General features: G+C 61.6%; 109 protein-coding genes and 3 tRNA genes (2 of these 112 cut by a window edge). 67 read left to right on the top strand and 45 right to left on the bottom strand.

Annotated elements, in window-relative coordinates; translation table 11 throughout:
* Positions 1–775 carry the 5' portion of a tRNA glutamyl-Q(34) synthetase GluQRS gene (gene gluQRS, locus ACQ66J_RS04445; RefSeq protein WP_430430641.1) on the bottom strand. Its footprint begins 98 nt before the window's first position, so 775 of the gene's 873 nt are visible here — the first part of the coding sequence; the start codon lies at positions 773–775; the stop codon falls past the left edge of the window.
* 102 nt (positions 776–877) lie between these two features.
* Here gluQRS and ACQ66J_RS04440 point away from each other — a divergent pair, with 102 nt between their 5' ends.
* Together ACQ66J_RS04440 and ACQ66J_RS04435 are read left to right on the top strand one after the other, a co-directional pair.
* Positions 878–1,540 carry an alpha/beta hydrolase gene (locus tag ACQ66J_RS04440; RefSeq protein ID WP_375548289.1) on the top strand — a complete coding sequence of 221 codons (663 nt, stop codon included), beginning with the start codon at positions 878–880 and terminating at the stop codon, positions 1,538–1,540.
* Positions 1,541–1,750: 210 nt separating this feature from the next.
* Entirely contained in the window at positions 1,751–2,317 is a 567-nt protein-coding gene (locus ACQ66J_RS04435; protein ID WP_375548290.1) for an HNH endonuclease, read from the top strand.
* Positions 2,318–2,358: 41 nt separating this feature from the next.
* On the opposite strand, the gene ACQ66J_RS04430 is transcribed toward ACQ66J_RS04435, so the two are convergent.
* Entirely contained in the window at positions 2,359–3,489 is a 1,131-nt protein-coding gene (locus tag ACQ66J_RS04430; RefSeq protein ID WP_430430640.1) for a serine hydrolase domain-containing protein, read from the bottom strand.
* Between the two features lie 145 nt (positions 3,490–3,634).
* Between ACQ66J_RS04430 and ACQ66J_RS04425 the strand changes: the two genes are divergently transcribed.
* Positions 3,635–4,471 (top strand): HAD family hydrolase, encoded by an 837-nt coding sequence (locus ACQ66J_RS04425; RefSeq protein ID WP_430430639.1) that lies wholly within the window; start codon positions 3,635–3,637, stop codon positions 4,469–4,471.
* On the opposite strand, the gene ACQ66J_RS04420 is transcribed toward ACQ66J_RS04425, so the two are convergent.
* The 3 genes from ACQ66J_RS04420 to ACQ66J_RS04410 all read right to left on the bottom strand — a co-directional run bounded on the left by ACQ66J_RS04420 (position 4,468) and on the right by ACQ66J_RS04410 (position 6,321).
* The gene (locus ACQ66J_RS04420) at positions 4,468–5,043 is read right to left on the bottom strand and encodes a demethoxyubiquinone hydroxylase family protein (protein ID WP_375548293.1); all 576 of its coding nucleotides are present in this window, start codon (positions 5,041–5,043) and stop codon (positions 4,468–4,470) included. The two genes, ACQ66J_RS04425 and ACQ66J_RS04420, sit on opposite strands and share 4 nt — an antisense overlap.
* Positions 5,043–5,576 (bottom strand): disulfide bond formation protein B, encoded by a 534-nt coding sequence (locus tag ACQ66J_RS04415; protein ID WP_430430638.1) that lies wholly within the window; start codon positions 5,574–5,576, stop codon positions 5,043–5,045. The genes ACQ66J_RS04420 and ACQ66J_RS04415 overlap by 1 nt, the downstream gene beginning before the upstream one ends.
* Positions 5,577–5,643: 67 nt before the next feature.
* Positions 5,644–6,321: an exopolysaccharide biosynthesis protein gene (locus tag ACQ66J_RS04410; protein ID WP_375548295.1), complete on the bottom strand. Its 678-nt coding sequence runs from the start codon at positions 6,319–6,321 to the stop codon at positions 5,644–5,646.
* Positions 6,322–6,493: 172 nt separating this feature from the next.
* Between ACQ66J_RS04410 and ACQ66J_RS04405 the strand changes: the two genes are divergently transcribed.
* The 3 genes from ACQ66J_RS04405 (at position 6,494) to ACQ66J_RS04395 (ending at position 9,401) form a co-directional block, all read left to right on the top strand.
* Positions 6,494–6,580, top strand: a tRNA-Leu gene (locus ACQ66J_RS04405).
* Positions 6,581–6,958: 378 nt separating this feature from the next.
* On the top strand, positions 6,959–8,941 hold the full coding sequence (locus ACQ66J_RS04400; RefSeq protein ID WP_430430637.1) for a hypothetical protein: 1,983 nt from the start codon (positions 6,959–6,961) through the stop codon (positions 8,939–8,941).
* Between the two features lies 1 nt (position 8,942).
* On the top strand, positions 8,943–9,401 hold the full coding sequence (locus tag ACQ66J_RS04395) for a hypothetical protein (RefSeq protein ID WP_375548297.1): 459 nt from the start codon (positions 8,943–8,945) through the stop codon (positions 9,399–9,401).
* Here ACQ66J_RS04395 and cydC read toward each other — a convergent pair.
* On the bottom strand, positions 9,398–11,125 hold the full coding sequence (gene cydC, locus ACQ66J_RS04390) for a thiol reductant ABC exporter subunit CydC (protein ID WP_430430636.1): 1,728 nt from the start codon (positions 11,123–11,125) through the stop codon (positions 9,398–9,400). The two genes, ACQ66J_RS04395 and cydC, sit on opposite strands and share 4 nt — an antisense overlap.
* Positions 11,122–12,855, bottom strand: coding sequence for a thiol reductant ABC exporter subunit CydD (gene cydD, locus ACQ66J_RS04385; RefSeq protein ID WP_430430635.1), 1,734 nt, complete (start codon positions 12,853–12,855; stop codon positions 11,122–11,124). The genes cydC and cydD overlap by 4 nt, the downstream gene beginning before the upstream one ends.
* Positions 12,856–13,016: 161 nt before the next feature.
* Between cydD and ACQ66J_RS04380 the strand changes: the two genes are divergently transcribed.
* Genes ACQ66J_RS04380 through cydX form a run of 3 tightly spaced genes read left to right on the top strand, consistent with a single transcriptional unit; the run spans position 13,017 to position 15,897 of the window.
* Positions 13,017–14,594, top strand: a complete 1,578-nt coding sequence (locus tag ACQ66J_RS04380) for a cytochrome ubiquinol oxidase subunit I (RefSeq protein ID WP_430430634.1) — start codon at positions 13,017–13,019, stop codon at positions 14,592–14,594.
* Between the two features lie 12 nt (positions 14,595–14,606).
* On the top strand, positions 14,607–15,752 hold the full coding sequence (gene cydB, locus ACQ66J_RS04375) for a cytochrome d ubiquinol oxidase subunit II (protein ID WP_430430633.1): 1,146 nt from the start codon (positions 14,607–14,609) through the stop codon (positions 15,750–15,752).
* A 19-nt stretch (positions 15,753–15,771) separates the two neighbouring features.
* Positions 15,772–15,897 (top strand): cytochrome bd-I oxidase subunit CydX, encoded by a 126-nt coding sequence (cydX, locus tag ACQ66J_RS04370; protein WP_375548302.1) that lies wholly within the window; start codon positions 15,772–15,774, stop codon positions 15,895–15,897.
* 77 nt (positions 15,898–15,974) lie between these two features.
* Here the strand turns inward: cydX and ACQ66J_RS04365 are convergent, their stop codons facing one another.
* Positions 15,975–16,637: a helix-turn-helix domain-containing protein gene (locus ACQ66J_RS04365; protein ID WP_430430632.1), complete on the bottom strand. Its 663-nt coding sequence runs from the start codon at positions 16,635–16,637 to the stop codon at positions 15,975–15,977.
* 219 nt (positions 16,638–16,856) lie between these two features.
* Here ACQ66J_RS04365 and ACQ66J_RS04360 point away from each other — a divergent pair, with 219 nt between their 5' ends.
* The 6 genes from ACQ66J_RS04360 (at position 16,857) to pgeF (ending at position 22,867) form a co-directional block, all read left to right on the top strand.
* Positions 16,857–18,671, top strand: a complete 1,815-nt coding sequence (locus tag ACQ66J_RS04360; protein ID WP_430430631.1) for a long-chain-acyl-CoA synthetase — start codon at positions 16,857–16,859, stop codon at positions 18,669–18,671.
* A gap of 2 nt (positions 18,672–18,673) precedes the next feature.
* Positions 18,674–19,255 carry a DUF924 family protein gene (locus ACQ66J_RS04355; protein ID WP_430430630.1) on the top strand — a complete coding sequence of 194 codons (582 nt, stop codon included), beginning with the start codon at positions 18,674–18,676 and terminating at the stop codon, positions 19,253–19,255.
* 127 nt (positions 19,256–19,382) lie between these two features.
* Positions 19,383–19,613 carry a hypothetical protein gene (locus ACQ66J_RS04350; protein ID WP_375548306.1) on the top strand — a complete coding sequence of 77 codons (231 nt, stop codon included), beginning with the start codon at positions 19,383–19,385 and terminating at the stop codon, positions 19,611–19,613.
* A gap of 60 nt (positions 19,614–19,673) precedes the next feature.
* On the top strand, positions 19,674–20,600 hold the full coding sequence (locus tag ACQ66J_RS04345; RefSeq protein ID WP_430430629.1) for an alpha/beta hydrolase: 927 nt from the start codon (positions 19,674–19,676) through the stop codon (positions 20,598–20,600).
* Positions 20,601–20,638: 38 nt separating this feature from the next.
* On the top strand, positions 20,639–22,081 hold the full coding sequence (locus tag ACQ66J_RS04340; RefSeq protein ID WP_430430628.1) for a protein adenylyltransferase SelO family protein: 1,443 nt from the start codon (positions 20,639–20,641) through the stop codon (positions 22,079–22,081).
* 3 nt (positions 22,082–22,084) lie between these two features.
* Positions 22,085–22,867 carry a peptidoglycan editing factor PgeF gene (gene pgeF / locus ACQ66J_RS04335; RefSeq protein WP_430430627.1) on the top strand — a complete coding sequence of 261 codons (783 nt, stop codon included), beginning with the start codon at positions 22,085–22,087 and terminating at the stop codon, positions 22,865–22,867.
* On the opposite strand, the gene ACQ66J_RS04330 is transcribed toward pgeF, so the two are convergent.
* From ACQ66J_RS04330 to ACQ66J_RS04305, 6 genes are all read right to left on the bottom strand, one after another.
* Positions 22,864–24,024, bottom strand: coding sequence for an acetate/propionate family kinase (locus ACQ66J_RS04330; RefSeq protein ID WP_430430626.1), 1,161 nt, complete (start codon positions 24,022–24,024; stop codon positions 22,864–22,866). The genes pgeF and ACQ66J_RS04330 overlap by 4 nt on opposite strands.
* Positions 24,021–25,451 carry a bifunctional enoyl-CoA hydratase/phosphate acetyltransferase gene (locus tag ACQ66J_RS04325; protein ID WP_430430625.1) on the bottom strand — a complete coding sequence of 477 codons (1,431 nt, stop codon included), beginning with the start codon at positions 25,449–25,451 and terminating at the stop codon, positions 24,021–24,023. Before ACQ66J_RS04325 ends, ACQ66J_RS04330 begins: the two co-directional genes overlap by 4 nt.
* Positions 25,452–25,493: 42 nt before the next feature.
* The gene (locus tag ACQ66J_RS04320; protein WP_430430624.1) at positions 25,494–26,288 is read right to left on the bottom strand and encodes an SDR family NAD(P)-dependent oxidoreductase; all 795 of its coding nucleotides are present in this window, start codon (positions 26,286–26,288) and stop codon (positions 25,494–25,496) included.
* Between the two features lie 78 nt (positions 26,289–26,366).
* Positions 26,367–26,786, bottom strand: coding sequence for a response regulator (locus ACQ66J_RS04315; protein WP_375548313.1), 420 nt, complete (start codon positions 26,784–26,786; stop codon positions 26,367–26,369).
* A gap of 371 nt (positions 26,787–27,157) precedes the next feature.
* A tRNA-Arg gene (locus ACQ66J_RS04310) sits at positions 27,158–27,234 on the bottom strand.
* A 51-nt stretch (positions 27,235–27,285) separates the two neighbouring features.
* On the bottom strand, positions 27,286–28,320 hold the full coding sequence (locus ACQ66J_RS04305; RefSeq protein ID WP_430432226.1) for a phytase: 1,035 nt from the start codon (positions 28,318–28,320) through the stop codon (positions 27,286–27,288).
* 251 nt (positions 28,321–28,571) lie between these two features.
* On the opposite strand from ACQ66J_RS04305, the gene ACQ66J_RS04300 reads away from it, so the two are divergent.
* The 6 genes from ACQ66J_RS04300 to ACQ66J_RS04275 all read left to right on the top strand — a co-directional run bounded on the left by ACQ66J_RS04300 (position 28,572) and on the right by ACQ66J_RS04275 (position 36,359).
* A complete protein-coding gene (locus tag ACQ66J_RS04300) occupies positions 28,572–31,358 on the top strand; it encodes a TonB-dependent receptor (RefSeq protein ID WP_430430623.1) in 2,787 nt (928 codons plus the stop codon).
* A gap of 147 nt (positions 31,359–31,505) precedes the next feature.
* Positions 31,506–32,120: a 2-hydroxychromene-2-carboxylate isomerase gene (locus ACQ66J_RS04295; protein ID WP_430430622.1), complete on the top strand. Its 615-nt coding sequence runs from the start codon at positions 31,506–31,508 to the stop codon at positions 32,118–32,120.
* Entirely contained in the window at positions 32,117–32,845 is a 729-nt protein-coding gene (locus ACQ66J_RS04290; RefSeq protein ID WP_430430621.1) for an SDR family oxidoreductase, read from the top strand. Before ACQ66J_RS04295 ends, ACQ66J_RS04290 begins: the two co-directional genes overlap by 4 nt.
* 60 nt (positions 32,846–32,905) lie before the next feature.
* The gene (locus ACQ66J_RS04285; RefSeq protein ID WP_430430620.1) at positions 32,906–33,316 is read left to right on the top strand and encodes a hypothetical protein; all 411 of its coding nucleotides are present in this window, start codon (positions 32,906–32,908) and stop codon (positions 33,314–33,316) included.
* Between the two features lie 84 nt (positions 33,317–33,400).
* Positions 33,401–35,512: a TonB-dependent receptor plug domain-containing protein gene (locus tag ACQ66J_RS04280; protein WP_430430619.1), complete on the top strand. Its 2,112-nt coding sequence runs from the start codon at positions 33,401–33,403 to the stop codon at positions 35,510–35,512.
* A gap of 211 nt (positions 35,513–35,723) precedes the next feature.
* Positions 35,724–36,359, top strand: coding sequence for a thermonuclease family protein (locus tag ACQ66J_RS04275; protein ID WP_430430618.1), 636 nt, complete (start codon positions 35,724–35,726; stop codon positions 36,357–36,359).
* A gap of 3 nt (positions 36,360–36,362) precedes the next feature.
* On the opposite strand, the gene ACQ66J_RS04270 is transcribed toward ACQ66J_RS04275, so the two are convergent.
* The 7 genes from ACQ66J_RS04270 to ACQ66J_RS04240 form a co-directional block, all read right to left on the bottom strand.
* Positions 36,363–37,268 carry an RNA polymerase factor sigma-32 gene (locus ACQ66J_RS04270; protein WP_430430617.1) on the bottom strand — a complete coding sequence of 302 codons (906 nt, stop codon included), beginning with the start codon at positions 37,266–37,268 and terminating at the stop codon, positions 36,363–36,365.
* Between the two features lie 183 nt (positions 37,269–37,451).
* Entirely contained in the window at positions 37,452–37,970 is a 519-nt protein-coding gene (locus tag ACQ66J_RS04265) for a CarD family transcriptional regulator (protein WP_022700321.1), read from the bottom strand.
* 284 nt (positions 37,971–38,254) lie between these two features.
* Positions 38,255–38,587 (bottom strand): ferredoxin FdxA, encoded by a 333-nt coding sequence (fdxA, locus tag ACQ66J_RS04260; protein ID WP_022700320.1) that lies wholly within the window; start codon positions 38,585–38,587, stop codon positions 38,255–38,257.
* A 72-nt stretch (positions 38,588–38,659) separates the two neighbouring features.
* Positions 38,660–39,094, bottom strand: coding sequence for a TerB family tellurite resistance protein (locus ACQ66J_RS04255; RefSeq protein ID WP_375548322.1), 435 nt, complete (start codon positions 39,092–39,094; stop codon positions 38,660–38,662).
* 24 nt (positions 39,095–39,118) lie between these two features.
* The gene (locus ACQ66J_RS04250) at positions 39,119–39,403 is read right to left on the bottom strand and encodes a S4 domain-containing protein (protein WP_375548323.1); all 285 of its coding nucleotides are present in this window, start codon (positions 39,401–39,403) and stop codon (positions 39,119–39,121) included.
* Entirely contained in the window at positions 39,400–42,222 is a 2,823-nt protein-coding gene (locus tag ACQ66J_RS04245; RefSeq protein ID WP_430430616.1) for a helicase-related protein, read from the bottom strand. The genes ACQ66J_RS04250 and ACQ66J_RS04245 overlap by 4 nt, the downstream gene beginning before the upstream one ends.
* A 46-nt stretch (positions 42,223–42,268) precedes the next feature.
* Positions 42,269–43,078 carry a DUF3108 domain-containing protein gene (locus ACQ66J_RS04240; protein WP_430430615.1) on the bottom strand — a complete coding sequence of 270 codons (810 nt, stop codon included), beginning with the start codon at positions 43,076–43,078 and terminating at the stop codon, positions 42,269–42,271.
* A 203-nt stretch (positions 43,079–43,281) separates the two neighbouring features.
* On the opposite strand from ACQ66J_RS04240, the gene rpmB reads away from it, so the two are divergent.
* Positions 43,282–43,569, top strand: a complete 288-nt coding sequence (gene rpmB, locus ACQ66J_RS04235) for a 50S ribosomal protein L28 (RefSeq protein ID WP_375550193.1) — start codon at positions 43,282–43,284, stop codon at positions 43,567–43,569.
* An 82-nt stretch (positions 43,570–43,651) separates the two neighbouring features.
* On the opposite strand, the gene ACQ66J_RS04230 is transcribed toward rpmB, so the two are convergent.
* The 4 genes from ACQ66J_RS04230 to ACQ66J_RS04215 all read right to left on the bottom strand — a co-directional run bounded on the left by ACQ66J_RS04230 (position 43,652) and on the right by ACQ66J_RS04215 (position 48,259).
* Positions 43,652–44,659, bottom strand: a complete 1,008-nt coding sequence (locus tag ACQ66J_RS04230) for an esterase-like activity of phytase family protein (RefSeq protein WP_430430614.1) — start codon at positions 44,657–44,659, stop codon at positions 43,652–43,654.
* Positions 44,660–44,685: 26 nt separating this feature from the next.
* Positions 44,686–46,620, bottom strand: coding sequence for a cobaltochelatase subunit CobT (gene cobT / locus ACQ66J_RS04225; protein ID WP_430430613.1), 1,935 nt, complete (start codon positions 46,618–46,620; stop codon positions 44,686–44,688).
* 9 nt (positions 46,621–46,629) lie between these two features.
* A complete protein-coding gene (gene cobS, locus ACQ66J_RS04220) occupies positions 46,630–47,619 on the bottom strand; it encodes a cobaltochelatase subunit CobS (RefSeq protein WP_375548328.1) in 990 nt (329 codons plus the stop codon).
* Between the two features lie 91 nt (positions 47,620–47,710).
* Positions 47,711–48,259, bottom strand: a complete 549-nt coding sequence (locus ACQ66J_RS04215; RefSeq protein WP_375548329.1) for a J domain-containing protein — start codon at positions 48,257–48,259, stop codon at positions 47,711–47,713.
* A 136-nt stretch (positions 48,260–48,395) separates the two neighbouring features.
* On the opposite strand from ACQ66J_RS04215, the gene ACQ66J_RS04210 reads away from it, so the two are divergent.
* Entirely contained in the window at positions 48,396–48,671 is a 276-nt protein-coding gene (locus ACQ66J_RS04210; protein ID WP_430430612.1) for a BolA family protein, read from the top strand.
* On the opposite strand, the gene ACQ66J_RS04205 is transcribed toward ACQ66J_RS04210, so the two are convergent.
* From ACQ66J_RS04205 to ACQ66J_RS04195, 3 genes are read right to left on the bottom strand one after another with little or no spacing between them, the layout of a single operon-like run.
* Complete coding sequence (locus tag ACQ66J_RS04205) at positions 48,672–49,958, bottom strand: HlyC/CorC family transporter (protein ID WP_375548331.1); 1,287 nt, start codon at positions 49,956–49,958, stop codon at positions 48,672–48,674. It abuts the gene before it with no gap.
* Positions 49,958–51,064 carry a 3-dehydroquinate synthase gene (gene aroB / locus ACQ66J_RS04200; RefSeq protein WP_430430611.1) on the bottom strand — a complete coding sequence of 369 codons (1,107 nt, stop codon included), beginning with the start codon at positions 51,062–51,064 and terminating at the stop codon, positions 49,958–49,960. Before aroB ends, ACQ66J_RS04205 begins: the two co-directional genes overlap by 1 nt.
* Positions 51,061–51,621, bottom strand: coding sequence for a shikimate kinase (locus ACQ66J_RS04195; protein ID WP_430430610.1), 561 nt, complete (start codon positions 51,619–51,621; stop codon positions 51,061–51,063). Before ACQ66J_RS04195 ends, aroB begins: the two co-directional genes overlap by 4 nt.
* Positions 51,622–51,742: 121 nt before the next feature.
* Between ACQ66J_RS04195 and ACQ66J_RS04190 the strand changes: the two genes are divergently transcribed.
* The 4 genes from ACQ66J_RS04190 (at position 51,743) to ACQ66J_RS04175 (ending at position 55,529) form a co-directional block, all read left to right on the top strand.
* Positions 51,743–51,883, top strand: a complete 141-nt coding sequence (locus ACQ66J_RS04190) for a hypothetical protein (RefSeq protein ID WP_375548334.1) — start codon at positions 51,743–51,745, stop codon at positions 51,881–51,883.
* Positions 51,867–53,510 (top strand): hypothetical protein, encoded by a 1,644-nt coding sequence (locus ACQ66J_RS04185; protein ID WP_430430609.1) that lies wholly within the window; start codon positions 51,867–51,869, stop codon positions 53,508–53,510. The genes ACQ66J_RS04190 and ACQ66J_RS04185 overlap by 17 nt, the downstream gene beginning before the upstream one ends.
* Complete coding sequence (locus ACQ66J_RS04180) at positions 53,507–54,448, top strand: site-specific tyrosine recombinase XerD (RefSeq protein ID WP_430430608.1); 942 nt, start codon at positions 53,507–53,509, stop codon at positions 54,446–54,448. Before ACQ66J_RS04185 ends, ACQ66J_RS04180 begins: the two co-directional genes overlap by 4 nt.
* A gap of 100 nt (positions 54,449–54,548) precedes the next feature.
* Positions 54,549–55,529 (top strand): acetyl-CoA carboxylase carboxyltransferase subunit alpha, encoded by a 981-nt coding sequence (locus ACQ66J_RS04175; protein WP_430430607.1) that lies wholly within the window; start codon positions 54,549–54,551, stop codon positions 55,527–55,529.
* 8 nt (positions 55,530–55,537) lie between these two features.
* On the opposite strand, the gene ACQ66J_RS04170 is transcribed toward ACQ66J_RS04175, so the two are convergent.
* The 3 genes from ACQ66J_RS04170 to secA form a co-directional block, all read right to left on the bottom strand.
* Positions 55,538–56,629: a DUF2235 domain-containing protein gene (locus ACQ66J_RS04170; protein WP_430430606.1), complete on the bottom strand. Its 1,092-nt coding sequence runs from the start codon at positions 56,627–56,629 to the stop codon at positions 55,538–55,540.
* A 71-nt stretch (positions 56,630–56,700) separates the two neighbouring features.
* Positions 56,701–57,177: a GNAT family N-acetyltransferase gene (locus ACQ66J_RS04165; protein ID WP_430430605.1), complete on the bottom strand. Its 477-nt coding sequence runs from the start codon at positions 57,175–57,177 to the stop codon at positions 56,701–56,703.
* 12 nt (positions 57,178–57,189) lie between these two features.
* The gene (secA, locus tag ACQ66J_RS04160; RefSeq protein WP_430430604.1) at positions 57,190–59,970 is read right to left on the bottom strand and encodes a preprotein translocase subunit SecA; all 2,781 of its coding nucleotides are present in this window, start codon (positions 59,968–59,970) and stop codon (positions 57,190–57,192) included.
* Positions 59,971–60,087: 117 nt separating this feature from the next.
* On the opposite strand from secA, the gene ACQ66J_RS04155 reads away from it, so the two are divergent.
* Genes ACQ66J_RS04155 through ACQ66J_RS04145 form a run of 3 tightly spaced genes read left to right on the top strand, consistent with a single transcriptional unit; the run spans position 60,088 to position 61,727 of the window.
* Positions 60,088–61,080, top strand: coding sequence for a peptidylprolyl isomerase (locus ACQ66J_RS04155; RefSeq protein WP_430430603.1), 993 nt, complete (start codon positions 60,088–60,090; stop codon positions 61,078–61,080).
* A gap of 60 nt (positions 61,081–61,140) precedes the next feature.
* On the top strand, positions 61,141–61,566 hold the full coding sequence (locus tag ACQ66J_RS04150) for a (deoxy)nucleoside triphosphate pyrophosphohydrolase (RefSeq protein ID WP_375548342.1): 426 nt from the start codon (positions 61,141–61,143) through the stop codon (positions 61,564–61,566).
* Entirely contained in the window at positions 61,563–61,727 is a 165-nt protein-coding gene (locus tag ACQ66J_RS04145; RefSeq protein ID WP_375550194.1) for a Flp family type IVb pilin, read from the top strand. The genes ACQ66J_RS04150 and ACQ66J_RS04145 overlap by 4 nt, the downstream gene beginning before the upstream one ends.
* A 1-nt stretch (position 61,728) precedes the next feature.
* Here ACQ66J_RS04145 and ACQ66J_RS04140 read toward each other — a convergent pair whose 3' ends face one another.
* Positions 61,729–62,679 carry a methyltransferase domain-containing protein gene (locus ACQ66J_RS04140; RefSeq protein ID WP_430430602.1) on the bottom strand — a complete coding sequence of 317 codons (951 nt, stop codon included), beginning with the start codon at positions 62,677–62,679 and terminating at the stop codon, positions 61,729–61,731.
* On the opposite strand from ACQ66J_RS04140, the gene ACQ66J_RS04135 reads away from it, so the two are divergent.
* Genes ACQ66J_RS04135 through ACQ66J_RS04120 form a run of 4 tightly spaced genes read left to right on the top strand, consistent with a single transcriptional unit; the run spans position 62,655 to position 65,043 of the window.
* Complete coding sequence (locus tag ACQ66J_RS04135) at positions 62,655–63,452, top strand: ComF family protein (RefSeq protein WP_430430601.1); 798 nt, start codon at positions 62,655–62,657, stop codon at positions 63,450–63,452. The two genes, ACQ66J_RS04140 and ACQ66J_RS04135, sit on opposite strands and share 25 nt — an antisense overlap.
* Positions 63,453–63,512: 60 nt before the next feature.
* Entirely contained in the window at positions 63,513–63,779 is a 267-nt protein-coding gene (grxC, locus tag ACQ66J_RS04130; protein WP_022700293.1) for a glutaredoxin 3, read from the top strand.
* Positions 63,776–64,618 (top strand): carbon-nitrogen hydrolase family protein, encoded by an 843-nt coding sequence (locus ACQ66J_RS04125; protein WP_430430600.1) that lies wholly within the window; start codon positions 63,776–63,778, stop codon positions 64,616–64,618. Before grxC ends, ACQ66J_RS04125 begins: the two co-directional genes overlap by 4 nt.
* Entirely contained in the window at positions 64,615–65,043 is a 429-nt protein-coding gene (locus ACQ66J_RS04120; RefSeq protein ID WP_430430599.1) for a DUF1178 family protein, read from the top strand. Before ACQ66J_RS04125 ends, ACQ66J_RS04120 begins: the two co-directional genes overlap by 4 nt.
* Before the next feature lie 53 nt (positions 65,044–65,096).
* Here ACQ66J_RS04120 and ubiG read toward each other — a convergent pair whose 3' ends face one another.
* Positions 65,097–65,861, bottom strand: coding sequence for a bifunctional 2-polyprenyl-6-hydroxyphenol methylase/3-demethylubiquinol 3-O-methyltransferase UbiG (gene ubiG, locus ACQ66J_RS04115; RefSeq protein WP_430430598.1), 765 nt, complete (start codon positions 65,859–65,861; stop codon positions 65,097–65,099).
* 169 nt (positions 65,862–66,030) lie between these two features.
* Between ubiG and ACQ66J_RS04110 the strand changes: the two genes are divergently transcribed.
* From ACQ66J_RS04110 to ispG, 4 genes are all read left to right on the top strand, one after another.
* The gene (locus ACQ66J_RS04110) at positions 66,031–67,266 is read left to right on the top strand and encodes an aspartate kinase (protein WP_430430597.1); all 1,236 of its coding nucleotides are present in this window, start codon (positions 66,031–66,033) and stop codon (positions 67,264–67,266) included.
* A gap of 98 nt (positions 67,267–67,364) precedes the next feature.
* Positions 67,365–69,671 (top strand): phosphoenolpyruvate--protein phosphotransferase, encoded by a 2,307-nt coding sequence (ptsP, locus tag ACQ66J_RS04105; RefSeq protein WP_430430596.1) that lies wholly within the window; start codon positions 67,365–67,367, stop codon positions 69,669–69,671.
* A 75-nt stretch (positions 69,672–69,746) separates the two neighbouring features.
* On the top strand, positions 69,747–70,622 hold the full coding sequence (locus ACQ66J_RS04100; RefSeq protein WP_375548350.1) for a helix-turn-helix domain-containing protein: 876 nt from the start codon (positions 69,747–69,749) through the stop codon (positions 70,620–70,622).
* A 103-nt stretch (positions 70,623–70,725) separates the two neighbouring features.
* Entirely contained in the window at positions 70,726–71,868 is a 1,143-nt protein-coding gene (gene ispG / locus ACQ66J_RS04095; protein WP_430430595.1) for a flavodoxin-dependent (E)-4-hydroxy-3-methylbut-2-enyl-diphosphate synthase, read from the top strand.
* A gap of 24 nt (positions 71,869–71,892) precedes the next feature.
* Here ispG and ACQ66J_RS04090 read toward each other — a convergent pair whose 3' ends face one another.
* Positions 71,893–72,303, bottom strand: coding sequence for a hypothetical protein (locus ACQ66J_RS04090; protein ID WP_430430594.1), 411 nt, complete (start codon positions 72,301–72,303; stop codon positions 71,893–71,895).
* A gap of 191 nt (positions 72,304–72,494) precedes the next feature.
* On the opposite strand from ACQ66J_RS04090, the gene ACQ66J_RS04085 reads away from it, so the two are divergent.
* A complete protein-coding gene (locus tag ACQ66J_RS04085) occupies positions 72,495–72,914 on the top strand; it encodes an MAPEG family protein (protein WP_375548353.1) in 420 nt (139 codons plus the stop codon).
* On the opposite strand, the gene ACQ66J_RS04080 is transcribed toward ACQ66J_RS04085, so the two are convergent.
* A complete protein-coding gene (locus tag ACQ66J_RS04080) occupies positions 72,911–74,182 on the bottom strand; it encodes a serine hydrolase domain-containing protein (protein ID WP_430430593.1) in 1,272 nt (423 codons plus the stop codon). The genes ACQ66J_RS04085 and ACQ66J_RS04080 overlap by 4 nt on opposite strands.
* Before the next feature lie 118 nt (positions 74,183–74,300).
* On the opposite strand from ACQ66J_RS04080, the gene ACQ66J_RS04075 reads away from it, so the two are divergent.
* The gene (locus ACQ66J_RS04075; protein WP_430430592.1) at positions 74,301–74,645 is read left to right on the top strand and encodes an ArsC/Spx/MgsR family protein; all 345 of its coding nucleotides are present in this window, start codon (positions 74,301–74,303) and stop codon (positions 74,643–74,645) included.
* 24 nt (positions 74,646–74,669) lie between these two features.
* On the opposite strand, the gene ACQ66J_RS04070 is transcribed toward ACQ66J_RS04075, so the two are convergent.
* Positions 74,670–75,806 (bottom strand): hypothetical protein, encoded by a 1,137-nt coding sequence (locus tag ACQ66J_RS04070; protein WP_430430591.1) that lies wholly within the window; start codon positions 75,804–75,806, stop codon positions 74,670–74,672.
* Positions 75,807–75,989: 183 nt separating this feature from the next.
* Here ACQ66J_RS04070 and ACQ66J_RS04065 point away from each other — a divergent pair, with 183 nt between their 5' ends.
* The 4 genes from ACQ66J_RS04065 to ACQ66J_RS04050 all read left to right on the top strand — a co-directional run bounded on the left by ACQ66J_RS04065 (position 75,990) and on the right by ACQ66J_RS04050 (position 79,441).
* Positions 75,990–76,574 carry a TIGR00730 family Rossman fold protein gene (locus ACQ66J_RS04065; RefSeq protein ID WP_430430590.1) on the top strand — a complete coding sequence of 195 codons (585 nt, stop codon included), beginning with the start codon at positions 75,990–75,992 and terminating at the stop codon, positions 76,572–76,574.
* A 64-nt stretch (positions 76,575–76,638) separates the two neighbouring features.
* Entirely contained in the window at positions 76,639–77,712 is a 1,074-nt protein-coding gene (prfA, locus tag ACQ66J_RS04060) for a peptide chain release factor 1 (protein ID WP_375548358.1), read from the top strand.
* Positions 77,713–77,735: 23 nt separating this feature from the next.
* Positions 77,736–78,566, top strand: coding sequence for a peptide chain release factor N(5)-glutamine methyltransferase (gene prmC, locus ACQ66J_RS04055; RefSeq protein ID WP_430430589.1), 831 nt, complete (start codon positions 77,736–77,738; stop codon positions 78,564–78,566).
* 215 nt (positions 78,567–78,781) lie between these two features.
* Complete coding sequence (locus ACQ66J_RS04050) at positions 78,782–79,441, top strand: DUF4167 domain-containing protein (protein ID WP_430430588.1); 660 nt, start codon at positions 78,782–78,784, stop codon at positions 79,439–79,441.
* A 76-nt stretch (positions 79,442–79,517) separates the two neighbouring features.
* Here ACQ66J_RS04050 and ACQ66J_RS04045 read toward each other — a convergent pair whose 3' ends face one another.
* Positions 79,518–80,594: a glycosyltransferase family 4 protein gene (locus ACQ66J_RS04045; RefSeq protein ID WP_430432225.1), complete on the bottom strand. Its 1,077-nt coding sequence runs from the start codon at positions 80,592–80,594 to the stop codon at positions 79,518–79,520.
* Positions 80,595–81,263: 669 nt separating this feature from the next.
* Between ACQ66J_RS04045 and putA the strand changes: the two genes are divergently transcribed.
* The 5 genes from putA (at position 81,264) to ACQ66J_RS04020 (ending at position 90,046) form a co-directional block, all read left to right on the top strand.
* Positions 81,264–84,407: a bifunctional proline dehydrogenase/L-glutamate gamma-semialdehyde dehydrogenase PutA gene (gene putA / locus ACQ66J_RS04040; RefSeq protein WP_430430587.1), complete on the top strand. Its 3,144-nt coding sequence runs from the start codon at positions 81,264–81,266 to the stop codon at positions 84,405–84,407.
* Between the two features lie 297 nt (positions 84,408–84,704).
* Positions 84,705–86,585 (top strand): ribonucleoside-diphosphate reductase subunit alpha, encoded by a 1,881-nt coding sequence (locus ACQ66J_RS04035; RefSeq protein ID WP_375548362.1) that lies wholly within the window; start codon positions 84,705–84,707, stop codon positions 86,583–86,585.
* Between the two features lie 188 nt (positions 86,586–86,773).
* Positions 86,774–87,733: a lipid A-modifier LpxR family protein gene (locus ACQ66J_RS04030; protein WP_430430586.1), complete on the top strand. Its 960-nt coding sequence runs from the start codon at positions 86,774–86,776 to the stop codon at positions 87,731–87,733.
* A gap of 127 nt (positions 87,734–87,860) precedes the next feature.
* Positions 87,861–88,814 carry a lipid A deacylase LpxR family protein gene (locus tag ACQ66J_RS04025; RefSeq protein WP_430430585.1) on the top strand — a complete coding sequence of 318 codons (954 nt, stop codon included), beginning with the start codon at positions 87,861–87,863 and terminating at the stop codon, positions 88,812–88,814.
* 185 nt (positions 88,815–88,999) lie between these two features.
* Entirely contained in the window at positions 89,000–90,046 is a 1,047-nt protein-coding gene (locus tag ACQ66J_RS04020) for a ribonucleotide-diphosphate reductase subunit beta (RefSeq protein ID WP_375548365.1), read from the top strand.
* Between the two features lie 196 nt (positions 90,047–90,242).
* Here the strand turns inward: ACQ66J_RS04020 and ACQ66J_RS04015 are convergent, their stop codons facing one another.
* Entirely contained in the window at positions 90,243–90,797 is a 555-nt protein-coding gene (locus tag ACQ66J_RS04015; protein WP_375548366.1) for a GcrA family cell cycle regulator, read from the bottom strand.
* 232 nt (positions 90,798–91,029) lie between these two features.
* On the opposite strand from ACQ66J_RS04015, the gene ACQ66J_RS04010 reads away from it, so the two are divergent.
* The 8 genes from ACQ66J_RS04010 (at position 91,030) to ACQ66J_RS03975 (ending at position 98,235) form a co-directional block, all read left to right on the top strand.
* Positions 91,030–91,866 carry an ABC transporter permease gene (locus ACQ66J_RS04010; RefSeq protein ID WP_430430584.1) on the top strand — a complete coding sequence of 279 codons (837 nt, stop codon included), beginning with the start codon at positions 91,030–91,032 and terminating at the stop codon, positions 91,864–91,866.
* 63 nt (positions 91,867–91,929) lie between these two features.
* Complete coding sequence (locus ACQ66J_RS04005) at positions 91,930–93,114, top strand: aspartate aminotransferase family protein (RefSeq protein ID WP_430430583.1); 1,185 nt, start codon at positions 91,930–91,932, stop codon at positions 93,112–93,114.
* Between the two features lie 22 nt (positions 93,115–93,136).
* Positions 93,137–94,120, top strand: coding sequence for an Hsp33 family molecular chaperone HslO (locus ACQ66J_RS04000; RefSeq protein ID WP_430430582.1), 984 nt, complete (start codon positions 93,137–93,139; stop codon positions 94,118–94,120).
* Complete coding sequence (locus ACQ66J_RS03995; RefSeq protein ID WP_430430581.1) at positions 94,120–94,617, top strand: GrpB family protein; 498 nt, start codon at positions 94,120–94,122, stop codon at positions 94,615–94,617. The genes ACQ66J_RS04000 and ACQ66J_RS03995 overlap by 1 nt, the downstream gene beginning before the upstream one ends.
* A gap of 114 nt (positions 94,618–94,731) precedes the next feature.
* The gene (locus ACQ66J_RS03990; RefSeq protein ID WP_430430580.1) at positions 94,732–95,322 is read left to right on the top strand and encodes a hypothetical protein; all 591 of its coding nucleotides are present in this window, start codon (positions 94,732–94,734) and stop codon (positions 95,320–95,322) included.
* Positions 95,323–95,330: 8 nt separating this feature from the next.
* On the top strand, positions 95,331–96,587 hold the full coding sequence (locus tag ACQ66J_RS03985; RefSeq protein ID WP_430430579.1) for a hypothetical protein: 1,257 nt from the start codon (positions 95,331–95,333) through the stop codon (positions 96,585–96,587).
* A gap of 72 nt (positions 96,588–96,659) precedes the next feature.
* The gene (locus ACQ66J_RS03980; protein ID WP_430430578.1) at positions 96,660–97,478 is read left to right on the top strand and encodes an ABC transporter permease; all 819 of its coding nucleotides are present in this window, start codon (positions 96,660–96,662) and stop codon (positions 97,476–97,478) included.
* A gap of 4 nt (positions 97,479–97,482) precedes the next feature.
* Complete coding sequence (locus ACQ66J_RS03975) at positions 97,483–98,235, top strand: ABC transporter ATP-binding protein (RefSeq protein ID WP_430430577.1); 753 nt, start codon at positions 97,483–97,485, stop codon at positions 98,233–98,235.
* Here the strand turns inward: ACQ66J_RS03975 and ACQ66J_RS03970 are convergent.
* Together ACQ66J_RS03970 and apaG are read right to left on the bottom strand one after the other, a co-directional pair.
* On the bottom strand, positions 98,232–99,689 hold the full coding sequence (locus ACQ66J_RS03970) for a TrkH family potassium uptake protein (RefSeq protein ID WP_430430576.1): 1,458 nt from the start codon (positions 99,687–99,689) through the stop codon (positions 98,232–98,234). The two genes, ACQ66J_RS03975 and ACQ66J_RS03970, sit on opposite strands and share 4 nt — an antisense overlap.
* Positions 99,690–99,708: 19 nt before the next feature.
* Positions 99,709–100,101 carry a Co2+/Mg2+ efflux protein ApaG gene (gene apaG / locus ACQ66J_RS03965; RefSeq protein WP_430430575.1) on the bottom strand — a complete coding sequence of 131 codons (393 nt, stop codon included), beginning with the start codon at positions 100,099–100,101 and terminating at the stop codon, positions 99,709–99,711.
* Between the two features lie 179 nt (positions 100,102–100,280).
* Between apaG and ACQ66J_RS03960 the strand changes: the two genes are divergently transcribed.
* The 3 genes from ACQ66J_RS03960 to ACQ66J_RS03950 all read left to right on the top strand — a co-directional run bounded on the left by ACQ66J_RS03960 (position 100,281) and on the right by ACQ66J_RS03950 (position 102,197).
* Positions 100,281–101,303: a 2'-deoxycytidine 5'-triphosphate deaminase domain-containing protein gene (locus tag ACQ66J_RS03960; protein ID WP_430430574.1), complete on the top strand. Its 1,023-nt coding sequence runs from the start codon at positions 100,281–100,283 to the stop codon at positions 101,301–101,303.
* Between the two features lie 72 nt (positions 101,304–101,375).
* A tRNA-Gly gene (locus ACQ66J_RS03955) sits at positions 101,376–101,449 on the top strand.
* A gap of 85 nt (positions 101,450–101,534) precedes the next feature.
* The gene (locus ACQ66J_RS03950) at positions 101,535–102,197 is read left to right on the top strand and encodes a YqaA family protein (protein ID WP_430430573.1); all 663 of its coding nucleotides are present in this window, start codon (positions 101,535–101,537) and stop codon (positions 102,195–102,197) included.
* A gap of 68 nt (positions 102,198–102,265) precedes the next feature.
* On the opposite strand, the gene ACQ66J_RS03945 is transcribed toward ACQ66J_RS03950, so the two are convergent.
* Both ACQ66J_RS03945 and ACQ66J_RS03940 read right to left on the bottom strand, forming a co-directional pair.
* A complete protein-coding gene (locus tag ACQ66J_RS03945) occupies positions 102,266–103,837 on the bottom strand; it encodes a glycosyltransferase (protein WP_430430572.1) in 1,572 nt (523 codons plus the stop codon).
* 59 nt (positions 103,838–103,896) lie between these two features.
* Positions 103,897–104,394: a SixA phosphatase family protein gene (locus tag ACQ66J_RS03940; RefSeq protein ID WP_430430571.1), complete on the bottom strand. Its 498-nt coding sequence runs from the start codon at positions 104,392–104,394 to the stop codon at positions 103,897–103,899.
* Between the two features lie 117 nt (positions 104,395–104,511).
* On the opposite strand from ACQ66J_RS03940, the gene ACQ66J_RS03935 reads away from it, so the two are divergent.
* The 4 genes from ACQ66J_RS03935 (at position 104,512) to ACQ66J_RS03920 (ending at position 106,355) form a co-directional block, all read left to right on the top strand.
* On the top strand, positions 104,512–105,147 hold the full coding sequence (locus tag ACQ66J_RS03935; RefSeq protein ID WP_430430570.1) for a peroxiredoxin: 636 nt from the start codon (positions 104,512–104,514) through the stop codon (positions 105,145–105,147).
* Positions 105,148–105,478: 331 nt separating this feature from the next.
* Complete coding sequence (locus ACQ66J_RS03930; RefSeq protein WP_375548380.1) at positions 105,479–105,721, top strand: hypothetical protein; 243 nt, start codon at positions 105,479–105,481, stop codon at positions 105,719–105,721.
* Between the two features lie 32 nt (positions 105,722–105,753).
* On the top strand, positions 105,754–106,161 hold the full coding sequence (locus tag ACQ66J_RS03925) for a hypothetical protein (protein WP_430430569.1): 408 nt from the start codon (positions 105,754–105,756) through the stop codon (positions 106,159–106,161).
* Positions 106,158–106,355 carry a helix-turn-helix transcriptional regulator gene (locus tag ACQ66J_RS03920; RefSeq protein WP_375548382.1) on the top strand — a complete coding sequence of 66 codons (198 nt, stop codon included), beginning with the start codon at positions 106,158–106,160 and terminating at the stop codon, positions 106,353–106,355. Before ACQ66J_RS03925 ends, ACQ66J_RS03920 begins: the two co-directional genes overlap by 4 nt.
* A gap of 44 nt (positions 106,356–106,399) precedes the next feature.
* Here the strand turns inward: ACQ66J_RS03920 and ACQ66J_RS03915 are convergent, their stop codons facing one another.
* Positions 106,400–106,675 (bottom strand): hypothetical protein, encoded by a 276-nt coding sequence (locus ACQ66J_RS03915; protein WP_430430568.1) that lies wholly within the window; start codon positions 106,673–106,675, stop codon positions 106,400–106,402.
* A gap of 237 nt (positions 106,676–106,912) precedes the next feature.
* Between ACQ66J_RS03915 and ACQ66J_RS03910 the strand changes: the two genes are divergently transcribed.
* From ACQ66J_RS03910 to ACQ66J_RS03900, 3 genes are all read left to right on the top strand, one after another.
* Positions 106,913–108,508, top strand: coding sequence for a lysine--tRNA ligase (locus ACQ66J_RS03910; RefSeq protein WP_430430567.1), 1,596 nt, complete (start codon positions 106,913–106,915; stop codon positions 108,506–108,508).
* A gap of 570 nt (positions 108,509–109,078) precedes the next feature.
* Entirely contained in the window at positions 109,079–109,408 is a 330-nt protein-coding gene (locus ACQ66J_RS03905) for a UrcA family protein (RefSeq protein WP_375548385.1), read from the top strand.
* A 175-nt stretch (positions 109,409–109,583) separates the two neighbouring features.
* On the top strand, positions 109,584–110,114 hold the full coding sequence (locus ACQ66J_RS03900) for an adenine phosphoribosyltransferase (protein WP_375548386.1): 531 nt from the start codon (positions 109,584–109,586) through the stop codon (positions 110,112–110,114).
* Positions 110,115–110,190: 76 nt separating this feature from the next.
* On the opposite strand, the gene ACQ66J_RS03895 is transcribed toward ACQ66J_RS03900, so the two are convergent.
* Positions 110,191–111,684, bottom strand: coding sequence for a S10 family peptidase (locus tag ACQ66J_RS03895; protein WP_375548387.1), 1,494 nt, complete (start codon positions 111,682–111,684; stop codon positions 110,191–110,193).
* 172 nt (positions 111,685–111,856) lie between these two features.
* Positions 111,857–111,884: the final stretch of a zinc-dependent metalloprotease gene (locus tag ACQ66J_RS03890; protein ID WP_430430566.1), read on the bottom strand. Its footprint extends 2,543 nt past the window's final position; 28 of the gene's 2,571 nt are visible here — the last part of the coding sequence; its start codon lies beyond the right edge, outside the window — the gene reads right to left on this strand; the stop codon is at positions 111,857–111,859.

Here is a 111,884-nt window from a genome sequence, read left to right as displayed (position 1 = left end):
CGCTCTGATCGAGCATCAGAGGGTGATGGCGATAGACCGGGACCGGCCAGCCCATCAGCTCCTGAAGCAGGCGATGAAGATGCGTGGCGAAAAACAGATCCACGCCGCGGATCACATGGGTCACGCCCTGAAGCGCATCATCCTGGGTGCACGCGAGGTGATAGCTCGTGCCCACATCCTTGCGGCCCAGGATCACATCGCCCAGTGTTTCAGGGCGGGCTTGTACCTCGCCGGTCTCGCCGTCCGGGCCTTCACCGGTTTCGATGAATGTCATTCGGTCAAACCGGGCGCCAAGATGATCGCGGCAAGCGGTGATGGAGAGCCGCCAGGAGAACGCCTCCCCCGCCTCCAGCCGCTCGGCCTCCTCGTCCGCGCTGATCGGCTCAGACGGGCCGGGATAGATCACCCCTTCAGGGCCTTCGCCGGGATGGTGCGGCGCGCGGGCGATGTCGTCGGCGATTTCCCGCCTTGTCTTGAAACAGCGATAGACGAGGCCGCGCTCTGCGAGTTGATCCAGCACGGCGTGATATTCTGAGAAATTGTCGCTCTGTCGGCGCACGGGCTCAGGCCAGTCGCATCCCAGCCAATGCAAATCCTCAATCACCGCCATCTCGAACTCGGGCTTGCAGCGCGTCGTGTCGATATCCTCAATCCGCAACAGACACGTCCCGCCCGCCATCCGCGCCGCGTCAAACGTGGTCAGCGCCGAGAAGGCGTGCCCCAGATGCAGAAAGCCGGTGGGCGAGGGGGCGAAACGGGTCAGGAAAGCGCTCATGCGCTTCTGATATCACCGCGCTGATGTGAGTGCGAGACTTGGGGTTTTCCTGCCCGGTCAGCGCTCTATGATCGCGCAGCACACATTAGAGGGACGCCTTCCATGATCTTGATCGACGGTCCGCGCATCGCGCCCAAATCCGGGCAGGCGAAGAAGCTGGTCATCCTGTTTCATGGCTATGGCTCCAATGGTGCGGATCTGGCGGGGCTGGCCCAGCATTGGGCGCCGCATTTCCCGGACGTGGCCTGGGCGTCGCCGGACGCGCCTGAACCCGTGCCCGGCGCACCGGGCGGGTATCAATGGTTCCCGATATCGCGTCTTGACCCGGCGCTGATGGAGCAGGGGGTGCGCTCGGCGCACGCCACCGCGGAACAGTTTGTCCGCTCCGAGCTGAACCGCTGGGAGGTGGCGCCGGAAAACCTCGTTCTGATCGGCTTTTCTCAAGGGACGATGATGGCGCTTCACACCGCGCTTCGGCGTGAGATCGCGCCGGCCGGCGTGATCGGCTATTCGGGCGCACTGCCGGGGCCGGAGCGGTTGAAGTCGGAGCTGACCGTCAAGCCGCCGATCATGCTGATCCATGGCGACAGCGATGACGTGCTGCCAGTGGGCATGACCTTGATGGCGGCCCAGGGACTTGCCGAGGCGGGGCATGGGGCCCAGTTTCATATCTCAAGAGGCATTCCCCACTCCATCGGCCCGGACGGGTTGGAGTTGGGGCGGCATTTCATGGAGGCGGCTTTTTCGGGACGCCTGCGCGGTTAGGCGCCGTTGTCAAACAAGCGTCGAGTCAGCGTCATGGCGCCGTCACACGAACAGGTTTAGTCTCAGCTCGTCTCAAGGAACGGAGTGTTGATTCGGCAATCGGATCAGCCTCAAGGCTTAGAGGGAGGCGCGTCTTCAAGACAGCGCTCGCATATCACAAGGGCCATGCCCTTCAGCTGCGTCGCCCGACGCTTGATTGCGGGGGCGGTTATGCGAGTCTTTAAGACTGCGCCCACCGATCTTCGTTGCCTTGTCCTGAACGCGGATTTTCAGCCGCTCTCCTATTATCCTTTGTCCACCTGGCCCTGGCAGGACGCCATCAAGGCGGCGTTTCTGGAGCGTGTGGACATTGTCTCTGAATACGCCACGGAGATCCGCAGCCCGTCGCGCTCGATCCGTGCGCCGTCGGTCGTGGCCTTGCGCGATTATGTCAGTCAGAATCGCGCGCCCGCGTTCACACGGTTCAATGTCTTTCTGCGCGATGGCTTCCGCTGCCAGTATTGCGGCGCAGACACGCTTGATCAGCTGACCTTTGATCATGTGACGCCGCGCGCCTATGGCGGCCGCACCACCTGGGAGAATATCGTCGCCGCCTGTGCGCCGTGTAATCTCAAAAAGGGCGGCCGTACGCCGCGCGAAGCCAGGATGCCGCTCTTGAAAGATGTGGACCGACCCAGCCAGCACCAGCTGCAATCACAGGGACGGCGCTTCCCGCCTAAATACCTGCATGAAAGCTGGCTCGATTATCTCTATTGGGATGTGGAGCTGGAGGCCTAGGGCGCCAGCCTGCCGCGTCACGCCTGCGCCCGCCGAGCCGTTTACTCGTCAGATGCGCGCATCTGCGACAGGGCGCCCTGGATCTGCGGCATGGACATCAGCGTGCTGATTAGCGAGTTGTCGGGATCGACCACGGTGATCAGGTGCAGGGAACTGCCAAGGCCATTGCCGCCATTGACCATCACCACATAGCCGTCCCCGCTTTCCATGTCATAGAAGGCAAGGGCGTTCTCCGCCCAGTCAGAACCGCCATGGAAGATGAAGTGCGCATCCTCAAAGCGTGACACAGACCAGCCCAGCGTATGGCCGTTCAGAGGGCACTGGCTTTGGTCTTCCAGCATGCAGGGCGCTTCATCCGCGGTGGACACCTGCTGGGTTCCCCGCGCCCCCGCCATGGGACCGTGGGCTTCAGCCTCCATCATCCCCAGCAGCAAGGTGGAGTAATCATCCGCCGTCACGAACAGGTTATCCGCCGCGCTGGGCGCGAAGTCGCCCGAGCGGATCTCGCCATACGCGCGATCATGACCCATGGGCGTTGTCAGGCGCGCTTCAGACGCGCCGCCAGCGCCCAGATAGGCTTCGGCGTTCAGCGGTTCGAGGACCCAGCTCTGCATCAGCTGTTCAAACGGGGCGTCCATGCGCCGAGACAGGAATTCGGCCAGCATTTCGTATGCGGCGCCGGAATAGGAGTAATCGGTACCCGGATCATACGTGAAGGCCAGCGTGTCATCGTCATAGGCATAGGCCCAGTTCTTCAACCCTGTCTGGTGAGACAGGATGATCGCCGGCGTCAGATGCTGGTGGCGCGGATCATCGGCCAGATCAGGGTGCACGTATTCGCTGGAAATCGGTTCATCAAGATCAATCGCGCCTGCCGCCGCCAGACGCAAGGTCAGCTCGGCTGTCAGGGTCTTGGCGATAGAAGCGGTATTAAACAGCGTGTCTTCGCTGACAGGAACGCCAGGTCCCTGTTCGCCGCCATAGGCTGACCAGGACTTATCACCATCTTCTATACGGATAATGGCCAACCCGGCGGACGGGTAGAGGGTGAGCGCCTCTTCGATCAAGGCGTCAATATCGGCGGGACGTTCGACGGCGGGTTGGGGTTGAGCGAAAGCCGTCGCGGTCAGCCCGCCAGTGAGCAATCCAGCGAGAAGAATTCTTGAAGTCATGATGCGCCCCTGTGTGTGATTGAGTTATAGAGAGCAGATGCACGTCAGAGGGGTGCTGGATGCATCAGGGCGGCTTTAATGGTGAAGTCCGGGACCAGCGCAGATAGGATCGAGCTGATTCTCATGCTCAATCCGGACCCCAGACATGGCCGCCACCCCCACCATCGCCATCGCCTATGATTTCGACGGCACGCTTAGCCCAGGCTCCATGCAGGAGCATTCCTTCATCCCTGAAATCGGCGAGGAGATCGGCGCGTTCTGGGGGCGGGTGAACGGCGAGGCGGCCCGTCTCGGCGCGGACAATATCCTGATTTACATGCACGAGATGGTGAAGGCCGCCCAGCGTGAAGATGTCAGGTTCAGGCGCGAAGACATTGAACGTCATGGCGCGTCAGTCGGCTTCTTTCCTGGCGTGGCCGAAGGCTGGTTCCAGCGTCTGCGCGACTATGGCGCGACGCGTGGCGTCAGGGTGCAGCACTATATCATCTCATCGGGTCTCAAGGAGATGATCGCGGCGAGCGCGGTCGGCGATCAGTTCGACGCCATTTTCGCCAGTGAATTCAAATACAATGCTGATGACGTGCCGGTCTGGGCGGCCTCGGCGGTGAATTACACCAACAAGACCCAGTTCCTGTTCCGCATCAACAAGGGCGCGCTGGACCTGTCAGACCACACCGAAGTGAACGCCTATGTGCCCGAGGATGACCGGCCCGTCCCTTTCCGCAACATGATCTATGTGGGGGATGGCGACACGGATGTGCCGTGCATGCGAACGGTCAAGGAACAGGGCGGCGTGTCGATCGCCGTCCATCCCGCCGGTGATGCGAAAGGCGCGGAGAAGACCGCCAAACTGAAAACCGATCGCCGCGTGCATTTCACCACCGACGCCGATTATTCAGACGGCTCAAGGCTCGATGACTATGTGAAGGCCGCTATCGACAAGATGGTCGCCGTCGAGCGGCTCAAGGCGCTGGAGCGCTAGACCCGTTTGCACACGGCGATGGCGGCGTGGCAGCCGGCGGTGATCAGCGCGGACAGGACCGGATAGCCGGCGGCGTCTTTCGCGCCTTCTTCCACAGCAAGCTCTTTATGGGCGACCTCTTCATCGCGGAACTGGGCGAACTGGTCCGCCAAAGCGTCCTGACCTGCGAGGCGCAGCTCCTGAACCTGCTCATCGTAATGGCCTTCAATCACGGACTCGACGGCTTCAGTGCAGGCATGGGCGGCTTTCTCGCCCAGAAGCGCTGTCCCGGCGCCAAGTGCGAAGCCTGCCAGGTTAGCAAACGGCGCCAGCAGGGTCGGGCGCGCCTTGCCGCTGAGGATATGATCGTCGAACGCTTGCAGATGGTGCTGCTCGTCCGCTTCCATGTGCACCAGCTGGCTGGCGATGCGGGCCTTGTCGGGCCGGCCTTTGAACACGGCGCGCTGGCCTTGATAGATCGCCACGGCGCCATACTCGCCCGCATGATCCACGCGCACCATGGATTCAATGCGGGAGGCGTCGGCCTTTCGGCCCGGGCGACGGATGGTTTTTCTAGAGTGCGGTTGAGACATCACACGCTCCGATAGGGTTTGCGGAACACCACAAGGATCGAGATCAGCATCACTACCGCGCTGATCAACACATTATAGCCCGCCATGGACACGCCCAGCAGGGTCCAGGCCGGCTCGTCGCACAGCACGACATTGGTCGGCGTATTCAGCGAGCTCAACAGAGCGTCCACGCTCAGCGAGGTCGTATCGCCCGCTTGGCACGACAGCGGCCAGAAGCCGTACTCGCCCCCCGCATGATAGCCCGCCACCCAGGCGCTGAACCCGGCCAGGACCGCGACGAGCGCGCTGGCGGCGCGGGCGAACAGGGCATTTGCGGGTTTCAGAACGTGTAGAGTGGCGAAGGTGATGAGCCCCGCCGCCAGAAGATAAGCGTGCGCCCAGCGTTGCTCGATGCAAAGCGGACACGGGGGATACCGGCCGATCATTTCAAAGCCGAAGGCTCCGGCCAGCAGGGCGGCGGAAATCAGCGCGCCGATGAGCGGCCATTGATCCGGACGAGTCCATCGATCGGCATGGATTTGAAGCGCTGTCATAAAAGCAAACCTAGAACACGGGGCAGGGCGGGGCGAGCGATCAACTGAGCGACAGGGCGACGCAGTTTCAGCCGCCGGCGCCGAACAATCCAAGTATGAAGGTCTTCAGCATATCAAGAAACGCCGCTCCAAAAAATGTGAAGCCGACGATCAGAAGGGTGATCCAGAGCAGGCCCAACACCAATCCCGCCAGAACCAGCAGCCCGTCACGGGTGATCAGACCGATAGAGGCGATGGCGATGGCGATGCCTGGCGTCGTGTTGGTGGCGGGAAGAGGGATGAGAATGGAGGCGCAGAAGAGCACGAAGACGCCGCCCACGAACCGCTCCGCCGTTGGCCCAGATAAAAAACTCAATCGGGGACGGGCCAGCGCTTCCAGCCATCCAAACCATTTGCGCGACCAGGTCGCGATGCGAGTCAGGCCGGGCTTGTCCAGCTGGCGATTGCGAAAGCTTTTCGGCATCCAGGGATGCGCGCGTCCGCCCGCCATTTGCAAGGCGATGGCCATCATGGGCAGGGCGACGATTTGCGGGACGCCGTAGAGAAAGGGCATGCAGACCGGAATGGCGAGTGCAAACAGCAAGGCGCCGAAAACCCGTTCACCAAGGGCATCGCTGAAAGCCCCCAGCGTCAGCCCCTCATCGGGGGCGGCGTGCGCGATTCGCGCGAGCGCTGCAGTCAGGCTGAGCGGCTGCGAGGGGCCGGTGTCTTGCGAACCGGTTTCATCCTGCTGGAATTGCGCCATGACGTGTCACCTTTGGGGAGGAGAAGCGTGTCTGTCTTAGTCGGCGCAGCGCTAATCGTCTATCCAGCTCAGCGGCGGATCCCGTCGAAACTGGCGACGCCGGTGGAACTGAAAACCAGGGTCGACCAGGCATAAAATTCAAGGCATATACAGCGCTTGCGTCGACATGCGTGCGGGCGTGGCGGAATTGGTAGACGCAGGGGACTCAAAATCCCCCGGGCGCAAGCCCTTGTCGGTTCGAGTCCGACCGCCCGTACCACTCTCTCCCGGGACAGTCCTGTAAGGCGCAGAGTGGAAGCGATGTCGAATTGCCACCTTTCCACAGTAAAAGATGAAATGTTTGCGAGGGCTTAAATGCCCTGACAGATGATTTTGCACGTCTTAGTCAAAGTCTTGAAAATGTTTCTGATAATTCAATTCGATATATTAATTCAATAGTTTGGCGTTGAGTGTGGATAATCTGGGGGCTGGCGCTAATTCCCCTATTAGGTGATAATGCGCGAAAACACCTGACGGGCGTTGTGCAAGCTCCTGTTAATCCTGCCGCTTATCAACTGACCAAGAGTCTATACAAAAGGGCTTGAGGCCATTTCATTTTTCAGGACGTGGATCATTGAACGCTAGTCAGCAGCCCTTGGTGATCATCGCCGCCGCGAGCGCGGACGAAGCGTCTGCGCAGAGCCTGCGACAGGCCTTGCTCGACAGGGGTGTCCGCGTCGTCATGGCTGCAGAGGTCGGTGTCGCCGAGAAAAGGGCGCGCCTGATCGTGCTGTGCTCGCCGGCGTCCTTGAAATGCCAGCCGCTCAACAATTTTCTGGAAGATTTCGTCTGGTCCAACGGCATGCACCACGTCCATGTGGTCGGGCTGGAAAGCGAGCGGCCCGTGCTGCCCATGGCGCTCCGGGCTGAGCGACGCAGCAACGGCGCGTTCTGGACCTTGCCGCGCCCGCCGGTCATCGGCGCGCTCTATAACGACACGATGAGCCTTGAGCATCTGGCCGACGAGATTGCGCATGAATGCAGTACGGATCCGTCTGCGACGCTGGTGCGCAGCGCGGCCAGTTCTGTCGTGCGCCGACCGCTCGCCACCGGGCTTGCGGCGGCCTGCGCGTTGATGCTGGGCGTCAGCGTCTGGCAAGCAGACCAGATCAGCGCCTATCAGGACGAGGCGGAGGCCGCCAAGGCGTTCTCAAGCCGGCTTCTCACGGACATTACGCAACATTTGCCCAATACGGCTCGGCGCGAGACCTTGATCCGTCTGGCGGATGATTTGACCGAGACTTATCTGACGGCATCCGCGGTCGGCCTGTCTGATGATGAGCTGGGGCGTCGCGCGCGTCTGTTCAATCTGATTGGCGAGGCGCGCGACGTGCATGGAGATCCCGCGGGCGCCCGGGAAGCGTTCACAGCCGCTTATGGGCTGACCCAAGCGCTTCTGGACCGGTCGCCCGCCAATATGCAACGCGTTTATGACCATGCGCAGTCCGCATACTGGGTCGGCAACCAGGCCTATCGCAGCGGTGATCTGATGACGGCCGAGCGCTATTTCGACATGTACGCGCAGATGGCGGAGCTGTTGATGGAGCGCGAGCCGGACAATCCCAGTTTCCAGGCGGAACGGGGGTATGCGGCGTTAAACCTTGGGGTCATCGAACTGGAGAGCGGCGACGCTCAATCGGCTGCGGACCTGTTTTCTCAGGCGGCTGAGCAGTTTGGAGACGGGCTGGTCCAAGAGGGCGTGGTGCAGGTGGCGGACCTGGGCAATGCCTTGGGCTGGCTGGCGGACGCCTGGCGCGAAATGGGCGACATCGCTCAAGCGCGGAGCAGCCGCGAGCATCAATTGGCGCTGTATGAAGAACAGCTTGTCCAATCGCCAGGCGATTCCCGCACGCTGTTCAGGATCGCCCATACGCAATCAGAGATTGCAGGCCTTGCGACAGACATGGGCGAAGATGACGATGGCGCGCAATTACTGGATCTGGCTCTGGACAGAGCAAGCGCGCTCCATGCCGCCTCGCCTGACAATGACCGATACGCGCGTTTTTATGTGGGATTGATTTTCCAGCGGGCGCAAATCGCCTTGATGCGCGATGACCTGATACGGGCGCAATTGCTGATCGGGGAGGCGCGTCGCCTGGGGGCGCGGACGAATGAAAGCGGTGAAAATGACGGCCGGTATCTGAGCCGGTCCGCAGCGTTGACCCTGTCTGCGACGCTCGCATTTCAAGCGCAATCATATGAGTCAGCCGTGCTCGACGCGACTCAGGCCGTCAGTACGGGCGAGCAATCTGTGGCGGCTGGTTTTGAAACGGCGCGTCCTTATCTGGCGCAAGCCTATTATGTGCGTGCCGAAGCCTTGAACGCATTGGGTCAGTTAGACGAGGCGAACATGATGTATCGTTCCGCCTTGAATCAACTGGGCCTGATGAGCGCGCCGCGCCCGATGTATTCAGATGAACTTGAAGCCCGTATCGCCTGGAAACTGGGTGATGTCAGTCGGGCTCTTGAGGTAAGACAGTCTTTACAGGAGCGAGGCTATGCTCGCCGCTCGTTCTTGGCGTTCTGGTCAGAAATTGATCAGGCGAACACCGCCGAGACTGGGCTATCTCGAGGGGGCTGACATGAGCGGCGTGCACAAACAGGTTGAGCGGGTCAAGGCGCTGGGATTCACCGGCCGCGACGTTCGCCACATCGCAGTTTACGTCGACCCGTCCATCAAGGAAGTCGACGGAGAGCTCGTGCAGACCCACAGCGCTTATGTGGGTGAACGAGACGGCAATTTCTTCATCGATTTTCCCACCGATATGATCTTTGTCATCATGACTGAAGGTTGGGAGTTCGAGCGCTTTGAACTGGGCGGCAAGACCTGGGACGGTATCGCCGTGATGCCTGAAGACAGCGATTTTGAGGTCCACTTCGGTGATGAAGGCCGGCAAAGCGTTGTGGTTTTCGATAAGTGCCAGTGCTTTTTCACCTACCGCTATCAAATCGTTCTGCGAAACCAGCAGACGGGCGAACGTGTGGTGGTTGACCCCGGCGTGGGCAATGGCGACCGTCCCGATCCGCCTCCTGCCCCTTAGGTGTCGGGGAAGAGACGCCTGAACACAGGGCTCGACTGTTTCACGCTTTGAACGGGGCCCTCAGCGGCGATCTGGCCTTGATCCAGAACGGCGACTTGATAGGCCCGCTCCAGCAGCCGCGCGCGATGGGTGACGATCAGCGCGCTGCGGCGCGCGTCTTCATCCAGCCAGTCATCCAGCGCGTTCAGGAAGTCGGTTTCCGTATCCGCGTCGAGCCCTTCTGTGGGTTCATCCAGCAAGAGCACCGGCGCGTTCTTGACGAAGGCGCGCGCCAGGGCGATCCGGCGCGCCTGTCCACCCGACACCAGACCGCCTAGCTCACCCGTCCAACTGGCTAGCCCGTCTGGTAGCTTGCGCACGAAATCCGCCGCGCGCGCCCGTTCAAGCGCGTGCCAGAGTTCGTCTTCGCTTGCGTCGGGTTTCGCCAGGCGTAAATTGGCGCGGATAGTCGTCGACAACAGTTCTGCGCGTTGATCGACCAGCGCAAAGCGGCTGCGGGTGTCGGCGATGGCGAGCGTATCAAGCGCCGTTCCCCCCAAGCGGATCCCGCCTGATTGCGGCGCGTAAAAGCGCATCAGAAGCTTGATCAGGCTCGATTTGCCGGCGCCGGAAGCGCCCACCAGCGCCCACCGGCCGCCTTCGGGCAGGCTCAGACGGGCGTCGCGCAGAACGGGCGTGTCCGTGTCGGGATAGCTGAAGTTCACGCCATCGACGGTGATATCCCAGCGTTCGGGCAGGGGGGCGGGCGCGACAGGGTCGATGACGGCGGGGGAGATTTCCGTCAGCGCCTTCAGCCGGCGGGCGGAGGCTGTGGTCTTGCCGTAAAGCTCGGCCGCCTGAACCAAGGGCGCGGCGGCTTCAAAAAGCGCAAAGGCGACAAAGCCCGCTAGGGCCGAGACAGGCGCTGCGGCGCCAGACGCCGCCGCCAGTCCAAAGCCAAGCACAAAGCTGGCGGGTGCGGACAGCGCCAGAAGCGCGCCGTTGAACATGGAAATGCGGGCGATCTCGCGCTGTGCGGCGACGCAGTTGGCGTTTGAGTTTTCCAGATGGGCGATGATGCGGTGTTCAGCCCCATAGGCCTTGAGTTCAGCCAGTCCGGAGACCAGGTCTGCGGCGTCCGCCCGCATGGAGCTGGCGTTCTGCGTCAGGGCCTCGCCGGCCTTGCCGGCGGTCTTCGCGACGCGCAGAGGCAGGATCACGCTCGCCAGAACAAACACGCCCAGAACCCCCGGCAGCGCCGCCGGCGCCAGAAAAGCGAGCAGCACGCTGGTGAACACGGCGCCCGCGAGCGCGGCCGTGACCGGCGTCACAAAGCGCAGATACAGCGCATCCAGCGCGTCCACATCCTGGGTGACGCGGGAGAGCAGATCTCCGCCGCGAATACGGCCCAGACGCGCGGGGGCCAGCGGCGCAGCGGTTTCAAACACCCAGAGCCGCAGGCGCGAGAGAATCCGGAATGTGGCTTCATGGGTGACCATGCGCTCGGCATAGCGCCCGACTGTGCGGCCTAAAGCAAAGCCGCGCACGCCGCCTGAGGCGAAGAGGTAGTTGAACGCGCGTCCGGCGCCCGCCAGTCCGGCGACCGCCGAAGCGGTGATGAACCAGCCTGACAAAGAGAGCAGACCGATGCCGGCCAAGAGCGTCAGGGCGGACAGGGCAGCGCCCAGTCTGAGCCACCAGCGGTCCGGGCGCGCCAGGGCGAGAAAGAAGCGCAGATCCTTCATGATGCGCCCTCTGTCTCAAGCGTGATGACCTGATCTGCGGCGTCGCGTACGGCGGGGCTGTGTGTGGCGATAATCACGGTGCGGCCTTCACTGATACGCTTGAGCGCGGTGAGAAAGCGCGCTTCCGCTTCGCCGTCCAGATGGGCGGTGGGTTCATCCAGCAGCACGATTTTCATATCCACCGCCCAGGCGCGCGCCAGCGCCAGGCGTTGCGCCTGACCGCCGGACAGGCCGTAGCCTTGGTCGCCAACTTGGGTTTCAAGCCCGTCGGGCAGGCTGGCGGCGAAATCCATGACGCCGGCGGTTTCAGCCGCGCTTTGCACGCGTTCGGCAGCCAGTGAGCGATCAAACAGGCTGATATTGTCGATCAGGCTGCCGTAAAACACGTGGGGGCGCTGCGCGATCCAGGCCGCTTGCCCGATCAGGGGCGCTTTGAGCTCATCGTCCTCCACGAAAACCTGGCCGTCAGTATGCGGCGCATACCCCATCAACAGCTTCAGCGCCGTGGATTTTCCAACGCCGGACGGACCCCAGAGAGCGGTGATCTGGCCCGCTGGCGCTTCAAAGCTGAGCGGGGCGAGCCCCAAGCGACCATCGGGGTAGACGGAGCCAGCCTGGACAAACTTAATCGCGGGCGGCGTGTCGTCACGCTTTGCAATTGTAGCGGCTGGGGCGACGAGCCGTACTGTCGGCGACGCTTCATTCGCCGTGTCAGCCTCTGTCATGAAAGGCGCCAGCGCCTCAGCCCCGGCCTCGGCGTCAGCGCGGTCATGATAGGCCGCCGAGAGGCGCCGCAGCGGCATGTAGAACTCCGGCGCCAGGATCAGGCAGAACAACCCGGTCTGCAGCGTGATGGTTTCGCCGGTGCTGAAGGGCATCTCGCCGAGCAGCGAAAAGCCGATATAGATCGCGGACCCCGCAACTGACAGCGCCGCGAAAAATTCCAGCACGCCAGACGACAGAAACGCCATCGCCAGCACTTTCATCGTGCGTCGCCGAAAATCTTCAGACGCCTGAGCGAGCCCGTCACGCTCACGCTCCACCGCATTAAAGGCGTTCAGGGTTTCAAGCGCGCGCAGCCGGTCGTTGAACCGTCCCGCCAGCCTTTGCAGCGTGGTGAGCTGGTCTTTGGAGGCCGCCGCCGCGCCCGCGCCCACCAGCGCCATGAAGACAATCAGCAGGGGCGCGGTGATGAGAAAGATCAGGCCGACGATATAGCTGGCGCTGAACGCCGCGGCCATGATGATCAAAGGCCCGACCATGACCACGCCCATCAAAGGGCGATAGCGGCCATAATAGCCATCAAGCTTGTCCACCGCGTCAATCAGGGCGGAGGTGGTCTCGCCTGAATCAAAGCGTTCCGTATAGCCTGGCCCAAGGGCTGCGAGCTTGCGGGCCGCCAGGGCGCGCACGGTCTGGCGCACTTTCAGGCTGGCCTCGACGCCGGTGCGGGTTTCTGCTGCCTGCAGGGCCGCTCGAACGCCTGCGCATGCCAGGGCAAGACAAAGTCCGGGCCAGATTGCGCCGTCATTCACCAGCGCACTGACTGCCCAGGCCGCGCCCCAGGCGAAGCCGACAAAAACAGCGTACTGGGCCGCGCCGAACGCCATGCTTTGACGGGTCAAAGCAGTCGCGGGCTCGCCCCATGCTTTCAGAAGCGCGCCCAGCTCGGCCTTGCGGGCTTTGCTGGCGGTTTTTTCGGCGTCGGCTGACAAATCAGAAGTGCTCATGGCCTGCGACATACACGCCCTTGCCCGGTTTTGACTGCGGCGCCTCGTCCCATGTGACACCTTGCAGACGATACAAACTAACGTTCTTGCCAGATAAAGGCGGCCAATGCGCTTTCGGGCGTACTCATTTAACGACTTCTTTTAAAGCCTTGGAGGGTGAAATGGTCGATATGACCGTTGTGGAGTTATCGCGGTGGCAGTTTGCGCTGACCGCGATGTATCACTTCCTCTTTGTACCGCTCACACTTGGACTGTCCATCATACTCGCCATCATGGAGAGCGTTTATGTGATGACAGGCCGACAGGTCTGGCGGGACATGACGAAGTTCTGGGGCACGCTGTTCGGCATCAACTTCGTGCTGGGCGTGTCCACCGGGATCACCATGGAATTCCAGTTCGGCATGAACTGGTCGTACTACTCACATTATGTGGGCGACGTGTTCGGGGCGCCGCTGGCGATTGAAGGCCTGATGGCCTTCTTCCTGGAGGCCACCTTGGTGGGCTTGTTCTTCTTTGGCTGGGACCGGATGAGCAAGCGCGGGCACCTGACCGCGACCTGGCTGATGGCGCTGGGCACCAATCTTTCCGCATTGTGGATTCTGATCGCCAATGGCTGGATGCAGAACCCTGTAGGGTCTGAGTTCAATCCCGAGACCATGCGCATGGAAGTCACCGACTTCATGGCGGTGCTCTTTAACCCGGTCGCCCAGGCAAAATTCGTTCACACCGTCTCCGCCGGCTATGTCACAGGCGCGCTGTTCGTGTTGGCGATCTCAGCGTTCTTTTTGCTCAATCGCCGCTTTACGGGATTCGCCAAGCGCTCGATGACGGTCGCCGCCGCCTTCGGGCTGGCGAGCGCACTGTCGGTCGTGGTGCTGGGTGATGAGAGCGGTTATGCGCTGACTGACAACCAGAAAATGAAACTCGCCTCGCTTGAGGCCATGTGGCACACCGAACCCGCGCCGGCGCCGTTGACGCTGATAGGTTTTCCCAATCGCGACACTCAGGAAACCGAGCACGCCATCAGCATCCCCTGGGTGCTGGGCCTGATTTCCACGCGCTCTCTGGATGGAGAGGTGGAGGGCATTTTGCCGCTGGTCGAGCAGGCGGAGAGCCGGATCGAGAACGGCGTTCTCGCCTATGACGCCATGATGCGACTGCGCGAGGACCCTGACAATGCAGACGCCCAGGCGCAGTTTGAAAGCGCGCGGGATGATCTGGGCTACGCCATGCTGCTGCGGCGCTATGTGGCGGATCCGCGCGAGGCGGGGCCGGACCTGATCGCGCAAGCGGCGATGGACACGGTGCCCAATGTGGCGGTGATGTTCTGGAGCTTCCGTTTCATGGCGGGTTTGGGCTTTTACTTCATCGCCCTGTTCGGAACCGCTTTTGTGCTGAGCTCGATGCGCAAGCATGAAACCCGCTGGTTCCTGAAATTGGCCCTGGTCTCGCTTCCGCTGCCCTGGGTGGCCGCTGAGCTGGGCTGGCTGTTGGCGGAGTATGGCCGCCAACCCTGGATCATCGAAGGTGTTCTGCCGACCTTTGAAGGGGTGTCGAGCCTTCATCCCACGCAAATGATCATGACCATTGTCGGTTTCACCGCGCTCTATGGCGCGCTGGCGGTCGTGGAAGTGATGTTGATGATCAAATATGTCCGCAAGGGACCGTATCCGGACGGCCCGCCACGCGGCGCATCCCAGAAGCCTCAGGGCGGGTTCGTCCCGCTGCCGGCCGAATAGGGAGGATGGATTATGGAAATTCCTCTGTCATATGAACTGTTGCGGGTGATCTGGTGGGCGCTTCTGGGCGTCTTGCTGATTGGCTTTGCAATCACGGACGGCTTTGATCTGGGCGTGGCGGGGCTGTTGCCCTTTGTCGCCCGGACAGACGCCGAGCGTCGGCTTGCGATCAATACGGTCGGGCCGACCTGGGAAGGCAATCAGGTCTGGCTGATCCTGGGGGGCGGCGCCATTTTCGCCGCCTGGCCGCTGGTCTACGCCGTTTCGTTCTCGTCATTCTATCTGGCGATGTTCGTCGTGCTGGCGTCGCTGATCCTGCGGCCGGTGGCGTTCAAATACCGCTCCAAACGAGAGGATCCGCGCTGGCGCCGCTTTTGGGACTGGGCGCTGTTCACCGGCGGTTTCGTCCCGGCGCTGATCTTTGGCGTCGCGGTGGGCAATGTGCTGGTGGGCGCGCCGTTCCGGATGAATGACGACATGCGCATTTTCTGGGACGGATCGTTCTTTGGGCTGCTCAACCCCTTCGCGCTGTTATGCGGCCTTCTGAGCGTGACCATGCTGTTCCTGCATGGGGCGGCCTGGCTATCGATGAAGACGGAATACGGCGTCGTTCGGGATCGGGCGCGGGCCTATGCGCCGATCTTCGCCTTCGCCTCAATCGTTCTGTTTGCTCTGGCGGGCGCCTGGGTGGCGTTCGGGGATCTGGGCTATCAGGTCACCAATACGGTCGCCGCTGACGGGCCGTCCAACCCGAGATTTACCGAAACGGTGCGTGAAGGCGGCGCCTGGTTGTCCAATTACGGCCGGTATCCGTGGATGGTGATCGCGCCTGTGCTCGGCTTTGGCGGGGCGGCGTTGGCGTTGTTCGGATTGCGGTCCAATTCCGAGGCGCTGACCTTTATCGGCTCCAAGCTGTCAGTGGTGGGCATCATCTCGACGGTTGGCGTGTCGATGTTCCCCTTCATCCTGCCCTCCAGCGTGGACCCCAACGCCTCGCTGACGGTCTGGAACGCATCGTCCAGTCATACGACCTTGTTCGTGATGCTGATCGTGACCGCCTTATTGTTGCCGATCGTGCTGGCCTACACCGCCTGGGCGTTCAAGGTGATGTGGGGGCGGGTGACCACCGAGGCGATCGCCAAAGGCGATTATTACTGAGTCCGAGGAGAGACAAGCAATGTGGTATTTTACCTGGGTCCTGGGTTTGGGACTGGCCTGCACCTTCGCCATTCTCAACGCCATGTGGCACGAGCTGTCACTGAGTGATACCGGCGACACCGGCAGTTCGGATGAAGCCTTCTAGCGCTTTGGGCGCTGCTGAATACAAAACAGCCCGGACCGAGAGGTCCGGGCTGTTTTGCGTGAAGCGGGCTCTGTGGCTCAGGCGGCTTCGATGTCGTTGGCGGGCTTGGGTTCAGCGTCCCCCTCAGCGTCGCTGTCAGCAGAGAAGGTGCGCACCTTGATGTGGCCGCCCCAATCGCGCAGCAATTGTGCTTTCTCTTCGGCGCTGATTTCCACATGTGCGCCGTGCAGATACCACCGACCAGCATCATCGCGTACGGGGATTTCGGTGGTGCGCCAGTGAGACACCGGTTCACCTTCGTAATCATAAGTCCAGGTCACCTGCATGGAGGCGATGCGACCTGAAAAGGCGCCAAGGTCCAAAAAGGCGTCGAGGATTTCGATGACGTCTGAGTTCGCCGATTCAAGGACTTCCCCCGGAAGCAAGCGCTGGAAGGGTGTTCCGTAATCGCGCAACGCCTCGCTGACGGTGTCGACATAAATCTTGCCGTCGATTTCAGCGAGCATGCTGATCAGGTGCGGCGAATGGCTGATCGTGGTGCGGAAGTGTTCAAACAGCGGTCTGTGTTCCGGCTCCTGCAACAAACGCTCGAGTTTCATTTCAAGCTGGGAGGAGGGGGACGCTGTGGAATTTTCCAGTCTCGAGACATAGGCTTGGCTGACGCCGAGCAGATGAGCTGCAGCCTCCTGTTTCAGACCGGTGCGTTGGCGGAAAGCTCTGAGCTCTTTTCCCCAATTCATGATTTAGACCCGTTCAATTGTTCGGAGCACCGTGGTGCGTTTATTGAATCTGACTCAGTGATTTATCCGGTCATATTCCCAATAGTGCTGCACTGCAACGCATTCGCGGTTGAAAAATGCGCTCTCCACCTGTCGAGCTGAACTTGACCGGACGTTTTGCAGCCGTACTGTCGCCCCAACAAAGCCGCCAATCGTGCGGCTACGAGGGAGGACAGTGCTATGGGCTTATGGTCGGCGATCCGTCGCGAGTGGTTTTATACGACGCAACTGGCGCGCATGTTGGGCGCACTGAAAAAAATCACGCCGGATTCTGACTATCTGACCCCCGACCTGCTCGAAGACAGCGTCGACAAGCACCAGCAGCGCACGGCCTTCATCACCGAAAGCGGCGTCGAGATCAGTTACGCCCAGTTTGACCGGTACGCGAACCGGGTCGCCTATTGGGCGCTGGCCCAGGGCCTGAAGCCCGGTGATACGGTTGCGCTGTATATGGCCAATCGCTGGGAATATGTGGCGATCTGGTATGGCCTGTCCAAAGTCGGCATCATGGCCGCGCTTCTCAACAACCAGATCACAGGACATTCGCTGGCCCATTGCATCAATGTGTCAGGCGCCAATCATGTGATCGTCGAAGGCGATATGGCGGAAGCGTACGTAACCGCTTGCGAATTGATTGACTGCGCCATGACGCCCTGGATCAGTGACGGCGCCCAGGCCAAGGCGCCCGGCGGCAAGGATTTTGATGCGGCCCTGTCCGGCCAGTCCGATGTGCGCCCGGATCGCTCCTATCGCGCCCAGTACACGGCCAAAGATCCGTGCATGAAAATGTACACCTCAGGCACCACCGGCCTGCCCAAGGCGGCGATCGTGGCGCATACGCGTGCGCTGTATTATCTGCAGGTGTTCGGCGTCTCCGGTCATGCCAGCAAGGATGACCGGATGATGATGGTGCTGCCCATGTATCACGCCACCGGCGGGCTGTGCGGGGTTGGCGCGGCGCTGTCCTTTGGCGGCGCGGTGATCGTGCGCAAGAAATTCTCCGCGACGCGTTTCTGGCAGGACGCCACCGAAACCGGCGCGACCATGCTGATGTATGTGGGCGAGCTGTGCCGTTTCCTGGTCGCCGCCGAACCCAATGAATGGGAAAAGAAACACAAGATCCGCATCGCCATCGGCAACGGCCTGCGCCCCGATGTCTGGCCGCGCTTTGTCGAGCGGTCCGGCATTCCGCGGATCATGGAGTTTTATGGCGCGACCGAAGGCAATGTGGGTCTGATCAATCTGGACTCCAAGCAAGGCGCCATCGGCCGCGTGCCGCCGCACCTGTCCAAACGCTTCAATATCAAGCTCGTCCAGTTCGACATGGACGAAGAAGCCCCGATCCGGGACGCCAACGGTCATTGCATCGAGTGCAAGCCTGGCGAGGTGGGCGAGGCGATTGGCGAAATTCGCGCCGATGACGCCCGCTATCGCTTTGACGGCTATGGCGATGAAGAAGCCACCAAGAAGAAGATTCTGCGAGACGTTTTTGACGAAGGGGATGTGTATTTCCGCACCGGCGATCTGATGAAGCGCGATGCGCAGGGCTATTTCTACTTCGTCGACCGGGTGGGCGACACCTTCCGCTGGAAGTCGGAAAACGTTTCCACCAATGAAGTCGCGGAAGTCTTCGGCACGCATGAGAAAGTTGTTCAGGCCAACGTCTATGGCGTTGAAGTGGCTGACTATTCGGGTAAGGCCGGGATGGTGGCTCTGGTGGCTGAAGACGGGCTGGATCTCAAATCGCTGCATGCGCATGTGACCAAAGAGCTGCCGCATTTTGCACGTCCGCTCTTCATTCGCCTGAGCAAGGATACTCAGGACGAGAACACCACCGGCACCTTCAAATTGAAGAAGACTGATCTGGTCAAACAGGGCTGGGATCCCGAAGCGATCCCCGAGCCGGTCTATTTCGATGATCCCGATGCGGGGGAATACATTCCGCTGACCGCGGACATCCGCGCCCAGATCATCTCAGGCGAAAAACGGGTCTGATCATGGTGTTGTTGCCGGAGGACGTTCTCGACTTCTGGTTTGAGCAGGCTGGCCCCAAAGCCTGGTTCTCGGTGGATGCGGCCTTTGACGCCCGGGTCCGCCGGATGCTGGGTCCGGCCTGTCACAGCTTTCTACAGACCCGATCCGTGCTCGATCATCCCTGGATGGTCGAGCCCGATAGCGCACTCGCGCTGGTGATCGTGCTCGATCAGGCGCCGCGCAATGTCTGGCGCGGCTCGAACGCCGCGTTCAGGCTGGACCCTCTGGCGCGAGAAGCCGCCATGGCCATGCTGGATGCGGGGTTTGACTGGGCCTTGCCCAAAGAGCGCCGGGCCTTTGTCTATTTGCCGTTCTCTCATTCTGAAGACATTGAGGATCAGGCCCTGGCGGTTCTGATGTGCGAAGAACGGTTGGGCCCCGACAGCGAGAATACGCGCCATGCTCGCGCGCATATGGATGTGATCGCGCGCTTTGGCCGCTTCCCCCATCGCAACGCCGTCCTGGGGCGGACGCCCCGGGCCGAAGAGATCCGGTTTCTGGAAGAGGGCGGATACGCCCCCGGCCTGAAACGCCCGGCAAAATAATCCCAAGGGCAGTCCTGACTCAGCGCACGCCACGCCGATTTTACCTAAGATATTGATTAATATGGGATTGAATTCGGCAGGCGCTTTGCAAGATGGCTGTGAAGCCTTTTCTCAGGAGCCACCGTCCATGTCCGCCCAACGCCAGTCCCGCATTACGCCCCTCGATATTCGCGCCATCGCTTTCACCCTGGTGGACCGCCATGGAGATGAGGCGCTGAATTATGCTGACCTTGCGGTGACGGAGCTTGAAGAAAAGGGCGAGGATGAAAGCGCCAACGCCTGGCGTGTTTTGCGTTGGGAGATCGAGGATGCGCTGGCGGGCGTGATTGTCCGCGAAAGTCCGATCCAGATGCAATAATCTGTGTCTGTCATGGGAGTTTGTCTTGCCATGCTGCACGTGCTTCGACAGCTTTGATCCATGAGCGACCCTTCACTTTTCGACACATGGATCAGCCAGGCCGGGCTGAACGATCTGTTCAATCCGCAGAAAACTGTCACCGCCATGCGCGACGCCATGGCGCGGATGGAAGAGTTGGTGGAGGTCGCGCCGCCTCCGGTCGAGGCCATCCATGATATCGAGATCGCCGGGGGCTCTGGCGCGCGTCCGGCGCGCGTGTATCTGCCCTATGGCGCTCAGCCTGACAGCGGGCCGGGGCTGATTTTCTATCATGGCGGCGGGTTCATGGTGGGCACTCTGAAATCTCATGACCCGCTGTGCCGTCGTCTCGCGGCGGTGTCGGGGGTGCGTATCTGTTCGGTCGACTATCGCCTGGCGCCCGAGCATCCTTTTCCCGCCGCGACTGATGACGCCTTCGCCGCCATGGATGCAGCGCTGGCTGGCGATCTGGCGGAATACGGGTTTGACGCGAACCGTCTGGCGGTCGGTGGGGATTCGGCGGGCGGCAATTTGGCGGCGAGCGTGGCGCGCGAACGCCGCGACCAGCTGCACTATCAGCTCTTGCTCTATCCTCTCATGCAGCTCTTGCAGACCAAGAAGGATCGTCCGCGCTGGCAGGAAGGTCCTTTGCTGTCTGAGTTCACACTCGACGAGATCCGCAAGCATTACATCGCCAGCGCCGATCCGGCTGATGTGCGAATTTCTCCGCTGTTGGCGGACGATCTGAAGGGTTTGCCGCCCGCCTATATTCTTGCCGCTGAGATGGACCCGCTGCTTGATGAGGGCGCGGCCTATCGCGATCGGCTGACAGCCTCGGGCGTGCCGGTGGAATACAAGCTGTGGAAGACCGTGCCGCATGGCTTTTTGAACATGTCGCGCCTGTTCCCCGCCTGTATTTCAGCGATTGAGGCGTCCGCGCGCTCGCTCAGCAAGACCTTTGAGGCCTGAGCCTTGCCGACGGCGGGTTCAGGTCTTAGCTCAAAGCCATGAGCGTCACATCCCGATACAGACCCGATCCGCGTTTCGCCGCTTTGGGCGATGAGTTTTCAGATGCGGTCGAACCCGCCGACTTCCCCCAGGCGCAATTGCGCTGGTGGAATGCGCGCTGGGCGCAGGAGGTGGGGCTGGGCGAGCTGGATGACGCGCAGCGCCAGGCGCATTTCCATCGCTTCTCGCCCTTACAGGACAATCAGCCGCAGCCGCGCGCCCTGCGCTATCACGGCCATCAGTTTCGCGTCTACAATCCCCAAATCGGGGACGGACGCGGCTTTCTGTTCGCCCAGCTTCGCGACAGCCAGGACCGCTTGCTCGATCTTGGGACCAAGGGATCAGGCCAGACGCCGTATTCACGCTCCGGCGATGGACGTTTGACGCTCAAGGGCGCGGTCCGTGAGGTGCTGGCCTCTGAAATGCTTGAAGCGCTGGGCGTCTACACGTCCAAGACCTTCGCGATCTTCGAGACCGGCGAACAGCTTCACCGCGGCGATGAACCCTCCCCGACCCGCTCCGCCGTGATGACCCGGTTGCAGCATTCTCATCTGCGGTTCGGGGTGTTTCAACGCCATGCCTATCACGACCGGCCGGACCTGATCTCTGAGCTGGTCGAGTATGCGATTGAACATCTGGTCCCGGAAGCCGCTGAGCGTGAAGGCGATCGCGCGGCGGCCTTGCTGGAGGCTATGGTGCGACGGTCGGCCAAGCTGGCGGCGCAATGGATGGCGGCGGGGTTTGTTCACGGCGTTCTGAACACCGATAATCTGGTGGTGACCGGCGAGAGCTTTGATTACGGGCCGTGGCGGTTTCTGCCGTATTTCGAACCGGGCTTCACCGCCGCTTATTTTGACCAGCAGGGTCTTTATGCGTATGCGCGCCAGCCCGAGAGCGTGTTCTGGGCGCTTCAGCAATTGGCGGCGGCGCTCAGCCTTGTGGGCGAACGCGACGGCTTGATCAATGCGTTGGAAGGGTATCCAGACCATTACAAGCGCGAGATCACCCGCGCCTTTCATCACCGGCTTGGCCTGGAGGCGCTGGGCGATGACAGCGACGGCGCACTGGTCAGCAGCCTGTTGAACGCCGGTCGCGAGCTTCAGATCCCGTTTGAAGCGACGATCTTTGACTGGTTCGGCGGTGAGGCTTCGCGTGAGCGCGCGCTGCATTCAGACCGGTCAGGCCTGTATCGTCAGGACGCTTTCGCGCCCGTGATCGAGGCGCTGTCCGCGCGAACACCTGTGCGGCCCGAGCGCCTGTCTCATTCCTATTTTCAGCGCGAAGACCCTGTCCATTTGACGATTGATCATGTGGAAAGCCTCTGGGCGCCGATCGCCGACAATGATGACTGGTCAGCGTTTGAGCAGACATTGGCGGATGTGGGCGAAGCGCGCCGCGCTTATGATCTGGGCCGGGACCAGGTCGGCTTTCTTTCGGAGTAGGACATGCTGGATATTCTGCGCGCGGACGGGTTTGGCGATGACCGCATCGCGCATGGCTTCACCACGCGCACCGGCGGGATCAGCACCGGTCCCTATGCCAGCCTGAATCTGTCCTGGTCGCGCGGCGACGACAAGGCCGCCGTCGAGGCCAATCGCGCTCGGGTGTCCCAAGCGTTCGGCGGCGCCCGGCTGGTCTTCGCCAATCAGATTCATGGCGCGACAGTCCTGAAGGTGGACGCCGCCCCTGAAGGCTGGTCCGCCGGTGAAGGCGACGCGCTGATCACCAATCAACCCGGCCTCGCACTGTGCGCCCAGACCGCCGATTGCACACCGGTCCTGCTCTACGATGCTGAGAACGCGGCCATCGCCGCCATTCATGCCGGGTGGCGCGGGGTGATCGCTGGGGTCATTCCCGCCGCGATCAGCGCCATGAGCCAAGCCTATGGCAGTCGCCCTGAGGCCCTGCAGGCCGTGATCGGCCCCGCCGTCGCTCCTGAAAACTATCGGGTCGGCCCCGAAGTGCTTGAGCAATTTGAGACGATGTTCGGACCACTTGATGACGGACTAGCCTTGCCGCGCGACAGCGAGGGCGGCGCAGGGCTGAACGTTTCTGAGGGCGCGCGGCGTCAGCTGCTTCGCGCCGGGGTGCCAGAAGACGCCATAGAATGGCTCAAGGCATGCACCTTTGCAGACGAAGACCGCTTCTTCTCGTGCCGCCGCGCGGCGCGCGACGGTCATGCCGGTCATTTCGGCGGCCAGTGCGGCGTTATCGCACTGAAAGCTTAGGCCAAGAGCTCGACCATGGCGTCGGCGATCACCGCCTCTTCATCGGTCGGGATCATCCAGACATCGACCGAGCTGTCCGCGGCGCTGATCCGGGCGGCCTCGCCATGGGCCGCCTGATTGGCGTCATCGTCGATCGCGAGACCGAGATATTCAAAGCCTGAACAGATGCGCTTGCGCAGCGATTGCGCGTTCTCGCCCACACCGCCTGCGAACACCAACGCATCCAGACCTTCCAGAACGCCCGTCAACGCCCCGATTTCCCGGCGGCAGCGAAAGACGAAATAGTCGAGCGCCTGCGCCGCCTCTTGGGTCTCGCTCGCTTCCAGCACGCGCATATCGCCAGAGAGCCCCGACAGGCCTTTCAGCCCGCTCTCTTTATACAAAAGCTCGGTCAGGGCGGCGGCGTCCATGCCTTCAGTCTCCATCAGGTGCAAGAGCACGCCAGGGTCGATCTGGCCGCAGCGCGTGGCCATGGGCAGCCCGTCCAGCGCGGAAAACCCCATGGTGGAGCCGATGGAGCGGCCATCCTTCACCGCGCACATGGACGCCCCGGCGCCCAGATGCGCCAGGATCACCTTTTGCGGGCGTCCGCCGACAGACACGTCATCCAGGCGTCGGGTCAGCCATTGATAGGACAGACCGTGAAACCCGTAGCGGCGCACCCCCTTGTCAAAGTATTCCAGGGGCAAAGCGAAAGTGTCGTTCACCCAAGGGTGACTGCGGTGAAACGCGGTGTCGAAACAGCCGATCTGAACAGCGCCTGGGAAAGCACGCCGCGCCGCCTGCACGCCCGCCAGATTGTGCGGCTGGTGCAAAGGCGCGAGTGGGCTGAGCGCGTCAAGCTCCGCTTCAACCTCCGAAGTCAGAATGACCGGGTCAGTGAAGCGGGTTCCGCCATGCACGATCCGATGCCCGACGCCGCGCACCTGATCGTCGATTTCCTCGGCCAGAATATCGAGCGCGGCCGTCATGGCGCCGCCATGATCGGCGGCGGCGGGGACAGCTTGCGTCTCTTCCACGCCGTTTCTTTTCAGGGTCAGCTGCATGGCCTCGCCGACGCCGTCGATATGCCCGGTAAGCTGACGGTTCTGGCCATTGGCTGTGAAGACGGCGAATTTGAGCGAGGACGAGCCCGCATTCAGCACCACAAGGCTCATTGTGCGGCCTCTGGCGCCGGTTGAGTGAGGGCGGGCGCCGGGTGACCGGTCTTCAGCCATTGGGCGTGCAGCGCCGCCACCGCGCAGGACATCAGACGCGAGAACTCAGAATCCGCCCGGCTGGTCAGGATCACGGGGGCCGCCGCGCCCAGCACCACGCCGGCGCTTTCCGCGCGCGCAACAAATGTCAGCTCTTTAGCCAGCATGTTGCCCGCCTCCAGATTGGGCGCGACCAGTATGTCGGCGCGACCGGCGACTGCGCCCGTCAAACCCTTCACCCGCGCCGCTTCCAGATCCACGGCGTTGTCCATGGCCAGCGGACCATCCACCAGCCCGCCGGTGATCTGGCCGCGATCCGCCATTTTTGACAGGGCGGCGGCGTCCAGCGTCGAGGGCAGGGCGGGGTTGATGGTCTCCACCGCCGACAGAATGCCAGCCTTGGGCAGCGCAATACCGAGCGCGCGCGCCAGATCAATAGCGTTCTGGGTGATATCGGCCTTGGCCTGAAGATCAGGCGCGATGTTCACAGCCGCATCGGTGACCAGCAAAAGCTTGTCATGGGCGGGCACGTCCATCACGAAGACATGGGACAGGCGGCGCTCGGTGCGCAGGCCGTGGCTGCGGTTCAGAACGGCGCGCAGCAAGGTGTCGGTGTGCAGATGCCCTTTCATCAGGCTTTGCGCCTGTCCGTCCGCCACCAGCTTGCAGGCGAGCGCCGCCGCGCTTTGGGCGTCCGGGGCCGCTTCGATCCGGATGCCGTCTATCGAACGCCCTGCAGCTTGCGCCGCCTGGGCGATGGCGTCTGGATCGCCCACCAGTATCGGCGTGATCAAGTCGCGATCCGCCGCCGCCAGGGCGCCGGCCAACGCATCTTCACTTTGGGGGCAAATCACGGCTGTGACGGCCGGGGCGATATCGCTGCAGGCGCTCAGCAAGCGTTCGAAATGGCGATGGCGGTGCACCATGAGGTCGGGCAGGTCATACGGCCCGAAATGACGCGACTGGCGGGGCGGGACCACATCCAGTTCCGCACTCAAGGCGGGACCGTCCGGGCCGTCCACGCTCGCGGAGAGGGTGACGTAATCTTTGTGCTTGGCGATGAGATGCACCCGGATCGCCACTTCGTCGCCGATGCACACGGGTTCGCCCGTTTCAAAGCGCCATGCGCGCTCACGCGAGCCCGGTCCGGGCAGGCGTTGGCCGACCACGGAAGAGATCAGGCTGGCGAGAAAGGCGGGCGGGCAAATCCCTTCGGGTTTGCCGTCGCCATCGCCATCGAGTTCCGGAATATGCAGCGGATTGAGATCGCCCGATGCGTGGGTGTAAAACACCAACGCGTTTGGCGTGATCCGCCGCACCTCTTCAGCGCGTTGCCCGACGCTCAGGGCGGAAAGATCAAGCCCCTGTCGGCCCGCTGTCTCGGTCATGGCGCACTCCTTGTATTGGTGCGCGCATTGTGTGCCCGCGCGTTACAAAGGTCGACCGTTATTGGCCTCCACCAGCATGCGGCGCAGTTTGCGCATGCCGCCGACCCAGCGGTCCCGTTCGCTGCCTTTCTTGGCGACGTATTCGGGGGTCTGGGCGTGAGTGGTGACGAGGAAGCGGTTCTCTTCCATGGCCTTGAGCAGGGTCGCCGCGACCTCTTCAGGCTCCAGATAACCGCTTAGCCCTTGGGCGCCGCCTTCAATGCCTTTCACCAGCGGCGTATTGACGCCTTCGGGGCACAGGCACTGAACCTTCAGGCCGTCATCACCATGGGTGATCGCCAGACTCTCCGCAAACGACACCGCCGCCGCCTTGGTGGCGGAATAGGGCGCATCGCCGATCTGGTTGAGCAGGCCAGCGGCTGAGGCGGTGATGATGAAATGGCCATGGCGTTGCGCCATTGAGCGCGCCAGCATGCGCGCGGCGAAAACGCTGGCCATGACATTGACCTGCCAGCAGGCGTCCCAGGACGGGGTCGGCGCATCGCCGGCGCCCCAGCCGGGGCCGTCAGACACGCCGATGCCGGCGTTCGACATGAAGATATCCACCGGGCCCAGCTGGCGCTCCACCCGATTGACCAGACGCGCCAGCGCCGCTTCATCGGTGACGTCGACACCCAGGCCGAAACCGCCAAATTGCTGCCCGGCAGCCTTGGCGGCGTCATGATTGAGGTCTGCAATGACGACTTTGGCGCCGCGCGCATGAAAGGCGGACGCGCAAGCCTTGCCGATGCCGCTGGCGCCGCCGGTGACGATGGCGACTTTTCCGTTGAGATCCATGTGTTGATCCTCCCGCATGATTTTGCAGGAAGCTTAAACGGTTAAGGACAACTCGCAAGACGCTTGGTCGGCGCCGGTTCAGGCCACATCGAGCGCTGCGTGCAAGATCGCCATGACGATGGTTAAAGCGGAGCGATACTGCTCGAGCGTCTCAGGCTTGCGCACAGACGAGACGACATTGGCGTATTGCGAACAGGCTTGTTGCAGGCGTTCTGCATCGCCTGAAAACACAATCACCGGGATATGGGAGACTTCAGGTGTCCGAGACAGCTGCTCGAGAACCCAGACGCCGTCTTCACCCGCAAGCTTCAGATCCAGGACGATGCAGTCATAATCGGGATTGGCGCGCACAAGGTCCAAGGTCTGCTGACCTTCCACAGCGCGATCAATGACCGCCGCGCCGGATTCCTCACGGAGCATTTTTTCAAAGAGGAAGGCTTCCTGGTCATCGTCTTCGACGAGCAGCAGAGTAGGTTTGTATGTTCCCATCGCCGTCATAGGGCGCCCCCAAGCCTAAATTTTTGTCCATGTTGACGCTAGTGTGACGTTTTGACTGTGAAAAGTGATATTTCGGAGAATGTTGAATTTTCAACAGTTGCTAAGAGGCATTCTCAGGATCAAGTTAAGGCTTGTTCAGGCTGTACGTAGAGACTTGCTCGATAATGATTGCGTAACAGCACCTTATGGATATTCAGTCTTGATATCTGAGTTCGTTCATCTTCGTGTTAATTTCGTAACCTGAGCGACAGGTTTCTGCATTGCGGCTTCTCTCGGTGGTTTTTCGGGCTCCAGGCGCACGATTTCCTGCCCGACCTGACTGATTCGGCATCACGACGCAGCGCAAGCAGATGATCAGGCTCAGGCCTGTCTGGTGTCCCCGACTGGATTCGAACCAGTGGCCCTCAGATTAGGAATCTGATGCTCTATCCTGCTGAGCTACGGGGACACGCTCAGGGAAAATAAGCCGGGATGACAGGCGCGTCACCCCGGCGAATGCTTATTGCGGCGCTTCTGTCAGCGCGGCGCGGATTGCGGCGAGGTCTGCAAGCTTGAAGTTCTGGCCGCCCGTGTCTTCGGCGTCGTCCTGCGCCAGGAACACGCCTTCGGGGTAGCCAGGCAAGGGCAGGGCGTGAACCTCGATGCCGTCGGTCTCGCTGGTGCGGTCAATGTCGCCGCCATTGATCTCAAAACGGCCGATCAGCGCGTTGTCAGCGGTGTTGAAGACAGCATAAGCGTTATCGCCCTGGCTGGAGACGACGAGCCAAGGCGCAGCGCCGTCTTGCGGCCACAGCGCCACGCCTTCGGCATCGGCGATGAGGCTGTCAGAATTCACGTCCGCCAGCTTGGTGCGCGCATCGCCGCTCTCAGGGTCTGCGTCATAGACCCAGACCGCCACATTTTCTTCGGCGATGTAGAGCGTGCCTGTCTGGTCATCGACGGCGCAGCCTTCGGTGATGGTGCCCAGGGAGACGCTGCGAACCGTCTCGCTGCGCATGGCGCCGTCTTCAAACCACAGGCGTTGCTGCATCAAGCGGCCGGTATCGTCTTCAGTGACGAAGGCGAACAACGCATTGTCTGACGGACGCTGATACAGGCACAAGCCATAAGGGTCGACAAAGTCGAGCGGCAGGACCCCGCCGGGCGCCGCGCTCAGCTCTCCCGTTTCACGATCGATGAAGAAGACCGCCAACGCGATATTGGTGCGGTCCGAGGCGACCGCGATGTCCACGGTTTCATCGCCGGCGTCAAAGCCATAGCGCACATCCACATTGTTCATGCGCCCGGCAGCCAAGTATTGGGTGGTTTCCCCGTCCAGCGTGTAGACGTAGAGCCCGCTTTTCTTGTCAGTACCCAGAATGCGCGACTGAGCCGGGTTCGCGGCGCGCCACAAAGCGGGATCATCCGCCGCGTCGCCAGCGCCGGCGACGGCAGCGGTTTCCATGCTGGCGGGAACCGAGACGCGAGGCAAGCTTGGCCCGGGAGCCTCAGAACAGGCGACTAACGCGCCTGCGCACGCTGTCAAAAAGACCATCGAAACTGTTGTGCGCATGACGCACCCCCCTTCTACCCCGAGACCGGTTCAATTGGAGTCTTGAATAACGGGACAGTTCGGCTGAGGACAAGTCGCGAAGTCGCATTGTCATATTGAATACATATAGCCGACACAGAGCCGTGTCGTAGACAACATCAAAGTGTCGCCAGAGCTCTTCATAACCTCTTCTTAATCATGCGCAGGTCTGCGTGTGCCTTATTGCGTCTTGATAATAGTCGGGGGACTTTCAGATGAAGCGTATGACCAGTTTGCTGGGTGCAGCGTCCATGATGGCGCTGGCGGCGGGGACGGCCCATGCGGGCGAGATCACCGGTCGCGTGACGGAAGCGACCGGGGCGGTGGGTCTTCAGGGCGCGATCGTGCGGATCAGCGAAACCGGCCAGACCGTGTCTTCCGCGCGCGACGGCTCTTTCCGGCTGAGCAATGTCCCCGCTGGCGACTTCACTCTGGTGGTCGATTATTTGGGCGCCGACGCCCAGACCCGGTCCGTGACGCTGATCAGCGCCGACGACCAGGTGGAGACCAATTTCGTGTTGGGCGCGGACGTCGCCGCCGATGACAATATTCTGATCATCGGTCAACGCGGACAGCTGACCAGCGCACTGAACCGCCAGCGGGCGGCCGCCGGCCTGATCTCGGTTCTGTCCGCCGACGCCGTGGACCGCTTGCCCGATGAAAACGTGGCCGAAGCGGCGCGCCGCATCGCAGGCGTCAACGTGCTCAATGACCAGGGCGAGGGCCGTTTCGTCTCGATCCGCGGCATCGACCCGAACCTGAACACCACCACGGTGAACGGCGTGCGCTTGCCGTCGCCAGAATCCGACAATCGTCAGGTGCCCCTGGACGTCATCGATTCAGACGTCCTGTCTTCGATCGTGATCTCCAAGTCTCTGACGCCGGACATGCCCGGCGACACCATTGGCGGCAATATCGAGATCGAGACCCTGTCCGGTCTCGACCAGGACGACCGCCTGCTGCAGTTCAGCCTGCGCGGCATTTATGCGGATGTGGTGGAAGAGTTTGGTTATCGCGGCTCTTTGACGTTCGCAGACAACTTCATGGACGGCCGGCTCGGCGTTGCACTGTCGGTCTCAGATCAGCTTCGCAAGTTCGGCTCAGAAAACGCCGAAGTGGACGGCGGCTGGGAAACGGGCGTGTCGGTTCCGTTCCCGGGTGAGTTTGAACATCGCAATTACGACATCACGCGCGAACGCACCTCGGTGGTCTTCAATCTTGATTTTGACGCCACTGAATCCACCAACCTCTATCTGCGCTCCACCTACTCTGATTTCTCCGACCAAGAGTATCGGTCGCGGGTCGAGAACAAGTTCGAAGATCCCGATTATCTCGACAGTTCGTCGGGCGGCGGCGCCTTCTTTGACGCGTCCACGGGCGATGAGTTTGAAGTGGATCGCGACATCAAGGATCGTCTGGAAGAGCAGACCATCTACGCCGTCGCTGTGGGCGGCGAGACGTTCACCGGCCCATGGACGCTCGATTACCAGCTGGCTTACGCTTATGCTGAAGAAGCCGAGCCTGACCGGATCGATACCGGGTTCCGCGCCAAGTTCGATGAGGGCGTTTTCGGCGTCAATGTGAACGACGCCATGCTGCCGCAAGTGATTTTCGGCGACGCTGCGGCTGAGGCCGCCTACTTCGATGCCTCAAACTACGAGTTTGATGATCTCGAATTCCTGAACGGCGTTGCAGAGGACGATGAATGGTCCTTCCAGTTCAACGTCCAACGCGACATGGCGTTCGGTCAGTATTTCGGCTTCATCAAGAGCGGCGTTCAGTATCGCACGCGTGAGAAGTCCTATGATGCGACCACCTTGGTGTATGGCGGCTATGACAACGGGTCTGGCGATGACCTGACTCTCGCGGGGTTCGCCTCTTCGGTGGAGTATCCGCTGGGGAATTTTGGTCCGGCTGCGGTGCCTCAGACGGTGCGCGGCTTCTTCAACGCCAATCGCGCCGATTTTGAACTCGATGACACCGACACGCTGTTCGCCAGCGCCGGTGACGATTACTCCGCTTCTGAAGATGTCTTCTCGGCCTATCTGATGGGCTCGGTGGACATTGACGCCCTTCGTATCGTCGCAGGCGTCCGGGTTGAAGACACCCAGTTTGACACCACGGGCAACCAGATCGACGAAGACCTCGAGAGCGTGACTTCTGTCAGCGCCGAAAACGAATACACCGACTGGCTGCCCAGCGTGAACCTGCGCTATGAGGCCTCCGAGAACGTGATCGTGCGCGGCGCCTATTACGCCTCGATCTCGCGCCCGAACCTGGCGCAGACGGCCCCGCGCATCGTCATTGATGACGATGATGAAGCTGAAGCCGGCAATCCGGATCTTGACCGTCAACAGGCCCAGAACTTCGATCTGATGGTGGAGTATTATCCCACCGAAGACGCTGTGATCTCTGGCGGTGTGTTCTACAAGTCGATCGACAATCTGATCGCGACCTTCGTTGACGACAATCCCGGCCAGCTCAATGGCGCGGACATCAACGAGCTGACCACCTTCGCCAATATTGACGAGGCGGATCTGCTGGGCTTCGAGTTCAACTACCAGCAGGCCCTCACCATGCTGCCGAGCGTTCTGCAGCACACCCTTATCGGTGCGAACTACACCTATGTGGACTCTGAAGCGACGCTGGCGGATGGCCGTGAAATCACGCTGCCGCTGCAGTCGCAGAACATCTTCAACCTGATGCTCGGCTATGATGACGGACGTCTCGATCTGCGCGCGGCGCTATCGTATCGCGACGCCTTCATCGATGAGCTTGGCGGCGAAGCGGCGGAAGACCGGATCGCTCTGGAGCACACCCAGATTGATTTCTCCGCCAAGTACGACCTGACCGATAATCTGCGTCTGTATTTCGACTTCAAGAACGCGTTTGACGAGCCCTTCCGTGCGGCCTTCCGCGATGGTGGACGTGAGTTGAACTCCCAGTATGAAGAGTATGGCTGGCAGACCCAGTTCGGCTTCCGCTACACCTTCGGCGGCTAAGACGACTGCACGCCTTTGGAAAAGAAACCCCCGGAGCCTGGCTCCGGGGGTTTTTCATTGAAGGGCTTGCCTCAAAGTCGGCAGAGGGAGAGGCTCTGACTTCGTCATCCGCATAAAGGCGGGATTAGCTAAGGGAGGTCCTAGACCATGATCGAACCGGACTTCATCACTGATCTGGGCAGCCCCAACGCCTATCTGGTCCACAAGGTTTTGCCGGATATCGAAAACCGCACAGGGGCGACGTTTCGCTATCGCCCCTGCCTTCTGGGCGGCATCTTCAAGGAGACGGGCAATCAATCGCCCTTCTTCGCCTTCGCGGACATCAAGCACAAGCTCGACTACGAGATGCTTGAAATCCGTCGTTATGCGGCAGAGCACGCGCTGGGAGCGTTCAAGTTCAACTCTCATTTCCCGATGAACACCCTGACGCTGATGCGCATGGCCGCAGCTGTCGAGATGGATGCGCCTGATCAATTGCGCGCCTTTCTGGACGCAGGCTTCGCCGGAATGTGGGAGCAGGACCGGGACTTCACACAGGTCGACGTGATCAAGGCGCATTTTTCAGACGCCGGGTTTGATGCGGAGGCGCTGCTCGCCCGCGCCCAGGACACCGATGTGAAGGCGCATCTGATTGCGAATACGCAGGATGCGGTGGTCCGCGGCGCCTTCGGCATGCCGACGATCTTCGTGGGTGACGAGATGTTTTACGGCAAGGAACGGCTCGCCCAGATCGAGGCCGAAATCAGAAACCAGCTGTCATGAGCGGCGCGGCGGTCATCATCGGCGCCGGCGACGCCACGGGCGGCGCGATCGCCAGGGCGTTCGCCGGAGAGGGCTATGACGCCTGCGTGGTGCGTCGTCCGCGCCATCTTGATCAGCTGGAGGCGCTGGCTCAGGGCATCCGCGACACGGGCGGCCGCGCCCACGCGTTTGGCGTGGACGCGCGCGATGAAGACCAGATGACGGCGCTGTTTGATCAGGTCGAGGCCGAAATCGGACCGATCGAAATCATGGTTTTCAATATCGGGGCGAATGTGAATCTCCCCATCGAGGAGACGAGCGCCCGCGTTTATCGCAAGGTCTGGGAGATGGCCGCTTTCGCGGGCTTTCTGGCGGGACGGGAGGCGGCGCGCAAGATGATCCCGCGCGAACGCGGCACGGTCATTTTCACCGGAGCCACGGCGTCCACGCGGGGCGGGAAGGGCTATGCCGCCTTTGCGGGAGCGAAGTTCGCCCTGCGCGCCCTGGCCCAATCCATGGCGCGAGAGCTGGGGCCGAAGAATATTCATGTGGCCCATGCGCTCATCGATGGAGCGATTGATTCCCCGTTTATCCGGGAGCTGTTGCCCGATGTGGATGCGTTGCGAGCCCAGGACCGTCTGCTTGACCCCGAAGCCATCGCGGCCGCTTATGTCAGCCTGCATCATCAGCCGCGCACGGCCTGGACGCATGAGCTGGACCTCAGGCCCTGGGCGGAGACTTGGTAGCGCCGCGATGAGACATTGCGTCCGCTTTGCAAGTGTTGCGATCTGTCTTATAGCGCAGTCATGTTTCGCGCGTCTCACCCTGTTCTACGCCAGATAGCGGCGGCCTTCATCGCCTTGCAGGCGTTGTGGTCGTCCATGGCGGCTACGGCCTATGCCGCAGGGTTTGATGAAGCGAAGTATTTGTGCGGCACGCTGGCGATGGAGCTGGACGCGGAAGCGCGCGCCCAGATCGCTGAACTCGTCGCGCTGACCGGGCTGGAAGAGCCTCACGACCGCCAGACGGGCTTTGATCCCTCTGATTGCGTGGCCTGCACGCTGGGGCATGGTGCGGCGTTGGACGCGGATGCGCCTTGCCTTCTCGACAGGGCGCCGACCCAGGTCGAGCCCATTGTCCTGCGGGTGGATCAGGCGAGCCCTCGCACGCCGACCGGCCCCCCTGTGGGGCTGCGCGCACCCCCCTTTCACAGCTGATCGTCTTCTCGCCGCGCCTCCAGGCGCGTGTCGGCGTCTGACCTTGGTGTCGGGCGCGTGATCTGTTCTGTGAAATGAGAAACCATGTCTGTCATCGTGTTTGCGGGCGTCTCTGCGTTCGCCCTCTCCGCCGCCGCCTCAGCTGCGACTTCCGAAACGGCGCCCCAGTCTGACAATCCACGCTGGGTGGATGTCATCACCGTCACCGGCCATGCGCCGCTTTTCGCGGATGAGGCCGCTGTCTCGACCGATCTGGCCCCCGCTGTGGCGCCGGACGCTGCAGGCCTTGCGGCGCGCCTGCCCGGGGCGGCGCTCGTGGATAACGGCGCATTGTCGGGCCAGGTCCAGTATCGCGGTCTTTATGGCGCCCGTGTCGCGGTCCGATTGGACGGGCAGGCTTTCCATTCAGGCGGGCCGAATCTGATGGATCCGCCGCTGCATTATGCGCCTGCGCCGCTTTTGGACCGCCTCGAAGTCACGCGCGGCCCATCACCGGTGAGCCAGGGGCCGTCCCTCAGTGCGGGTGTGAACGCGGTGTTCAAGCATATCGACTATGCCGAGACCGCCAGCCCGGTTTTGAGCGCGGATATCACCTCCATCGTGCGCAGCGTGGATGAAAGCTATGCCGTGGGCGGCGTGGCCGGGATTGCGACGGATCGCCAGCGCTTTGAAGTGATTGCGTCCACAGAGCGCGGCGAGGATCGCGATACGCCCTATGGTGTCCTGAACGGGACCGGGCACGCGCGTGATGTCTATGGCTTTGGCTATGGTCTGCGCCTGACCGCGAATACCGAGCTGACGGCGGATTTTCGGCGCCAGGAAGGCGGCGAGACCGGCAACCCGCCTTTCCCCATGGATATTCGCTATATGGATACGTCCACGAGCCGCCTGGGCCTCAACACGCAGCTTGAGGCGTGGAGCCTTTCCGTGCGTGCTGAGCATGCGCGCGTCGATCACGCCATGAACAATTTTGATCAACGCCCCGCTCCGGCGCCCATGCGCTGGCGGGAGACGCTGGCGAGTTCTGAGACCGTGACGTTCGGGTTAGATGCAGAGCGCGCCTTGCGTGATGGCGTCCTGCGTTTTGGATTGGATCGCGCTGATATCCGCCATGACACCACCATCACCAATCCCCTGAATGCAGACTTTTTCGTGACGCCGTTCCCTGATGTGGAGCTGACGCGGACGGGCGTTTATGCCGAATGGGAAGGGCCGGTTTCCGCTTACGAGTTCTATGCTGGTTTGAGGCTCGACGCTCATGAGGCGGATGCGGGCGAGCCGTCTCTTGGAACGGCGCTGCCCATGGGGCCGCGCATGCTGGCTGCGGCGTTCTCCTCGGCGGATCGTTCCTGGGATGATGTGACACTGGACGGCTTGGTGCGTCTGGCGCGCCCCGTCACAGACACCGTGACATTGCGCGGTGCGCTGGCGCGCAAATCGCGCGTCGCCGGGCAGGTGGAGCGCTATGGCTGGCTGCCGATTACGGCGTCCGGGGGGCTGGCTGACGGCAACACCTATGTGGGGACGCTGGATCTGAACCCGGAAGTCGCGACAAGCCTTGAGGCGGGTTTCGATTATGCGTCAGACCGGGCGTATCTGCGGCCGACCGTCTATGTCGCTTGGGTTGAAGATTACATCCAGGGCGTGCCGGCTGAGCCCAATACGCCGGGTTTGCCGGATACGCCGCTTGAAATGGTGTCGGCGATGAATGGCGATCCGACGCCGTTGCGGTTTTCCAATGTGGATGCGCGGCTCTACGGCTTTGATGCGGATTTCGGCCTGGTCCTGACGCCGAGCTGGCGGTTGGACGGCGTCCTCACCTATGTGCGCGGCGAGCGCGATGATGTGGACGATGATCTCTACCGCATCACCCCCGCCAGCTTGCGGCTCAGCGCCACCTATGAGCAGGCGGTCTGGTCTGCAACCCTCGAAACGCTGATGGTCGCCGAGCAGGACAAGGTGTCCGCGGAAAACAGCGAGCAGGAAACCCCGGGTCATGTGGTGCTGAACGTTTACGGGCGCTGGGCGGTCAATGACCAGGTCAGCCTGTCGGCGGGCGTCGAGAACATCCTGGACCAGCCCTATCGCGATCATCTGGCGGGCTATAACCGCAATTCAGGTCTTGGCGTTCCGGTCGGCGAACGTCTGCCGGGCGCTGGCGCGGGGGTCTGGCTGCGGCTTAATACCCGCTTCTAGGCTTTGACCTTGTCAGGCTGACAGGCAGAATGCTCCCCTTTTGGGGGAGTTTCGAATGCTCAAAATCGCGCTTTGCGTGTTGATTTTGGCTGGCTTGTCAGCCTGTAGGGCGCCTGAACGGGCGGAGGTTTCGAGCGTTGCGCCCCTGGGCGCGCGCTCGGGCCACAGCTTTACGTATCTGGACGAGGCAGGTGTGCGGCAGGCCGCTCTCTTGGCCGGCATACGAGGCGCTGAGACGCCAGATTCCCGTGACCGGCTGCAAAGCCTGCTCGATGAGGCGGGAGACGCCTTGTTGCTGATCGAGACGGAAGCCGGACGTGACCGGTATGATCGACCCGTAGTGCTGGCGCTGTTTGATCGGACAGCCGGCGAGGCGTACCTCGACGCGGACATGGTTTCGTCGGGGCAGGCCATGGTTTGGCCCAGGCCCGACGCAGATCAGCGCGCCCAGATCTTGTATGCTCTGGAAGCGGAAGCGCGACGTGCTGGAGAGGGGGCTTGGGGCAGCGGAGCGTTTACGATCCGTGATCCGGATCCTGACCGCCTGGCCCAGCATCTCGACAGCGCCCAAATCATTGAAGGCCGTGTCGTGGCGGTGGGAGAGGCGCGCAATGGCCGCCTTTATCTCAACTTTGGTCTGAACTGGCGCACGGATTTCACCGTGAGTCTGAACCGGGCCGACCGCGAGCGGTTTGAAACCCAGGGGCTTTCGGACCCGGCGCAGTTGGAAGGCGCCGTCATACGTGTGCGGGGATGGCTGTATGCCGAGAACGGACCGATGATCCATGTGGCGAGTCCGGCGCAGATTGAAATCCTCGATGCGCCGGACCCGACACCCTTGCCCTGACTGTCAGTCGATGGGGATCAGTCCGGCTTCTTCCGGGTCTCCCACCACTTCAGTCAGGTATTGTTTGAGCTTTTTCAGCGCTTGGTGTTCCACCTGTCTGACACGTTCTTTCGAAATGCCCAGGCGTTCGCCCAGTTTCTCGAGCGTGACGGAATCCTCGCCCAGACGGCGCTCGCGAATGATCAGCTGCTCACGCTCGCTGAGGCGGCTCAGGGCCTGACCCAGCCATTGCGCGCGTTGGTTCTGATCGCGCCCTTCCATGACCTGGGATTCCGGGTCGGGATTGTCATCTTGCAGCAAGTCCTGCCACTCGCCTTCGCCGTCTTCGGTGAAGGGGGCGTTCAGGGACCGGTCCACAGCGGCCAGACGGCTCGCCATCTTCTCTACATCGTCTTCACCGACGCGCAGGGCCTGAGCCACATAGGCGCGGTTTTCCGGCGTCAGCGCGCCTGAGCTCGTGTCCTTGATCAGGGCGCGCAGACGGCGAAGATTAAAGAACAGGGATTTCTGAGCGGCGGTGGTGCCGGTACGCACGATGGACCAGTTGCGCAGCACATAGTCCTGAATGGACGCACGGATCCACCAGGTGGCGTAGGTTGAGAATCGCACTTCGCGTTCAGGCTCGAACCGGGCGGCGGCCTGCATCAAACCGATATTGCCTTCCGACACCAGGTCGGGAAATGGCAGACCGTAATTGCGGAATTTGGCGGCGATGGAGATGACCAGCCGCATATAAGCGGTGGTCAGGGTATGCAGCGCCTCTTCATCGCCTTTTTCTTTCCAGGCGGTGGCGAGGTCCAGCTCTTCCTGACGCTCGAGCAGAGGGGCATCCATCGCCTTCTTCATATAACGCCGATCAGGATCGACGGAGCGCGATGGGGCGGAGCGAGTCGGCGCAGATTGTGACATCTTGTTCGCTTTCGTTTCGCATGGGCCACTAACTTGATCATGAGCTTATACGAACGATGTCCGGACCTGGATCATGCTCTGGTGTGATAGTTCACGATTTGCTGGGGTAGAACGAAAAACGCCCCGCCAGAGTGCTCTGGCGGGGCGTTGAACTGTAGACGTCCCGTGCGGACGAGGCGCTTATCAGGCGGCTTTTTTGGTCAGCGTGGTGGTCAGAAGCTCAAGCGCTTCCTCACGGTCGACTTTCTCGACCGCAGCCACTTCGCGGACCATGCGGTCGAGCGCAGATTCATAAAGCTGGCGCTCGGAATAGGACGGCTCGGGCTGATCTTCCTGGCGGTGCAGGTCGCGCACGACTTCCGCGATGGAGATCAGATCGCCGGAATTGATTTTGGCTTCATATTCCTGGGCGCGGCGGCTCCACATGGTGCGCTTGACCTTGGGCTTGCCCTTCAGGGTTTTGAGCGCATTTTGCAGGACGTCGTCGCTGGCCAGCGGGCGCATGCCTGCGTCGGTGGCCTTGGCGGTCGGCACGCGCAGGGTCATTTTATCCTGCTCGAAGGAAACGACATAGACCTCGATATCAAATCCGGCGACGCTTTCTTTTTCGACGCCTACGACACGGCCCACGCCATGAGCTGGATAGACCACATAGTCGCTTTTCTTGAACGTCTTATTATCGTTGGCGGATTTCTTGGTCATACGAGGCCCTCTCGTCCAAAGCCTGCAGAACTGGTCATGTTTGCGGGTCAGAATAGACCACGCGAAAGCCCGATCTGATCTATGTGGAAGATCAGCGGGCGGACTTTCTATGATACAGTTACATCAAGGCGGTTGCTGTCCCGGAATACGCGCGTGTGCGCTTACCGAAGACAGTGAATGTAACAGAAAAACTGCAAAAACTCAACTTGATGCGCAGTCGTGTCCATTCCGCGTGCGGAGCACGGTTAACCAATCGCTAAGATTTTGAATGAATTCAGAGATTTCTAAGCGGGCTTTTCGGAGAAATATTTCTCCAGCTTATTCGTGATGGTCTCGAACTCTTTATAGTCGGCGGGCGGGTCTTTACGCACCGTGATGTTCGGCCAGACGGTGGCGTATTTCGAGTTCAACGCCAGCCACTTGCCGTCTGCATCGTCTTCCGTGTCCGGCTTGATGGCTTCGATCGGACATTCAGGCTCGCAGACGCCGCAATCAATGCACTCGTCTGGATGAATGACGAGCATGTTCTCGCCTTCATAAAAGCAGTCCACAGGACAGACTTCGACACAGTCAGTGAATTTGCAGCGAATGCAGGCGTCAGTGACGATATAGGTCATCGCGCGGGCGGCCTCGGGACAGGGATGAGAGACGATAAGTTGGCGGGGACATGGCCCCCCCTAGGGCGTTTGTCAACGGCCCGAGGCGGCTTGTCGCGCTTCAGCGCGGTCACGATCTGACAAGCCCAGCAGCGGCGCCAGACGCCGGATCAGCGCATCTTCGTGCGCATCACGCTCGCCATCCGCCAGGACGACGCGCCAGAGATCGGTCAGGATCGTCAGTCTTTGATCGTGCGGCAGTTGTTTGACTACGCGGGTGAAACGGTGATGGTCGACGGCGGCTTCCGCCTGGTCCTCGGCCTCTTGCAGCACTTCAGCGGCGCGCGCTTCATCGAGGTCAAAACCGGTCCGAAGCACGGAGATGATCTCGGCTTCCTCCACATCGGCGTAAATGCCGTCTGACAGGGCGGCTTCCACCATGAGAGCGGCGGTGCACACTTCAGGGGTCAAAGCGCGCTCTGCTGCGGGTTCTGTGGATGTGAACAGGCGTTTCAGAGTTTCAAACATAACCAATCCAGAAAAGTTCATGTGCTACTCAGTGGCGAGGCTGTAGCACGCCTCGGCTTCAACCGCAGGGCCCCGCCGCTCCGGCAAGTCGATGATGACAAGCCGAAAGGGCGACTCGCCGCGTCGGATCACCAGTTGATCACCTGCGCGGACCGGGCTTGAGGCTTTGGTCAGGCGCATCACCTTGCCCCCGCGGTCAATACGGACAGCGCCTTTCTCGACCATCTGTCCCGCCAGTGCGCGCGATTTGAAGAGCCGCGTCCGGAACAGCCAGACATCGCAACGCTGAGCTGGGCCGTGTTCGCTCATGAGCGCTCTTGTGTTGTCTCCGCCGTGTCTGATGCGGCTTGAGTGTCTGCCTGGGACTCTTCAGCAGGCGTTTGCGACGCTGCTTCTTGTGCGTCCGGCGCAGGCGTCGGTGCGTTGTCTGACGGCGCGTCTGACGCAGGCGTGGCTTCAGCCTCGCTTGTTTCTGAAGGTTTGGTTTTGGGCTTTTTGCGCGGTTTGCGGCGCTTCTGAGCGGCCGGTTTGGGGTGCTCCAGCTCCAGCGCGGCGAGCGCGGCGAAGGGCGAATCCGGATCGATGGGCTTGTCCTGAACAGGCGAAGCCTTGGCGGCGCGCACATCCTTGCGCGGGCCCTTGCCCTTGCCGTGGGGCTTGTGTCCGCCTTGCGCCGGACGGGCGCCAGAGCGCGACCGGCCTGCCCACAATTCAGGTTGATCCTCGGCAGCTGTCTGCACACGGCGATAGCCCAGGGCTTTCAGAACCTCGCGCAAATCCTCATTGGAGCAGCCCAGAAGCGCCGTCATGGGGGCATTGGGTTCGAACCGCCGTTCCTTGTTTTCAGAGCGCTGATCGCGGATCAGGTCCGCGAGACGCTCAAGCATGTCCAGGCGCACCGCACGCGGACCACAGGGCTGAAAGCCCGCCGCCGCATAATCGGCCAGGGTATAGCGGAGATCATTGGGAATGCTGGTCAGGCCGGGAGGCGGATTGACCGCCCGCTCGATATCGCCTTCGTGCACCGCCTTGAGCATGGACAGAAGTCGTGCCGCGCCGGGCTTGAGCAAAGCCGGCATGAAGACGGCGTGCTCACCGATGCGCACGCCGGCGCGCCGCAGGGACTGGCGCTCGGGCACAGACAGGGCGGATAATTCATCGGCCAGCTTGGCGCGGGACATGGCGCCGAAATTTTCCACCAGCTGATAGGCGACGCCGCGCGCCAGACCGTCCAGACGTCCCTCTTCCTTAAGCGCCTTGCGCATGTCCAGAAGCGGTTCGAGACGGGTTTGCGCCTGGTCGGCGGCGAAACTCATCAGACGTTTTTCAGCCTGGGCGATCAGTTCGCTGGATCCCAGCTCGCCGCCGATCAGATCAACGCCTGGGGTGAACGGATCGCCCCCCGCCTTCAGGCGCCCGACCGGATCGTCTTTCCAGTTCAGAAGGCCATCTTCGCCCAGAGCCAGGTCCGCATCTTCAGCCTGGGAGAGCTGGGACAGGAGCCGGTTTATTTCCGGGCGGACGGCTTTCATGGCGGCGTTCGCCACAGCCCGGCGCGCCAAAGGCTCGCCTGCGGCGTCGGCTTCAAAGCTCAGCCCGTTCAATCGTCCCACGAAATGGCCCTCCACAGTGACCTCGCCCAGGCTGTTGAGCCCGGATTGCAAATCGGTTTTCTCACGCAGCCCTTTCATCAGCGCGCTGGTGCGCCGGTCGATAAAACGGGCCGTCAGGCGCTCATGAAGCGCGTCCGAGAGCTGATCTTCAACCTCTCGCGTACGGCTCGTCCAATATTCAGGGTCTTTTGTCCAGTCCTTCCGGTGGGCGGCGTAAGACCAGGTGCGCACATAAGCCAGTCTTTGCGCCAATGCATCCACGTCTCCGGCGGTCTTGGCCAGCCGCGTCAACTGGGCGTCAAGCCAGCTATCGGGCAAATAGCCCTTGGCGCTGGTCAGATGCATGTAAAGTGTTGAAACCAGACGCGCATGTTCTTCCGGGCTGGATTTGCGGAAGTCCGGCGTTCGGCACACATCCCACAAGCGCGCGGTCCCGTCGCGAGCGGCGGCGCGCTCGCGAATATCACTGTCGCGCGACACCAGATCGAGCACATGCTCATCGGCTGCATTGCGCACACGCTCCAGCACAGGATCGGGGGAGGGCGTGTTGAGCGAGCGGCGCAAGGTGTCCAGATTGCGCAGGTCGAGCCGGCCGTCACGCCAGGTCAGTTTGCGGACTGGTTCGAAGGTGTGGTTCTCCACCCGCTCAATGATGTCGGCGTCGAGCGGGCGGGCGTCGGCGGTTTGTCCAAAAGTGCCGTCAGAGCGGAACCGGCCAGCGCGTCCTGCGATCTGCCCGATCTCATGTGGGAAGAGCCGACGGCGCTTGCGGCCATCGAATTTTGAGAAACTGGCGAAGGCCACATGGTCCACATCCATGTTCAGACCCATGCCGATGGCGTCGGTCGCGATCAGGAAATCCACTTCGCCTGATTGATAGAGCTCCACCTGCGCGTTGCGGGTTCGCGGGCTGAGCGCGCCCATGACGACCGCTGCGCCGCCGCGCTGGCGGCGCACCAGCTCGGCGATGGAATAAACATCCTCTGAGCTGAAAGCGACGATGGCGGAGCGCCTGGGCAGCTTGGTCAGCTTCTTGGCGCCGGCATAGGTCAGCACCGAAAACCGCTCGCGTTCCTCGATCTCCGCTTCGGGAATCAGATGGCGCAGGATGGGCCGCATGGTGGTGGAGCCCAGAAACAGGGTCTCCGCTGTCCCGCGCGCATGAAGCAGCCGGTCTGTGAAGATGTGGCCGCGCTCGGGGTCGGCGGCCAGCTGGATCTCGTCGATCGCGAGGAAGGCCGGGCGCATGTCCAGCGGCATCGCCTCGACCGTGCACAGGAAGAACCGGGCGGTCGGGGGGACGATCTTTTCCTCGCCCGTGATCAGGGCGACGGCGGCCGGCCCCTTGGCCTTGACGACCTTGTCATAGAGCTCGCGCGCCAAGAGCCGCAGCGGCAGGCCGAACACACCGGTGCTGTGCGCCATCATGCGCTCAAGCGCCAGATGGGTCTTGCCGGTGTTCGTAGGGCCTAGGATCGCGGCGATACGGCTATCGCCAGCGCGGGCGCGTGACATGACGCTCTCCAGCGTGGGTTCGCCTTACAGATAGGTGGGATCACTCTTATTGCGAAGCGTCGCCTGCATAGAGATGGGTCGCGGTGATATTGATCGACCCGATCCGCGTCTGGGCGCGGAAGCGCACCGGCACATAGACGCTTTCGATCGGCGCGAGCCAGATCGTCACCGGTCGATTGGTCTCCTGCTCGTCAGGACGGTCACCCTCGTCATAGCCGCTGATCGGCTCGATAAAGGCCTGGCAGCGGATGGCCTCGCCGCTCCAGCCGCGGGTGCGCACATCATCCGGCCCGGCATTGTTGAAGCGCAAATCATAGCGCGCCTTGCCGTCAAAGACGGGCAACCGGCCCTGGCAGATGTCATCCTCGCCTGATTGTATGGAGAGCATCAATCCCAGCAGGGTCGAGATGGGATCAAGCGCGCCGGCGCGTTCTTCATCATTGGCGGGCGGCTCGCCCATGGAGCCGAAGGGCGGCTGGACGTCCGGCATGGCGACGCCGTCATCAAAATTGATGCCCACCACGCGCCCCTTGTTGCTGGCGTGATTGATGTGCTCATAGCGATAGGGGCGCAGAGAATCTGTCGCGCGATAGCCTGAGGTGGTCGCTTCGATATTGGTGTCGTCGAACCAGCGCAGCAAGCCGCCGCTCTCAAACGTCGCGGCCGCCGAATAGGTGCCGTCCTGAAAGGCGGCGGACAGAGAGATGTCAGCCACTTTCAGGATAAGCACCGATCCTGAGTACTGGGCGTAGATCTGCTGGGGCGGCTCAACGCTCTGGGCGCTGGCGGCCAAGGGGCAGCCTGCCACAGCCAGGGTCGCCAAAGTGAGACGGGCGTAATTCGACACAGTCAGCATAATACTCTATTCCTTCGGCCCCAGCCGAGTTCGCATCCTATCTAACGTGATCTGGCTGCAAGATGAACGCCAAGTTCTGTGCGCCTGCGCCTTGACGCAGGCGGCCCAGACCGGTACATCGCCCGCTCTCGCGCCGCACCTTGGATTTTCCATGTAAGCGGTCGCATATGATTTTACGACTGTTGTGGAACAAGGTGGAAGCTATGTCGCGCCGCTGCGAACTTACTGGGACGGGTCCGGTTTCGGGCAACAACGTTTCCCACGCCAACAACAAGACCAAGCGCCGCTTTCTGCCGAACCTGTGTCAGGTGACGCTGGCGTCTGAGGCCCTGGGCCGGTCTTTCCGTCTGCGTATCGCCGCCAAGGCGCTGCGCAGCGTCGACCATGTTGGTGGTCTGGACCAATTCCTGCTGAAAGCTCGTGATGAGCAGCTCTCTGGCGCCGCGCTGAAGATCAAGCGCGAGCTGAAGAAAGCCGCTGCAGCGGCCTAAGCTGCTCTGAGCTTGACGCGAGAAACAACGCCCGCCGGAAACGGCGGGCGTTTTTTTGTGCGTGTATGTGAGGACTTGGGATTCAGTCTCGCGGTTCGATGGCGAAACTCAGCAGCAGGGTGCGCTGGGACTCATTGAAATTGTCGTCAGAGATCAGAAACAGGCGCAGCTCGCCATCGATCTCGGCGACCGCCATGCCCTCAAAATTATCCACCGTCATGTCTTCAGTCAGCTCCGCCATCAGCGCGGGCTCCAGCGCCACATCGTCAGCCGCCGCGATCTGATCCGCCGTCAGGTGCAGGATGCGAATACGGTTGCCCACGCCGCGCCGGTAGAAACGCTGCATCAGGTACAAACCGCCAGCGCTATCGCTCTCGAGACTGGTGATTCCGTAATCAGGATCGAGCGCCAGCTGGAACTCTGTGGGCGCGGCTTCAAGGTCCGCGAGGGTATAACGCCAGAGCGTGTGCGTCTCTTCGCCCCGGATCGGGTATTCCACGCTGGCCCAGATCGATGTGTCGTCAATCGCCAAGCCTTCCAAGCCCGCATTATTGCCGACCCCTTCCGTGCGTAGGGGCAAGACGAGCGCTTGTGCTTGCAAAGGGGAGCTGTGCTCATACACCCAGATCCGGTGATCACGCTCAAAGCTGATTGCAAGCTGGGTGTCTGAGTAGATGGCCAATCCTTCTGCATCGGCGGCCGCCCCTTCAAGCGGGGCGCCATCCAGACCGGTCAGGGGTTCCATACGGTCCAGAGAGAGCGCGACCGGATGGCCAGCCTCGTCCAGACGCACTTGGCCATAGGCGAGTGTGCCGCGATCGGACAACAGGGCGAGGTCCAGAGCGTCGCTCTGTGGATCTAGCAGCAGGGCGGACCAGCCGCCGAAACGTTCATCCTCGCTGCTGAGCTCAACCCCGCCCCTATAGCGCAGATCGCCCAGGCGCATGCGGCCGGGATCATCTGGAAACAGAACCACCGCCTCAGCGCTGACGGTCAGGGCTGCGTCTGATGGGGGCGACTCGTCCTGAGCCTGTCCGCCGCATGCGGCCGTCAGGCTGAACAGGGCGGCGGTGAGAGCCGTACGGATCATGGCGAGCCTCTTTGAAAGGCGCGCCCCTAGCGTCGAGCGCGCGTACCGGTCACAGCCCGTTTCATAGCCGAGCCGCCGGCTGGACGCACCTTGTTTTCGCCTTTTGCGCGAATTTTGCCGTCGTCTTTGCGGTCGCGCTTCTCATCAAACAAAGCCGCGAGCTGGTCGGTCATGGCGCCCGCGAGCTGCTCCACATCCACGATGGTCACAGCCTTGCGGTAATAGCGGGTCACGTCATGGCCGATGCCGATGGCGAGCAATTCCACATCGGATTTGTTCTCGATCATGGCGATGACTTCGCGCAGATGCTTTTCCAGATAGGCGGGCGAATTGGCGGACTGCGTGCCGTCATCTACCGGCGCGCCGTCGGAGATCACCATCATGATGCGGCGCTGTTCAGGCCGCGCCATCAAACGTTTATGCGCCCAGAGCAGGGCTTCGCCGTCGATATTCTCCTTCAAGAGGCCATCACGCAGCATCAGGCCCAGATTGGGGCGCGCACGACGCCAGGGCGCATCCGCCCCCTTGTAGATGATGTGACGCAAATCGTTCAGACGGCCCGGATTGGGCGGTTTGCCCTGGCTGAGCCATTCTTCCTTGGAGCGTCCGCCTTTCCAGGCGCGGGTGGTGAAGCCCAGAATTTCAGTTTTCACACCGCACCGCTCCAGCGTGCGCGCCAGTATGTCGGCGCAGGCCGCCGCCACCAGGATCGGACGTCCGCGCATGGAGCCTGAATTGTCCAGCAGCAAGGTGACGACCGTATCGCGGAAATCGGTGTCTTTTTCCTGCTTGAAGCTCAGCGGCATCATCGGATCCATAATGATGCGCGGCAGGCGAGCGGGGTCGAGCATGCCTTCTTCAAGGTCGAACGACCAAGAGCGCTGCTGCTGGGCCATCAGGCGGCGTTGCAGGCGGTTGGCGAGACGCCCCACCGCGCTTTCGAGCCCTTTGAGGTGCTGGTCGAGCGTGCGCCGCAGACGATTGAGTTCGGTTGTATCGCACAGGTCAGACGCCTGGATCACCTCGTCGAACTTGTCGGTGAAAACCTTGTAGGCGTTGGGATCTTCGCCGGGCGGGCTGACCCAGTTGGGTTTCGCCGATTGCATGGACTCGCTGGGCTCGTCATCAGCCTCGACGCGAGTCTGGCTATCCTCGGCGAAATGGATGTCGTCGGTGTCTGCGGCTGTGCCCTTGGCGTCCGCAGCGTCGTCCTCATCCTCACCCTGATCGGGATCGTTGTCTGTATCGTCCTGTCCTGCTTCGGGCTCTTGCTCGACGCCGGAATCGTCCTGGCTGTCGTCGGTATCGTCTTCGTCCTGGTCGTGCTCGCCCAGCTCGTCTGTCAGATCGAGATCCCGGATGACCTGCCGCAGAGCATCAGCAAAGGCGCTTTGATCATCCACTGCGCCCGCCAGAGCATCCAGCGCCCCGCCGGCGCTGCTTTCCAGATCCTCGCGCCAGACCTGCATCAGACCCTTGGCGTCTTGGGGCGCCGGACGGCCCGTCACGCGCTCACGCACCAGCATGGAGATGGCGTCCGCCAAGGGCGCGGTCTGCCGGTCCTCTGCATGGTTCCAGCCTTCGCGGCGGCACCGATCGGCCAGGGCTGCGTCCAGATTGTCCGCAACGCCGCGCATGGCGCGGGCACCCAAGGCTTCCACACGCGCCTGTTCGGCGGCGTCAAAGATTTTGCGCGCCCGAGCGCCAGGGGGCAGGGCGGTCTGGTGGGAGCGCGCATTATGCAGCTGCAGGCGCAGCGCCAACGCATCCGCCTTGCCGCGCAGCTTCGCCGCATCGTCCGCCGTCAGTTTGTCGGGCGGGTTGGGCAGCACGACCTTGCCGCTCGACAACGCAGCGGAGTCGCCGCCGAACTTCACGTCCAGTTCGCGGTCGTGAGAAATGGCGCGTGTCGCAGCGGACAGCGCGCGCCGGAACTGATCAGCAGGCGAGGCGTCAGACATGAAAAGCCTTTAGGCTGCAGTACCGGCGGCGAGGGCGCTCTCAGGCAGGTCTTCGCCGAACACCCGCTGATAGAATTCCGACACGATCGGGCGTTCCAGCTCATCGCATTTGTTCAGGAAGGTCAGGCGGAAGGCGATGCCAGCGTCTCCGAAGATCTGGGTGTTCTCCGCCCAGGTCAGCACGGTGCGCGGGCTCATCACGGTGGACAGATCACCATTGATGAAGGCTTCGCGGCTGAGATCGGCCACCGTCACCATGTCAGCGATCATCTTGGCGCCGGCTTCAGACTGACCCAGTTCGCCCAGCTTGGCGGCGACGATCTGGCGTTCGGTCTCGGCGGGCAGATAGTTCAGCGTCGCGACCAGAGACCAACGGTCCATCTGACCCTGGTTGATCTGCTGGGTGCCGTGATAAAGCCCCGTCGTATCGCCCAGGCCCACCGTATTGGTGGTGGCGAACAGGCGGAAATTCGGGTTCGGGCGGATCACCCGGTTCTGATCGAGCAGCGTCAGCGAGCCAGAAGCTTCCAGAACGCGCTGGATCACGAACATCACGTCGGGGCGACCGGCGTCATATTCGTCAAACAACAAGGCGACCGGGCGCTGGACGGCCCAGGGCAGGATGCCTTCCTGGAACTCGGTGATTTGCTGGCCGTCTTTGAGGACAATGGCGTCCTTGCCCACCATGTCGATCCGGCTCACATGGCTGTCGAGATTGACCCGGATCATCGGCCAGTTCAGACGCGCGGCGACCTGTTCGATATGGGTGGATTTACCCGTGCCGTGATAGCCCTGAACCATGACGCGGCGATTAAAGGCGAAGCCCGCCAGAATGGCTCGCGTCGTGGCCGGATCAAACACATAGGTGTCGTCAATATCGGGCACATGGGAATCGCGGCCGGTAAAGGCTGGGACCTCAAATCCGGGATCAAAGCCAAACAAGGCCTGACAATCGGCGGTCGTGTCGGGGGTGAGGCTGATCAAGGTATCGTCGGTCATACGCGGAAAGGCTCTTTGTTGCAGCGCGACAGGGTGGGTTCAAACCATAAGCCTCAGACATAGAGCGTCCAAGCCCTGTCGCCACTCAGGCTCAGCCCATGCCGCAGCTTTTGAGGATCTGGTACGCCTCGACCACTTTCTGCAGCAGCTCTTCCATCGAGCGGTCGCCGCCGTTTGAATCCGGATGGTACTGGCGCACCAGCTCGGCATAGCGGCGCCGGATGGCGGATTTGTCCGCCTTGGGGTCGAGGTTGAGGGTCTCAAGGGCGCGCTTTTGAAGCCGTCCCATCCCGGCGTTCGGGTCTTCGGCTTCGCGCTGGGCGCGTTCCTGTCCGGGGGGCGGGCCGTCGCCAAACAGATTGAACGGATCGACGAAGCCGTCCTTGAAATCCTTGCTGGCGTTCTGGGCCGCGCGGCGGGCGCTGGAGCCGGACGCGAACCCCCAGGTGGGGCGATGGCCATACATGTCGGCCGCGGCATGGGCCTTGGCCGCATCCTCGCTCATGCCCTCAAAGAAATTCCATTCCTTGTTGTATTGGGCGGCGTGTTGTTGGCAGAACCAGTAGAACTCGGTGCGGTTGGCCGGGCTTTTGGGCGCGCGCGCCGTCGCTTTCGACCGGCACTGGGGGTGCTCACACACCTTATCCTCTTGCCGCGCCTCAGTTTTGGGCGGCTTGATGCGGATGTCTTTAAATTTGGGTCGGTATTTGTATGAGCCGTCCATGACCCCAAGTATGGGGCGCACCGCCCTGACGGACAATAAACAGAGGATGACAATGTCCAGCGTAAAGCAGCAAATTGTGGACAGACTGACCCAGGCACTGTCGCCAGACCGCCTTCTCGTGACCGATGACAGCGCGCTTCACGCCGGTCATTCCGAGCAGGCGAGAGCGGGGGAAAGCCATTTCACCGTCGAGATCGTGTCGGACGCTTTCACGGGCCAGACCCGCATCCAGCGCCACCGCCTGATCAATCAGGCGCTCGGCGAATTGCTGGAAGCGCAAGTGCACGCTCTGGCCATCAAGGCGAAAGCGCCCGCCGAAGCGGGCTGATCAATCGTCCGCGTCTTCCGCTTCAGGCTCCTTTTTGAGCCGCATGCGGGTGATCTGGTTGCGGCGGCGCTCCAGAATTTCAAACTGCACCCCGTGAAAGCGGAAAATCTGCCCCGCTTCGGGGATGGTCTGGGCTTCGTGGATCACAAGGCCGGCGATGGTGACCGCTTCGTCGTCAGGCAATTCCCAGTCCAGCGCCCGGTTCACGTCGCGAATAGGCGCGCCGCCATCCACCAGGATGAAGCCGTCGGGCAGAGGGGTGACGCCTTCGACGGTGACATCATGCTCGTCCTCGATCTCACCGACGATTTCCTCGATGATGTCTTCTAGCGTCACGACGCCCATCAAGGCGCCGTACTCGTCCACCACCAGAGCAAAGTGCTCGCGCTTCTGGCGGAAGGCCGTCAGCTGTTCGAGCAGCTCTGTGGTTTCAGGAATGAACCAGGGTTCGCGCTTGATGGATTCAATATCAAGCTTGCTGGAATCCCCGCCCGCATTGTGCAGCTCCCGCGCCAGATCACGCACATGCAAGATGCCGACAATGTTCTCCGTGTCGTCGCGATAGAGCGGCAGCCGCGTATGCGGGCAGCTCAGCGCATCCGCCACCAATTGCTCGACCGGTTGGTCGATATCGAACATCACAAGGCTTTTGCGGTGAACCATGACCTCGTCCACCGTCAGCTCGCGCAGGTCGAGCACGCCGCCCAGCATGTCGCGGTCGGTTTTCACCACGCCGCCTTCCTGGTGGTGCAGGTCGATCTGACCGCGGATCTCGTCATGAGCGGAGAGCACCGGGCCTTCCACTGACAGGCCCAGAATGCGCAAGGTCGCCCGCACCAGCCATTGCACGGCGGCCACCACGGGCGCGAACAACATCACGAAAATCCGGATCGGTAAGGACACGGCCAGCGCCATTCGGTCCGGATTGGACAGGGCATAGGTCTTGGGCAGGACTTCAGCGAAGATCAGCACCAATAGCGTCATCACCAAAGTGGCGATCGGGACGCCCGCCTCGCCGAACATGGCCAGAAACACCGCCGAGGCCAGCGAGGCCGCGAGGATGTTGACAAGGTTATTGCCCAGCAAAATCCCGCCGATCAGGCTTTCTCGATCATTAATGAGCAGATTGACCCGTCGCGCGCGGTGATCTTTTTCTTTTTCAAGGGTCAGCATGCGCGCCTTGGAGGTGGCGGTCAGCGCGGTTTCAGAGCCTGAAAAGAACCCTGAAAAGGCCAGCAGGCACAAAATGCCAAGTCCGGTCCAGGCCATCCACGGTTCAAAAGTCATTATTGCTCAACCTCGCTCGACAAAAACGCCGCCAGATCCTTGTGATCCACATCACGGGTGATGAAAGCATTCCCGATGCCGTGCGCAAGGATCAATGTAATCGCGCCGCCAGAATTTTTCTTGTCGTCCTGCATGCGCGCCAGCAAACGATCCGCCGTGTAAGGCCCGCCGGGCAAGTCCGAAATCCGGGCTGGAAGCCCCACAGTCTTCAGATGACGTTCGACACGGCGTGCGTCTTCAGCGTCGCACAGGCCTAGCCGTTCAGAAAACCGATAGGCGAGCGCAAGACCGCAGGCGACGGCCTCGCCATGAACCAGCGCGCCTTTTGTCGCTTCCGCTTCAAACGCATGTCCGAAGGTGTGGCCCAGATTGAGCAGCGCGCGCACGCCGCCCTCGCGCTCATCCTCGGCGACGATCCTGGCCTTGAACGCGACGGCGTCCGCGACGGCCTGAACCAGACAGTCTCCCGTCACGGCGTTCACGCCCTGTGCTTCAAGACGATCAAACAACGGCGCATCCTGGATCAGCCCGGCTTTGACGACTTCAGCATAGCCCGCCAGAACTTCGCGCCGGGGCAGGGTGTCGAGAAAGGCGGTGTCGGCGATCACCAGATCTGGCTGATGAAAGGCGCCGATCAGGTTTTTGCCATGCTGGGTGTTGATGCCGGTCTTGCCGCCGACAGAGCTGTCGACCTGGGCCAGCAGCGTCGTCGGGATCTGAATAAAGCGCGTACCGCGTTTGAGGATCGCTGAGGCGAACCCGGTCAGATCGCCGACCGTGCCGCCGCCAAAGGCGATCACCGGCTCGCTGCGCTCAACATTCAGATCAAGCAGGCGATCACACAGAGCTTCCAGCCCGCGCCAGCTCTTGGCGCTTTCCCCGCCCTCGATCTCGATGAGTTCGAGCTTGAGCTTCGCGGCGTCAAACGCCTGGGCCAGGCGGGTCTCGTGATGGTTGAGCGCTTGAGCATCCGCCACGATGACCGCGCGTCCCCGCGGGGCGCGGTTCGCAAGCCGGTCCGCACGCGCGGACAGGGCGTCGCGACCGATCACCACTTCATAGGCGCCGGACGCTGCGTTCACCTCGATCACGCGCAGCACGCTCATTCGCGCATTCCTTCTTGATAAGTCCTGAGGGCGTCGATCACCTGATCGGCGGATTGTTCATGGCTGCCGACCGAGGTGTCCACCACAATGTCCGCTTCGGCGTAGAGGGGCGCGCGTTCGCGTTCAAGCCGGGCCATGATCTCGGCGGGATCGCCTTGCGACAACAAAGGACGGGCGCCGGGCTTGCGGCCCACCCGCTCGATCAGGACGTCGAGATCGGCTTTCAGCCAGATGGAGATGGCTTTGTCTTTCACCAGCGCGCGCGTCTCATCCTGGATGAAAGCGCCGCCGCCAAGCCCGATGATCAACGGATCAGGCTGCGCCAGCAAGCGGTCGATCACCTTGCGCTCCCCCTCTCTGAAAGCAGGCTCTCCGAAATCGGCGAAGATCTCGCTGACCGTGCGGCCCGCAGCGCGCTCGACTTCTTCGTCAGCGTCACGGAACGCGGCGCCGAGCCGTCGGGCGAGCCGTCGTCCAATCGTGGTCTTGCCCACGCCCATCAGGCCTACAAGCGTCAGATGCCGGAAGAGTGCGGGCGGGTTTTCAGAATTTGTCATCACACTGTAAGGCTATACGCCAATGCTGCGCAGGCGAGCAATCACTGCAGACGTCTGGAAAACGCCGCATTCGCCTGCTTAACTATCGCTACAGGGCGAGCGACATGGAAAAGGCACTCTCATGAAAACCATTCTGATCGGCTTGGGCGTAGGGCTGGTGGTCATTATCGGCGGGTTCATCGCTTTGTTGGGACTGGCGGACAGCAATGCGCCGACCCCTGAAGAAGTGCGCGTCGAGGTGACAGATGAACTGGTCGATTAAAACCGTCTTGCTGGCGGCAAGCGTGTTGGCGTGCGGCCAGGCGTTCGCCCAGGCCCGGCCGGCCGATGGTCAGATTGAAGTGGCCCAGTTGGGCGCCGTCGATCCGTTCGAAGTGGGCGTCAATTCAGTCCTGCCCGAAACGGTCTGGAGTTCGGGGCATGCGGGCGCGCTGAACGGTGCGCTGTCGGTGCTGCCCGATCGCGCCAGCTCCGGATGGAGCAACCCGGCTGCGGCGAGATTGGCTTTGGCCGCATTGCGGTCCTCGGGCGAGCCGCCCCGCGGCGGACGCGATGATTTCGCACTGGCCGCCAAACGCGCTGACCGGGCGTTGTCCGCCGGGCGGGCTCAGCTGGCCTATGAATTATTGGCGCGCACGCCGCGGGTGAACGAATCAGACGCGTTGTCGCGTGTTTATGCGGAAACCGCACTGGCGATGGGGCGGACACAAGAGGCTTGCCGGGCGGCGGACGCATTGCTGGAAGGCCGGGATGCGGCCTATTGGCTGCGCTTGCGCGCCAGCTGTCTGGCGCTCGATGGTCGCATTCCCGCCGCAGAACTGACCGCAGAACTGGCGCGCGCTCAGGCGCAAACGCCAGCATTTGATCAGGTGTTTGACGCCCTGACGCTGAACCAGCCCGCGCCTGAAGGGTTTCGTCCGCGCACAGCGCTGCAGCTGACCCTATTGGAAGCGCTGGCGCCGGGCGTGCGCCTGTACCCGCACGAGGATGCGCCCAACTGGCTGCACCTGGCGGCGGAACGCACCGGTCCGACCATCGCCCTGCCTGAAACCTTGCCTGAAGCGTTGGAAGCGGCGGTCGTCATGGAGGGCGCAGAGCGCGCAGCGGCGCTGGGCGCCTTGATCGGGCAAGACCTGGATCGCGAGATCGCGGCCGAGGCGCTCGCCATCCGCCTGTCAGACGCGGCGCAGCAAGACCTGTTCATGGAGGCCGCTCTGACCTTCGGACCGGAAGTGGCGAGTCTGCCGATTACTGAAAACACGCTCGCCCATGGGGTCCATTTCGTTCTGGCCGCCCTGGCCGCCGATGACCTTGTCGCCGCAGAGCGCTGGCGCGAAGCCTTGCTGGACGGGCCGCCAGAGCCTGAGCCGGCGCCCCAGCCCATGTCAGACTTGGGCGGGTTGCCGCCGCTTGATGGAGAGGGGGCCGAACTGGGGGCCGGCGCGAAACCGACGGCTCCGGCATGGCAAACGCCTGCACCGGGCCTGATGGTGGCGATCGATTTCGCCCACGCCATCGCGCTCGACCAGGTCGAGGATGACGCCTTCATGGCGCTGTTGGCGGCGCGGCTGGAGACGGCGACGCCTGAGCGCTTGTGTCAGGCGGCTGGCCTTGTGGCCTTGGGCGCGGATGATCAGGGCGAGTTGCAACAGGCGCTGTCAGGCCTGACCCGGCAGACGGGCGTCACGCCCCCGGCGTTAGGGCCTTTGCTGCTAGCGTCCGGCGCAGGCGCGCTGGGCGAGACGCAATTGCATGCGGCTTCACTGCTGGAACGCCATCCCGAAGATGCAGAAACCTGCGCGGCGTCCATGCTGGCGCTTGGTCACACAGGATTACGACGGCAGGCGCTGCAATACCTGCTGGCGCGGGTTATCGAGGACACTGCGTGAGCGCGCGCTCGATTGATCTTTTCCTCGACATGATGGCGGCGGAGCGCGGCGCCGCCCGCAATACGCTCGACGCCTATCGCCGCGACCTGGAAGACGCCGCCCAACGGCTGGGCGGGCATGGCGTGGACCTTGAACTGGCTCAAACCCGTGATGTTGAAACCTTGCTGGCTGACCTGGCCGCTGACGGTCTGTCTCCGGCGACAGCCGCGCGCCGGCTCTCCGCGCTGAAGCGTTATTATCGTTTTTTGCTCAAGGAAGGGCTGCGCGCGGATGATCCGGCGAAGACTCTGTCGGGACCGAAAAAGCCGCGCCCGCTCCCCAAAGTGCTGAGCGAAAGCGAGGTCGAGGCGCTGTTTGACGCCGCGGATCGCATGGAGGGGGCGGAGGGGCTGCGTTTGCGCGCTTTGCTGGAGCTGTTGTATGCGGGCGGCTTGCGCGTCAGCGAACTTGTGACCTTGCCGCTGTCAGGCTTCGCCCGGTCAGAGCGCTGCCTGATTGTCACCGGCAAGGGCGGCAAGGACCGTCTGATACCCCTGACCGACGCTGCGCTGGACGCTGTAGACGCTTATAAGGCCGTGAGGGCGGAGCATTTGCCAACGCCCAAGGCGCCAGCCTATGGAACGGCTGCGCGTTATCTGTTTCCGTCGCGTACGGCGCGAGGCGGGCATTTGACGCGCGAGCGGTTCGCCCAGCGTCTCAAGGACCTGACCCTGGCCGCAGGGCTTGATCCCCAAAGGGTCAGCCCGCACGTCATGCGTCATGCGTTCGCCACGCACCTTCTGGCCAATGGCGCGGATTTGCGCAGCGTTCAGACCTTGCTGGGACATGCCGATGTCTCGACCACCGAAATTTATACGCATGTGCTGGAGGCGCGCCTGAAGGCGCTGGTGCATGACGCGCACCCGCTGAGCCATGATGAGACAGGCTCTGAGGGATAAAACCGGCCCGTCATTTGCTCATAACAGTGCATAGATTGCTTCACGCTTGAGCGCCCATTAGTTTGCGCCCTCCACCGGGGCCCATCCACCAGGACCGTCCATGTCAGATTCAACGCGCACCTATCTCGATTTCGAACGGCCGATCGCCGAGCTTGACGCCAAGATTGAAGAACTTGAAAGCGTCCTGTCCCGGAACGGCGAAGACGCGCCGGATGCGGCGGATGAAATCGCCAAGCTGCGTCAAAAGTCGTCCGACCAGCTCAAATCGATGTATTCCAAGCTCGACGCCTGGCGCAAAACCATGGTGGCGCGTCATCCTGAGCGCCCGCATCTGCGCGATTATATCTCTGGTCTCGTGACCGATTTCGAAGATCTGGCCGGTGACCGCCGCTTTGGCGAAGACCACGCCATTGTGGGCGGATTGGGCCGCCTGAAAGGCCGTCCGGTCGTGATCATGGGCCATGAAAAGGGCCATGACACCCAGACCCGCCTCAAGCACAATTTCGGCATGGCGCGCCCAGAAGGGTATCGCAAGGCCATGCGTCTGATGGACCTGGCGGAACGTTTCGATCTGCCGGTGGTCACTTTGGTGGATACGGCGGGCGCCTATCCCGGCATTGGCGCGGAAGAACGCGGCCAGGCCGAAGCCATCGCCCGCTCCACCGAGCGCTGCCTGACGCTTGGTACGCCGATGGTCAGCGTCGTGACTGGCGAAGGCGGATCAGGCGGCGCTGTGGCGCTGGCGTCCGCCAACACGGTGATGATGCTGGAGCACTCGATCTATTCGGTGATTTCACCTGAAGGCTGTGCGTCCATTCTCTGGCGGGACGGCGCTCGCGCTCGTGACGCGGCGCTCGCCATGAAGGTCAGCGCGCAGGATTTGATCGAGCTCAAGATCATCGACACGATCATCGAAGAACCTCTGGGCGGCGCGCATCGCGATCGCGCAGACACCATCCGCCGGGTGGGGGATGCGGTCGAGACCGCGCTGGCGAGCCTGGACGGGCTGAGCCCGGCCGAGCTCCGACAGCGCCGCCGGGATCGTTTCCTGAATATTGGCCGCTCGCTTCTGGAGACCTGACGCCAGCGTCAGGCCAGAGCGTCGCGATCCACTCCATCCCAGTCCTTCATGGATGCAGGACGATAGTGCGCGTCATCATCATCATAGCGCACCCACACGCTGGGATGGAAACACGCCAGCGTCTCCTGTGAGGGGGGCGGCGCTTCACGCACCTTGTCACCCAATGCGCTCAAGAGACCGCCCGGCGTTTTGAAGCGGCAGAGCGGGTCCGGCTCCAGCCGCGAATCCAGTACGGCATGCTCAATCGACAGCCCTTGCTCGCGCGCCTGATCAGCCATCCATTTCAAGGCGATGTCCGATAAGGGCGTGTTGGCTGCTTCACCGCCGCCCACGCCCCCATGGGGGCCGATGAACCAGACCTGCCGCAAGGGATCGATCTCGTTCAGGGCGTCTTTGGAGGCTTCCATTGAGGTGAGAGGAAAGGCTTTTCGCGTTTCATCCAGCGCGCAGGCATGACGGGCGTGAAGCACTTTGCGGTTCAGTTGCGCGTCGTGAAACCGGTAGTCTTCATTCAGACGCTCATTGATTTCATGATCGTCAGAGAGGTCGGGGATGCCCAAAGCGCCTACCGTGTCCCAGCATCCGAGAAAATGAATGTCGGGTTCAAACCCGTTGCGTTCGCGGAACTCTCGGCACTTCCAGGATGAGGGCTTGAGGGCCTTGGAGCGATACAGCTCATAGGCTTCAGACAGCTTGCCCAGATTGCGCCGATGCAGAAGTCCCGAATTATAGATCAGGCCCGCCAGAGACCGCACGGTGTAGGCGCCGCGTGAAAATCCGAACAGCCAGATCTGGTCGCCTTCGCAATAGTTCAGAGAGAGAAACCGGTAGGCGTCATAAATTTTTTCTTCGAGCCCGCCGCCGAACGCGCCCTGACGTTTCTTGCGCAAGGAGCTGAGGATGCGTTTGAGCCAGTTTGAATTGCTATGCGTGAACGGCGTGCCGACCCCTGAATCGTAAAACACGATCTGTTCGATGGGATTGTCGGGATCAGAGGTGTCCGCAGCGCTCAGAGAAAACGCGAGCTTGGCAACATTCGTCGGCACCTGCTGGCTGATGGTCTGCCATGTGCCGTCAGAGCATACGATCAATCGTTTCATCACCACCTCCGTGCGTCATGTATAGAACACTGACTCAGAGGGGTGGGTTGTGCAATCAGGGATTTATTGTTTCAGGCGAGTCTGTGCTCCAGCCAGGGCAAGGTCCGGCCCGGGATGAGCTTAGAGGGGCGATCCTCGATGAAGCGTGCACCCATGGCGGTGTAAAAGCTGCGGGCGTTCGGGTCCGACAAGATTTGCAAGACATCGGCGTCCGCCATGCGCGCCTGCTCCAGCGCCCAGTCATACAGGCGCTTGCCCAGGCCCGTGCCGATGGCGTCGGGGGAGATGAACAATAGATCCAGCATGACGCTCCGCCCGGCGGCTTCGTCATGGGGGGCGCCGATTTGCGCCAGCCCTATGGGGGCGGCCTCTTGCCAGGCGGCGATGGCCCGACCGTCTTTCGCTGCGCCCGGATCCAGACGCAGGACGGTCTCCATCTTGGCCATCATGTCCTCGCCATAGCCCCAATACGCCTTGGAGCGCAGGATCATGGCGTTGACGGCGTCAAACTGATCCGGCTCCAGGCGTGAGAGGCGTATGTCAGGCATCTAGCTTCAGGCTCAGGCCTGGCCGATGGCGCCGTGGCAATGCTTGAACTTCTTGCCTGATCCGCACGGACAGGCGGCGTTGCGCGGCACACGTCCCCAGGTGCCCGGATCATTGGGGTCAACGCTTTGGGCGGCGACGCGCGTGGCGGTCGGCGAGGGCGTGGACTGGGCAGGACGCGGGCCGCTGTCATCCATCTCATTTCGGCCCGTTTGCGGGTCGATATGTTGCGCCTGGATGTTCTTGGGCGGTTGCGGCGCTTCGGGCGCAGGCGAGCTTTGCGCCATGCGCAGATGGAAGAGCACCCGCGTGGTTTCATAGCGCAGCTCGTCAAGCAGGTGCTCGAACAGCGCAAAGGCTTCAGTCTTGAACTCGTTGAGCGGGTCGCGCTGGGCGTAGCCGCGCAGACCCACAGCCGAGCGCAGGGCGTCCAGGTTCTGCAGGTGGTCCCGCCAGTTCTGGTCGATGGTCTGAAGCAGGATCTGCTTCTCGATCCGGCGCATCAGTTCCGGTCCGATATTGGCGGCCTTCTCGGCATAGGTCTCGTCGACCACCTTCATCAGGCGCTCGCGCATCTCTTCGTCCGCAATGCCTTCCTCGGCGGCCCATTCCTTGATCGGCAGCTCGAGATTGAAGTGCTTGACCACCTCTTCGTTGAGCCCGTCGATATCCCATTGGTCAGCATAGGCGCGCGGCGGGATATGCTTGGTGACCAGGTCCTCGACGGTCGTCTCGCGCATGTCGGTGATGACGTCAGAGACGTCTTTCGCGGTCATGAACTCGATGCGCTGTTCGAAGATCGCCTTGCGCTGATCATTCATCACATCATCGTATTTGAGGATGTTCTTGCGGATGTCGTAGTTGCGTTGCTCGACTTTTTTCTGGCTGGTCTCCACCGCCTTGGTCATCCAGGGGTGCTGGATGGCTTCACCCTCTTTCAGGCCCAGCGTGCGCATGATGCCGTCCAGGCGCTCAGGCGCGAAGATCCGCAGCAGGTCGTCTTCCACCGACAGGAAGAAAGCGGAGCGGCCCGGATCGCCCTGACGGCCCGAACGGCCGCGCAGCTGATTGTCGATCCGGCGGCTTTCATGGCGCTCGGTGCCGATGACGAACAGGCCGCCCGCGTCCAGAGCCTGTTGTTTCTTGTCGGCGACTTCCGCTTCAAACTGCTCGCGCTTGGTTTTCAGAGCGGCGTCATCGGGTTCGCGGCCCGCAGCTTTTTCCGCGTCCACCCAGACTTGCAGGTTGTAGTCCACATTGCCGCCGAGCTGGATGTCGGTGCCGCGGCCGGCCATGTTGGTGGCGATCGTCACGGCGCCCGGAGCGCCCGCCTGGGCGATGATTCCGGCTTCCTGCTCGTGATAGCGGGCGTTCAGAACCTGGTGGGCGATCTTTTTCTTCTTGAGGAAGTCAGACAGACGCTCGGATTTTTCGATCGACACCGTACCCACCAGAACCGGCTGGTTCTTGGCGTGGGCGTCGACAATGGCCTCGAGGATGGCCTGGAATTTCTCGTCCTCGGTGCGATAGAGCTCGTCTTCCTCGTCGATCCGCTGCACCGGGCGATTGGTGGGAATCTCCATCACGCCCAGCGAGTAGATATCGTGGAATTCATCCGCTTCGGTGGCGGCTGTGCCGGTCATGCCGCCGAGTTTCTTGTACAGGCGGAAATAGTTCTGGAAGGTGATCGAGGCCAGAGTCTGGTTTTCAGGCTGGATTTCGACGGTTTCCTTGGCCTCGATGGCCTGGTGCAGGCCGTCCGACAACCGGCGGCCCGGCATCATGCGGCCGGTAAACTCATCAATCAGAACGACCTTGTCTTCGCGGACGATATAATCCTTGTCGCGCACGAACAGCTTGTGCGCCTTCAGGCCCTGATTGACGTGGTGCACGACAGAGATGTTCTCGATGTCGTAGAGGTCGGCGTCGGTATCGAGAAGCTCACGCTCTTTCAGCAGCTGTTCGATATGCTCGTTGCCTTCTTCGGTGAAGGTGCACGAGCGGGCCTTTTCGTCGATGGTGAAATCCTCATCGTCCAGCATCGGGATGATCTGGTCGATGGTCTTGTAAAAGTCAGTGCGGTCTTCGGTCTGTCCCGAAATGATCAGCGGCGTGCGCGCTTCGTCGATCAGGATGGAGTCCACTTCGTCGACGATGGCGAAATGGTGCTCGGCCTTCTCCAGCGGACGACCGCCGAACTGGACCATGTCATTGAGCGCGTACTTCATATTGTCGCGCAGATAGTCAAAGCCCAGCTCGTTATTGGTGCCGTAGGTGATGTCGCAGGCATAAGCGTCGCGGCGCTCCGGATCGCTCATGCCGTGAATGATCACGCCGGTGCTCATGCCCAGCTTGGCGAACACCCGGCCCATCCATTCAGAGTCGCGCTGGGCGAGGTAATCGTTCACCGTCACCACATGAACGCCCTTGCCCGGCAGGGCGTTGAGATAGGCGGCCAGAGTGGAGACCAGCGTCTTGCCTTCACCGGTGCGCATTTCGGCGATATTGCCCCGGTGCAGCACGATGCCGCCCAGAAGCTGCACATCATAATGGCGTTGCCCCAGTGAGCGCTTGGCGGCTTCGCGCACGGCGGCGAAGGCTTCAGGCAGCAGCTTGTCCAGGCTTTCGCCGTTCTCATGACGCTCGCGAAACTCGACGGTTTTTTGCGCCAAAGCTGTGTCATCAAGCCCCTGAAAGTCTGGCTCCAGCGCATTGATCCGGTCCACGATGGGACGCATGCGCTTGACCTCACGGTCATTGGAGGAGCCGAAAAGCTTGCGGGCGATGTTGAGCATGACGTATCTGCCTTGACGGGCGAACAATGAATTAAAGACGACGTGAGCGCCCGAAGCGGCCGCCTGGGCGCAACTCTCACGTCGTATAAGGTCAAAGGTCACTTAAGGAGGCCCTGATTGACTGTCAATCAAGCCCGCCGACTGCGTGTAGCAGTCGCACTCATCACAATGGCGTTTATTGCGGGCTGTAACCCGCAAGGGGTTGAAGAATCTCAGCCCTCCAGCGCCACCTCGTTACAGTCAGGACTGCGCTTCACTGCGGACCGTGACGCGCAGCAATCACAGATCGCCGCGCGCGTGGGCGGGACGGTCATCACAATCAACGATGTGCGCCGTGAAGCGGCCGCTTTGGGATTGATTGAAAATCCGCAGGCCTTGCGCCCATCCGATCAGGAGTTCCGCGATACGCTGTCAGACCTGATCGATCAGAGGCTTCTGGCTCTGGAAGCTGTGGCGCGCGACATTCAGGACGAGGACGAAGCCTGGCGTCGGCTCGCCGCCGCTGAAGAACGCATTCTGGGCAATATCCTGGTGGAGAACGCCATTGCATCTGCGGTCAGCGACGACGCGGTCCAGCAGGTGTACGAGGAGCAAAGCCGCCTCGCTCCGCGCACCGAAGAGATCCGGGCGCGTCATATCCTGGTGGAGACCCGCGAGGAGGCGGACGAGGTCGCGCGCCTTCTGGCTGAAGGCGGTGATTTCGGACAATTGGCGGCGCAAGTGAGCCGGGATCTCGCCACGCGCTTCAGCGGCGGGGATTTGGGCTATTTCACCCGTTCCGGCATTCTCACCGGCTTCGCGCAAGTGGCGTTTGACACCGGCGAGGGCGAGGTCAGCGCGCCGTTTGAAACCGAATATGGCTGGCACGTCTTGCAGGTGATGGACCGCCGTCTCCAGCCGCGTGAAAGCCTGGACGAGGTGCGGCCCAACATCATCCGCTTCCTGACCTTGCAGGGCATAGACGATCTTCTGGAGGTGCTGCGCGAGCGTTATCCCGTGACCCGGGTCGCCGGGCAGGCGCCCAGCGCTCTGCGCACGACGGAGCCTGCGACGGTCCCGCCAGCGGACATTGATACGCCAGAAGAGGCGCCGGGCGAGGATGCGCCCTAAGCCTTAATGGCGCATACACCCTGTCTCCCAACTCCGCTTTAACCCAAACGGTCTACTGATATGAGTTCAAATCTGTTGCTAGTCGTGGCGTGCGCGCTTGTGGACCCGGATGGACGTGTCCTGCTGGCTCAGCGCCCGACCGGCAAACAGCATGCAGGCCTGTGGGAGTTCCCGGGCGGCAAGGTTGAACCGGGTGAAACGCCTGAACAGGCTCTCGTGCGCGAATTGCGCGAAGAGCTGGGGATCGAACCATGCGAGCAATGTCTGCAGCCGTTCGCCTTTGCGTCCGAACCGCTCGAGAGCGGGGGGCATCTTCTTATGCCGCTCTTTGTCTGCCGACGCTGGGACGGATTCATCCATCCCGCCGAGGGACAGAAAATTGTCTGGACGCGGCCCGACCAGTTTCGCGAGTATCCCATGCCGCCCGCCGACAAGCCTCTGGCGGCGGAATTGCGCGACAGGCTGGTCGGTGCGCGCGTCGGCTGATCCGCGATGAGCGTGGCGCGACGGCCATTGAATACGGCCTGATCGTCGGCCTTTTGGGCGTTGTCGTGATCACCGCCGTGTCTTTGCTGGGCGATCAGCTCTGGCAGCTTTTGCAAATGGTCAGCACGACGATCAGCACCGCGTCTGGCGAGGCGGGCTGAGCTAGCCCGCGATATCGCCGGATTTGTGCTCGGTGACGCCCAAAGCGTCAGCCAGGCGCACTTTCGCTGAGCCGGGGCGTTTGGGTTTGGGCTGGTCGGGATGCGGCGCCCAACCGGCGAAATGGATGATCTCGAACGTCGCAGGAACCTTGCCGTCTTCTTCCGCAAAGCGCTCTGAATAAGCCTGAGCGGTTTTCACAAAGAAGCTTTTGGTCGCGGGCGTCCGCGGACGCTCGATCAACGCATTGGTTTCGCCCATGGCGCGCAGATCGCGCATCAAAACGAACGAATTTCCGTAGCGCGCTTTCACGCGGTCCACGTCCGACACCGGCAGGGCGAAACCGGACCGGCTGAGCAAGCCCGCCATATCCACCGTATCGGCGAAGGGCGAAACGCGACGCGGCGCGGGGTCGGCGTCATCAACGCTTTTCAGGCATTGGCGCAGTTCGGTCAGCGTCGATCCGCCCAGAATCGCGCCGGCGAAAAATCCGTCGGGCTTCAGCGCGTGATTGATCTGGATCAGCGCTCCCACAAGGTCATTGGTCCAGTGCAGGTTGAGGCAGGCCAGCACCAGATCGACGCTTTCAGGTGCAATGGGCAGCTGTTCCTCATCCAGGCAGACCGCGGTCTGTTCACTCAATCCCGCCATGCGCGGGGACAGGTCGGTTTCGATCAGATGCGTGATTTTCTGCCGCGCCTTCGGGCGGTCTTTCAAGGCGCGACCCACCGTGCCCCCGCCACCCAGGACCAGGCAGGTTTCAAAATCCCGGCTCACGCTTTCCACGCGATCCAGAAGATCATCGGCAGCGCGGGCGTGTAAAAAGTCGTATGCTGCAAACTCAGAGGCGGCGCGATCCCGGCGACGGGCCAGCAAGCGCCGGTCAAACAGGACAGGCGGCCCGTCTTCGGGTTGCGGGGCGGGCTTGGATGAAATCAGCGTTACCGGGGTCATGGGGCAGATATGGACCCAATGCGCTGTCAGGCAAAGCCTTGGGGCTGTGGCGCGTCTGCGCGAATCTGGTCTGGCCGCCGCTCTGCCCGATCACCGGCGATCCTGTCGCTGCGCCCGGAGAATTGTCCGCCGAGGCCTGGTCAGAGGTGCGCTTTCTGGACGCGCCCTGGTGTGAAAGCTGCGGGCTGCCCTTTGACTATCCCATCGGCAAGGGCGCCTTGTGCGGGGCGTGCGCCGCGCAAGAGCCGGCCTGCCGCCGCATGCGCTCCGCCTTTGTCTATGACGCCGAAAGCCGGCGCCTGGTCCTGATGCTCAAACATGCCGGGCGCACGGACGGGCTGAAAGTCTTTGGGCGCTGGATGGCGCGGGCCGGACGTGATGCGCTGGACGGGGCGGACGGGCTGATCCCCATTCCGCTGCATGCTAGCCGGTTGCGTCGCCGCCGTTTCAACCAGTCTTTCCTGCTGGCGCGCGCGGTGTCGGAGGTCACCTCATTGCCCGTGGAGCCGAACCTGGTGGTGCGCACGCGCGCCACGCCCAGCCAGGGCGGGCTCAGCGGCAAGGCCCGCCAGCGCAATGTGGCGGGCGCGTTCCGTATTCAGAAAAACGCGAAACCTTTCATCGAGGGGCGGCGTTATGTCCTTGTGGACGATGTGCATACCACCGGCGCAACACTGCAGGCGTGTGCAAGGGTTCTTAAACGGGCCGGCGCCGAAGATGTGACCGCGATCACGCTGGCGCGCGTTGTTAAACCCGTGGACCCGCTTACATAACAGGACGAATGCGGACACCCCGCTCCCCTGAGATTGACTTGAAAACAAGGAGGGCCTGACATGGCCGTCACCCTTTATACTCGCCCTATGTGCCCGTATTGCGTGCGCGCTGTTTCGCTTCTCAAAAAGAAAGGCGTCTCGTTTGAAGAGATTGACGCCGGCTTTGATGTGAAGAAGAAAAAGGAAATGGTGGACCGCGCCAACGGCGCCCGGACCTTCCCGCAAATCTTCATTGGGGAGACCCATGTGGGCGGTTGCGATGAGATGATGGCGCTGGAACGCGCGGGCAAACTGGACGATCTGCTACGCACTGAAGGAGCGCTATGAGCGCGATCAAACTCGCATTGATACAGATGCGCTCCGGCACCGACCCGGAGCGCAATCTGGATGACGCCGAAGCGCTGATCCGCGAAGCGGCGGCCAATGGCGCGACTTTTGTCCTGACGCCAGAGACCACGACTTTGGTGCAAAAGGATGCAGAACGCCTGTTCGACCAGATCCATACGCCGGAGGTGGAGCCCGCCATCGTGCGCTTCGCCGATCTCGCGGACTCGCTCGGGATTGATCTTCTGATCGGCTCCATGGCGCTCAAGGGCGGTGCGACATCTGACGATGGTCGCGACCGCGCGGTCAATCGCTCGCATCTCTTTGGCCCGGATGGCGCACTCAAAGCCCGCTATGACAAGATCCACATGTTCGATGTGGCGCTGGGCGGCGGCGAGACCTATTCTGAATCCACCAATTACGCGCCGGGCGACCGGGCCGTGCTGACCGAAGCGGCGGGCGGGCAGCTGGGGCTGACCATTTGCTATGACGTGCGTTTCGCTGCGCTTTATCGCCGCCTCGCCCAGGCGGGCGCGCAAATGATCTCCGTGCCGAGCGCCTTTACCCGTCCCACGGGCCGTGCGCACTGGGAGACCTTGCTGCGGGCCCGCGCCATCGAGACCGGCAGCTTCATCCTGGCGCCGGCCCAAGGCGGCAAGCATGAGGACGGGCGCAAGACCTGGGGGCATTCCATGGTGATCGGCCCTTGGGGCGAGGTCATCGCCCATCTCGATCATGATGAACCGGGCGTGCTTCATGCCGAGATCGACCTTGATGAGGTCGCATCCGCGCGCAGCCGTATTCCTTCGCTCCGCAATGACCAGGAGTTCGCCGGTCCATGATCCGCTACGCCTTGTCTTGCGCGGACGGGCATGCGTTCGAGGCCTGGTTCCGCAACTCGGAAGACTATGACGTCCAGAATGAGCGTGGCTTTGTCGAGTGTCCGACCTGCGGCTCGCTTGAGGTCTCAAAACAACTGATGGCGCCTTCGGTGCGGACGTCCCGCAAGACTGAAGCGACCGCCAATAGCGCGCCTGATTTTCAAACTCTCGCGCGTCAGGTCCAGGCGCATATCCGGTCCAATTTTGATTATGTGGGCGAGCGCTTCGCCCGTGAAGCGCGCGCCATCCATAAGGGCGATGCGCCCGAGCGGCTGATTTATGGCGAGACGACCGCTGAAGAACGCGAACAGCTGAGTGAAGAGGGCGTGCCCTGCGCGCCCTTGCCCGAACCCTTCACGCCGACGCCGCCCAAGAAGGCGAACTGACGCCAGCGTGAACGCAGACCGGCTCGTCGGACCAATCGGCCCCAGATCGCGATCTAGGCTGGTTTCTCGGACGCCATCAGATAATTCACGCCGGAATCTGATGAGATGAAGAACATATCTTTCAGCGGATTATAGCTCACACCCACCGGCTCCATCGGTTTCAACCCTTCAGCCTGGAGCGCTTTACGCACTTCTTGGGGTTTGACGAGCTTGCTGAAGCGGTGGGTGCCGCGCGGCAGCCAGCCCAGCACATATTCCGCGCCGAAGATGGCGGTGGCGAAAGCGCGCGGCGTGCGGTTGATCGTGCCGACGATCATGATGCCGCCCGGCTTCACCATCTTGGCGCAATCGCGCAGGAAGGTCTCGGGATTGGCCACGTGCTCGACCACTTCGAGATTGAGCACCACGTCAAACTGTTCCGGACCGCCCTCTTCGAGCAATTGCTCGGCGGTGCCGTGGCGGTAATCAATGGTCAGGCCGTTTTCCTCGGCATGCACCAGTGCGGTCTTGATGTTGGCTTCTGCGGCGTCCACCGCCGTCACGGATGCGCCCAGCCGGGCGATGGGTTCGGAAACCAGTCCGCCGCCGCAACCGATATCGAGCACCTTGAGGCCCTTGAGCGGCTCGGCGCCCTCAGTATTGAAGTGGCGGCTCAGCAGCTCCCGGATATAGGTCAGGCGCGCCGGGTTGAATTTGTGCAAGGGCGCGAATTTCGACTTCGGATCCCACCATTCGCCGGCGATGCGGGAGAATTTCTCGACTTCCTCGGGATCAATCGAGGGCGTGGACAAGTGGGTCGGGGCTTCGGCCTGGGCCATGATGGGCTCCTTCGCATCCCGGCGGAGAACAGCAGATGCACATTTGCGCTGGTTTCGCCGGTTTTGTACCTATTGCGCCGCAATATGGTCTCATCTCCCGCGATTATCGAGCCCGTTGCGCCGCAGAGCGCCGTTCTGCCGCTGATTGTCGTGTGTTTGGAGGATGTTAATGGCTACGCCCCGTCTCGTGCTGAAATTTGGCGGCACCTCTATGGCGAACCCTGAGCGCATTGCGCACTCCGCTTCCATCGTCGCCGCCGAAGCGCGACAAGGCAAACAGGTGGCCGTCGTGGTGTCCGCCATGGCGGGCGAAACCGACCGCTTGCTAAGCGCGGCTGAAGCGCTGGGCGGCGGGCTGGGCGAGGTTGAAACCGATACGGTTCTGGCGGCGGGCGAGCAGGCGAGCGCGGCGCTGATGGCGCTCGCGCTCAAGCGCGAAGGCTTTAATTCCGAAGCCGTCATGGGCTGGAGCCTGCCGATCCTGGTGGAAGGCCCGCCGGGCAGCGCCAAGATCACCGATATTCATGGCGAATCTCTTGATGAGATGATGTCCGCGGGCGTGATCCCTGTCGTAGCCGGCTATCAGGGGCTCAACGCGAACGGGCGTCTCGCGACCCTGGGCCGGGGCGGCACGGATCTGAGCGCTGCAGCGGTCGCCGCGGCTGTGGGCGCAGAGTGCGACATCTACACCGATGTGGATGGGGTTTTCACCACAGATCCGCGCATCGCGCCCGAAGCGGTCCGGGTCGAACGCATCAGCCATGACGCCATGCTGGAGCTGGCGGCCATGGGCGCGAAAGTGCTGCAGACCCGCTCGGTCGAATACGCCAAGGCGAAGGGCGTGACGTTGCGCGTGAAGTCGAGCTTCTTGCCGGCCGGGACGAGCGCGGGGACTGAAGTCACGCCTGAAACGGCGATTGCGGAAAAGCGCATTGTGTCAGGCGTCGCCTATGTCCGTGATCAGTCGCGCTTGTCGCTGCATGGCGGCGAGGGGCCCCAGTCGGCGGAGCTTCTGTTCGCGGCGCTTGGGGACGCGGATGTGGATGTGGACATGATCGTGCAGGCTCGCGCCCGCTCGGGCGGTTCTGTGGTGGAATGCTCGGTGGCGGGGCGCGACTTGCCGCGCGCGCTGGCGGCGGCGGAAAACGCCGCCCGGCCCAATGGGCTGGAGGTGCGCTCTGAAACCGGCCTCGCCAAGGTCTCGGTCGTGGGCACGGGGTTGCGGGGCCGAGCGGATGTGGCGCGCACGCTGTATGCCGTGCTGGCGCGCGAAGGCATCGCGGTGCGGATGACGGCGACAAGCGAGATCAAGATTTCCGCGCTTGTGGATGCAGACCTTCTCGAACACGCAGTGCGTGCGTTGCACAGCGCCTACAGGTTGGGCGCGGCGCCGCCCAAGGCTTGACGAACCCCCCTCAAACATTGCCTGTATCCCCCGAAACCGGACTCAGGCGGGCGCGCTCCGCCTGCTGCGGCCCCAGACAGGATGCCTGACAGATCGCCATGACGCCTCAAAGCCTGTCCACGACCGTGCGCGGCCCTCGCCGTTTGCTCAGCCGTATCCGCGACCTGATGGCGGCCCAGGAGGATGCGCAAAAGCGTCTCGACCGGCTGACCGACATCATTGCGGAAGAGACGGGCGCGGATGTGTGCTCGATCTATCTGATGCGGCCGTCTGGCGCGCTTGAACTGTCAGCGACCCATGGCCTGGACCCGTCGGCCGTACACCGGGTGCGCCTGCACGCCGGCGAAGGCCTTGTGGGCGAGGTGGCGCGCCGGGCGCGCCCCTTTACGGTCGAGGATGCGCCTTCTCACCCCAGCTTTTCCTACAAACCGGAAACCGGCGAGGAGCCCTTCAAGAGCTTTGTGGGCGTGCCGATCCTGCGCGGCGGTCGTCTGGTGGGCGTCCTGACGGCGCAAACCGTGGCGATGCGGCCGACCACTGAAGAAGAGATCGAAACCCTTCAGACCGTGGCCATGCTGCTGGCGGAAATCGTCACGTCAGGCGAACTGGTGAAGGCGGAAGCTTTCTCCGAGCTCGAAGTGCGCCTGTCCAAACCTGAACGTTTTCAGGGCCTGGCCCTGTCAGCGGGCGTGGTGCGCGGCGTGGCGGTGAAGCATGAGCCGCATGTGCTCTCCACCCGGCTGGTGGCGGATGACGCGGCGGCGGAAGAAGTGCGTCTGAACGAAGCGGTCACGCGTCTGCGGCGCTCGGTCGATCAGCTGCTGGATTCCGGGCGCGTGCCCATCGGCACGCCCTCGCGTGAAGTGCTCGAAACCTACCGCATGTTCGCCCATGACCGCGGCTGGCTCAATCAGTTGGGCGAGGCGATCCGGGCAGGTCTGACGGCGGAAGCGGCGGTCGAGCGGGTTCGTAACGAACACCGTGCGCGCCTGATGAAAGCGCGCGATGCGCACTTTCAGGAACGTCTTCACGATCTTGAAGACCTCGCCAACCGGCTGCTGCGACATCTCGCGCGCACCGAAGAGACGCAAGAGGACAGCCTGCCCGAGAACGCGATCATCGTGGCGCGCTCGGTTGGGCCGGCGGAACTTCTGGAATTTGACCGTTCGCGTCTCGCCGGCATCGCCGTCGAGGAAGGCTCCGTCACCGGTCACGCCGCCATTGTCGCCAAGGCTCTGGGCATTCCGATGGTGGGGCGGCTCGAAGGCGCGCTTGATCGGGTGGAAGAGGGCGACAGCGTCATTCTGGACGGTGAGTTCGGGCTCTTGCATGTGCGCCCGAATGACGAGGTGACCACAGCCTATGGCGAGCGGATCGCCATGCTGGCCGAACGACAGCGGGCGTTCGAGCATCTGCGCGATGCGCCTGCGAAAACGGGTGACGGCCAGGAGATGACGCTGGGCATGAATGCGGGGCTTCTGGTCGAGATGAACCGACTTGAAGACACAGGCGCGTCAGGCGTGGGGCTCTTCCGCACGGAATTTCAGTTCATGGTGGCCGATACGCTGCCGCGACTCAGCGCGCAGATCGAATTGTATAAGGCGGTGTATGATGCGGCTGGAGACAAGCCCGTCGTGTTTCGCACGCTCGACCTGGGCGGCGACAAGGTCACATCCTTCATCTCGTCCATGCGCGAACCCAATCCAGCCTTGGGCTGGCGGGCGTTGCGCATGGGGCTCGATCGGCCTGCGCTGACCCGATACCAGCTGCGGGCGCTGGTGCGCGCCTCGGGAGGGCGGACCCTCAACGTGCTGTTCCCGATGATTTCGGTCGCTGAAGAACTGGCTGCGGCGCGTGACGTGCTGGAGCGTGAGCTCGATCTGGCGCGTCGACACGGACATGATGCGCCTGATGAGCTGCGCGTCGGGCTGATGCTGGAGACGCCTGCGGTGGCGTTTGCGCCGGACGCGTGTCTTGAGCTCGCGGATTTCGTGTCGGTCGGGGCCAATGACCTGATGCAGTATTTCTTCGCAGCAGATCGTCAAAACCCGCGCGTGTCAGACCGGTATGACCCGATAAGCGCGCCAGCGTTACGGTTATTTAAGGATGTTCGGCAAGCGTGTGACGCTTACGGCAAACCTGTGAATGTCTGTGGTGAACTGGCGGGCCAGCCGTTTGAGGCGTGCGTCCTGGCGGCGCTGGGATATCGCAGCCTGTCCATGGCGGCGGGATCCATTGGGCCGGTCAAGCAGGCGTTGGCGGGATGCGATCTGAGCCTTTTGACGCCTTGGCTGGATGCTGAAATTCAGCAGGGCGTGAAAATTGGGGCTCCGTCTTTGCGGGATCGGATGCTCCAAGCTGGAAAAGAAATCGGTTTGCCGCGAGAAGTTGTTGATAAAAACTAAAGCATTTGGTTGAATAGTCTTGAGTGAGGCTGGGGTGCCACACTTATGAGGGGAGCGTCCACTGTGACGCAGGAAATGGCGAACGCGAAGATGCGCGATTACGAACCGACGTCAGACGATACAGGCTTTGTGCCTGTCGACGCAGTGTTCAGCGCGCCCGCACCGGCGCTGGAAGGCGTCAGCTTGGGCGAGCGCCTGCGACTGAGCCGGACTCACGCCGGATTGACCCTGGATAGCGCCTCCGCCCGCACCCGCATCAAACGTGATTATCTGGACGCTCTTGAAGCGATGGATTCCCGCGGCCTGCCGTCAAAAGCTTATGCCGTGGGCTATCTGCGCACCTACGCCGCCTTTCTCGGGCTGGACGTGGCCGATTGCGTCCGCCAGTTCAAAGAAGAAGTGGATTGCGACGCCGGTCGCGGCGAGCCGACCGCGCCGCAGGAGCGTCGTGAGATCAAGCTGCCGCGCGGCCTGGTCGGCGCCGTGCTCATTCTGGGCGGCGTGGTCGTCGCAGCGGGCTGGTACGGCAATTACGTGACCCGCGCTGAAGCGTTCGCTGGCGCAGCGGCGCCCATGGACGCGCTGATGCGCGCTGAAACACCGCTTGTGGAGCTGGAAAGCTCCGGCGCGCCGACCCGCGCCGCCATCTGGTCCGGCCTGCCTGACGCCCATGCGGGCAATACGCTGGTTCTTGAGGCTGGCGGTCGGGTGGATATCGAAGTTCGCGACGCGTCAGGCCGTATCCTTGCCGCGCGTGAGCTTGAGCCGGGCGAGCTCTATCGCGCGCCGGACGAGCCGGGCTTGACCATTTCGACCAATGACGCTGGCGCGGTCCTGGTGCGGGCTGCCGGCCGGCCCATGGGCCCGCTGGGCGAGCCGGGACAGGCTGTGGACAATATCTCCGCCGCCGAATTTGTGCTCACGGCGTTGCGTGAAGCTGACGCTGGCTAGCTGTTGCTGCCGAGACAGCCTCGGCCTGCGGGGCTCGCTTAACCGCATTCCAGCGCTTATATCCCTGTCAGACTGAAACCCTGCTCCAAGCGAGGCGGCGATCATGGCGGTTGAAGATCACACCAAAGTTCGGCCCTGGCGGATGATTGACCGCCGCAGGAGCCGCCAGATCCATGTGGGCGATGTGGCTGTGGGCGGCGATGCGCCGATCTCGGTGCAGTCCATGACCAATACGCTCACCACTGACGCCAATGCGACCATCAACCAGATCCGGGCGCTGGAAGAGGCGGGCGCAGACATTGTGCGCGTATCCTGCCCGGACACGGACTCGACCGCCGCGTTCAAGACGATCGCGAAAGCCGCCAAGGTGCCCCTCGTCGCCGACATCCATTTTCACTATAAGCGCGGCATCGAGGCCGCCGAGGCGGGCGCCGCCTGCCTGCGGATCAATCCGGGCAATATCGGCTCGATGGACCGGGTGCGCGATGTGGTTCAGGCCGCCCGAGATCATGGCTGCTCGATCCGCATCGGGGTGAACGCCGGCTCGCTTGAGCGCGAGCTTCTGGAAAAATATGGCGAACCGTGCCCGGACGCGATGGTGGAAAGCGCGCTCAATCATGCGCGCATCCTCGAAGATCTCGATTTTCGCGAATACAAGATTTCGGTGAAGGCGTCAGACGTCTTCCTGACTGTGGCGGCGTATCAGGCGCTGGCCGAGGCCACCGACGCGCCCTTGCATCTGGGCGTTACGGAAGCGGGCGGTCTGCGCACGGGCGGGGTGAAAAGCTCGATCGGCATGGGGTCCATGCTGTGGGCCGGGATCGGCGACACCATTCGCGTCTCGCTCTCGGCGGACCCGGTGGAAGAGATCAAGGTCGGCTATGACATCCTCAAATCCCTGGGGCTTCGGACCCGCGGCGTGAACATCATCGCCTGCCCAAGCTGTGCGCGGCAGGGCTTTGACGTCATCAAGACCGTCGAGGCGCTGGAACACCGGCTTGAGCACATCTCCGAGCCCATCTCGCTGTCGATTATCGGCTGCGTGGTGAACGGGCCGGGCGAGGCCGCCTATACGGACCTGGGATTCACCGGCGGCGGCAAGGGCTCGGGCATGCTCTATTTCGCCGGCCAGGCGGACGAAAAAGTCTCAAACGACACCATGATCGAGCGCATCGTCGAAGCCGTCGAGGACAAGGCCGCCAAGATGCGCGCCGAACGCGAGGCGTCCGAAGCGGCGGCGGAGTAGTCATGCCCCCGCCGCCGGCCGCGATCAATTGTTGTTAGAGGCCTGGATCGAACATCCCAGCGTGCTCTCTCCACTGGTCCACCAGATATCGTCATCGCCGCACGGGCCGTTCAGGACCATATCCTTGCAGTCGAGCGGCTCATCGCACCAGCACTCTTGCACCTGGCCGTTGGCGTGACTGCAATCATACTCCGGGACGGGCGTCATGCCGTCTGCTCCGGTTTGAAGGGTCGTGGCCGGGCTCTGGCCGACATAGGTGCGGGTGTGCTCAGGCGGCGCGACCGGTTCGCGGCGTTGCATGGCGCGCGCCGGCGCCCGTTGAGCGGCGCTCTCGCGCAGCGTGGCGTCACTGGCGCTGGCGGTCATCAGAATAAAGCCGCCTGCCCCCAGAGTGATGGCGGCGATGACGCCAATCAGCACTTTGATCAGTCTCATTGGATCCTCCCTTTCACCCGGCCTCTCACGCACCCTGTCCATGCGCGCGTCCTCGCCGGAAGCGTGAATAATGCCATAACCTGTCCTGATAGGGGAGCCGGCGGTCACGTGCGCCGCTTTCCATGAAGCCGAATATGCGCTTAGCTTTGCCCTGAGCCGCCCCAAGAGCGGCCTTCAAGGGGAGTTCAAAGATGTTTCAATCCATGATGACGCCGGTGCTGATGCTGGCGAGCTGGACCCTGGTGATGTGGCTGTGGATGTACGCCACCCGCATTCCCGCGATGCAGAAGGCGGGGATCAAACCCGCCGAGCTGAAGGAAAAGTCCCAGCTCGACGTGTTGCCGCGCTCAGTGCGTCAGGTCGCGGATAATTATAACCACCTTCATGAGCAGCCGGTCGTCTTCTACGCACTGGCGACCTACAGCCATCTGGTCGGTGTGGCGGATCCGCTGAATGTGGGGCTGGCCTGGGCCTATGTGATTCTGCGCGTCGTGCACAGCCTCTTCCAGGCGACGATCAATTTCATCCCCGTCCGGTTCGCGCTCTTCGCCCTGTCAAGCGTGGTCCTGATCGTGATCGCCGTGCGCAATCTGATTGCGGTGATGGTCTAGTCCGGAAGCCGCGCGCCTTCGGGCGTGCGGCCGACGGCCTCGGCGAACAGGCGTGTGATCTGAGGCTCTACGCTCGAGAAATCACCGAACTCATCGGTCTGCGTGTTGATGTTCACCGCAACGGCGATGCCCAGTTCGGGATAGAGGATCAGCCAGCTCATCGCGCCTCGGCTGACCCCGCCATGATGGACGATCCGCACCGGCGCCGCCTCGCCAAACCGGGTCGTGCTTTCCGGGTTCACCCGCCAGCCAAGCGCATAGATTTGCTCGTTCACCTCGCCTGAATTGAGGCGCATGGGTGTCCAGAACTGCTCGCGCGTGGTTTCGGAGATGAACTCCTCATCCAGCCAGGCGCTCGCAACCTGCACCAGATCGATCGAGCGGCCGTAAAGGCCTCCACTGGCCCATCTCTGGCTGACATTGACCTGCCCGCGATTTCGGTACTGTCCTTGCTCGCGGATCAGATAGAACCGGGACACAGTGTCCGGGGCCGCTCCGAAATCGGCGAGGACGGGCGTGTCCAAACCCAGGGGCGTGCGAACGTTTTCTTCTAGCAGAGTCGCATAGTCCTGACCTGACGCCTGTTCTGCGACAAAGGCGGCGAGATTCACATCAAACGAGCTGTAATGAAAATCCTCGCCGGGGGCGAACAGGAGCTCGGAGCCGTCAACCAGGCGTAATCCCGCTTCGATGCTGTCATATTGGCGCACCATGCGCAGGCTGGAGTAAACGCCTGCCCAGTCTGTGTTCTCTTCATACCCTGGGAATCCAGCCGTGTGAGAGAGCAATTGCGCGACCGTCATCGGCGCCCAGTCCGGATTGAGCGGCGCCGGTACGTGTGCGGCGACTGTGTCATCGACATTCAGCACGCCTGCTTCAGTCAGTCTGGCCATCACGGTCGCGGTCATGGCTTTTGACGTGGAGCCAATGCGGAAAACGGTTTGCGGGGTGGCCGGCGTGTTCGCGGCCAGGTCAGCCCAGCCGACGCCTGCCGCCCAGACGAGCTGGCCGTCAATGGCGACGGCTGCCGTTGCGCCAGGAACGCCTTCTTCGCGTCTCATGGCCTCCAGCAGCGCCAGGGCGGGTTCTGAGACATCTGCAAAACGATCATCAAAGACCTCCGCATATTGCGGTGCAGCCTCGTCTGGCAGATCCTTCCATCCCAGTTGGGCGTTGATGCTGACCCAGAGCGCGACGCCCAGAGCCAGCGCGACCGTCATCCCGACCAGGCTGGCCAACAGCAACAAGATGCGCTTCAAGACTTTCATGACACTTCCCATGCGCTTAGGTCGTTTCGGCAGACTTCGAGGTTCACGCAGTGTCTCGAACCTGCGTATCGAACCCATATGATGCTCAAGAGACCATTTTAGACCAATAGGGCCCGCCATGATCACTATTTTCGGACTCAAAAACTGCGATACCTGCAAGAAGGCTGTGAAAGCCCTGCAGGCGAACAGCGTCGCGCATGAGTTTGTAGATATCCGCGCCGAAGCGGATCTGGCGGATCGCGTCCCGGTCTGGCTTGAGGCTGTGGGAGCAAAGGCGCTGATCAATACTCGCTCCACCACCTGGCGCAGCCTCGACGAGGGTCAGCGCGCACGGGCCGATACGGATCCAGCGGCGCTTCTGGTCGAGAATCCGACCCTGATCAAACGCCCGGTCATCGAGACTGGCGACGCGGTGACGGTTGGCTGGTCTGATGCGATCGAGCACGGGCTGACATCACGCTGACGCCAGCCCGCACAGGCTCGATCTCTAGAGTTGGGTTATGCAGCTAATGAGCGCCACCACGCCGCCGCGGGCGTCGTTGACGGTGGATTCAAGCCGCAGATCCTTCTCGGTCCGGGCGATGTGAACCTTGCGTCCGTTGTACATATCCCGGAACAGGGCATCCATGTCGCTCGGAGCCTTGTCCAGCGTCTTGATATTGGTGCCGTTATCTTTGGTGTAAGGCACAGCGAACTGAAGCGCGACCCTGAGATCAGACTTTTCCTTGGACGAAAAGACCATCACGCCTTCTGACCCGCGGAACCCGAAATTACGGTCCGCGAAAAAGACGCCGGCGCATACTGAATTGTCCGGATCGCCTGGCGAGAAGAAGAAGCGCGATTTGAGCTGGACTTTGGGAGAATCCAGATCTCCGGTCTCATTATCCTGCATGAACGATTTCATCTCGCCATGGGCCATGTAGAGATCAGAGCCGCTATCTCCGTCCAGGCCTTTGCGCCAGTTGTTGACGACGAAATTCTGGTCGGTGTTGTTCAGAACAATGCCCAGGATCTTTTTCGGATTTTCAAGCAGCAGGTAAAGCAGGAACGCGACCAGAATAATGACGACGGTCGCGATGGCTGTTTTCATCCCCAGTGAAGTCACGCCGATCTTCACCGCGCCGAGAAGCGCAGAGCCGGCGCGCAGCGCCTTGATGGTGTAGAACGCCATGGGCACGCCCACCGAGACCAGGCCGCCCGAGACGATTTCGATCGCCAGTTGCCCCTCGCTTTTGGCGGCCGACATGTTTTCGAAACGCTTGGTCAGCGTGAAGACGTAATCATAAAGGTCCTGGCCGCGATATGTGGCGATGACTTCGGCATTGTGTTCGGAGACGATGTAGTTGGGTTCGATCTCGACCGCATCTCCGTCCGCTTTGAGCATGGCTTCAAATTCGGGCGCCAGCTCTGACGGCTCCTCATTGCTGTCTTCCTCGGCGCGCGAAACTTGTTCCACCGCCGCTTCGATCAGCATGGCTTGAGCCGTGCGGCGGCGTTCGGAGAGGCTGAGCGCCGGGTTTGTCAGGATCAGGTCGAGCCTGACCCCGTAACGGGCGTTCAAACGCTCGATGACCTGCATGGCGAAGTCTGCCGGTTGCACGTCTCCATGATGTTCGATTTGCATGATTTATCTCCCTGTGCGCGCGTTTTGCGCTATCAGGAGCTGTATAACTTCGGACTTCGAAGCACAATCCAAAAGAGAAAAAATCCCCCTTTGGGTGATTTTTGTGGTGTCAGCTGTGTGAGAGCTGGGCTGCAAATACAAAACATCTTTCCGTCCCCGGGCCAGGGCGCTAAATCCCTAGGCATGAAAAAATCTATCTGTGTGTATTGCGGCTCCAATCCGGGCGCCGCACCCGAATACGCCCAGGCCGCGAAAGCGGTGGGCGTGAAACTGGCTCAAAACGATATTCGTCTTGTCTATGGCGGTGGTCAGGTGGGGCTGATGGGCCTTGTGGCGGACGCCTGCATTGATGCGGGCGGCCAGGTTTACGGGGTCATTCCCGACTTCCTGCATCAAAAAGAGATCGCCCATCCACGCGTGCAGGACATGCACATCGTCACCTCCATGCATGAGCGCAAGCTGAAGATGGCGGACGCGTCTGACGCCTTCATCGCCATGCCCGGCGGCATTGGCACCATGGAAGAATTGTTTGAGGTCTGGACCTGGTCTCAGCTGGGTCGTCATGAAAAGCCGGTCGGCGTGCTCAATGTGAACGGCTATTATGACAAGCTCCTCGAATTCATCGATCACATGACCGAGGAAGGCTTTTTGTTGGGCAAGCATCGCGCCATGCTCATGCGCGGCGAGTCCATTGAAGAGCTACTTGAGCAATTTGAAGCCTTCGAACATCCCGGCATGATCGCCACGCTGGCGGCGGGGCAGGTCTAGGCCCAAGCGAGTTTACAGCCCCACACCCTTTCCAAATCCTCTTGCCGGGCGTAACTGATCAAACATGAGTATTCAGGACGCAAAACTGGACCAGGTCATCGACCGGTTCGATCAGGTCGAGGCGCGCTTGGGCGCCGCCGCTGATCCAGAAGAGATCGTTTCGCTTTCCAAAGAGCACGCCGAACTCAAGACGGTGGCCGAGAAGGCGCGCGAGTTGAAAACCGCGCGTGACAGCCTTGCGGAAGCCGACGCCATCATCGAGGACGGCTCTGACAAGGACATGGTCGAGCTGGCCGAAGAAGAGCGCCAGGATCTCAGAAAGCGCCTGCCGGAACTTGAGCGGGACTTGCAGCTATTGCTGATCCCCAAGGATCGCGATGACGACGCGTCGATCATGATCGAGATTCGCGCCGGCACGGGCGGCGATGAAGCGGCGCTGTTCGCCGGCGATCTGTTCCGCATGTACGAGCGCTACGCCTCCAATCAGGGCTGGAAGGTCGAAGTGGTCGAAGCCAGCGAGGCGGAAGTCGGCGGCTACAAGGAGATCATCGCTTCGGTGAAGGGCAAGGGCGTGTTCGGCAAGATGAAGTTTGAATCCGGCGTCCACCGGGTTCAGCGCGTCCCGGTCACAGAATCGGGCGGTCGCATTCACACCTCCGCCGCGACGGTCGCCGTGCTGCCCGAGCCTGAAAATGTCGAGATCGAGATCAAGGACGAAGATCTGCGCATCGACACCATGCGGGCGTCCGGCGCGGGCGGTCAGCACGTGAACAAGACTGAATCAGCGGTGCGCATGACCCATATTCCTTCGGGCATCGTCGTGGTCAGTTCGGAGAAATCCCAGCACCAGAACCGCGCCATCGCCATGCAGGTGCTCAAGACTCGCCTGTATGAAAAAGAGCGCCGGGAAAAGGACGAGGCCCGCGCCGCAGAGCGCAAAGGTCAGGTGGGGTCGGGCGACCGGTCTGAACGCATCCGCACCTATAACTTCCCCCAGGGGCGGGTCAGCGATCACCGGATCAACCTCACGCTCTACAAGCTCGACGAGATCCTGTCCGGCGACGCCTTGGATGAAGTCATCGACGCGCTGCTCGCTGAAGACCAGGCCGCAAAACTTGCGGCGATGGAAGACGCTTGAACGGGGTGACCCGGGCTGCGCGTTTGCGTTCTGCTGTTGAACGGTTGAGCGCGGCGGGGCTGGAGGATGCAGCCGATGAAGCGCGGCGCCTGCTATTGGCGGCCAGCGATCTGAGTCCGGCGCGCTTGCTCACCGAGATGACGCAGCCCATGCCCTCTGAAGAGCGTGAACAGTTTGACGCGTTCGTGGCCCGTCGCGAACAGCGCGAACCGCTGTCGCACATTCTCGGCGTACAGCCTTTCTGGACGCTGGAGCTGAAAGTCACCCGTGATGTGCTGACCCCGCGTGCGGACACCGAGACGGTGATCGAAGCGGCGCTGGCTGCCTTTCCGGACCGGTCAGCGCCCGTGCGGATGCTCGATATCGCCACGGGGTCTGGCGCTATTATTCTGGCCTTGTTGAGCGAGTTTCCGAACGCTTCGGGACTGGCGACAGATTTGAGTGAAGCGGCTTTGAAGGTCGCAGCGGAGAATGCGGTGCGCACGGCATTGACCGACCGGGTGCGCTTTCAGTCTGGTAATTGGGCGGACGGCGTTTCGGGCGCTTTTGACCTTGTGGTGTCCAACCCGCCCTATATCGCAACGGATGTGCTTGAGACGTTGGAGCCGGAAGTCCGGGTCTTCGAGCCGCGGCTGGCGCTTGACGGCGGCGTGACCGGATTCGGACCCTATCCGCACTTGTTCGCCGAGGCCGCCCGCCTATTAAAGCCGGGCGGGCTGGCTTTGTTCGAGATCGGGTATGATCAAGGCGCCATGGCGCGTCAGGCGGCGCTTGACGCCAGCGCTAAAGAGGTCAGCATCTTGAAGGATTTGGCCGGAAATGACCGGGTTATCAGCCTGAGCTTCCCGCACTGAGCGCATATGCGTGCAGAAAAGTGTTGGAATCTGCCTGCAGCTGCGTCTAGGGTGCGGACAAGTCCAGCGGGTGATGCATGTCGGGGCAGGGGCTGTCCTGACGCGATTACCGAGCGCCCCGCTGACCGATCGGCCCACACGCTATCGATTTCGGACGCAATCTTGATTGCGCTCGCGTCGATAGACGCGAATTTCGCGGTGTCGTGTCGGCCTCAATGGTATCAACAACCCGAAAAGAGATCAGGTTCTTGAACATGAAGCGTCAACGCGGACGAGGGCGAAAGCCCGGATCGCCCAGCAACCGCTCGTATGAGAGCAATGGGCCGGACGTAAAAGTTCGGGGCGCCCCCTCTCATATCTACGACAAATACATGCAGCTTGCCCGCGATGCGTCCTCCGCCGGGGACCGGGTGATGGCTGAAAACTATTATCAGCACGCCGAGCACTATCTGCGGATCGTTCAGGCCAACCAGCCCAAGCGCGATGAGCGCGAGGACAATAACGGCAATCAGGACGACGCAGACGGGGCGGATGAGGCCGCTGAAGGCCAGAACGACGCCGGCTCTGACAACGCGTCAGGCTCCAGCCAGACTGAGGAAGCGCCACGCCAGCGCCGTCCGCGCGGTCGCCGTCGCCGGGACGAGCCGTCCAGCAGCGATGATCCGCTGCAGGTGGTTGATCCTGAAAGCTCTGGTGCTTCATCTTCGACGCCTTCTGAAGAGGGCGATAACCAGCCTTCGACAGAAGAGAAGCCGAAAAAGCGCACCCGCACCCGTCGCCCGAAAGCGGATGTGGACGCCCAGAAAGCGCTCGACGCGGCTGATGGCGAAGGTGAGAAAAGCTCATCCAAGAAGGATGCAGGCGAGGCGGCCTGAGCCCTTCAGATTAGATGCACGAAAAAAGGCTGGAGCGATGCTCCAGCCTTTTTTGTGTTCAGGAGCGATGCTCTGATCAGCCGCGGCGTCCCAGCCGACGCAGGCGACGCCAGAAACGACGGCGCTCGGGGCGGGGCTGGGGTTTGAGGTTCTGGACGAACTCTTCCGCGCAGGACCGCCAGGAGTATTTCTCGGCGTAGGCGCGACAGTCTTCGCGCTTCATGTCCAGCGCTTCCAGACAGGCTGTTTTCAGATCATCATTCACCGATCCTGCCTTGGAGCCTGGAATGATGTCCTTGGGTCCGTTTGCCACATAGGCGGCGACGGGCGTGCCCGTGGCCATGGATTCCAGAATCACCAGCCCGAATGTGTCGGTGAAGCTGGGGAAGACCATGACATCGGCGTCCGCGAAATGGCGCGCCAGTTCGTCGCCTGATTTGTTGCCGGTGAAGACGACCTCAGGATATTTTTTCTTCAGCTCTTCAAGCTGCGGGCCGGGGCCGACGATGACTTTCGTGCCGGGCAGGTCGAGATCAAGGAAGGATTCGATATTCTTCTCGACGGCCACACGGCCGATATAGACGAAGATCGGACCCTGAAGTCCCTCATAGACGCTTTCCCCGCCCATATGGCGCTTGTCAGGGTGGAAGAGTTCCGTATCCACGCCGCGCGCCCAGGGGGTGATGTTGTTGAAGCCGCGCTCGGTCAGCATGTCACGCATGGACGGGGTGGCGACCATCAGCCGATTGCCCGAATTGTGGAAGCGCCGCATGAACCAATAGCCCGCCGAGATCGGAATGAACGGCAAACGCGCATTCACATACTCGGGAAATTTGGTGTGATAACTGGTGGTGAAGGGCAGCTTCCACTTCAGACAGATCGCCCGCGCGGCCTGACCCAGAGAGCCTTCGGTGGCGATGTGAATCGCTTCTGGCTCAAATGCCTTGAACCGGGCTTCCAGATCCTTGCGCGCACCGACCGCCATCTTGATCTCGGGATAGGTCGGCAGGGGGAAGGTCTTGAAGCCGAGGCCGGGGTGAATCACCTCCACCTCATGGCCCATGGCGCGGCATTCTTCCACGGTGCGTGAAAGCGTGCGGACGACGCCGTTGACCTGAGGCTCCCACGCATCGGTGACGAGCAGTATGCGCAGCGGAGCGCTTTCCTCCATGGGACGGATCTCCAGAACCTTGTGTCTCTTCGCGCCGGTTTAGCGTGTTTTAGCCGTTTGTCGAAGGGCTGTCGGCGCCAGACGCTCTGGCTGAGAGGCTTTGGGTGGGGTTTTGGCGGCGTTGTGGAACGATGGCGGCGTCCGGTCGTTGGTGATGTGAGTAAGCCTTGTCTGCGTGAACGCAGCGCAGCGCGGGCAGAGGCTGAAATCATCAAAGGAGGACGTGTCTGCAGGAGGCGATCCGCCAAAAAATCAGACTTTGCAGATTTCGCGATGAGAGCGGGGCGTCATTCCATTGTATACACGTCGAGATAAATAGATTTTTAAAACTATACAAAGACTTGCGAACTGATTGAAATAGAAAATTTCGATTGCGAGGCGTGGCTGGTTCAAGATTGCTGCCATTAAAATCTGCGGCGAAGTAAAGCTCAGGGTTCAAGGGCGACCTTTGCTCTGTAATTGAAAATACTAAAATCAACTTATATGTTTTCAGCTCAAAATAAATTCTATTCAATCATGCTGCGGTGCGACGTTGTGCGGACTTGTACTGACTTCTAATAGCGGGACTTGAATTCTATGTCTTGAGCAAGCATTGTCATGGGTGACAGGGCCGGATGCGCCGGCCGCTCTGGGTTCGAGAGGGTTTCGACCATGCGTGATTGGACAGACGTGAATATCGATTGGGACGTTTTGGACGGCGAGAAATTCGCTGATGAACGTCAGGCGACCCGCCTGCTGGATGATGCTGTGGGCCTCAGCCCGCAGGCGCGCCAGGCGGCGGGTGACGCAGCGATCGATCTGGTCGAGCGCGCTCGCGCCACCCGCCATGGCGGCGGGTTGATGGAAAGCTTCCTGCAGGAATTCGGTCTCAGCAATAAAGAAGGTCTGGCGCTGATGTGCCTCGCCGAAGCTTTGTTGCGTGTGCCGGACGCAGAGACCGCTGACGCGTTGATCGCAGAAAAGATCGGATCGGGGTCCTGGGTCGAGCACGCGTGGAAGTCTGATAACTGGCTGGTCAACGCCTCCACCCTGGGGCTGATGATGACCGGCTCCATCCTGAAGGTGGACAAAGGCGCGCAGAAAAATCCTGGCGAGTACTTCAAGCAGATGGCCAGCCGCCTTGGTGAGCCGGTCATCCGCACCGCCACCCGGCGCGCCATGCGCATTTTGGGCGAGCAATTCGTTCTGGGCCGCACCATTGAAGGCGCGATCAAGCGCGGACGCGGCTGGAAAACCTATGGCGCGGTGAAGCCTTTGTTCAGCTTTGACATGCTGGGTGAGGGCGCGCGCACGGATGCCGACGCGCAGCGCTATCAAAAGAAATATCTCGACGCCATCCAGGCCGTCGCCGCCAAGCGCCAGACGGGCGGCGTCGAAGATGTGGACGGTGTGAGCGTCAAGCTGACGGCGCTGCATCCGCGCTATCTTGCGGTCAAGCAAGACCAGGTGATGGACGAGCTCTACCCGCGGGCGCTGGAGCTGGCGCAAGCCGCGAAAGCCGCCGATCTGGGTTTCAGCCTGGATGCGGAAGAGAGCGATCGTCTGGTCATTCAGCTGAAGATTTTCGACAAGCTTGCGCGTGATCCGTCCCTGGCGGGCTGGGATGGCCTCGGCATCGTGATTCAGGCCTATCAAAAGCGCGCGTCTGCGGTGCTGCAGAAACTGATCGAGCTGGGCCAGGATTGCGGTCGCCGGTTCATGGTGCGCCTGGTGAAAGGCGCATATTGGGACACCGAGATCAAATTCGCCCAGATGAACGGCCAGCCCGATTTCCCGGTCTGGACCACCAAGCCGGCGACGGATCTCAATTATCTGGCCTGCGCGCGCGTGATGCTGGCTGCGCCCGACGCCATTTTCCCACAATTCGCCACGCATAATGCGCACACTTTGTGCGCGGTGCGTCAGATCGCGGCCGAGACCGGCAATCCGCCTTATGAATTCCAGCGCCTGCACGGCATGGGCGAGCCGCTTTACGCCGCCGCCGCCGAGGCGTTCCCCGATCTGGGCGCCGTGCGCGTTTATGCGCCCGTAGGCAGTCATGAAGACCTGTTGCCCTATCTGGTGCGGCGCCTGTTGGAGAACGGAGCGAACACCTCGTTCGTTCATGCGTTCCTGGATGAAGACGTGCCCGCCGCAGACGTGGCCAGCGGCCCGTTCAAGGCCGCCCCGACCCTGGACCGGCATCCCTTCATCTCCATTCCGCCCAAGCTCTATGGTCCCGCGCGCCTGAACTCCAAAGGGATGGACCTGACGCAGTCGGCGGTGCGTGAGCGTCTGGCGGACGCACAAGCGGCGTTTGACGCCAATGCGCCCTATCCCTGCGGGCCGATCATCAATGGCGAGGCGCTGACCGATTGGGGCGCGCCGATGACGAGCCCCGCTGATGAGGGCTTTCAGGTCGCCACCTTGCATGAATCCACCGAAGATGATGTGGAGCGCGCCTATAAAGCCGCGCGAGACGCCCAGCCGGGCTGGAACGCCAAGGGCGGTCCGGCGCGCGCGAAAATCCTGCGCGACATGGCCGACAGCCTCGAAGCGAACACCGACCGCTTGCTCGCCCTGATGGCGCGGGAAACCGGCAAGACTTTGCTGGACGGCGTGGCGGAAGTGCGCGAGGCCGTGGACTTCCTGCGCTATTACGCTGTCGAGGCGGAGACCAAGTTCGGCGAGCCGGTGCGACTGCCTGGACCTGCAGGCGAGACCAACCATCTGGGCCTGGGCGGGCGCGGCGTCTTTGTGTGCATCAGCCCATGGAACTTCCCGCTGGCGATTTTCACCGGTCAGGTGGCGGCGGCTCTGGCGGCGGGCAATAGCGTGCTGGCCAAGCCTGCAGAACAAAGCCCGCTGATCGCGTTTGAAGCGGTCAAACTCTATCTCGAAGCCGGATTGCCTGAAGGCGTGCTGCATCTGATTCCCGGTGACGGGAAAATTGGCGCGGCGCTGACCGGACTGCCGGGTGTGGACGGCGTCGCGTTCACCGGCTCCACCGACGTGGCGCGAATCATCAACCGGACGCTGGCGGCCAAAGACGGCCCGATCGTGCCGCTGATCGCCGAGACGGGCGGCTTGAACGGCCTGTTCGTTGATACGTCCGCTCTGCATGAGCAAGTGATCGATGATGCGATTCTCTCCGCCTTCGGCTCGGCCGGGCAGCGCTGTTCGGCTTTACGCCTGCTGCTGATTCCCGACGAGATCGGCGATCATCTGATCGAGGGTCTGAAGGGCGCGATGGATATGCTCAAGCTGGGTGATCCGGCGGACGCGTCCACGGATATCGGCCCGGTGATCGACGCAGACGCCTATGCCATGCTCGAAAGCCATGTGGAGCGTATGGCCTCCGAGGCCAAAGTGCTGCACCGCGCGCCGCTGAGCGATGAGCTGGCGGCCAAAGGGCGATTCTTCTCGCCGGCCCTGGTGGAAATCACCTCAATGGATCAGCTGACCGATGAGAAGTTCGGCCCGATCATGCATGTGCTGCGCTACAAGCGGTCAGAGCTTGAGACCGTGGCGCGTCAGCTCGCAGACAAGGGCTATGGGCTGACTTTGGGCGTGCACAGCCGCCTGGATCGATTCGCTGAGCGGGTGCGCGCGATCGTGCCGGCGGGCAACTGCTATGTGAATCGCAACATCACCGGTGCGGTGGTGGGCGTGCAGCCCTTTGGCGGCGAAGGCTTGTCAGGTACGGGTCCCAAGGCGGGCGGCCCCCACTATATCTACCGGTTCGCATCCGAGCATACGGTCACCATTAACGTGGCGGCGCAGGGCGGCGATCCCGAACTTCTGTCTCTGGGTTAACCCGACCGCCAATAGGGGCATCGGCGCTCTCGCCAGATATCCACAAGAAACCGCATTTATCCCCGGGCCCGGACTCCTTAACGAGTCCGGGCCCGGAGCGTTTTCTGGTAGGACTTTGTTTACGAAAAAAGCGGCTCGGGGCCGGTTTGACCCGTTGACGGTCTGACAGGACCCAAGCACTATATGTTGCGGTTTCCGGGGGAAGCCGCACACCATGTATAGGTTTTTCTTAAGCAGCGCGCGGGAAAACGACCTCTCGCAGGTCAGATGCGCGATGCTGAATTGGAGCGGGTAGAGATGACGCCTTTCGACCAAGCCCACGCTACCGGAGCTCGCGCACAGGAGTCCGCTTCCAGCCTGCGCGGCAAGCCCAAAGCCGTTCAGCTTCGACTGGTTGATAAGGTTAAGATCGACCCCTCGCGCGATGCGCTTCTGACCGATTTCGGCAAGAAGACGCTGGTTGATCGCTACCTTCTGCCCGGCGAATCCTATCAGGACATGTTCGCGCGCGTTTCGACGGCCTATGCCGACGACCTTGAGCACGCGCAGCGCCTTTATGACTACATGTCCAATCTGTGGTTCATGCCGGCGACGCCGGTGCTGTCCAATGGCGGGGCTGATCGCGGTCTGCCGATCTCGTGCTTTTTGAACTCGGTGGACGATTCGCTGGGCGACATCGTTTCAACCTGGACGGAGAATGTCTGGCTCGCCTCAAATGGCGGCGGCATCGGCACCTATTGGGGCAGCGTCCGCTCGATCGGCGAGAAAGTCGGTCAGAACGGCCAGACCTCCGGGATCATTCCCTTTATCCGGGTGATGGATTCGCTCACTCTGGCGATCTCCCAAGGCTCGCTGCGGCGCGGCTCGGCGGCGGTGTATCTCGACATCCACCACCCCGAAATCGAGGAATTCCTCGAGATCCGCAAACCGTCGGGCGACTTCAATCGTAAGAGCCTCAACCTTCACCATGGCCTGAACGTGTCAGACGCGTTCATGGAGGCCGTCGCGAAGGATGAGGATTTCGAGCTGATTTCGCCACGCTCTGGCGAGGTGGTTAAAACCGTCAACGCCCGCAAGCTGTGGCAGAAAATTCTGGAAGTCCGCCTGCAGACCGGCGAGCCCTACATCCTGTTCTCCGACACTGTGAACAACAACCTGCCCGCTCACCAGCGCAAGCTGGGCTTGAAGGTGCGCCAGTCCAATCTGTGTTCGGAAATCACTCTGCCGACGGGCATCGACCATCTGGGCAATGACCGGACGGCCGTGTGCTGCCTGTCTTCGCTGAACGCCGAGAAGTTCCTCGAGTGGAAAGACGATGCGCGGTTCCTCGAGGACATCTTCCGCTTCCTCGACAATATCTTGCAGGACTTCATCGAGCGTGCGCCCGACGAGATGGAGCGCGCCAAATATTCCGCCGCGCGTGAACGCTCTGTCGGTCTGGGGCTGATGGGCTTCCACTCCTTCTTGCAGCGTTTGAACGTGCCGTTTGAGTCCGCCATGGCCCAGTCCTGGAACAAGCGCATGTTCCAGCATATCCGCCAGGGCGCAGACAAAGCCTCGGTCAAGCTGGCTGAAGAGCGCGGCGCCTGTCCCGATGCCGGCGAGAATGGCGTCAAGGCGCGCTTTTCCCACAAGCTGGCGATCGCGCCGACCGCGTCGATCTCGATCATTTGCGGCGGCACGTCTGCGGGCATCGAGCCGATCCCGGCCAATGTCTACACGCACAAGACCCTGTCGGGCTCCTTCACCGTCAAGAACCCGTATCTCGAACAGGTGCTTGAGGAGAAGGGCAAGAACACGCCGACCATCTGGTCCTCCATTCTCGAGCATGAAGGTTCGGTCCAGCATCTTGATTGCCTCGATGAGCTTGAAAAAGACGTGTTCAAGACGGCGTTCGAGCTTGATCAGCGCTGGGTGATCGAGCACGCCGCTGACCGCTCGCCTTTCATCTGCCAGGCGCAGTCGCTGAACCTGTTCCTGCCAGGTGATGTGAACAAATGGGATCTGCACATGTTGCATTGGTCGGCTTGGGAGAAGGGCGTCAAATCGCTCTACTATTGCCGCTCCAAATCGGTGCAGCGTGCGGCTTATGCCGGTTCGGGCGATAAAGACGAGATGTCCAAAGCCATGGGGGACGCCGCCCCTAAGGACTATGACGAGTGTCTCGCCTGTCAGTAGCGTCCGAATTTTTGTGAATATTGTAAGAACCCCGGCCTCGTGCCGGGGTTTTTCATGTTATCCCTATGAAAAAATTGACTTTGTACAATTTGCGATCTGTTAACCCTAAAGAAGCCTCCTTGATCTCAATATAGCCATTGTTCATGCTATGATTTGAATATCGCAGGTTGAAACCGATGGGGACCGGTATGACCACGCCTAACGCAAGCACAGTGCTGAAATCAACGCAGAGCCATTCGGCTCTGGTTGGTGCGTGCGCAGCGGCGTGCCTGGTCTCACTATCCTCTTTCGGCGCCAGTGCTTTCGCCCAACAGGTGCAGGCGTCGCAGGAAATGCGCGCCATGATCATGGGCCCGCTTCAGGACGAGCTGGCGCATCCGCGCCCTCGCCATGACGGCGCGGATTACACGTCTTCCCAGGCCATGGGCTGGTCGCCCAGCTATACCGATTTTATCGGCTCTGATTCGCAATCTGCTCTGCCAGATGCGGCGCGGCTGGCCGGGGTCGCGCTCAGTGTTCGCTCCGACAGCGCAGCCATGGAAGGGTTTTCAGCCCTTTATCAGGCTGGCACGACTTTGATGGAGACACCGCAGGGCGGCCGTATCTCTGTCTCTCTGTTCGACGGACGCGCTCCGGATGCAGCCTTGTCAGCGCTCTCTGACTCCTATGCCGACATCGCAGGCAGCACGATTGATCCCGCTGGTCGGTCAGCGAGCCGTATGACCTTGCGGTATGAGAACACATTTGACGCCCGCGGCGGCCTGGACGGGCTGGACGTCGGCGTGGCGCCGCGCGCCGGCGTCTCCATCGGTCAGGACGGCCCGGCGGCGGAAGCCGGCGCAACCGTCCGGCTTGGTCAATATCTTGATGAAGGTTTCGGCGCGGATCGTCCCGCCTGGTGGTTCTTCGCCGGCGCGGACCAGCAAGCGCTGATGTATGATCCGGGCGCGGGCTTCAACATGCGCAATGCGCTCGCCATGGGGCCTTATGCGACGGTGGGCGATGCTCAGGCCGGCGTCGCCGCCCGGTTTGGCGGCGCAGATCTGTCTTTCGCGTATATCCAGCGTGAAACACGCTATGCCTTGCCCAATGAATCCTGGGAAACATCTGAAGGATTTGCGGCGTTCTCATTGACGCTGCGCCGGTAGGACTGAGGACGTACGCGCTGTCAGACGCGCGTCAGAGGGGCGTGCATTGAGAGTGTCTTGCATTGCGTCGCTGCTGGCGATCTGTTGCGGCCTTGTCCCGGGATTTGGTGCAGCGCGCGCGTCAGACTTGTCTGACTTCCCCGATTTTCCGGATTTCTTCCAGCCTGAAGACGGCGAAGTGCTGACCCTTGTCATTGAAAATGACATGTTCGGCGGTACGGATCGCCACTACACCAATGGCTTGCGTCTGGAATGGGTGGCGTCTGAAGAGGCGGTCAGCCCCTGGCTGCTGCAAGCCGCCCGCACCCAGCCTTTCGTCAATCTGAAGGGCGCGACGGTGCGTGAAGGGTATGCGCTGGCGCATACGCTCTACACGGCCAGTGACATCACGGTGGAGGATCCGCCGCTTGATGATCATCCCTATGCCGCTCATCTGAGCGTGAACTGGTTCGCTTCGGCCCGGACGGCCAATAGCGAACACACCATTCTCATTGATGTGGGTCTGATCGGGCCAAGCGCACAGGGCGAATTCGTCCAGTCGCGCTGGCACCAGCTGATCGACGGCAAGGAACCGCGCGGCTGGGATGCGCAATTGCATGACGAGCTGGTGTTCGCCATTTCAGGCCAACGGACCGAGCGCATCCATCAATGGGAGGTCGGCCAATACCGGGCAGATCTGATGGGCCATGGCGGTCTGACGCTGGGGACTTTGCGCACGGATCTGTCTGCGGGCGCAACGGTGCGATTCGGAACGGATCTGCAGGAATCATTTGCGCCGCCTCGCATGCGGCCGGCGCTGTCGCCTTCCAGCATCTTTACGCCCAGTCAGATGGTGTCCGCCTATGTGTTCGCCAGCGTGGGCGGGTATGCCGTGGGCCGAGATGTTTTTCTCGACGGCAATACGTTTCGCGACTCCGCCTCTGTGGAACGCAATATCTGGGTCGGGGATGTGCAAGCGGGCGCAGCGCTCCATATCAATCACTATCGACTGGCCTTTACCTATGTGGTGCGTAGCGAGCAGTATGCCGGACAGAACGGACCGCAACGGTTCGGCGCCATCGCGCTTTCGCGCGCTTTCTAGCCGACGCGGTCATTTGAGTCGCTTTGCGTCAAGGTTCTTCCAGCGTGGAAAACCCGATTAATACACTGGAAACCAGACTCGTTGTGACACAATATCTAGTGGACCTGAGGGGCGAAAGCGCTATCTGTCGTGCCAACGGCGCCACAGCCCCTTGAATGATCGCCAGAGCCGAGAAAGAAAACGCCATGCTATCCGTCGCCTCAGACCGTCCGGGCCTTTTGTCTCCCAGCCTGACCTACAAGCCGTTCCGCTATCCGTGGGCGTATGACTTCTGGAAGATTCAGTCCCAGGTTCACTGGCTGCCAGAAGAAGTCCCGCTGGGCGAGGACTGCAAGGATTGGGCGACCAAGCTGACTGACAAGGAGCGCAATCTGCTGACGCAGATCTTCCGCTTCTTCACCCAGTCGGACGTGGAAGTCGGCGCGAACTACATGGAAAACTACATGCCGCTCTTCAAGCCGGTTGAAGTGCGCATGATGCTCGCCTCCTTCTCCAATATGGAGACGATCCACATCGCGGCCTATGCGCTGCTGCTGGAAACCATCGGCATGCCCGACACCGAGTTCTCCGCTTTCATGGAGTATGAGGAAATGGCGGCCAAGCACGATTATCTGGGCAAGTTCGGCTGCGAGACCGAGAAAGACATTCTCACGTCGATGGCGGTGTTCGGCGGCTTTACCGAAGGCCTGCAATTGTTCGCCAGCTTTGCGATGCTGATGAACTTCCCGCGCTTTAACAAGATGAAGGGGATGGGCCAGATCGTGTCCTGGTCGGTGCGCGATGAATCGCTGCACTGCGAAGGCATGATGAAGCTGTTCCACACCTTCTCTGAAGAAACCGGGGCGCTGACCAAATCGGTGAAAGACGACATCGCCGATTGCTGCCAGACCGTGGTCAAGCTCGAGGACAAATTCATCGATCTGGCGTTTGAAGCGGGTGAAGTCGAAGGCATGACGCCTGAGGACATCAAGACATATATCCGCTACATCGCCGACTGGCGGATGAAGCAGATGAAGCTCCCCACGATTTACGGTGTCAAAGAGCACCCGCTTCCGTGGCTGTCGGAGATCCTGAACGGGGTGGAGCACGCCAACTTCTTCGAAGCGCGCGCCACCGAATACTCCAAAGGCGCGACCCAGGGCGATTGGCATGGCGACGCCGGCGTCTGGTCGAACTTTGACAATATGATGCTGAAGCGATCCGTGCATGGCGCAGGCGCGCCAGCGGAATAGCGCTTGCAGCACGTCGTCTTGATTAACCCCGGCAGGTGATCCTGCCGGGGTTTTTCATGTGTGGCGCGGCATGGATCCGATGTTGGCTGGCGCCTCAGACCATTCGGGCTGGCGCTCTATGGATCCGAGTTCGCATGCCGCCCATAAAAAAACCCCGGCGCAAAGGCCGGGGTTCTTCAGATCAGATGCGCGACGTCTAGAGATTGACGCGGCGCGCTGATTGCAGGCTGTCGAGCACCGCTTTGGCGTCGTCGCCGGGCTTGCGCTTGCGCTTGGCCTGCGGCTGATAGGCCAGCTGAGCGTGGGCTTCGCAATAGGCGTTGCCGACGCCGGAATGGCGGCCGCAGAAGCGGAATTCAGTGTCGGTCGGATCGCCGATCGGCCATTTGCACATGCCCTCGCGCAAGGTCAGCACGGTGGCGTATTCGCCATTGGGCAGACGCGCGGCGTCTTGCGGCGCCACCAGCGCTGCGGGTTTGGCCTCCGCCACAACCGGTTTGGCTTTCGCCGGTGCGGCCTGGGGGCTGGCTTTCGCGGCCACGGGCTTCGCCGCTGGACGCGGAGCGGGCCGCGGCGCAGGGCGACGCGCAGGGCGCGACGGCGCTGCTCGGCCTGACAGGCCCAGGCGGTGTACTTTGCCGATCACGGCGTTTCGGGTCACCCCGCCAAGTTGCTTGGCGATCTGGCTGGCGCTCAGGCCGTCAGACCAAAGCTTTTTCAGAGTTTCCACACGGTCTTCGGTCCACGCCATGGCGGTGCGCTCCTCGCCCAATTAAGCTCATCCACATATCCCACACCTAGTGATAGGGTCATTGACCTGCCCTATATCTTGGGTGCGAACACGAGATACAGTATCTCCTGTGCAGCTAGGCACAAGATGCCGACTTGATTCGTCCGTGGATAACTTCATCCGCACTGCATGGCCTGCACAGGGCGGCGGGAGCGTGCTAGATGCGCGTACAGAGCCTTAAGGGGAGTCGCTCATGTCAGATCAAGTCGCTTCGGCGCCGCAATCCACAGCTGTCTCTGACGGCCCCCGGCCGCGCGCCTTGGGCGCGGTGAACTGGCTGGGTCTGTGGACGCTCTACAAGAAAGAGGTGCGGCGGTTTTTGAAGGTCAGCTTTCAGACCGTGCTGGCGCCTGTCGCGACCACCTTGCTGTACATGATCGTCTTCTCCCTCGCGATTGGCTCGCGTCGAGGAGACATGATGGGCGTGGATTTCGCCACGTTTTTGGCGCCGGGCCTGATCATGCTGGGCATGCTCAATAACAGCTTCGCCAATTCGTCCTCTTCGTTGATCGTGGCGAAAGTGCAGGGCAACACCGTCGACTTTCTGATGCCGCCCCTGTCGGCGGCTGAATTGGCTGCGGCCTTTATCGGCGGGGCGGTGACGCGCGGCGTGATCGTCGGGACGGCGACCGCTTTGGCGGTGGCGCCGTTTGTGGACATCACCATCAGCCATCTCTGGGCGCTTTTGTATTTTGGTCTCTCGGCCGCGGCGATGATGGCCATGATTGGCCTGATCGCTGGCTTGTGGGCGGAGAAGTTTGACCATCTGGCCGTGATCACCAACTTCATCATCATGCCTTTGGCCTTTCTGTCAGGCACCTTCTATTCCGTCGAGATCCTGCCCGAGCCGTTCTACTCGATCAGTCATGTGAACCCGGTCTTCTTCCTGATCGACGGCTTCCGTTTCGGCTTTATCGGCAGCCATGACAGTCATCTTCTGATTGGGGGTCTGGTGATCGCCGCGATCAATGCGGCGCTTCTGGCAGCGTCCTATCTGCTGCTGCGCTCAGGCTGGCGCTTGAAGAGCTGACGCGTCTGGTCCTAGATCAGCACACTTGATTTTTCTCACCCCTTTCCACCCAGGGAGCCTTTTATGCCCAAGCCGTTGATGGACACCTATTCGCCGCCCAATCTTGATTTTGAACGCGGCGAGGGCGCTTATCTGATCGAGAAAAGCGGTGAGAACTATCTCGACTTTATCTCTGGCATCGCGGTGAACGCGCTGGGCCACGCCCACCCCAAGGCTGTGGCGGCGCTGAAAGACCAGGCGGACAAGCTGTGGCACACCTCCAACATGTTTCGGGTGCCGGGCCAGCTCGAACTGGCTGAGAAATACTGCCGCGACAGCTTTGCAGACCGGGTCTTCTTCACCAATTCAGGCACTGAAGCGGTGGAGTGCGCGCTGAAATCAGCGCGGCATTACCATTTCGCCAACGGACGCCCGGACAAATACCGGATCATCACCTTCACTGGCGCGTTCCACGGCCGTTCGTATGGCGGCATCAATGCGGGCGGCAACCCGAAATATCTCGAGGGCTTCGGTCCGGCCATGGAAGGCTTTGATCAGGTCGAGTTCGGCGATCATGAAGCGCTGAAAGCGGCGGTGACTGAAGAAACCGCCGCCATTCTGGTCGAGCCGGTTCAGGGCGAGGGGGGCGTGCGCGCCATTCCTGATGTCTGCCTGCGCGGCTTGCGCGAGCTGTGTGACGCGCATGGTCTGCTGCTCATTTATGACGAAGTCCAGTGCGGCGCCGGCCGGACCGGCAAGATCTGGGCGCATGAATGGGCCGAGAGTGCAAAGCCTGACATCATGGCCGTGGCTAAGGGTGTGGGCGGCGGCTTCCCGATGGGGGCGTGTCTGACCACGGATGCGGCTGGCGCGCACATGGTCGTGGGCACTCACGGCTCGACCTTTGGCGGCAACCCGCTCGCGATGGCGGTCGGCAATGTGGTTTATGACGAGCTCTCTAAGCCCGGTTTCATGGAGCATGTGGTCTCCATTTCCAACCATTTGCGCCAATCGCTCTCGGGCGTCGTCGACGCACATTCCGACAAGGTCGAAGAGCTGCGCGGGCGCGGATTGCTGGTCGGACTGAAGCTCAAGGACGGCTTTGGCAACCGCACGCTTGTCGGCAAGGCGCGCGAGCACCATTTGCTGATGGGTGCGGCCGGAGACAACGTGGCTCGGATGGCCCCGCCGCTGATCATCAATGAAGATCATGTGCGTGAAGCAGTCAGCGCCCTCGACAAGGCGCTCGGCGAGCTGCAGCCTGAATAGTTAAGCGGAACGAGACGGACGTATGACTGATATGACTTCCACACCTGGCCCGGACTCCTTGGGTGCAGGCGACAATATCGTCCTGACGTTCCAGCTCGAAGGTTTGAGCGTGCGCGGCCGTTTCGTCCGTCTCGGCGAGACCATGGATGTCATGCTGGCCTCGCACGACTATCCGCCCTCCGTCGCCCGTCTGGTGGGCGAGTGTGCGCTTGTCGCCATCCTGATCGGGGATTCGCTGAAGTTTGACGGTCGGCTGATCGTTCAGGCCAGCGGTCCCGGCGCGACAGGGCAGGCGGTGGAAGGCAATGGCGCTGTCGGCTTCGTCGTCGCGGACTTCGTGCCCGGCCAAGGCGTCCGCGCCTACGCCAAATATGATGCAGACCGCGTGCAGGCCTTGGAAGCACAAGCGAACGGCCCCTTGGGGCCGCTCGACCTTCTGGGCAAGGGCAATTTCGTCATGACGATTGATCCCGGCGACAGCATGGAGCGTTATCAGGGCGTCACCGCCATCGAGGGTGACAGCCTGGCCGCCAGCGCCGAGCATTATTTCGCCCAGTCTGAACAAGTACCCACCCGGTTGAGTTTGGCGGTCGGTCAGCAAGTCATGGACGGCGGTAAAACCGTCTGGCGCGCGGGCGGCGCCTTGATCCAGAAAATCGCCGCTGATGACAGCCGGCCCGCTGAAGACGCCGAGTTTGATCATGCGCTCGCCCTGTTCAACACCATTGAGGATGACGAGCTTCTGGATCCGGAGCTGACGGCGGGGCGCGTGCTGTACCGCTTGTTCCACGAGGACGGCGTGCGGGTTCAGGCCGAGCGTGATGTGAGCCGGTATTGCACCTGCGGCCGTGCGCGTCTCGCCAAAATGCTGGCGCGCTTCCCGGCGGATGATCGCGAGCATATGAGCAAGGAAGACGGCTCGGTCGAGATGACGTGCGAATACTGCAAGACCGAGTGGCGCTTTACAGCCGAAGAAATCGACGCCGCCGCCGTTGCGAACGACTGATGTCTGATGATGAAACGCTCTTTCAGCTCAGCCCGGACCTAGAGGAATGCTGTCATCAGGCGCAGATCGCGTTTGAAAAATGGCGGCGTCAGCATGCGCGCGCTCTGCCCGACGCGGCGTTGATCGAGCATGTGGGCGCGACCTCTGTGCCCGGCTGTGAAACCAAGGGCGATCTCGACATCGCGGTGCGTGTCTCCAAGCAAGATTTCCCCGCGGCGCTGAAGCATCTGGACAAGACGCATCAGGCCAATGACCGGTCGGCCCGATGCGAGGGGTTTGCCGCGTTCAGCGCGCAGGGTTACGCGCTGGATGTCGGCGTTCAGCTTGTGGTGGTCGGCGACACCCTCGACCAGTTCAGCGCATTTCGGGACGCCTTGAACGCCGACAAGGTTCTGGTGGCGCGATACAACGCCCTCAAACGCGCCTATCGCGGGCGAAAGACGGTGTCTTATCGCGAAGCCAAAGCAGAGTTCATCAAGACCGTACTCGGTAGGTGAGGGAGAGCGTTTGCACGCGTTAAGAACGGTGCAGGCCTATGGTGGACATCGAGCGGCTTCAGGTCCATTAATGCCAACTCTCAAAGGGCTTAATTATCAAGCGAAGCGGTTCTGATGCAGCGTCCCAAACTGACTTTTCCGGACGATGTGGCGATGTATGTCACCGAGGCCTACGAGCGCCATGACAGCATTCTTGAATATGGCAGCGGCGGCTCGACCGTTCTGGCCTCTGAAATGGATGGCAAGCATCTGGTATCAGTGGAGAGCGATGCGCAATGGGCCCAAAATCTGAACGCTTTTCTGGATCAGTCTGACGCCGTGCGCTCCAGGCCGCGCGTGCGTCACATCGATGTCGGCGAAACAGGTGCATGGGGGCGACCCGTGAACCACGATAAGCATCATTTGTTTCCCTGGTATGCGCTGGCGCCTTGGGTGATGCAATCAGAACGCGAGCCGTTGACCAGTTTGGTTCTGGTTGATGGACGCTTCAGGCCGGCATGCTTTCTGGCTAGCATGGCGATGGGCCGAGGTGCACTTGAGCTGATCTTTGACGATTATCTCGAACGTCCGAACTATCATTTTATTGAAGAGTATCTTCGCCCGGAGCAAATCATCGGGCGGGCGGCGGTTTTCATTCGCGACCCGGAAATCGACTGGGGTGAGATCGCGCTTCGTCACCAAGATGCTTTTTACGACGTGAACTGAGACACACCATGTCCATCGCTGTATCTGCAGGCCGCACCCGGATTCCCGCTTCAACGCTCGGTTCGTCAGACTCATTTCCCGAATTGTGTCGTTTGCGGTTTGAATTTGACTGGGCGGACGGGCTGGCGGGTTGTGATGGGCGGGTCGAGTTTGTCCATGGCGCAGTGGTGCTCGCGAGCGCCACGATTTCGCGGTTTGGCCGTACCCGGGTCGATGTCGTTGTGCGCGGGCTGGCGCCATCGCATGAAGTGTTGTGCGATTTCCAACTGACTGGCGTTCCAGTGGGCTTCCCGGTCAATGCCGGCCTGGGCGTAGAGGCGGTGGGCGAGCTTAGCCTGCACACGCTTGAAGAAGTTGAAGACCCGGTGGGCGCGCGCGGCCAGTTGGCGTTGGCCACCCGCGACATTGCAGAGCGGCTGGGCCTGCGCGGTGTCTATATGCGCGGAGACAGACGAGAGCGTTTCGTCCAGCGCATCCTAAATGCGATTGATCAACGTCAACCTTACAGCGTGGTGCGTCTGGGCGATGGCGAGGGTCGAATTCTGGGGGCGAATTCCACTTTTAGCTCTGCAGAAGTTCTCACCCAAGTGCTGTATTATCATTTTGGACCACGTTCAGTTGAACTGAACCGGGATCGCGATCAAGACTGGGTGCTCAGCACATGCACAATTCTGAGCGACATGCTTCGGCAGGCTTGCGAGGAAGCGGACGAAATCGGACTTCCTGTCTGGGATTTTTTCAGAGGTGTCGAGGAGGCCTGCACCTCCGGCATGGTCGCTTATTCGGAGGCGATGTTTTACGCCTTATCGCTCGCCCCTCACATCAAGGGTGAAGACCGGATCGGTACGAATGTGTTTCAGCAGCTCGCTGAAACGCCCGACTTCTTCCAGGCCGTGGGGCGCAAGTCGGAGCGTATCATCCTGGTGGGACCCTGGGACTTAACAACCCAGCTTCAAAGTGCGCTCTCACCCAAAGCGATATCGTACATAGAAGTGCCGCAGCACCACACATGGGGCGAGGGCGACGGTTTCGGTCAATATCCCTTCCTGCACAGCGCCGTTGATAAACATATCGCGTCATTGGGAGATTTGCGCGGATCGGTTTTCCTGATCGGCGCAGGCTTGTACGGCAAGCATTATGCGAAACTCGCCAAAAGGCAGGGCGCTGTGGCGTTGGACATCGGTTCCGTATTTGACTCCTGGGGCGGCAAAGGGCTGCCGTATGCAGTCAGAAATCCACGTTTAGGGTTAGATAAGCTCAAGTAACCTCGTACCCCTAGTAAAAGGTCAGACGAGGACCAATCGAGCCGTTTTAACGTCAATTTTCAGAGTGCGCGTGTGTCGTCATTTCCTCAATTCCGATCCAACAGCAACCCGGTTTCTGATGCCTGGTTTGATCTAAAAGAGGGCCTGGAACGGCACACTTTGTGGATCAATCTGGGGCTTCAGGAAGTCAAACAGCTCTATCGTGGCTCCTTGCTCGGGGCCGCCTGGATCGTTGTCTCCTTTCTGGTTTTTGGCGCTGGTCTGATTTGGTTCTTTGGCGCGCTCAGCTCGACTGATGCGCGCTGGTTCGCGGCGTATCTGCTGATCGGGCTTTGGGTCTACCAATATATCGCCACGGCGATCACCGGCGCGTGTACGGTCTTTATCGCGGCTGAAGGCTGGTTGCGATCGCAGCGCCTGCCGATGAGTCTGTTTGCCTACAAGCTGACCTTTCGCAACGTCTTCAACCTGGCTTTGACAGGGCTATCGGTTGCTATGGCGCTGGCGTTCCTGCGTCATCCTTTAACCTGGGGGGCGCTGTGGGCGATCCCTGCGCTGGTGGTCATCATCTACACATCGGTTTGGGTGACATTGCTGCTGGGGCTTCTGACGGCACGGTTTCGCGATTTGCAACACATCGTTGCGACCATTATGCGGTTCGCATTTCTCATGACGCCGGTCTTGTGGGTGGCGGACGAGTTGGGGACGCGCGGCAAGTTCGCCAATATTAATCCGCTGACGCATTTCATCGCTATCGTGCGCGAGCCGCTGCTCAACGGCCAGGTGGTGATATTTCACTGGTGGGTGGTGTTGACGATGACGGCCATCGGCTCCCTGGTGACTTTTGCCGTGTTCGCGCGTTTCCGGCGCGACCTGATTTTCTGGTTGTAACGCTATGGCCCGAGTTCTTCTCAGAAATGTCGACGTCACTTTCACCTCGCGTCGGGTGAAGCGTAAAAACGCCGTAGATGGCCAGGCCAGCGATGAGCGGGTGTCGGGCGGGCTGATCGAGCGTCAGGGCTCGACTCTGAACGTGCACGCCATACGAAACATGTCGCTATTGCTCAAGCCGGGCGACCGGCTCGGCGTGGTGGGACGCAATGGCGCCGGCAAGACGACCTTGCTGCGCACCATCGCTGGCATCTATCCGCCCAAGCGCGGACTGGTGGCCGTGGATGGTCATATCGCCACTATGTTCAATATCGGGCTGGGCATGAATATGGACGCCACCGGCTATGAGAACATCCGCCTGGCCGGCATTGTGGCGGGTAAGAGCCAGCGCGAAATCGACGGCATGCAGGATGACATCATCCGCTTTACCGGCTTGGGCGATTATCTGGATTTGCCGATCCGCACCTATTCGCAAGGCATGGCCATGCGGCTCAAATTCGCGTGCGCCACGGCGTTTGACGCGGACATCTTGCTGTTTGACGAATGGCTGGGCGCCGGCGACGCCGCGTTTCAGGCGCGCGCCAAGGAACGGCTGGACGATATGGTCAAGCGCTCGCGCATTCTTGTGCTGGCGACTCATAACGTCAAACTGATGCAATCAGTCTGCAATCAGGCGATCTTGATGCAAGAAGGCGTGATCACCCATCGCGGTGATGTGGACGAGGTGATCGAGCGCTCGAAAGCCGTCAACAGCTAACCGCGCCAGAAGCGCGGCGCCAGCATCACGAAAATCACCATGATCTCCAGCCGGCCGATGATCATATTGGCCGTCATCACCCATTTTGCGGTTGCGGGCAGGTCATGGAACGAGCCGGCGGGCCCGATGATTTCGCCCAGACCCGGCCCCACATTGGCGAGCGTGGTGGCCGCCCCGCTGACAGCGGTCACAGGATCGAGCCCGATCAGGCTCAGCAGCGAGGCGCTGATCCCGAAGGTGAGAAAGAACAAAAAGAAGAACCCTAGCACCGAGCGCACCGTCTCGTCAGGGACGGTCTGGTTGCGATAGCGGATGGGCTTGACGGCGTTGGGCCGCGCATACTGGGCGATATAGGCGTTCATGGCGGACGCCGCGATCTGATAGCGGAAGATCTTCACCGAACATGTGGTCGAGCCCGCGCAGCCGCCAATGAACATCAGAACGAAGAAAATGCCCGCCGCGCCGCCGCCCCACAGCCAGAAATCGGCTGAGGCGTAGCCGGTGCCGGTCAAAACCGAGACGCCGTTGACCGCTGCGATCCGCCAGGCGGGCAGATGCGCAGGATCATGGGGGTCATGAACCACCAGCCACAGCGTCAGGAGGATGGAGGCTGTCAGCGCCACTATCAGAAAGGCCCGCGCCTGCGGATCAAACACCAGAAGATCCGGCCGCCCCTGGGCGGCGCGCAGGAACAGCACGAAGGGCAGTCCCGCCAGCACCATGAACACCAGAGCCACCAGATCCGCGCCGCCGTCGACAAAGGCCCCGATCGAGCCGTCATGGGTGGAGAAGCCGCCGGTCGCCACCGTGGTCATGGCGTGGTTGATCGCTTCAAACGGCGTCATGTCCGCGCCCAGATAGGCCAGGAAGCACAAAAAAGTCAGCACCAGATAGATGCCTCCGACCGCGCCCGCAATCTGTCCCGCGCGCGGCAGGGCTTTTTCTGACTTGTCAGAGCTTTCAAGCCGGAAGAGCTGCATGCCGCCAATGCCCAAAAGCGGCCAGATCGCCATGGCGGTGACGATGATCCCGACCCCGCCGATCCATTGCAGGATCGAGCGCCACAGCAAGATGCCCGCCGGCATGTCCTGCAAGCCTGTCAGCACCGTTGCGCCCGTGGTGGTGAGGCCCGAGGTCGCTTCAAACAGAGCGTCCGTCCAGCTGATGTCGAGACCTGAGAGCTTCAGCGGGATCGCCGCCGCCACAGACAACACGATCCAGGCGCCGCCGGTCAGCAAGATCGCGCCGCGGGCGCTGAGATCCTTGGTAGAGCCGCGGCCCATCAAGGTCATGATCCCGCCCAGCGCCAACCCCAGCCCGCCCGCGCCGAAAAAGGCGTGCGCGGCCTGGGCGTCGTCATTCAGGTCCGCGATCGCCGGCGCGAACATGGCGGCGGACAGGCTGGCGAGCATGACGCCCAGCACGAAAAGAACGGTGCGGCCCGAAGCGTTCACAGGATTTCCCGAAGCGGCTCTAGTGCAAGGTCACGGTATTGTACGGCGAGTCCAGCGCGAACCCGGGAATGACCGCGTCGAATTTCTCGCCATCCTCGGTGCGCATAGTGTAGGCGCCGCGCATGAACCCTGACGGGGTGCGCAAGGGCGCGCCGGAGGTATAGGCGAACACCTCGCCCGGTTTGATCCGGGGCTGTTCGCCGACCACGCCTGGGCCTTGTACGATCTCGGTCTGGTTGAACGCGTCGGTGATGCGCCATTCCCGGCTCATCAACTGAACGACGGCGTCACCCTTGTTCTCGATCTCGATGGTGTAGGACCAGAAATAGCGCCCCTCATCAGGTTCGGACTCCTCGTCGCGAAAAGCCGGGCGCACGCGGATCAGAATGTCCCGAGTGACTTCTTCATACATGGGCGGGCCTTCCGTTAAAGCGCAAGCGCGTATCAGACCCAGATAGCGCCCATGGCTCAAGCAAAATAGTGCCGCACGCAGCGCGGCGCTTGTGCGGCGGTGTCGCTTGCTGGACAAGGCGGGCCTCAAGCGCGGACACTTAGCCCGCTCAAATGATTCTGTTGTGAAGCCCTGATCTGATGACTTTTTCCCCCGGTATTTTGCCTGATCGCGCCCTGACCGAAGCTGTCGTACAGGGCTGGATCGCGTCTGATGCGCCGCTGGAAACCGGGCAGATCCAGCCTGCGAGTCTCGATTTGCGTCTGGCGCGCCGGGCCTGGCGCTTGCGGGCGAGCTTCTTGCCGGGGCCGGAGCGCACCGTGCTGGATTGCCTCGATGAAGACGTGGTCATGCACGAGCTTGATCTTGAGGGTGGGGCGGTGCTGGAGACGGGCTGTGTTTATCTCGCTGAACTTCAGGAAAGCCTGAGCCTGCCCGACGCCGTCGCGGCCTTCGCCAATCCCAAAAGCTCCACCGGGCGCCTGGATGTCTTCACCCGCGTCATCGGCGATCAGTCGAGCGCCTTTGATCAGGTGCGCGCGGGCTATCAAGGCCCGCTCTATGTGGAGATTTCCCCGCGCACCTTCTCGGTGCTGGCGCGCCCCGGCGACCGGCTGGTGCAGGTGCGCCTGCGTGCAGGCGAAATGAAAGCGCTCGACGCGGTGACCCTGTCCGTGGATCTCAAGGCCGGGGACGGCCAGCCCGTGGGCTATCGCGCCAAGCGCCACAGCCCGCTGGTGGACCTTTTGAAAGTCGGCGCGCACGATCCTGAGCGCTTCTGGGAGCCGATCTACGCCCCCCATGGCCGCATCGTGCTCGATCCGGGCGAGTTCTATATTCTGTGTTCGCGCGAAGCCGTCAGCGTGCCCGTCGATCAGGCCGCAGAAATGGCGCCCATCGCGCCCGAAATCGGCGAGTTTCGCGCCCATTACGCCGGCTTTTTCGATCCCGGTTTCGGCGTCGATGCGGCGGGCGGCGCGGGTTCTCGCGCCGTGCTGGAAGTGCGCGGCCGGGACGTGCCCTTCATCCTCGATCATGGTCAGGCCGTGGCCCGGCTGGTCTATGAACCCATGTCGTCAGACGTGAAAACGCCCTATGGCGTCGCCGGCTCGAACTATCAGGCCCAGGGCCTGAAACTCGCCAAGCATTTCAAGCAGGGCTAGAGCACGCGCAGACACGCCCTGCGTCTGCTTGCTTGCCGGGTTTGTTCAATCTGATAAAAACAACGCCCTCAAGCGGGTGTAGCTCAATGGTAGAGCGAGAGCTTCCCAAGCTCCAGACGAGGGTTCGATTCCCTTCACCCGCTCCATGCTTTTCCTGATATTGGTGTTCAGTTCTCCCCCTGCGGCGACACGCCGGGTGTGCGGGGAGGGCTTCCGGTGTAAGTCAGTCTCATGAGCGAGACCCGCGCGCCTTTCAAAAAAACCAGAAGCTGGCGGCGCCGGCTGAGGCTCTGGCGCGCCCGGCTCGACCGGATGGCGCGGGGGCCTTTGGCGCTACCCGCGCTGTTTGCGGGCTCGGTGCTGGAAAGCACGCTATTGCCCTGGCCGATCGAGTTTCCGCTTCTGGCGTACATGTTGCGCGGCCGCCGTCAGGTGATCGAGGCGACGCTGGTGGTGACCCTGGGCTCGGTTCTGGGCTGTGTGCTGAGTTATTGGGCGGGGCGGCTGGCGCTCGATCTGGCGGAGGCGTTCATCAGCGCGCGGCCCGATCTGGCGCTGTCTCTGGAGGGCGCGCGGGCGCGGATCGACGCCTATGGCGCGTGGGCGGTGGGCGTATCCATGCTGACGCCGGTGCCGGTGCAGCTCAGCTCGTTCGCTGCGGGCGCCGCTTTGATCCCGGCGCCCCTGTTTGTGCTGGCGGCGTTCACGGGGCGGCTGGTGCGCTATGGCGCCATGGGCGTTTTATTATTCATCTTCGGCCGACGCGTTTTGTGGCTGTGGGCGCGTCTGCCGAACGGGTTGCGCCTTGCGGTGCGTCTGGGCGCCTTGGCGCTGTTCGCCCTGATGATGGGCGCGGCGATCATCCTGGTCGCAGGCGGCGCTAGCGCGGCATGAAGCGCTGACCCGTTTCAAACCCGAAATGGCTGAACACATGGGCCAGCAGCATCATGAAAAAGACGCCGCTAGCGATGGTGAGAAGCGTCCAGGGAATAAGCCGCGGCTTGAGCGGATTTGAGGGCCTGCCGCTGCGCCAGGCGGCGAGCGCGAACAGGCCGGCGGCGGCGAGCATGAGCAAGAGAGTGATCGGCAGCGTCATCAGGCGTTTCTCTGCGGGCGCGGGAAACGCCGTGTTGGGTCTTGTCCCACAGATAGGGCTGGCGGGGCAGCTCGCGCAAGGCCTTGAGCGCGGCGGGCGCCTGCAGCAGCCAATAGGCGGGCATGCTGAGAATATGCCTGAGTTTGGGTTGAAACCCCGCCCGGCGCGCGCCGGTGATCGCGCAGACCATGGCTGATCCATAGGCGAAGCCCATCATCAGCGCCCCCAGCGTCCACAGCGCGCCCCAACCCGGAACGAGCCCCAGAAGGGTCGCGCCCAGAGCCATCGCCAGTACGGTGGGCGCATGGATCAGCGCGCTGAGCATGTTGGCGAGCACGGTGAAGCTGAGACTAAACACGCCGCCCCAGCCTAAGCTGTGGATCAGGCCGCGCGGATCGCGCATATGCACCAGCCAGGTGACGAAATGCCCTTTCAGCCAGCGACTGCGCTGATTGATCCAGGCTTGGGGTCTGAGCGGCGCTTCCTCCAGCGTGCCCGGCGCGATCAACCCGGCGCGCCAGCCCTGACGTCCCAGCCGAAAGCCCAGATCCGCGTCTTCAGTGACGTTGAATGGATCCCAGGCGCCGCAGTGTTCGAGCGCGGAGCGGCGGAAGACATTGCTGGTGCCCCCAAGCGGCAAGGGCCAACCCAAGCGTGAGAGCAAGGGCAGCAGGGCATGAAACTGGGTGGCGTATTCGAGTGCAAACTGAGCCGTCAGCCAGTTCTCCTCGCGATTATACCAGCCCAGCGGCGCCTGAACGACGCCCAGGCCCGGATCCGCTGCGAAGGCCTCCGCAGCGTGACGCAATTGCTGGGAGTGGGGGCAGTCTTCCGCGTCATAGACCGCAACCAAATCCCCCCGCGCCGCCTGCAGCGCCAGGTTCAGGGCGCGCGGTTTCGTCATGGGGCCGAGCGGCGGCAGGACCACCACGCGCAAGGCTTGCCGGGCGGCCAGCGCGCGAGCCGTGGCGCGTGTGGTCACGTCATGGGCTTCTAGCGCCAGAATGATGTCGAGCTTGCGCCGCGGATAGTCGAGCCGCGACAGGGCGGCGATCAGGCCGGGCAGAACCTCCGCCTCGTCATAAAGCGCGATGATGACGCTGATGACCGGCAGCTCTTGGTTTGAGAGGCGGACGCGCGGCGAATGACGCGCCGGGGTGAGGGCGGCGGCGATCCGCAAAGCGCTCAACACGATCACGCCGCATGCGGCGGCCCAGATGAGGGCGGTAAGCACGAGCCCCTGAAACAGGACCGCCAGCACCAGGGCAAAACAAGCCGGTCCGATGATAAGCGGCAGGGGCGGGCTCAGGGCGTGTCCGGCGCTCGCCAGAGGATTGAGATCACGCAGGCCATAGGCGGCGGCGTGCAGATCAAGCGGTCGTCCGCTACGAGCCGCGAGCGCGCGTCCTGAAAAGGCCGGTCTGATCACAGACGGCATGCCGCGCTCCCCCGTTGAGTACCAGCCGGGGCGTAGTTAATATTCCCTTAATGAGAGAATCAAGACTCTTTCGGGTTGAAATACAAGCGACGACGGTTTGCGATCAAGCGCTTGTCATCCAGCGCCACGTCAAACGCGGCGAGTGCGCTGGTGGGCCAGCCATAGGGCAGGTCGGACGCGGCCTCGGCCTGGCCGGCGAGCATGTGCACCAAGGCGCCGATGCCGGGATTGTGACCGACCAGCATGATCGCTTCAGCCCCCTGATCGAGTTGCTCGGCGACGGCGCGCTCCAGCATTTCAGGCGAGGCGTGATAGAGCGCCATGGGATCGGTGACGGGCAGCTCGCCCAGTCTGGCGCTGAGGCGTTTCCAGGTCTCGCGAGTCCGCCGCGCCGGACTGACCAGGGCATGGGTGGCTGTCACGCCCGCCCGGTTCAAAGCCTCGGCCGCCCGGTCCGCGTCGGCGACGCCCCGCTCGGTCAGGCCACGGTCGAAATCGTCTTCAGCCATCATACGGTCGACGGCCTTGGCGTGGCGCATGGCGATCAGGAGCGGCATAGGGGCGAATCCTCAGGCAAGGGCAATTACACGGCTTACGGGTTGCGTTGCACGACAGCCCGCGCCAAGTAAAGCGGTGTTTGACGCCCCTCGCAAATGCTCTGATGGAGATGAATTATGGGTCTGCTGCTTGGCGATATCGCCCCGAACTTTGAAGCGGAAACCACCGAAGGCAACATCAAGTTTCATGACTGGATCGGTGATGACTGGGTGGTGTTCTTTTCTCACCCCGCCGACTACACCCCGGTTTGCACCACGGAGCTCGGCTACACCGCCAGGCTGAAAGACGAATTCGCCAAGCGCGGCGCCAAGGCGATCGCGCTGTCTGTGGACCCGATTGCGGACCACCATGGCTGGGTCAAGGATATTGAAGAGACCCAAGGCGTGAAGATGAACTTCCCGATCATCGCCGACACCGACCGGTCGGTGTCCGAGCTCTATACGATGATCCACCCCAACGCCGATCCGAAAGTCACTGTGCGGGCCGTCTACATCATCGACCCGAACAAGAAGATCCGCGCCACCTTCACCTATCCGCCGAGCGCGGGCCGGAATTTCAACGAAGTGCTGCGCCTGATCGACTCCCTGCAGCTGACTGACGGCTACAAAGTGGCCACTCCGGTGAACTGGGAAGACGGCCAGGACGTGATCGTGGTGCCGTCCATTTCCGATGAAGACGCCGACAAACTCTTCCCCAAGGGCTACACCAAGATCAAGCCGTATCTGCGCACGACGCCGCAGCCGGACAAGTAAGTCGCTCAGAGTTTTTGAGATGAATGCGGCCGCTCCGGACACCGGGGCGGCCGTTTTTTTTTTGACCTGCTCGAGTAAAGGGCGCTTGACGTCAAGGGAGCTTTACTCCATATGTGAAGCACGCTTTACATGAAGGAGTGAGCGCAAATGTCTGCTGATTGTTTGAAGGCTTTGCCCTGGATGGCGCTGTACGCCCTCGTCTTTCTGGCGCAGCCCCGGCCTGACGCGCCTACTTCGCAAGAGCTGCCCGTTCAGGACAGGTCTCACAGTGAAGCCACACTGCAACCGGGCGCATGAACGCCTGCCTTCTGGCACATAGAAAGGACCCATCATGAAACAGGGACAATCCATCCGCCGCATCGCCGCCTTCGCTCTGATCGGGCTGTGTGCGGCGTCCTGGGCCGCGCTGGGCTTGTCGATCGCCTTTGACCTCCCGCGCGCCTTGAAGGTCTCCGCCGTCATCGCCGCTGCGTTCTCCACCGAAGCGATGATCTGGGGCGGCGGCGCGCTGCTGGGCTGGACGGCGTTCGCCAACCGCGCCCGGCTCTGGAAGAAAATCACCGGTTCAGCGTAAGAGTCCCTATCAACCCTGTCGGGAGAGACTCATTGGGACGCTGGCTAGATTACATCATGCCTGAAACCGCCTCTGCGCCGCCCAAGGCGCGGAGGCGTTACGTGGTGAATGGTTCAGTGGCGGGCGCTTTGGCTGTGCTCGCTACGCTGCTGGTTCATTGGGAGTGGGTCCCTGAACCTGTTCTCCTGGGAATGGTCGCAGCCTTGTGCTGGCTGCTGTGGGAGTTCGCCCTTCTGATCAAGGCGCTGGACGAGCTGCAACATCGCATCCATTTGACGGCTCTGGCGCTGTCTGGCGGCGTGCTGGCTATCCTCTCCACCAGTTGGGCGATTTGGGATATCATCTGGCCCTTGCCCGATATCATGCTGGCCTTTGGCTTTCCGGCCTTCATGCTGATGTATTACATCGCCTTGTTTTTCGTCTCTCGCCGCTACGCATGAAGAACCGTCTGAAGGATATGCGTGCGGATCACGGCTGGAGCCAGGCGGTGCTGGCGGACAAGCTCGACGTCTCGCGTCAGACCATCATCTCCATCGAGAACGGCAAGTATGATCCGTCCTTGCCTTTGGCGTTCAAGATCGCACGGGTGTTCGGCCAGCCGATCGAAGCGATCTTTGATGATGAAGGCGACTGACAGGCAGTCGCCTTCGTCGTCAAAAGCGTTTCAGAGCCTTAGAGCTAGAAGAGATATCCAGGGCACATCCCGATCCATTCGCGTCGAAAATACGCGGTAGGCGTAACGCCTGACGGTTGGGCCACAACCTGACCATTGATGCATCGATCAATGGTCACACCTGCTGGTGTCGTCATGCTCGCATCGGTGAAATACTCTGTGATGTACATACGCTCAGGCGTACCCCAAGGAAAAGCGTAAGCCGCCCCCGCCAGGCCGGTGAGGGTCACAGCGGCAGCCAGGCAAGTTGTGAGGACCATACGTTTATTGAGCTTCATCATTCTGTTTCCTCCAATTGAAGAATTATTGCTCGCCGTTTCTCTCACGGTGAACCGTCACAATGATGCTCGCGCATTTGATCAAATGCAATCACAAGGGGAAAAAATCTCCTAAATCGGGTTTTTTGAGAGCGTTTTGTTTGAGGATGCACGTGGCCGGAGACGGATGTGTTGACCAAATCCCTTACCGGTTCTACTTGCCCTGCTTCACTTCACTCGTAGTAGGAAAAGAGACCCGCGATGACCGATTTCGCCGCGCTCGCCCAGAACGCCAAGGCCTGGCCCTTTGAACAGGCCCGCCTGGTGAAGAAACGGGTGGAGAAAAGCGGGATGAAGGGCGGCGCGGTCATTTTCGAGACCGGCTATGGCCCGTCCGGCCTGCCGCATATCGGAACGTTCGGTGAAGTGGCGCGCACCGCCATGGTGCGCCATGCCTTTCGTGTGCTGACCGAGGACCAATATCCGACCAAGCTGATCGCGTTTTCAGATGACATGGACGGCATGCGCAAAGTGCCGTCAAACCTGCCCAATCAGGACATGCTGACCGCGCATCTGGGAAAGCCGCTGACCGATGTGCCGGACCCGTTCGGCACCCATGACGGCTTTGCTCAGCACAATAATGCGCGTCTGCGCGCCTTCCTCGACAGCTTCGGGTTCGAGTACGAGTTCCGCTCCGCCACCCATGAGTACCGTTCAGGCGCTTTTGATGAAGCGCTGATCCGGGCGCTCGAGAAGTTTGATGACATCATGGCGGTGATGCTGCCCACTTTGGGCGCGGAACGTCAGGCGACCTATTCGCCCTTCTTGCCGATTTCGCCGACCACGGGCCGGGTGCTCTATGTGCCGATGAAGGCGATCGACGCCAAGGCCGGGACCATCACGTTTGAGGATGAAGACGGGACCGATATCACCCTGCCGGTGACGGGGGGCAACACCAAGCTGCAATGGAAGCCCGATTTCGGCATGCGCTGGGCGGCGCTGGGCGTTGATTTCGAGATGTTCGGCAAGGATCACCAGGCCAATGCGCCGGTCTATTCCAAGATCTGCCGCATCTTGGGCGTCGAACCGCCGGTGCAATATGTCTATGAGCTGTTCCTGGATGATCAGGGCGAGAAAATTTCCAAGTCCAAGGGCAATGGCCTGGCGGTGGAAGACTGGCTGCGTTATGCGCCGCAGGAGAGCCTGTCGCAATACATGTTCCAGAAGCCGCGGACGGCGAAGCGCTTGTATTTTGACGTGATCCCCAAGGCGATTGACGAATATCGTCAGCATTTGCGCGCCTATCCCGATCAGGAACCGGCCAAACAGATCGAAAACCCAGTCTATCACATCCATTCCGGCGAGCCGCCCAAGGCAGGGTCCGAGATCGGCTATTCCTTGCTGCTCAATCTGGTCTCGGCGGCGAACGCCCATGACAAGGCGACGCTGTGGGGCTTCATCGCCAAATATGCGCCGGATACGACGCCGGAAACCGATCCGTTTCTGGACCGGCTGGCGGGGTATGCGCTGGCCTATTACGAAGACCAGGTGAAACCGCACAAGACCTACCGCGCCCCCACCGACATGGAGCGGGCGGCCATGGAGGATCTGGTCCAGCGTCTGAAAGCGCTAGATCCGGCCGAGACGGATCCGGAAGTGATCCAGACCGAGGTCTACGCCGCCGGCAAGAGCCAGGACTTTGAAAATCTGCGTGACTGGTTCCAGGGCCTCTATGAAGTGCTTCTGGGCCAAAGCCAGGGGCCGCGCTTTGGCGGTTTGGCGGCGCTCTATGGCTTGCCGGGCGCGATCGCCCTCATTGAACAGGCGCTGGCGGGCGAGGATTTGTCCAAGGGATAAAGCTCAGTCTTCGCGTCTCAAACGCCTTCATAAAATGCGCCGGGTCTGAGCCTGGCGCATTTTGCGTTCTGGGTTCAGGAGGCTGCTCATTGATGACAACTTTTTACATTGAGCGACATAAAATAGCGGTTTCGAGCCAAGCTGAAGCCCATACAAATTATTGATTTATATGTACAATATGTGATGTCCACAGATTGGAGCTCAATCTGACATAAAACTGAAAAATATCAGTTATCCCTAAGTCGCTATAAAACCTTGGAAATTTTATCCTACCGCATTTTCTTCGCTGTCCGCATTATCTAAGTGCGCCTAGAAAATGTGTTTTATAACAATTGCTTGTCCTAAATTAGGAAAGCGTCAAGCTTGAAATTCCTCCCCACTTTTCATCCGTATCCAGATGTATTACATTTATATGACTGTTGGGTGACAGAACAATAACCGAGGCGGTCGTCGAGGCTTCAGCGCGCAGGATTCACCCCCCTGATGAAAGTCTGAACCGGCACCGTCTTAAATAGCAATCCGCAATGCCGTGAGGCGCGGCGGATTGCGTCAGAAAGAGGAATGAACCCAATGAAGCATTTCATCAAAACCGTGGCAGCGGCCTCCGTCCTGGCGTCCGCCGGTCTGTTCGCCGCTTCTGCGCAGCAATCTGAAGAATTCACCTTTGCGGTGGATCGCGCCGAGCTGACCTCCCAGTCCGCTGTGCGTGTGGCGTATCAGCGTCTCAACGCGGAAGCTGAACGCTATTGCGGCTCGCTGCCGCTCCAGTCCGACACCGAGATGGCCTATTGCCGGGCCGATGTGGTGGACCATGTGATCAGCGCGGTGTCTCATGAAGGCCTTCAGGCGCTTCATGTAGAGCGGACGCGCGAAGCCCGCTATGTGGCGGATCGCGGGTAATCGCAGTTAACCTTCACGTCGCTTTCGCGGCGCGAACCAAACCGGGCTCGTCAGCAAACGCTGACGGGCCCGTTTGTTTTACGCTCTAGGCGCTTGACGCTGCGTGCGCCCTCTTCAATGCTCGGCCAGACACGGGCAGGGTGCGCCTGCCTTTTCGATTCAGCCGGAGCGCCCTATGGACCACATCAAGTCCGCCATTCGCACGATCCCTGATTATCCCAAGCCGGGCATCATGTTCCGCGATGTGACAACGCTTCTGGGCGACGCTGGCGCGTTTCGCGCCGCGGTGGATGCGATGGTGTTTCCCCATGCGGGCAAGAAAATCGACAAGGTCGCCGGGATCGAGGCGCGCGGCTTTATCCTGGGCGGCGCGGTGGCGCACCAGCTCAGCGTCGGCTTCGTGCCGATCCGCAAGAAGGGCAAGCTGCCCCATTCCACGCTGAGCCAGAGCTATGAGCTTGAATACGGCACGGACGAGGTGGAGATCCATACCGACGCCATCCAGCCGGGCGAAAGCGTCCTGATTGTTGATGACCTGATCGCCACGGGCGGCACGGCGGAAGCCGCGATCAAGCTGATCCGCTCCGCCGGCGGCGAGGTGGTCGGCTGCTCCTTCGTCATCGACCTGCCGGACATTGGCGGCGCAAAAAAGATCGAGGCGCACGGCGTGAAAGTCGCAAGCCTGGTGGCGTTTGAGGGCGAATAGGCTCCCAAGTCCGCGAGGAATAAAAAAGCCCCGGAGCAGCGCTCCGGGGCTTTCTCGTTCTTAGCGGATCACACGCCTATTCGATGAAGTCACGCACGTCCTGCGCCACCTGCTCCAAAGAGGGTTGATGCAGATACATCATGTGACCGGCCGGATAATAGGTCAGCTCAACCCGGTCCTGATCGTAATAACCAGGACGGTTGAACGTCATCTCGGTGGCGAAGAAGGGCGTCGCCAGATCGTAGATGCCGTTGGTGGCCAGCACGCGCAGATCCTGGTTCTGGCGCATGGCGCGCTCGAGCCAGACCGACGTGTTGACGTAATTGTTGCGACCGCCGGCGGGACCCGCGTCCCAGTTCCAGTCGCGCACGCCGCCCAACGTGGTGTACGGGCGCGTCTCATCCACACCCAGTACGCGAGTATAGTAATCCATCATCGCTGCAGTGTAGGCGCCGTCAATGCCATAGCCGGACGGGTCGCCTTCGGGGCTGTCAGACACGCCGATCGGCTCCACGCCCGTGAAGCGCGAATCAAAGCGGCCCACGGACAGGCCCTGGTCACGCAGCAATTCGGTGCGGAAGCGTGACAGCGTCACCCGCATGTCGGAGCGCTCGATATAGTGTTCTGACAGGCCGGTCAGCGCGCTCATGCGGGAGATGACGTTCGCCTTGCGGGCGGCGTCGATGTCATGACCACGCACCAGCGCCGGCAGGTATTCATCCGTGGCGAAGGCGCGGGCGTCATCCAGGAAGGCGTCACGGTCGTCATTCCAGGCGGAGCGGTCCACCAGGTTGTGATGCCAGGCGGTGGCGGCGTAGCCGGGCAGCAGACCCACATAGCCGATTTCATTGCCCGGGTCCGTCGCGTCCAGACGGAAATCGAGCACGACCGAGATCAGCACGACGCCATTGATGGAGACGTCGTTCCAGCCCGCTTCGAGCTGGCGCATGAGCGCGCCGATGCGCGTGGTGCCATAGCTCTCGCCGAGCAGGTATTTCGGCGAATTCCAGCGTTGATGCTCGGTCAGCCATTTGCGGATGAAGGCTGCGACGGAGGCGGCGTCTTCATCCACGCCCCAGAATTCTTCAGTGGGGTCGGTGTCGCCCAGGGCGCGGCTCCAGCCGGTGCCGACCGGATCGATGAACACCAGGTCGGCTTCGCCCAGCAGCGTTTCAGGGTTGTCGCGCAGATCAAACGGCGCGGCGCCGTCATCGCGCGCGTCGCTGGGCAGGACCACGCGCTGCGGGCCGAACACGCCCATATGCAGCCAGAGCGAGGCCGAGCCCGGTCCGCCGTTGAAGATGAAGGCCACCGGGCGCGTGCGCGGATCAGACACGCCGTCACGCAGATAGGTGGTGGAAAAGATCGAACCGGTGGGCTCGCCGTCGGCGTCTTCCAGATAGGTCTCGCCTGCGATGGCCGTGTAGCGGATACGTTCTCCGCCAGCCGTGATCTGTCCGGTGGATTCCCAACGCTGCGGTTCTGGGATGTCGGGCGTCTCGTCCTGAGCCATGAGCGGGCTGGCGAGCATGAGCGCCGCGCTGAGCGCGGCGACGGCGGTGCGGATCATATCCGTCTCCTTTTCCCCGTGTTTCCCGGCTCTTCGACGTCGCCGCCAAGGCCGGTGTTATAATAGTACGTTGTGCGGTCTTGGCGCTTGTCAGGTCAAGTCCAGACATAACCCTGTCCACAAACGCAAACCGCCCCCGTCCAGGGGACGGGGGCGGCGGAACGCGTTGATCTTAGCCTTCGAAGGCGTTGATCAGAGTG

The sequence above is a fragment of the Oceanicaulis sp. genome, from assembly GCF_965284345.1.
Lineage (GTDB): Bacteria > Pseudomonadota > Alphaproteobacteria > Caulobacterales > Maricaulaceae > Oceanicaulis > Oceanicaulis alexandrii_A.
Note: the sequence above shows the minus strand (reverse complement) of the source record. Positions and strands in the feature narration are given on the sequence as shown.

Coding starts and splice junctions, on each gene's coding strand:
- apaG (WP_430430575.1), bottom strand. CDS start 100,101: ATGTATGAAGAAGTCACTCGGGACATTCTGATCCGCGTGCGCCCGGCT.
- cydB (WP_430430633.1), top strand. CDS start 14,607: ATGGAAATTCCTCTGTCATATGAACTGTTGCGGGTGATCTGGTGGGCG.
- ACQ66J_RS04070 (WP_430430591.1), bottom strand. CDS start 75,806: ATGCAAATCGAACATCATGGAGACGTGCAACCGGCAGACTTCGCCATG.
- ACQ66J_RS04030 (WP_430430586.1), top strand. CDS start 86,774: ATGACCACGCCTAACGCAAGCACAGTGCTGAAATCAACGCAGAGCCAT.
- ACQ66J_RS04150 (WP_375548342.1), top strand. CDS start 61,141: ATGAGTTCAAATCTGTTGCTAGTCGTGGCGTGCGCGCTTGTGGACCCG.
- ACQ66J_RS03905 (WP_375548385.1), top strand. CDS start 109,079: ATGAAGCATTTCATCAAAACCGTGGCAGCGGCCTCCGTCCTGGCGTCC.
- cydX (WP_375548302.1), top strand. CDS start 15,772: ATGTGGTATTTTACCTGGGTCCTGGGTTTGGGACTGGCCTGCACCTTC.
- ACQ66J_RS03935 (WP_430430570.1), top strand. CDS start 104,512: ATGGGTCTGCTGCTTGGCGATATCGCCCCGAACTTTGAAGCGGAAACC.
- ACQ66J_RS04240 (WP_430430615.1), bottom strand. CDS start 43,078: ATGCTGACTGTGTCGAATTACGCCCGTCTCACTTTGGCGACCCTGGCT.
- ACQ66J_RS04395 (WP_375548297.1), top strand. CDS start 8,943: ATGAGCGGCGTGCACAAACAGGTTGAGCGGGTCAAGGCGCTGGGATTC.
- ACQ66J_RS04420 (WP_375548293.1), bottom strand. CDS start 5,043: ATGTCTCAACCGCACTCTAGAAAAACCATCCGTCGCCCGGGCCGAAAG.
- ACQ66J_RS04140 (WP_430430602.1), bottom strand. CDS start 62,679: ATGACCCCGGTAACGCTGATTTCATCCAAGCCCGCCCCGCAACCCGAA.
- ACQ66J_RS04175 (WP_430430607.1), top strand. CDS start 54,549: ATGTCAGATTCAACGCGCACCTATCTCGATTTCGAACGGCCGATCGCC.
- ACQ66J_RS04315 (WP_375548313.1), bottom strand. CDS start 26,786: ATGACGGCGATGGGAACATACAAACCTACTCTGCTGCTCGTCGAAGAC.
- ACQ66J_RS04165 (WP_430430605.1), bottom strand. CDS start 57,177: ATGCCTGACATACGCCTCTCACGCCTGGAGCCGGATCAGTTTGACGCC.
- ACQ66J_RS04090 (WP_430430594.1), bottom strand. CDS start 72,303: ATGAGACTGATCAAAGTGCTGATTGGCGTCATCGCCGCCATCACTCTG.
- cydD (WP_430430635.1), bottom strand. CDS start 12,855: ATGAGCACTTCTGATTTGTCAGCCGACGCCGAAAAAACCGCCAGCAAA.
- ACQ66J_RS03910 (WP_430430567.1), top strand. CDS start 106,913: ATGACCGATTTCGCCGCGCTCGCCCAGAACGCCAAGGCCTGGCCCTTT.
- ACQ66J_RS03995 (WP_430430581.1), top strand. CDS start 94,120: ATGTCTGATGATGAAACGCTCTTTCAGCTCAGCCCGGACCTAGAGGAA.
- ACQ66J_RS04295 (WP_430430622.1), top strand. CDS start 31,506: ATGATCGAACCGGACTTCATCACTGATCTGGGCAGCCCCAACGCCTAT.
- rpmB (WP_375550193.1), top strand. CDS start 43,282: ATGTCGCGCCGCTGCGAACTTACTGGGACGGGTCCGGTTTCGGGCAAC.
- ACQ66J_RS03945 (WP_430430572.1), bottom strand. CDS start 103,837: ATGCCGTCTGTGATCAGACCGGCCTTTTCAGGACGCGCGCTCGCGGCT.
- ACQ66J_RS04190 (WP_375548334.1), top strand. CDS start 51,743: ATGAAAACCATTCTGATCGGCTTGGGCGTAGGGCTGGTGGTCATTATC.
- ACQ66J_RS04075 (WP_430430592.1), top strand. CDS start 74,301: ATGATCACTATTTTCGGACTCAAAAACTGCGATACCTGCAAGAAGGCT.
- ACQ66J_RS04305 (WP_430432226.1), bottom strand. CDS start 28,320: ATGGTCTTTTTGACAGCGTGCGCAGGCGCGTTAGTCGCCTGTTCTGAG.
- ACQ66J_RS04425 (WP_430430639.1), top strand. CDS start 3,635: ATGGCCGCCACCCCCACCATCGCCATCGCCTATGATTTCGACGGCACG.
- ACQ66J_RS04085 (WP_375548353.1), top strand. CDS start 72,495: ATGTTTCAATCCATGATGACGCCGGTGCTGATGCTGGCGAGCTGGACC.
- ACQ66J_RS04410 (WP_375548295.1), bottom strand. CDS start 6,321: ATGGCGCAATTCCAGCAGGATGAAACCGGTTCGCAAGACACCGGCCCC.
- ACQ66J_RS04005 (WP_430430583.1), top strand. CDS start 91,930: ATGCCCAAGCCGTTGATGGACACCTATTCGCCGCCCAATCTTGATTTT.
- ACQ66J_RS04255 (WP_375548322.1), bottom strand. CDS start 39,094: ATGTTTGAAACTCTGAAACGCCTGTTCACATCCACAGAACCCGCAGCA.
- ACQ66J_RS03900 (WP_375548386.1), top strand. CDS start 109,584: ATGGACCACATCAAGTCCGCCATTCGCACGATCCCTGATTATCCCAAG.
- ACQ66J_RS04435 (WP_375548290.1), top strand. CDS start 1,751: ATGCGAGTCTTTAAGACTGCGCCCACCGATCTTCGTTGCCTTGTCCTG.
- ACQ66J_RS04120 (WP_430430599.1), top strand. CDS start 64,615: ATGATCCGCTACGCCTTGTCTTGCGCGGACGGGCATGCGTTCGAGGCC.
- ACQ66J_RS04000 (WP_430430582.1), top strand. CDS start 93,137: ATGACTGATATGACTTCCACACCTGGCCCGGACTCCTTGGGTGCAGGC.
- aroB (WP_430430611.1), bottom strand. CDS start 51,064: ATGAGCGTGCTGCGCGTGATCGAGGTGAACGCAGCGTCCGGCGCCTAT.
- ACQ66J_RS04325 (WP_430430625.1), bottom strand. CDS start 25,451: ATGACCGAGACAGCGGGCCGACAGGGGCTTGATCTTTCCGCCCTGAGC.
- ACQ66J_RS03950 (WP_430430573.1), top strand. CDS start 101,535: ATGAGCGAGACCCGCGCGCCTTTCAAAAAAACCAGAAGCTGGCGGCGC.
- ACQ66J_RS04300 (WP_430430623.1), top strand. CDS start 28,572: ATGAAGCGTATGACCAGTTTGCTGGGTGCAGCGTCCATGATGGCGCTG.
- ACQ66J_RS03930 (WP_375548380.1), top strand. CDS start 105,479: ATGAAACAGGGACAATCCATCCGCCGCATCGCCGCCTTCGCTCTGATC.
- ACQ66J_RS03920 (WP_375548382.1), top strand. CDS start 106,158: ATGAAGAACCGTCTGAAGGATATGCGTGCGGATCACGGCTGGAGCCAG.
- cobT (WP_430430613.1), bottom strand. CDS start 46,620: ATGTCTGACGCCTCGCCTGCTGATCAGTTCCGGCGCGCGCTGTCCGCT.
- ACQ66J_RS04340 (WP_430430628.1), top strand. CDS start 20,639: ATGAGCGTCACATCCCGATACAGACCCGATCCGCGTTTCGCCGCTTTG.
- grxC (WP_022700293.1), top strand. CDS start 63,513: ATGGCCGTCACCCTTTATACTCGCCCTATGTGCCCGTATTGCGTGCGC.
- ACQ66J_RS04135 (WP_430430601.1), top strand. CDS start 62,655: ATGAAATCAGCGTTACCGGGGTCATGGGGCAGATATGGACCCAATGCG.
- ACQ66J_RS04230 (WP_430430614.1), bottom strand. CDS start 44,659: ATGATCCGTACGGCTCTCACCGCCGCCCTGTTCAGCCTGACGGCCGCA.
- ACQ66J_RS04100 (WP_375548350.1), top strand. CDS start 69,747: ATGGCGAACGCGAAGATGCGCGATTACGAACCGACGTCAGACGATACA.
- ACQ66J_RS04195 (WP_430430610.1), bottom strand. CDS start 51,621: ATGACAAATTCTGAAAACCCGCCCGCACTCTTCCGGCATCTGACGCTT.
- ACQ66J_RS04050 (WP_430430588.1), top strand. CDS start 78,782: ATGGTATCAACAACCCGAAAAGAGATCAGGTTCTTGAACATGAAGCGT.
- ACQ66J_RS03990 (WP_430430580.1), top strand. CDS start 94,732: ATGCAGCGTCCCAAACTGACTTTTCCGGACGATGTGGCGATGTATGTC.
- prfA (WP_375548358.1), top strand. CDS start 76,639: ATGAGTATTCAGGACGCAAAACTGGACCAGGTCATCGACCGGTTCGAT.
- ACQ66J_RS03895 (WP_375548387.1), bottom strand. CDS start 111,684: ATGATCCGCACCGCCGTCGCCGCGCTCAGCGCGGCGCTCATGCTCGCC.
- secA (WP_430430604.1), bottom strand. CDS start 59,970: ATGCTCAACATCGCCCGCAAGCTTTTCGGCTCCTCCAATGACCGTGAG.
- ACQ66J_RS04210 (WP_430430612.1), top strand. CDS start 48,396: ATGTCCAGCGTAAAGCAGCAAATTGTGGACAGACTGACCCAGGCACTG.
- ACQ66J_RS04290 (WP_430430621.1), top strand. CDS start 32,117: ATGAGCGGCGCGGCGGTCATCATCGGCGCCGGCGACGCCACGGGCGGC.
- ACQ66J_RS04270 (WP_430430617.1), bottom strand. CDS start 37,268: ATGTCACAATCTGCGCCGACTCGCTCCGCCCCATCGCGCTCCGTCGAT.
- ACQ66J_RS03915 (WP_430430568.1), bottom strand. CDS start 106,675: ATGATGAAGCTCAATAAACGTATGGTCCTCACAACTTGCCTGGCTGCC.
- ACQ66J_RS04280 (WP_430430619.1), top strand. CDS start 33,401: ATGTCTGTCATCGTGTTTGCGGGCGTCTCTGCGTTCGCCCTCTCCGCC.
- ACQ66J_RS03960 (WP_430430574.1), top strand. CDS start 100,281: ATGACTTTTTCCCCCGGTATTTTGCCTGATCGCGCCCTGACCGAAGCT.
- ACQ66J_RS04365 (WP_430430632.1), bottom strand. CDS start 16,637: ATGAATTGGGGAAAAGAGCTCAGAGCTTTCCGCCAACGCACCGGTCTG.
- ACQ66J_RS04080 (WP_430430593.1), bottom strand. CDS start 74,182: ATGAAAGTCTTGAAGCGCATCTTGTTGCTGTTGGCCAGCCTGGTCGGG.
- putA (WP_430430587.1), top strand. CDS start 81,264: ATGCGTGATTGGACAGACGTGAATATCGATTGGGACGTTTTGGACGGC.
- ACQ66J_RS04440 (WP_375548289.1), top strand. CDS start 878: ATGATCTTGATCGACGGTCCGCGCATCGCGCCCAAATCCGGGCAGGCG.
- ACQ66J_RS04205 (WP_375548331.1), bottom strand. CDS start 49,958: ATGACTTTTGAACCGTGGATGGCCTGGACCGGACTTGGCATTTTGTGC.
- cobS (WP_375548328.1), bottom strand. CDS start 47,619: ATGACCGACGATACCTTGATCAGCCTCACCCCCGACACGACCGCCGAT.
- ACQ66J_RS04265 (WP_022700321.1), bottom strand. CDS start 37,970: ATGACCAAGAAATCCGCCAACGATAATAAGACGTTCAAGAAAAGCGAC.
- ACQ66J_RS04035 (WP_375548362.1), top strand. CDS start 84,705: ATGACGCCTTTCGACCAAGCCCACGCTACCGGAGCTCGCGCACAGGAG.
- pgeF (WP_430430627.1), top strand. CDS start 22,085: ATGCTGGATATTCTGCGCGCGGACGGGTTTGGCGATGACCGCATCGCG.
- ACQ66J_RS04320 (WP_430430624.1), bottom strand. CDS start 26,288: ATGGATCTCAACGGAAAAGTCGCCATCGTCACCGGCGGCGCCAGCGGC.
- ACQ66J_RS03940 (WP_430430571.1), bottom strand. CDS start 104,394: ATGCCGCTCCTGATCGCCATGCGCCACGCCAAGGCCGTCGACCGTATG.
- ubiG (WP_430430598.1), bottom strand. CDS start 65,861: ATGGCCCAGGCCGAAGCCCCGACCCACTTGTCCACGCCCTCGATTGAT.
- ACQ66J_RS04065 (WP_430430590.1), top strand. CDS start 75,990: ATGAAAAAATCTATCTGTGTGTATTGCGGCTCCAATCCGGGCGCCGCA.
- ispG (WP_430430595.1), top strand. CDS start 70,726: ATGGCGGTTGAAGATCACACCAAAGTTCGGCCCTGGCGGATGATTGAC.
- ACQ66J_RS04250 (WP_375548323.1), bottom strand. CDS start 39,403: ATGAGCGAACACGGCCCAGCTCAGCGTTGCGATGTCTGGCTGTTCCGG.
- cydC (WP_430430636.1), bottom strand. CDS start 11,125: ATGAAGGATCTGCGCTTCTTTCTCGCCCTGGCGCGCCCGGACCGCTGG.
- ACQ66J_RS04330 (WP_430430626.1), bottom strand. CDS start 24,024: ATGAGCCTTGTGGTGCTGAATGCGGGCTCGTCCTCGCTCAAATTCGCC.
- ptsP (WP_430430596.1), top strand. CDS start 67,365: ATGACGCCTCAAAGCCTGTCCACGACCGTGCGCGGCCCTCGCCGTTTG.
- ACQ66J_RS04380 (WP_430430634.1), top strand. CDS start 13,017: ATGGTCGATATGACCGTTGTGGAGTTATCGCGGTGGCAGTTTGCGCTG.
- ACQ66J_RS04245 (WP_430430616.1), bottom strand. CDS start 42,222: ATGTCACGCGCCCGCGCTGGCGATAGCCGTATCGCCGCGATCCTAGGC.
- ACQ66J_RS04125 (WP_430430600.1), top strand. CDS start 63,776: ATGAGCGCGATCAAACTCGCATTGATACAGATGCGCTCCGGCACCGAC.
- ACQ66J_RS04020 (WP_375548365.1), top strand. CDS start 89,000: ATGCTATCCGTCGCCTCAGACCGTCCGGGCCTTTTGTCTCCCAGCCTG.
- ACQ66J_RS04185 (WP_430430609.1), top strand. CDS start 51,867: ATGAACTGGTCGATTAAAACCGTCTTGCTGGCGGCAAGCGTGTTGGCG.
- ACQ66J_RS04415 (WP_430430638.1), bottom strand. CDS start 5,576: ATGACAGCGCTTCAAATCCATGCCGATCGATGGACTCGTCCGGATCAA.
- ACQ66J_RS04430 (WP_430430640.1), bottom strand. CDS start 3,489: ATGACTTCAAGAATTCTTCTCGCTGGATTGCTCACTGGCGGGCTGACC.
- ACQ66J_RS03975 (WP_430430577.1), top strand. CDS start 97,483: ATGGCCCGAGTTCTTCTCAGAAATGTCGACGTCACTTTCACCTCGCGT.
- ACQ66J_RS04170 (WP_430430606.1), bottom strand. CDS start 56,629: ATGAAACGATTGATCGTATGCTCTGACGGCACATGGCAGACCATCAGC.
- ACQ66J_RS04015 (WP_375548366.1), bottom strand. CDS start 90,797: ATGGCGTGGACCGAAGACCGTGTGGAAACTCTGAAAAAGCTTTGGTCT.
- ACQ66J_RS04345 (WP_430430629.1), top strand. CDS start 19,674: ATGAGCGACCCTTCACTTTTCGACACATGGATCAGCCAGGCCGGGCTG.
- ACQ66J_RS04285 (WP_430430620.1), top strand. CDS start 32,906: ATGTTTCGCGCGTCTCACCCTGTTCTACGCCAGATAGCGGCGGCCTTC.
- ACQ66J_RS04355 (WP_430430630.1), top strand. CDS start 18,674: ATGGTGTTGTTGCCGGAGGACGTTCTCGACTTCTGGTTTGAGCAGGCT.
- ACQ66J_RS04110 (WP_430430597.1), top strand. CDS start 66,031: ATGGCTACGCCCCGTCTCGTGCTGAAATTTGGCGGCACCTCTATGGCG.
- ACQ66J_RS04010 (WP_430430584.1), top strand. CDS start 91,030: ATGTCAGATCAAGTCGCTTCGGCGCCGCAATCCACAGCTGTCTCTGAC.
- ACQ66J_RS03985 (WP_430430579.1), top strand. CDS start 95,331: ATGTCCATCGCTGTATCTGCAGGCCGCACCCGGATTCCCGCTTCAACG.
- fdxA (WP_022700320.1), bottom strand. CDS start 38,587: ATGACCTATATCGTCACTGACGCCTGCATTCGCTGCAAATTCACTGAC.
- ACQ66J_RS04350 (WP_375548306.1), top strand. CDS start 19,383: ATGTCCGCCCAACGCCAGTCCCGCATTACGCCCCTCGATATTCGCGCC.
- ACQ66J_RS04360 (WP_430430631.1), top strand. CDS start 16,857: ATGGGCTTATGGTCGGCGATCCGTCGCGAGTGGTTTTATACGACGCAA.